At 44.8% G+C, this 103,187-nt stretch carries 113 protein-coding genes and 2 tRNA genes; 101 read left to right on the top strand and 14 right to left on the bottom strand.

The genetic code is table 11. The annotated features are described in order from the left end of the window. Nucleotides 1–210: 210 nt before the first annotated feature. Together ACP4IT_RS07640 and ACP4IT_RS07645 are read left to right on the top strand one after the other, a co-directional pair. Complete coding sequence (locus tag ACP4IT_RS07640) at nucleotides 211–1,971, top strand: ABC transporter ATP-binding protein (protein ID WP_024855600.1); 1,761 nt, start codon at nucleotides 211–213, stop codon at nucleotides 1,969–1,971. Further along, nucleotides 1,961–3,754 (top strand): ABC transporter ATP-binding protein, encoded by a 1,794-nt coding sequence (locus tag ACP4IT_RS07645; RefSeq protein ID WP_087609499.1) that lies wholly within the window; start codon nucleotides 1,961–1,963, stop codon nucleotides 3,752–3,754. Before ACP4IT_RS07640 ends, ACP4IT_RS07645 begins: the two co-directional genes overlap by 11 nt. 60 nt (nucleotides 3,755–3,814) lie before the next feature. Here ACP4IT_RS07645 and ACP4IT_RS07650 read toward each other — a convergent pair whose 3' ends face one another. Next, nucleotides 3,815–4,456 carry a lysophospholipid acyltransferase family protein gene (locus tag ACP4IT_RS07650; protein ID WP_011668029.1) on the bottom strand — a complete coding sequence of 214 codons (642 nt, stop codon included), beginning with the start codon at nucleotides 4,454–4,456 and terminating at the stop codon, nucleotides 3,815–3,817. 86 nt (nucleotides 4,457–4,542) lie between these two features. Between ACP4IT_RS07650 and ACP4IT_RS07655 the strand changes: the two genes are divergently transcribed. The 3 genes from ACP4IT_RS07655 to ACP4IT_RS07665 all read left to right on the top strand — a co-directional run bounded on the left by ACP4IT_RS07655 (nucleotide 4,543) and on the right by ACP4IT_RS07665 (nucleotide 6,636). Continuing rightward, entirely contained in the window at nucleotides 4,543–5,298 is a 756-nt protein-coding gene (locus ACP4IT_RS07655; RefSeq protein WP_015473829.1) for a tRNA1(Val) (adenine(37)-N6)-methyltransferase, read from the top strand. Further along, nucleotides 5,285–5,554 carry a GIY-YIG nuclease family protein gene (locus ACP4IT_RS07660; protein ID WP_041815367.1) on the top strand — a complete coding sequence of 90 codons (270 nt, stop codon included), beginning with the start codon at nucleotides 5,285–5,287 and terminating at the stop codon, nucleotides 5,552–5,554. The genes ACP4IT_RS07655 and ACP4IT_RS07660 overlap by 14 nt, the downstream gene beginning before the upstream one ends. Before the next feature lie 83 nt (nucleotides 5,555–5,637). Then, entirely contained in the window at nucleotides 5,638–6,636 is a 999-nt protein-coding gene (locus tag ACP4IT_RS07665; RefSeq protein ID WP_172757602.1) for a D-2-hydroxyacid dehydrogenase, read from the top strand. Nucleotides 6,637–6,758: 122 nt separating this feature from the next. Here the strand turns inward: ACP4IT_RS07665 and ACP4IT_RS07670 are convergent, their stop codons facing one another. Continuing rightward, nucleotides 6,759–7,478 (bottom strand): HAD family hydrolase, encoded by a 720-nt coding sequence (locus tag ACP4IT_RS07670; protein WP_011668025.1) that lies wholly within the window; start codon nucleotides 7,476–7,478, stop codon nucleotides 6,759–6,761. 237 nt (nucleotides 7,479–7,715) lie between these two features. Here ACP4IT_RS07670 and rpsB point away from each other — a divergent pair, with 237 nt between their 5' ends. The 29 genes from rpsB to lepA all read left to right on the top strand — a co-directional run bounded on the left by rpsB (nucleotide 7,716) and on the right by lepA (nucleotide 40,132). Then, the gene (gene rpsB, locus ACP4IT_RS07675; RefSeq protein WP_011668024.1) at nucleotides 7,716–8,519 is read left to right on the top strand and encodes a 30S ribosomal protein S2; all 804 of its coding nucleotides are present in this window, start codon (nucleotides 7,716–7,718) and stop codon (nucleotides 8,517–8,519) included. A 149-nt stretch (nucleotides 8,520–8,668) separates the two neighbouring features. Then, nucleotides 8,669–9,553 (top strand): translation elongation factor Ts, encoded by an 885-nt coding sequence (gene tsf, locus ACP4IT_RS07680; protein ID WP_011668023.1) that lies wholly within the window; start codon nucleotides 8,669–8,671, stop codon nucleotides 9,551–9,553. A gap of 146 nt (nucleotides 9,554–9,699) precedes the next feature. After that, nucleotides 9,700–10,422 carry a UMP kinase gene (pyrH, locus tag ACP4IT_RS07685; RefSeq protein WP_011668022.1) on the top strand — a complete coding sequence of 241 codons (723 nt, stop codon included), beginning with the start codon at nucleotides 9,700–9,702 and terminating at the stop codon, nucleotides 10,420–10,422. Nucleotides 10,423–10,424: 2 nt separating this feature from the next. Further along, nucleotides 10,425–10,982, top strand: coding sequence for a ribosome recycling factor (gene frr / locus ACP4IT_RS07690; protein WP_156646399.1), 558 nt, complete (start codon nucleotides 10,425–10,427; stop codon nucleotides 10,980–10,982). A gap of 26 nt (nucleotides 10,983–11,008) precedes the next feature. Next, a complete protein-coding gene (locus tag ACP4IT_RS07695) occupies nucleotides 11,009–11,431 on the top strand; it encodes a hypothetical protein (RefSeq protein WP_011668021.1) in 423 nt (140 codons plus the stop codon). Between the two features lie 102 nt (nucleotides 11,432–11,533). Then, a complete protein-coding gene (locus tag ACP4IT_RS07700) occupies nucleotides 11,534–12,322 on the top strand; it encodes an isoprenyl transferase (protein WP_041815361.1) in 789 nt (262 codons plus the stop codon). 21 nt (nucleotides 12,323–12,343) lie between these two features. Next, nucleotides 12,344–13,135: a phosphatidate cytidylyltransferase gene (locus ACP4IT_RS07705; protein ID WP_011668019.1), complete on the top strand. Its 792-nt coding sequence runs from the start codon at nucleotides 12,344–12,346 to the stop codon at nucleotides 13,133–13,135. 95 nt (nucleotides 13,136–13,230) lie between these two features. Then, entirely contained in the window at nucleotides 13,231–14,508 is a 1,278-nt protein-coding gene (gene rseP, locus ACP4IT_RS07710) for an RIP metalloprotease RseP (RefSeq protein ID WP_015473823.1), read from the top strand. 35 nt (nucleotides 14,509–14,543) lie between these two features. Beyond that, on the top strand, nucleotides 14,544–16,253 hold the full coding sequence (locus ACP4IT_RS07715) for a proline--tRNA ligase (protein ID WP_011668017.1): 1,710 nt from the start codon (nucleotides 14,544–14,546) through the stop codon (nucleotides 16,251–16,253). A gap of 91 nt (nucleotides 16,254–16,344) precedes the next feature. Beyond that, nucleotides 16,345–20,682, top strand: a complete 4,338-nt coding sequence (locus ACP4IT_RS07720) for a PolC-type DNA polymerase III (protein ID WP_011668016.1) — start codon at nucleotides 16,345–16,347, stop codon at nucleotides 20,680–20,682. Nucleotides 20,683–20,830: 148 nt separating this feature from the next. After that, complete coding sequence (locus ACP4IT_RS07725) at nucleotides 20,831–21,106, top strand: hypothetical protein (protein ID WP_011668015.1); 276 nt, start codon at nucleotides 20,831–20,833, stop codon at nucleotides 21,104–21,106. Nucleotides 21,107–21,232: 126 nt separating this feature from the next. Continuing rightward, entirely contained in the window at nucleotides 21,233–21,706 is a 474-nt protein-coding gene (gene rimP / locus ACP4IT_RS07730; protein ID WP_011668014.1) for a ribosome maturation factor RimP, read from the top strand. A 23-nt stretch (nucleotides 21,707–21,729) separates the two neighbouring features. Continuing rightward, nucleotides 21,730–22,935, top strand: a complete 1,206-nt coding sequence (nusA, locus tag ACP4IT_RS07735; RefSeq protein WP_011668013.1) for a transcription termination factor NusA — start codon at nucleotides 21,730–21,732, stop codon at nucleotides 22,933–22,935. Nucleotides 22,936–22,961: 26 nt separating this feature from the next. Beyond that, a complete protein-coding gene (rnpM, locus tag ACP4IT_RS07740) occupies nucleotides 22,962–23,258 on the top strand; it encodes an RNase P modulator RnpM (protein ID WP_011668012.1) in 297 nt (98 codons plus the stop codon). After that, nucleotides 23,251–23,553 (top strand): L7Ae/L30e/S12e/Gadd45 family ribosomal protein, encoded by a 303-nt coding sequence (locus ACP4IT_RS07745; protein ID WP_011668011.1) that lies wholly within the window; start codon nucleotides 23,251–23,253, stop codon nucleotides 23,551–23,553. Before rnpM ends, ACP4IT_RS07745 begins: the two co-directional genes overlap by 8 nt. A gap of 47 nt (nucleotides 23,554–23,600) precedes the next feature. Beyond that, nucleotides 23,601–25,943, top strand: a complete 2,343-nt coding sequence (gene infB / locus ACP4IT_RS07750; RefSeq protein WP_015473817.1) for a translation initiation factor IF-2 — start codon at nucleotides 23,601–23,603, stop codon at nucleotides 25,941–25,943. A 19-nt stretch (nucleotides 25,944–25,962) separates the two neighbouring features. Beyond that, complete coding sequence (rbfA, locus tag ACP4IT_RS07755; RefSeq protein ID WP_011668009.1) at nucleotides 25,963–26,313, top strand: 30S ribosome-binding factor RbfA; 351 nt, start codon at nucleotides 25,963–25,965, stop codon at nucleotides 26,311–26,313. Between the two features lie 80 nt (nucleotides 26,314–26,393). Beyond that, on the top strand, nucleotides 26,394–27,305 hold the full coding sequence (gene truB / locus ACP4IT_RS07760; protein WP_426855458.1) for a tRNA pseudouridine(55) synthase TruB: 912 nt from the start codon (nucleotides 26,394–26,396) through the stop codon (nucleotides 27,303–27,305). A gap of 20 nt (nucleotides 27,306–27,325) precedes the next feature. Then, a complete protein-coding gene (ribF, locus tag ACP4IT_RS07765) occupies nucleotides 27,326–28,273 on the top strand; it encodes a riboflavin biosynthesis protein RibF (protein ID WP_011668007.1) in 948 nt (315 codons plus the stop codon). A 251-nt stretch (nucleotides 28,274–28,524) separates the two neighbouring features. After that, complete coding sequence (hrcA, locus tag ACP4IT_RS07770; protein ID WP_011668006.1) at nucleotides 28,525–29,562, top strand: heat-inducible transcriptional repressor HrcA; 1,038 nt, start codon at nucleotides 28,525–28,527, stop codon at nucleotides 29,560–29,562. A gap of 20 nt (nucleotides 29,563–29,582) precedes the next feature. Further along, the gene (grpE, locus tag ACP4IT_RS07775) at nucleotides 29,583–30,167 is read left to right on the top strand and encodes a nucleotide exchange factor GrpE (protein WP_011668005.1); all 585 of its coding nucleotides are present in this window, start codon (nucleotides 29,583–29,585) and stop codon (nucleotides 30,165–30,167) included. 39 nt (nucleotides 30,168–30,206) lie between these two features. After that, nucleotides 30,207–32,066 (top strand): molecular chaperone DnaK, encoded by a 1,860-nt coding sequence (gene dnaK, locus ACP4IT_RS07780; RefSeq protein ID WP_426855460.1) that lies wholly within the window; start codon nucleotides 30,207–30,209, stop codon nucleotides 32,064–32,066. 116 nt (nucleotides 32,067–32,182) lie between these two features. Next, complete coding sequence (gene dnaJ / locus ACP4IT_RS07785) at nucleotides 32,183–33,331, top strand: molecular chaperone DnaJ (RefSeq protein WP_426855461.1); 1,149 nt, start codon at nucleotides 32,183–32,185, stop codon at nucleotides 33,329–33,331. Nucleotides 33,332–33,631: 300 nt separating this feature from the next. Next, nucleotides 33,632–33,781 (top strand): teichoic acid D-Ala incorporation-associated protein DltX, encoded by a 150-nt coding sequence (locus tag ACP4IT_RS07790; RefSeq protein WP_011668002.1) that lies wholly within the window; start codon nucleotides 33,632–33,634, stop codon nucleotides 33,779–33,781. A 39-nt stretch (nucleotides 33,782–33,820) separates the two neighbouring features. Continuing rightward, nucleotides 33,821–35,347 (top strand): D-alanine--poly(phosphoribitol) ligase subunit DltA, encoded by a 1,527-nt coding sequence (gene dltA, locus ACP4IT_RS07795; protein WP_011668001.1) that lies wholly within the window; start codon nucleotides 33,821–33,823, stop codon nucleotides 35,345–35,347. Then, entirely contained in the window at nucleotides 35,347–36,555 is a 1,209-nt protein-coding gene (dltB, locus tag ACP4IT_RS07800) for a D-alanyl-lipoteichoic acid biosynthesis protein DltB (protein WP_011668000.1), read from the top strand. Before dltA ends, dltB begins: the two co-directional genes overlap by 1 nt. 37 nt (nucleotides 36,556–36,592) lie before the next feature. Further along, nucleotides 36,593–36,826, top strand: a complete 234-nt coding sequence (dltC, locus tag ACP4IT_RS07805; protein WP_011667999.1) for a D-alanine--poly(phosphoribitol) ligase subunit DltC — start codon at nucleotides 36,593–36,595, stop codon at nucleotides 36,824–36,826. 3 nt (nucleotides 36,827–36,829) lie between these two features. Then, the gene (gene dltD / locus ACP4IT_RS07810) at nucleotides 36,830–38,119 is read left to right on the top strand and encodes a D-alanyl-lipoteichoic acid biosynthesis protein DltD (protein ID WP_024855607.1); all 1,290 of its coding nucleotides are present in this window, start codon (nucleotides 36,830–36,832) and stop codon (nucleotides 38,117–38,119) included. Between the two features lie 180 nt (nucleotides 38,120–38,299). After that, nucleotides 38,300–40,132: a translation elongation factor 4 gene (lepA, locus tag ACP4IT_RS07815; protein WP_011667997.1), complete on the top strand. Its 1,833-nt coding sequence runs from the start codon at nucleotides 38,300–38,302 to the stop codon at nucleotides 40,130–40,132. Nucleotides 40,133–40,249: 117 nt separating this feature from the next. On the opposite strand, the gene ACP4IT_RS07820 is transcribed toward lepA, so the two are convergent. The 4 genes from ACP4IT_RS07820 to ACP4IT_RS07835 form a co-directional block, all read right to left on the bottom strand. Continuing rightward, nucleotides 40,250–41,512 (bottom strand): tyrosine-type recombinase/integrase, encoded by a 1,263-nt coding sequence (locus ACP4IT_RS07820; RefSeq protein WP_259030869.1) that lies wholly within the window; start codon nucleotides 41,510–41,512, stop codon nucleotides 40,250–40,252. Nucleotides 41,513–41,602: 90 nt separating this feature from the next. Continuing rightward, complete coding sequence (locus ACP4IT_RS07825; protein WP_259030870.1) at nucleotides 41,603–42,463, bottom strand: hypothetical protein; 861 nt, start codon at nucleotides 42,461–42,463, stop codon at nucleotides 41,603–41,605. Between the two features lie 94 nt (nucleotides 42,464–42,557). Then, nucleotides 42,558–42,971: an ImmA/IrrE family metallo-endopeptidase gene (locus ACP4IT_RS07830; protein ID WP_069360179.1), complete on the bottom strand. Its 414-nt coding sequence runs from the start codon at nucleotides 42,969–42,971 to the stop codon at nucleotides 42,558–42,560. Between the two features lie 11 nt (nucleotides 42,972–42,982). After that, nucleotides 42,983–43,351, bottom strand: a complete 369-nt coding sequence (locus tag ACP4IT_RS07835; RefSeq protein WP_024855618.1) for a helix-turn-helix domain-containing protein — start codon at nucleotides 43,349–43,351, stop codon at nucleotides 42,983–42,985. Nucleotides 43,352–43,517: 166 nt separating this feature from the next. On the opposite strand from ACP4IT_RS07835, the gene ACP4IT_RS07840 reads away from it, so the two are divergent. From ACP4IT_RS07840 to ACP4IT_RS07930, 19 genes are all read left to right on the top strand, one after another. Continuing rightward, nucleotides 43,518–43,766 (top strand): helix-turn-helix domain-containing protein, encoded by a 249-nt coding sequence (locus ACP4IT_RS07840; protein ID WP_021742303.1) that lies wholly within the window; start codon nucleotides 43,518–43,520, stop codon nucleotides 43,764–43,766. A 327-nt stretch (nucleotides 43,767–44,093) separates the two neighbouring features. Further along, a complete protein-coding gene (locus ACP4IT_RS07845) occupies nucleotides 44,094–44,648 on the top strand; it encodes a hypothetical protein (protein ID WP_141268214.1) in 555 nt (184 codons plus the stop codon). After that, nucleotides 44,633–44,896: a helix-turn-helix domain-containing protein gene (locus ACP4IT_RS07850; RefSeq protein WP_141268215.1), complete on the top strand. Its 264-nt coding sequence runs from the start codon at nucleotides 44,633–44,635 to the stop codon at nucleotides 44,894–44,896. Before ACP4IT_RS07845 ends, ACP4IT_RS07850 begins: the two co-directional genes overlap by 16 nt. A gap of 12 nt (nucleotides 44,897–44,908) precedes the next feature. After that, a complete protein-coding gene (locus ACP4IT_RS07855; protein WP_156646391.1) occupies nucleotides 44,909–45,067 on the top strand; it encodes a hypothetical protein in 159 nt (52 codons plus the stop codon). 109 nt (nucleotides 45,068–45,176) lie between these two features. Continuing rightward, complete coding sequence (locus ACP4IT_RS07860) at nucleotides 45,177–45,470, top strand: hypothetical protein (protein WP_086231638.1); 294 nt, start codon at nucleotides 45,177–45,179, stop codon at nucleotides 45,468–45,470. Next, entirely contained in the window at nucleotides 45,461–45,676 is a 216-nt protein-coding gene (locus tag ACP4IT_RS07865; RefSeq protein WP_015474119.1) for a hypothetical protein, read from the top strand. Before ACP4IT_RS07860 ends, ACP4IT_RS07865 begins: the two co-directional genes overlap by 10 nt. After that, on the top strand, nucleotides 45,677–46,738 hold the full coding sequence (locus ACP4IT_RS07870; RefSeq protein WP_086231637.1) for a RecT family recombinase: 1,062 nt from the start codon (nucleotides 45,677–45,679) through the stop codon (nucleotides 46,736–46,738). Next, nucleotides 46,674–47,528: a PD-(D/E)XK nuclease-like domain-containing protein gene (locus tag ACP4IT_RS07875; protein WP_318529771.1), complete on the top strand. Its 855-nt coding sequence runs from the start codon at nucleotides 46,674–46,676 to the stop codon at nucleotides 47,526–47,528. The genes ACP4IT_RS07870 and ACP4IT_RS07875 overlap by 65 nt, the downstream gene beginning before the upstream one ends. Before the next feature lie 11 nt (nucleotides 47,529–47,539). Continuing rightward, complete coding sequence (locus ACP4IT_RS07880) at nucleotides 47,540–48,481, top strand: DUF4373 domain-containing protein (RefSeq protein WP_086231635.1); 942 nt, start codon at nucleotides 47,540–47,542, stop codon at nucleotides 48,479–48,481. Nucleotides 48,482–48,546: 65 nt separating this feature from the next. Then, the gene (locus tag ACP4IT_RS07885) at nucleotides 48,547–48,954 is read left to right on the top strand and encodes a hypothetical protein (RefSeq protein WP_157662351.1); all 408 of its coding nucleotides are present in this window, start codon (nucleotides 48,547–48,549) and stop codon (nucleotides 48,952–48,954) included. 11 nt (nucleotides 48,955–48,965) lie between these two features. Next, nucleotides 48,966–49,676, top strand: a complete 711-nt coding sequence (locus ACP4IT_RS07890; RefSeq protein WP_087609347.1) for an antA/AntB antirepressor family protein — start codon at nucleotides 48,966–48,968, stop codon at nucleotides 49,674–49,676. After that, nucleotides 49,669–50,073, top strand: coding sequence for a RusA family crossover junction endodeoxyribonuclease (locus ACP4IT_RS07895; protein ID WP_426855469.1), 405 nt, complete (start codon nucleotides 49,669–49,671; stop codon nucleotides 50,071–50,073). The genes ACP4IT_RS07890 and ACP4IT_RS07895 overlap by 8 nt, the downstream gene beginning before the upstream one ends. 154 nt (nucleotides 50,074–50,227) lie before the next feature. Next, on the top strand, nucleotides 50,228–50,656 hold the full coding sequence (locus tag ACP4IT_RS07900; RefSeq protein WP_259030873.1) for a hypothetical protein: 429 nt from the start codon (nucleotides 50,228–50,230) through the stop codon (nucleotides 50,654–50,656). 152 nt (nucleotides 50,657–50,808) lie between these two features. Then, on the top strand, nucleotides 50,809–51,216 hold the full coding sequence (locus ACP4IT_RS07905) for a YopX family protein (protein WP_225367608.1): 408 nt from the start codon (nucleotides 50,809–50,811) through the stop codon (nucleotides 51,214–51,216). Between the two features lie 190 nt (nucleotides 51,217–51,406). Continuing rightward, complete coding sequence (locus tag ACP4IT_RS07910) at nucleotides 51,407–51,874, top strand: ArpU family phage packaging/lysis transcriptional regulator (protein WP_015474112.1); 468 nt, start codon at nucleotides 51,407–51,409, stop codon at nucleotides 51,872–51,874. Between the two features lie 81 nt (nucleotides 51,875–51,955). Further along, nucleotides 51,956–52,021 (top strand) — tRNA-Leu (locus tag ACP4IT_RS07915). A 106-nt stretch (nucleotides 52,022–52,127) separates the two neighbouring features. Continuing rightward, nucleotides 52,128–52,201 (top strand) — tRNA-Ile (locus tag ACP4IT_RS07920). 457 nt (nucleotides 52,202–52,658) lie between these two features. After that, the gene (locus ACP4IT_RS07925) at nucleotides 52,659–53,708 is read left to right on the top strand and encodes a hypothetical protein (protein WP_141268209.1); all 1,050 of its coding nucleotides are present in this window, start codon (nucleotides 52,659–52,661) and stop codon (nucleotides 53,706–53,708) included. Between the two features lie 53 nt (nucleotides 53,709–53,761). Beyond that, complete coding sequence (locus tag ACP4IT_RS07930; RefSeq protein WP_259030878.1) at nucleotides 53,762–53,920, top strand: hypothetical protein; 159 nt, start codon at nucleotides 53,762–53,764, stop codon at nucleotides 53,918–53,920. Here the strand turns inward: ACP4IT_RS07930 and ACP4IT_RS07935 are convergent. Then, the gene (locus tag ACP4IT_RS07935; RefSeq protein WP_259030879.1) at nucleotides 53,917–54,537 is read right to left on the bottom strand and encodes a hypothetical protein; all 621 of its coding nucleotides are present in this window, start codon (nucleotides 54,535–54,537) and stop codon (nucleotides 53,917–53,919) included. The two genes, ACP4IT_RS07930 and ACP4IT_RS07935, sit on opposite strands and share 4 nt — an antisense overlap. A gap of 119 nt (nucleotides 54,538–54,656) precedes the next feature. Here ACP4IT_RS07935 and ACP4IT_RS07940 point away from each other — a divergent pair, with 119 nt between their 5' ends. From ACP4IT_RS07940 to ACP4IT_RS08120, 37 genes are all read left to right on the top strand, one after another. After that, nucleotides 54,657–55,376: a terminase small subunit gene (locus ACP4IT_RS07940; protein ID WP_259030880.1), complete on the top strand. Its 720-nt coding sequence runs from the start codon at nucleotides 54,657–54,659 to the stop codon at nucleotides 55,374–55,376. Then, nucleotides 55,345–56,643 carry a PBSX family phage terminase large subunit gene (locus ACP4IT_RS07945; RefSeq protein ID WP_259030997.1) on the top strand — a complete coding sequence of 433 codons (1,299 nt, stop codon included), beginning with the start codon at nucleotides 55,345–55,347 and terminating at the stop codon, nucleotides 56,641–56,643. Before ACP4IT_RS07940 ends, ACP4IT_RS07945 begins: the two co-directional genes overlap by 32 nt. Before the next feature lie 196 nt (nucleotides 56,644–56,839). Beyond that, nucleotides 56,840–58,396, top strand: a complete 1,557-nt coding sequence (locus ACP4IT_RS07950) for a phage portal protein (RefSeq protein ID WP_259030881.1) — start codon at nucleotides 56,840–56,842, stop codon at nucleotides 58,394–58,396. Further along, nucleotides 58,362–59,321, top strand: coding sequence for a hypothetical protein (locus tag ACP4IT_RS07955; RefSeq protein ID WP_259030882.1), 960 nt, complete (start codon nucleotides 58,362–58,364; stop codon nucleotides 59,319–59,321). Before ACP4IT_RS07950 ends, ACP4IT_RS07955 begins: the two co-directional genes overlap by 35 nt. Before the next feature lie 101 nt (nucleotides 59,322–59,422). After that, nucleotides 59,423–60,049 carry a DUF4355 domain-containing protein gene (locus ACP4IT_RS07960; protein WP_259030883.1) on the top strand — a complete coding sequence of 209 codons (627 nt, stop codon included), beginning with the start codon at nucleotides 59,423–59,425 and terminating at the stop codon, nucleotides 60,047–60,049. A 2-nt stretch (nucleotides 60,050–60,051) separates the two neighbouring features. Continuing rightward, nucleotides 60,052–61,119, top strand: coding sequence for a phage capsid protein (locus tag ACP4IT_RS07965; RefSeq protein ID WP_426855473.1), 1,068 nt, complete (start codon nucleotides 60,052–60,054; stop codon nucleotides 61,117–61,119). 16 nt (nucleotides 61,120–61,135) lie between these two features. Next, entirely contained in the window at nucleotides 61,136–61,483 is a 348-nt protein-coding gene (locus ACP4IT_RS07970) for a hypothetical protein (RefSeq protein WP_069360159.1), read from the top strand. Then, nucleotides 61,480–62,076 carry a hypothetical protein gene (locus ACP4IT_RS07975; RefSeq protein ID WP_259030886.1) on the top strand — a complete coding sequence of 199 codons (597 nt, stop codon included), beginning with the start codon at nucleotides 61,480–61,482 and terminating at the stop codon, nucleotides 62,074–62,076. The genes ACP4IT_RS07970 and ACP4IT_RS07975 overlap by 4 nt, the downstream gene beginning before the upstream one ends. A gap of 6 nt (nucleotides 62,077–62,082) precedes the next feature. After that, on the top strand, nucleotides 62,083–62,397 hold the full coding sequence (locus ACP4IT_RS07980) for a hypothetical protein (RefSeq protein ID WP_259030887.1): 315 nt from the start codon (nucleotides 62,083–62,085) through the stop codon (nucleotides 62,395–62,397). A gap of 2 nt (nucleotides 62,398–62,399) precedes the next feature. Beyond that, complete coding sequence (locus tag ACP4IT_RS07985) at nucleotides 62,400–62,774, top strand: hypothetical protein (protein WP_259030888.1); 375 nt, start codon at nucleotides 62,400–62,402, stop codon at nucleotides 62,772–62,774. Between the two features lie 13 nt (nucleotides 62,775–62,787). Next, nucleotides 62,788–63,252: a phage neck terminator protein gene (locus tag ACP4IT_RS07990; protein ID WP_259030889.1), complete on the top strand. Its 465-nt coding sequence runs from the start codon at nucleotides 62,788–62,790 to the stop codon at nucleotides 63,250–63,252. Between the two features lie 2 nt (nucleotides 63,253–63,254). Further along, the gene (locus tag ACP4IT_RS07995) at nucleotides 63,255–64,349 is read left to right on the top strand and encodes a hypothetical protein (protein WP_259030890.1); all 1,095 of its coding nucleotides are present in this window, start codon (nucleotides 63,255–63,257) and stop codon (nucleotides 64,347–64,349) included. Between the two features lie 19 nt (nucleotides 64,350–64,368). Beyond that, nucleotides 64,369–64,857, top strand: coding sequence for a hypothetical protein (locus tag ACP4IT_RS08000; RefSeq protein WP_259030891.1), 489 nt, complete (start codon nucleotides 64,369–64,371; stop codon nucleotides 64,855–64,857). Nucleotides 64,858–64,929: 72 nt separating this feature from the next. Continuing rightward, entirely contained in the window at nucleotides 64,930–65,577 is a 648-nt protein-coding gene (locus tag ACP4IT_RS08005) for a hypothetical protein (RefSeq protein WP_251945981.1), read from the top strand. Nucleotides 65,578–65,835: 258 nt separating this feature from the next. Continuing rightward, nucleotides 65,836–71,082 carry a phage tail tape measure protein gene (locus ACP4IT_RS08010; protein ID WP_426855478.1) on the top strand — a complete coding sequence of 1,749 codons (5,247 nt, stop codon included), beginning with the start codon at nucleotides 65,836–65,838 and terminating at the stop codon, nucleotides 71,080–71,082. 20 nt (nucleotides 71,083–71,102) lie between these two features. Then, on the top strand, nucleotides 71,103–72,299 hold the full coding sequence (locus ACP4IT_RS08015; protein WP_259030893.1) for a hypothetical protein: 1,197 nt from the start codon (nucleotides 71,103–71,105) through the stop codon (nucleotides 72,297–72,299). After that, nucleotides 72,299–72,637, top strand: a complete 339-nt coding sequence (locus ACP4IT_RS08020; RefSeq protein ID WP_259030894.1) for a phage baseplate plug family protein — start codon at nucleotides 72,299–72,301, stop codon at nucleotides 72,635–72,637. The genes ACP4IT_RS08015 and ACP4IT_RS08020 overlap by 1 nt, the downstream gene beginning before the upstream one ends. Next, the gene (locus ACP4IT_RS08025) at nucleotides 72,621–73,559 is read left to right on the top strand and encodes a hypothetical protein (RefSeq protein WP_259030895.1); all 939 of its coding nucleotides are present in this window, start codon (nucleotides 72,621–72,623) and stop codon (nucleotides 73,557–73,559) included. Before ACP4IT_RS08020 ends, ACP4IT_RS08025 begins: the two co-directional genes overlap by 17 nt. Beyond that, the gene (locus tag ACP4IT_RS08030) at nucleotides 73,552–73,941 is read left to right on the top strand and encodes a hypothetical protein (protein WP_259030896.1); all 390 of its coding nucleotides are present in this window, start codon (nucleotides 73,552–73,554) and stop codon (nucleotides 73,939–73,941) included. Before ACP4IT_RS08025 ends, ACP4IT_RS08030 begins: the two co-directional genes overlap by 8 nt. Continuing rightward, a complete protein-coding gene (locus ACP4IT_RS08035; RefSeq protein ID WP_259030897.1) occupies nucleotides 73,938–74,348 on the top strand; it encodes a hypothetical protein in 411 nt (136 codons plus the stop codon). Before ACP4IT_RS08030 ends, ACP4IT_RS08035 begins: the two co-directional genes overlap by 4 nt. Continuing rightward, nucleotides 74,338–75,555 (top strand): baseplate J/gp47 family protein, encoded by a 1,218-nt coding sequence (locus tag ACP4IT_RS08040; RefSeq protein ID WP_259030898.1) that lies wholly within the window; start codon nucleotides 74,338–74,340, stop codon nucleotides 75,553–75,555. Before ACP4IT_RS08035 ends, ACP4IT_RS08040 begins: the two co-directional genes overlap by 11 nt. Further along, entirely contained in the window at nucleotides 75,555–76,247 is a 693-nt protein-coding gene (locus tag ACP4IT_RS08045) for a hypothetical protein (protein ID WP_426855483.1), read from the top strand. Before ACP4IT_RS08040 ends, ACP4IT_RS08045 begins: the two co-directional genes overlap by 1 nt. Continuing rightward, the gene (locus ACP4IT_RS08050; protein WP_426855484.1) at nucleotides 76,247–77,815 is read left to right on the top strand and encodes a hypothetical protein; all 1,569 of its coding nucleotides are present in this window, start codon (nucleotides 76,247–76,249) and stop codon (nucleotides 77,813–77,815) included. Before ACP4IT_RS08045 ends, ACP4IT_RS08050 begins: the two co-directional genes overlap by 1 nt. 10 nt (nucleotides 77,816–77,825) lie before the next feature. Further along, nucleotides 77,826–78,302: a hypothetical protein gene (locus ACP4IT_RS08055; RefSeq protein WP_426855486.1), complete on the top strand. Its 477-nt coding sequence runs from the start codon at nucleotides 77,826–77,828 to the stop codon at nucleotides 78,300–78,302. A gap of 100 nt (nucleotides 78,303–78,402) precedes the next feature. Further along, nucleotides 78,403–78,858: a hypothetical protein gene (locus tag ACP4IT_RS08060; RefSeq protein ID WP_216577318.1), complete on the top strand. Its 456-nt coding sequence runs from the start codon at nucleotides 78,403–78,405 to the stop codon at nucleotides 78,856–78,858. Between the two features lie 5 nt (nucleotides 78,859–78,863). After that, on the top strand, nucleotides 78,864–79,334 hold the full coding sequence (locus ACP4IT_RS08065) for a hypothetical protein (RefSeq protein WP_253290263.1): 471 nt from the start codon (nucleotides 78,864–78,866) through the stop codon (nucleotides 79,332–79,334). A 12-nt stretch (nucleotides 79,335–79,346) separates the two neighbouring features. Then, nucleotides 79,347–79,478, top strand: coding sequence for a CD1375 family protein (locus tag ACP4IT_RS08070; protein WP_253290265.1), 132 nt, complete (start codon nucleotides 79,347–79,349; stop codon nucleotides 79,476–79,478). 14 nt (nucleotides 79,479–79,492) lie between these two features. Further along, nucleotides 79,493–79,663, top strand: coding sequence for a CD1375 family protein (locus ACP4IT_RS08075; RefSeq protein ID WP_011667838.1), 171 nt, complete (start codon nucleotides 79,493–79,495; stop codon nucleotides 79,661–79,663). A 56-nt stretch (nucleotides 79,664–79,719) separates the two neighbouring features. After that, nucleotides 79,720–80,124: a phage holin family protein gene (locus tag ACP4IT_RS08080; RefSeq protein ID WP_015474081.1), complete on the top strand. Its 405-nt coding sequence runs from the start codon at nucleotides 79,720–79,722 to the stop codon at nucleotides 80,122–80,124. Continuing rightward, nucleotides 80,121–80,633, top strand: coding sequence for a phage holin, LLH family (locus tag ACP4IT_RS08085; protein ID WP_267668517.1), 513 nt, complete (start codon nucleotides 80,121–80,123; stop codon nucleotides 80,631–80,633). The genes ACP4IT_RS08080 and ACP4IT_RS08085 overlap by 4 nt, the downstream gene beginning before the upstream one ends. Continuing rightward, a complete protein-coding gene (locus tag ACP4IT_RS08090; protein ID WP_216577320.1) occupies nucleotides 80,633–81,685 on the top strand; it encodes a GH25 family lysozyme in 1,053 nt (350 codons plus the stop codon). The genes ACP4IT_RS08085 and ACP4IT_RS08090 overlap by 1 nt, the downstream gene beginning before the upstream one ends. A 235-nt stretch (nucleotides 81,686–81,920) precedes the next feature. Further along, nucleotides 81,921–82,178 (top strand): GlsB/YeaQ/YmgE family stress response membrane protein, encoded by a 258-nt coding sequence (locus tag ACP4IT_RS08095; RefSeq protein WP_021742232.1) that lies wholly within the window; start codon nucleotides 81,921–81,923, stop codon nucleotides 82,176–82,178. A 12-nt stretch (nucleotides 82,179–82,190) separates the two neighbouring features. Then, nucleotides 82,191–82,736 (top strand): alkaline shock response membrane anchor protein AmaP, encoded by a 546-nt coding sequence (amaP, locus tag ACP4IT_RS08100; protein WP_139560059.1) that lies wholly within the window; start codon nucleotides 82,191–82,193, stop codon nucleotides 82,734–82,736. A gap of 18 nt (nucleotides 82,737–82,754) precedes the next feature. Then, the gene (locus ACP4IT_RS08105; protein WP_021742230.1) at nucleotides 82,755–82,937 is read left to right on the top strand and encodes a hypothetical protein; all 183 of its coding nucleotides are present in this window, start codon (nucleotides 82,755–82,757) and stop codon (nucleotides 82,935–82,937) included. A 15-nt stretch (nucleotides 82,938–82,952) separates the two neighbouring features. Next, nucleotides 82,953–83,372, top strand: coding sequence for an Asp23/Gls24 family envelope stress response protein (locus ACP4IT_RS08110; RefSeq protein ID WP_087609448.1), 420 nt, complete (start codon nucleotides 82,953–82,955; stop codon nucleotides 83,370–83,372). Nucleotides 83,373–83,389: 17 nt separating this feature from the next. Next, nucleotides 83,390–83,794, top strand: a complete 405-nt coding sequence (locus tag ACP4IT_RS08115) for an Asp23/Gls24 family envelope stress response protein (RefSeq protein WP_426855492.1) — start codon at nucleotides 83,390–83,392, stop codon at nucleotides 83,792–83,794. A 2,280-nt stretch (nucleotides 83,795–86,074) separates the two neighbouring features. Continuing rightward, complete coding sequence (locus tag ACP4IT_RS08120) at nucleotides 86,075–86,257, top strand: DUF3923 family protein (protein WP_350028553.1); 183 nt, start codon at nucleotides 86,075–86,077, stop codon at nucleotides 86,255–86,257. 42 nt (nucleotides 86,258–86,299) lie between these two features. Here the strand turns inward: ACP4IT_RS08120 and ACP4IT_RS08125 are convergent, their stop codons facing one another. After that, on the bottom strand, nucleotides 86,300–86,659 hold the full coding sequence (locus ACP4IT_RS08125; RefSeq protein ID WP_011667492.1) for a hypothetical protein: 360 nt from the start codon (nucleotides 86,657–86,659) through the stop codon (nucleotides 86,300–86,302). Between the two features lie 618 nt (nucleotides 86,660–87,277). Between ACP4IT_RS08125 and ACP4IT_RS08130 the strand changes: the two genes are divergently transcribed. Continuing rightward, entirely contained in the window at nucleotides 87,278–88,459 is a 1,182-nt protein-coding gene (locus ACP4IT_RS08130) for an SAM-dependent methyltransferase (protein ID WP_024854985.1), read from the top strand. Nucleotides 88,460–88,960: 501 nt separating this feature from the next. On the opposite strand, the gene ACP4IT_RS08135 is transcribed toward ACP4IT_RS08130, so the two are convergent. The 3 genes from ACP4IT_RS08135 to mscL all read right to left on the bottom strand — a co-directional run bounded on the left by ACP4IT_RS08135 (nucleotide 88,961) and on the right by mscL (nucleotide 90,677). Then, nucleotides 88,961–89,212 (bottom strand): hypothetical protein, encoded by a 252-nt coding sequence (locus tag ACP4IT_RS08135; protein ID WP_011667495.1) that lies wholly within the window; start codon nucleotides 89,210–89,212, stop codon nucleotides 88,961–88,963. Between the two features lie 496 nt (nucleotides 89,213–89,708). Further along, nucleotides 89,709–90,071 carry a hypothetical protein gene (locus tag ACP4IT_RS08140; RefSeq protein ID WP_011667496.1) on the bottom strand — a complete coding sequence of 121 codons (363 nt, stop codon included), beginning with the start codon at nucleotides 90,069–90,071 and terminating at the stop codon, nucleotides 89,709–89,711. A gap of 222 nt (nucleotides 90,072–90,293) precedes the next feature. Next, nucleotides 90,294–90,677, bottom strand: a complete 384-nt coding sequence (gene mscL / locus ACP4IT_RS08145) for a large-conductance mechanosensitive channel protein MscL (protein WP_011667497.1) — start codon at nucleotides 90,675–90,677, stop codon at nucleotides 90,294–90,296. 339 nt (nucleotides 90,678–91,016) lie between these two features. Between mscL and ACP4IT_RS08150 the strand changes: the two genes are divergently transcribed. The 7 genes from ACP4IT_RS08150 to ACP4IT_RS08180 all read left to right on the top strand — a co-directional run bounded on the left by ACP4IT_RS08150 (nucleotide 91,017) and on the right by ACP4IT_RS08180 (nucleotide 97,024). Beyond that, the gene (locus ACP4IT_RS08150) at nucleotides 91,017–91,334 is read left to right on the top strand and encodes a hypothetical protein (protein WP_011667498.1); all 318 of its coding nucleotides are present in this window, start codon (nucleotides 91,017–91,019) and stop codon (nucleotides 91,332–91,334) included. Between the two features lie 102 nt (nucleotides 91,335–91,436). Further along, nucleotides 91,437–92,387: a 50S ribosomal protein L11 methyltransferase gene (prmA, locus tag ACP4IT_RS08155; RefSeq protein ID WP_156646336.1), complete on the top strand. Its 951-nt coding sequence runs from the start codon at nucleotides 91,437–91,439 to the stop codon at nucleotides 92,385–92,387. A gap of 2 nt (nucleotides 92,388–92,389) precedes the next feature. Continuing rightward, complete coding sequence (locus ACP4IT_RS08160) at nucleotides 92,390–93,142, top strand: RsmE family RNA methyltransferase (RefSeq protein WP_011667500.1); 753 nt, start codon at nucleotides 92,390–92,392, stop codon at nucleotides 93,140–93,142. 67 nt (nucleotides 93,143–93,209) lie between these two features. Further along, entirely contained in the window at nucleotides 93,210–93,545 is a 336-nt protein-coding gene (locus ACP4IT_RS08165) for a hypothetical protein (protein WP_011667501.1), read from the top strand. A gap of 28 nt (nucleotides 93,546–93,573) precedes the next feature. Beyond that, nucleotides 93,574–95,808 carry a RelA/SpoT family protein gene (locus tag ACP4IT_RS08170; protein ID WP_024854987.1) on the top strand — a complete coding sequence of 745 codons (2,235 nt, stop codon included), beginning with the start codon at nucleotides 93,574–93,576 and terminating at the stop codon, nucleotides 95,806–95,808. A gap of 19 nt (nucleotides 95,809–95,827) precedes the next feature. Further along, nucleotides 95,828–96,271, top strand: a complete 444-nt coding sequence (dtd, locus tag ACP4IT_RS08175; protein WP_024854988.1) for a D-aminoacyl-tRNA deacylase — start codon at nucleotides 95,828–95,830, stop codon at nucleotides 96,269–96,271. Nucleotides 96,272–96,382: 111 nt separating this feature from the next. Continuing rightward, nucleotides 96,383–97,024, top strand: coding sequence for an HAD-IA family hydrolase (locus ACP4IT_RS08180; RefSeq protein WP_015473804.1), 642 nt, complete (start codon nucleotides 96,383–96,385; stop codon nucleotides 97,022–97,024). A gap of 54 nt (nucleotides 97,025–97,078) precedes the next feature. Here the strand turns inward: ACP4IT_RS08180 and ACP4IT_RS08185 are convergent, their stop codons facing one another. Together ACP4IT_RS08185 and ACP4IT_RS08190 are read right to left on the bottom strand one after the other, a co-directional pair. After that, a complete protein-coding gene (locus ACP4IT_RS08185) occupies nucleotides 97,079–97,921 on the bottom strand; it encodes a fructosamine kinase family protein (protein WP_024854989.1) in 843 nt (280 codons plus the stop codon). A gap of 23 nt (nucleotides 97,922–97,944) precedes the next feature. After that, nucleotides 97,945–98,796, bottom strand: coding sequence for an N-acetylmuramoyl-L-alanine amidase (locus tag ACP4IT_RS08190; RefSeq protein ID WP_011667506.1), 852 nt, complete (start codon nucleotides 98,794–98,796; stop codon nucleotides 97,945–97,947). Nucleotides 98,797–98,976: 180 nt separating this feature from the next. On the opposite strand from ACP4IT_RS08190, the gene ACP4IT_RS08195 reads away from it, so the two are divergent. The 3 genes from ACP4IT_RS08195 to aspS all read left to right on the top strand — a co-directional run bounded on the left by ACP4IT_RS08195 (nucleotide 98,977) and on the right by aspS (nucleotide 102,926). After that, entirely contained in the window at nucleotides 98,977–99,507 is a 531-nt protein-coding gene (locus ACP4IT_RS08195) for a hypothetical protein (protein WP_041815350.1), read from the top strand. 307 nt (nucleotides 99,508–99,814) lie between these two features. Continuing rightward, entirely contained in the window at nucleotides 99,815–101,110 is a 1,296-nt protein-coding gene (gene hisS / locus ACP4IT_RS08200) for a histidine--tRNA ligase (protein ID WP_011667509.1), read from the top strand. Nucleotides 101,111–101,123: 13 nt separating this feature from the next. Further along, nucleotides 101,124–102,926, top strand: a complete 1,803-nt coding sequence (gene aspS, locus ACP4IT_RS08205) for an aspartate--tRNA ligase (protein WP_172757693.1) — start codon at nucleotides 101,124–101,126, stop codon at nucleotides 102,924–102,926. A gap of 89 nt (nucleotides 102,927–103,015) precedes the next feature. On the opposite strand, the gene ACP4IT_RS08210 is transcribed toward aspS, so the two are convergent. After that, nucleotides 103,016–103,187, bottom strand: a 172-nt coding sequence (locus ACP4IT_RS08210; protein ID WP_426855498.1) for a transposase, incomplete at its 5' end; no start/stop codon positions are given.

Consider the following 103,187-nt stretch of genomic DNA (forward strand, 5'->3'; position numbering starts at 1 on the left):
CACTCGCTTTCAATTGGTTTTCGTCGACTTGATTGTAGCACAGGGCAGTATGCCCTTTTTAGTTTGTTTTACAAAAAAGGCGTCGATGGATTTTATCCATCAACACCAAATATCATAGAGCCTTTTATTTGTATTTTAAAAATAGTTCGGTAGAATGGTAAAGTCTGTGCTATATTTTAATCATATTTTAATTTTTAAGGAGGGTTGTTCGTGAGTATTTTTCGAAAACTAGCTTGGTACTTTCGCTTGGAATGGCGACGGTATCTGATCGGTATTATTGGATTGCTGTTAACGGCAATTGTGGCCATTATTCCGCCACGGATTATTGGGAATATGGTAGACGGCATTCACGGGCAGACCATGACAGGTCGACTGTTGGCACTGGATCTGATGTGGGTGACGGTTGCGGCGGTAGTCCAGTACGGAACGCGTTATATTTGGCGCAATGCCATTTGGGGTGGTGCGGCTCACTTGGAACAACTGTTGAGAAATCAGCTGTTTAGCCACTTTATGCAGATGGATCGGGTCTTTTATCAGAAGTATCGAACCGGTGATTTGATGGCACATGCGACCAATGATCTGGAAGCCATTCAACGGGTAGCTGGCGGTGGAATTTTACAATTTGCCGATGCCATCATTACGGGTGGGACCACCTTGATTGCGATGATGGCACTGGTCAACTGGCGTTTGACCCTCCTGGCTATTTTGCCATTTCCGCTTTTGGCGCTTGTTTCTTGGTACCTCGGGCAAAAGATTCATCGGGCCTTTGGCGAATCTCAAGCGGCCTTTTCACGGCTAAATAATAAGGCACAAGAAAGTATTAGTGGGATTAAAGTCATCAAAGCACTAGGCCAAGATGACGCGGATGTGGCTGATTTTGACCAGCAAGTTGCTCATACAATTGATATTAATCGGCGGGTCAATCGGTTGGACTCTTTGTTTGATCCGGCAATCACCTTGATTATCTCAATCTCTTACGTGGCAACAATCGTATTAGGTGGACTCTTTGTGACCCATCAGGTGATTACCATTGGTAATTTGGTGTCATTTATTAGTTATTTGGCGATGATGGTGTGGCCAATGTTTGCGGTCGGCATGCTCTTTAACACGATGGAACGTGGGAATGCAAGCTACGATCGGGTAATGGAGTTGTTGGCTCAGAAAACTCATATTATCGATCAAACAAATGGGCTTCAACAGCGGCCTAAGGGAACTTTAGCGTATCACGTTGCCCAATTTGACTATCCGGACGATGCGGGTGCTAGTCTACAGCAGGTTGATTTCACGTTACCAGCAGGTCACACGTTGGGAATTGTTGGCCGGGTTGGGGCTGGTAAGTCGACGATAATGAAATTGATTTTACGCGAGTTTGACAATTATCAAGGTCAGATCATGTTTGGCGGTCATGATATTAAGGACTATGCGTTAGATAGTTATTTACCTGCGATTGGGTATGTGCCGCAAGAAAGTTTTTTATTTTCGACCAACATTTTTGAAAATATTCGCTTTGCCCGACCAACCGCAACGAAAGCTGAAGTTGAAGCCGCTGCTGCCAAAAGCGATTTAGCTGGACAGATTGCTAAGCTTCCGGCGGGCTATGCGACGGAAGTTGGCGAAGAGGGTATTTCGCTATCTGGCGGACAGCGTCAGCGATTGGCGATTGCCCGAGCGTTACTGATTAATCCAGAATTGCTGATTTTGGATGATGCCTTATCTGCCGTGGATGCAGAAACGGAAGCTGAAATCTTGGCTAACTTGAAGCAAGAGCGGGCGAACAAAACGACAATTATCTCTGCTCATCGGTTAAGTTCGGTGATGAATGCCGATGAAATTCTAGTGCTGGGCCACGGTCAAGTGATTGAACGGGGCACCCATGATGAATTAATGGGGACACATGGTTGGTACCAGCAAATGTTCGAACGGCAGCAGTTAGAAACACAAGTGCAAGGAGGGGTGACAAATGGCCGATAAACCACATGAATCAGCGTGGGCACGTAGTATGTCTACTAAAGAACAGCTAGGCGTTATTAAACGGTTATTTAAGTTTGCTGTGCCTTACAAGTGGTTCTTTATTGGGTCAATCATTCTATCAGCTGTGATCAGTGCCGTTAACGTCTTTTTGCCATGGTTATTACAAATTTACATGGACCGTTATTTGCGGACGAGTCAGGCATCGTTGGCCATTATGTGGATGTTTGCGGGACTCTACCTTTTAGGGATGATCACGAAAGCTATCTTTCAGTTTTGGCAAAATTATACCAGCACCATGGGAGCTGAGTATATGTTGGAAAATGTCCGGCGTCGGTTATTTAATAATCTCCATGCTAAAGGTATGCGATACTTTGATCAAACGCCGGGGGGCTCAATTTTGTCACGGCTCATGAATGACACGATGACCTTTGCCAATTTTTGGGCGCTGTTCAATACCCTTGTTTTGGCGCTATTTGCGGTCATTTCATCATTTATTGCTATGTACGTGACGGACGTCACGGTGGCGTTGTGGACGCTAGTCTTGGTGCCATTTTTGGCCTTCACCATTTGGTATTATCAGCGCTTTAGTTCACGGGTTTACCGGCGAATGCGGGAACGCCTCAGTGAATTAAATACGAAACTGGCTGAAGCAATTACAGGAATCACGGTCATTCAAGAATTTCGACAGGAACGACGGACAGCAACAAACTTCGAGAAGACCAACGCTGCCTATTATGGTACGCGGCGGGCAATGATTCGGACAAATTCCTTATTATTGAGCCCAATTATTAATCTCTTTTATGCTTTGGGGACGGTTATTGTCCTGAGTCTCTTTGGGATTCGCGGCTTACATGAGGTTGTAGCGGCTGGTGTTATTTACGCCTTCATTACGTATTTAAATAACTTTTACAGTCCCATGAGTAACATGATGGACAATCTTAGTGATTTTCAAAATGGGATGGTGGCTGGCTCCCGGGTGTTACGAATCTTAGATGATCAGACGCTAGCACCACAGCAACACCCAGTAGCGGATGCTAAGATTACTCGGGGTAAGATAGAATTTCGGCACGTGACGTTTGCTTACGATGCCGAGCATCCCGTTTTACGAGACGTGTCGTTTGTGGCTGAGCCAGGTCAAACGGTGGCTCTGGTCGGGCAAACCGGTTCTGGTAAAACATCAACGATTAATGTTTTGATGCGCTTCTATGAATTTCAAGGTGGCCAGGTCTTAATTGATGACCGTGACATTCGGGACTACCCAGCCGCTGAGTTACGTGCCAAAATGGGATTAGTTTTACAAGAACCGCAGTTGTTCTATGGTGACATTCAAACTAATATTCGGATGTTTAATCCGGCGATCTCTGATGAGCAAGTGCAACGCGCCGCTCAGTTTGTTCAAGCAGATGAGTTCATTGAACAGCTACCACAAGGTTACGCAACGCCAGTGCTGGAACGGGGAACGGAATATTCGGCTGGCCAACGCCAGTTAATTACGTTTGCGCGAACAGTGGTGACGGACCCTAAAATTCTGATTTTGGATGAAGCCACGGCTAATGTGGATACCGAAACTGAAACAATGATTCAGACTGGCTTGGATCGGATTCAAGAAAATCGAACGACCATTGCGATTGCGCATCGGTTATCGACCATTCAAAATGCCGATCTTATTTTGGTTTTGAAGCAAGGAAAAATTGTTGAACGGGGCACTAATGACGACTTGATGCAGCAGCATGGTTATTACTATGATATGATTCAGCTACAAAATTCCGCTCACGTTGAGTAAGCGTACTATTAAAAAAAATCGCCCTATTCGGAAATAACTTCTGAACAGGGCAATTTTTAGTTAATTCGTGTGCGCGTCTTTTTTCTCAGTGACGTCAACGTAATGGAAAGTTGGGTCAATTTCACGATCTAATTGGTCAAAGGCAGCTTGCATTTGTTGTTCAATCTGTGCTTGGCCTTCTTCGTTAAGCTTCAGTTTGCGATCAATCTCAATTGGTTTGCCAAATGCGATAGTCACGGGCTTACGGGTAAATAATTGCTTGAACGTGAGGGGGCCCTGGTACACAGCGGGAACCAGGGGAACGCCGGCCATCTTAGCAATAACGGCCGCGCCACCCTTTAATTCATTTGAGTGACGAGATCCCGAAGGAAACATAATTAAGGATAGATCACCTTGGCGCAGAATGCGCACAGGTGTTTTGATGGCAGAAGGCCCCGGATGGTCACGATTTACTGGAAAACCATTGACATGTTTCAACAACCATCGGAAAATGGGGTTTTGAAATAATTCTTCTTTAGCCATAAAGCTAAATTTACGGGGATAGGCCGCCATGGCAAAGTAGACTGGATCAAACCAAGTCCGGTGAGGACCAACGAGAACGTAAGGCCCTTCAGGTAGGTTATCTTGATTAACGTAGCGTGCGCGCCCGTTAACGAGGTACAAGATGGTACAGACGACCCCGCGTAAAAAACGATAAAACATGTGGTGCACTCCTCTCACATGGTACTATTTTATCTAGTATGCAAAAAAAAACGGCTAGTTGCAAGTGATCTTATTGGGAAAAGGATGTGGTGGGGATGCAATTAAACCCCGATGAACGAATCGATCAACTCTATAGTCAAGATATTAAAATCATTCAAAGCCCGGAGGTATTTGCCTTCTCACTGGATGCGGTTTTGCTCGCGGACTTTGCGAGATTACCGGCCAGAGCCACTAGTCAAACGGTTGATTTATGCGCTGGTAATGGGGCAGTCGGCTTATTCATGAGTCACCAAACGCACGGCCAGATTGCTGAAGTTGAAATTCAACCACGGTTAGCAGATATGGCACGGCGGAGCATTGAATTGAATCAACTGGGCGATCGTTTGAGCGTCTATGAAGGGGATTTAGCGGACGTTACGCAATGGATTCCCAAGGATTCAGTTGATGTTGTGACGTGTAATCCACCATACTTTGCGGATTTGCCAGATAGTCAAAAGAACCCGAATCAGTATTTGGCCATCGCCCGCCACGAGATTGCGACTGATTTAGCAACCGTTGTTGCGACGACGAGTGGATTGTTAAAAATGACTGGCAAGGCCTACTTTGTGCATCGGCCGGATCGGTTGGGTCAGTTGTTTCAATTGTTTTCTGAAAATCGGTTGGCGCCGAAAAAAGTTCGGTTAGTTTATCCTAAACCGCATAAGGAAGCCAATATGGTATTGGTTGAAGCCATTAAGGACGGTAAGACAGGCGGCTTACGGTTTATGGAACCACTAACGGTTTATGATGCACAGGGACACTACACACCTGAAGTGGAGGTATTGCTGTATGGACGAGCCTAAGCAGTATTATTTTTATGTTCTACTATGTGCAGATCAGTCCTTATATGGTGGTTTTACCACGGATGTGGTGAAGCGTTTTGCCACGCATCTAGCGGGTAAAGGGGCTAAATACACCCGGGTTCATCGCCCGTTGAAAGTTCTGTATAGTGAAGCCTTCGATAATAAACATGATGCCCTACACGCTGAGTGGGCGTTTAAACATCAAAGTCGACAAAAGAAGGTCACCTTCCTAGCCAATCATGGCGTAAGCATTTAACACGTCATATGGTATTGACTTATGTTAAACTAACGGGTAGAACTTGGAACATGTTCAAAGATTAATTTGAGGAGGAACTTACTGTGAAAATTATTGCTTATGGCATTCGTGACGACGAACAACCTTACTTAGAACAATGGTCTAAGGACCAAGGCATCGAAGTCAAAGCGGTTGCGGAACTGTTAGATGAACAGACCGTCGACTTGGCTAAAGGCTATGACGGGGCAGTAGTCTACCAACAAAAGCCTTATACAGCGGCCGTGTTGGATCAATTGGCAGCTAACGGTGTGACGAACCTATCCCTACGCAACGTTGGGGTGGATAATGTGAATGCTGATGCGGTCAAACGAAATGGGTTCAAGGTGACCAACGTGCCAGCCTATTCGCCGGCGGCCATTGCTGAATTAACGGTGACTCAGTTGATGCGGCTGTTGCGACGGACACCTACATTTGACCGTAAACAGGCGCAAGGAGATTTGACTTGGGCACCAGATATCGCCGATGAATTAAATCAGATGACGGTTGGTATTGTAGCTACAGGTCGAATTGGACGTGCGGCCATGCGTATTTACCAAGGCTTTGGTGCAAAAGTCATTGCTTACGATGTTTTCCACAATCCAGAATTAGAAAAGCAAGGCATTTATGTCGATACCTTGGATGAATTGTATGCCCAAGCCGATGTCATCTCCTTACATGCCCCTGCAACTAAGGATAATGACCATATGCTAGATGATGCGGCCTTTGCTAAAATGAAGGATGGCGTGTGGATTTTGAACCCCGCCCGCGGTGCCTTAATTGATACCGATGCGTTAATTCTGGCCTTGGATAGTGGCAAGGTTGCGGGTGCGGCCCTTGATGTTTATGAGGACGAAGTGGGAATCTTTAACGCCGACTTTAAAAACTTTGATGCCATCCCAGATGAACGGCTCAAGAATTTGATGAAGCGTGAAAATGTTTTAGTGACGCCGCACATTGCTTTTTATACCAAGACGGCGGTTAAGAACATGGTGCAATTTGCTTTAAATAACAATAAACAATTGATTGAAACGGGTCGGGCTGAAAACGAAGTCTCGTTCAACTAAATTACAACAAAAAAATCGGTACCTTCAGCGTTTACTGCAACTGAAGGTACCGATTTTTTTATTTTTATGATTAGATGTTGTGGCATAGACGATTAAGCCATGTTCTGACACATCCATCAGTTCTATGAGCATTCAGCCACGGCGGTAAGCGCCAGTAGAAGATCTTGAAGCTCAAGCGAATCGCCAACCGTTTGATCGGGAATCCAATCGCCGTCTGGCGTTTCTAAATTACGGTGGTTAAACCAAAAGGCATGCCAACCAGCTTGCTTAGCACCCTTGACATCCATCCCGTAACAATCGCCAACGTAGGCCACTTCACTGGCTCGTAAGTTGAGCCGATGATTCATGAGGGTAAAAATCTGTGGATCAGGTTTCGCCAGACCCACTTCCTCAGATGTGATAATTGCCTCGCGGTCAATCCATCGATGCATCTGTAACTGCATCACCTTGTCTAACTGGTGTTGCGTTTTACCATTGGTAATGATTCCCAATTGGAATTGATCTTTAAGCTGATCTAAGGCAGTTGGTAAGCCAGGGAATAATTGGATGCGCTGCAGGCCAGTTGCGTAGGCTCGTTCAAAATCAACCGCTGTTTCTGTACTGACAGGGGCTAATCCTTGCTGGTGTAACGCGTGATTGAGCCGTTTAACGGCCATTTCTTCATGAGACCAGTGACCAGCAGCTACTTTGGCGTAGACGCTAGCACTCTGGCAACGATAAGCTTGGAAAAGTTGATTAATATCAGCGTCAACCGTTGGCATAAGTGACTTTAAGGCTGCCACAAACGGCGCCCGTTGATCATAGAGCGTGTCATCGACATCAAAGACGACCGCTTTTATCATTGCGTTTCCTCCTCGGTTAAATCCATAGCAGTTTACCACATTATCAGGAAAAAGCCAATTTAATGCAAAAAAGTGCGGATTTAGCTTGTGTTCGCTCCTGGCATTTTGTATAATAACTTTCGGTGCGTATGCGCCAATTCACACCTCGAGTGATGATTGAAGGGGTGCTCGCTTGCGAGTTCTTCGATCGTGCGATCTCGGGGGAGGAAATCAAAAACTATTTGGAGGCATTTTATCATGGCTGTTATTTCAATGAAACAACTGCTCGAAGCCGGTGTCCACTTTGGTCACCAAACCCGTCGTTGGAACCCTAAGATGAAGCAATACATCTTTACGGAACGTAACGGTATCTACATCATCGACTTACAAAAGACGGTGAAGTTAATCGATGCTGCTTACAACTACATGAAGGACGAAGCTGCTAAGGGCGCCGTTGTTCTGTTTGTTGGGACAAAGAAGCAAGCACAAGACTCTATCGAAGAAGAAGCCACTCGTGCAGGTCAATACTACGTTAACCACCGTTGGTTAGGTGGGACTTTGACTAACTGGGAAACCATCCAAACTCGGATCAAGCGTCTGAAGAGCTTGAAGAAGATGGCAACTGATGGCACGTTTGATGTTCTTCCTAAGAAGGAAGTTTCCTTGCTGAAGAAGTCTCAAGACAAGTTGGAACGCTTCTTGGGCGGTATCGAAGATATGCCTAAGTTACCTGACGTTATGTTTATCGTTGACCCTCGTAAGGAACAAATCGCTGTTCACGAAGCACAAAAATTGAACATTCCGATCGTTGCGATGGTTGATACGAACACTGACCCAGACGAAATTGACGTGGTTATCCCATCTAACGATGACGCTATCCGTGCCGTTCGTTTGATCACTTCAAAGATGGCTGATGCGATCGTTGAAGGCCGTCAGGGTGAAGACCAAGTTGACGAAAAGACCTTTGAAGGTCAAAAGTCTGAAGCCGCTGAAGGCGACAAGAAGACCGCTGACAACTCAATGGAAGATATCGTTAACGCGGTTGAAGGCGACAACAAGTAATTAAATGCAAGGTGTCAGTACTGACACTTTCCAAATATAAGATTTAAAGCACCTTAGGCTGGCTTAATGTTTAGGACCGATAATGGCCTGAGATTGAGTCAGTCTTTTTTGATGTTTTAGACGAATCAATAAAAGGAGGCCATTACACTATGGCAAGCAAAATCACGGCAGCACAAGTTAAGGAATTACGTGACAAAACTCAAGTTGGGATGATGGACGCAAAGAAGGCTTTGGTTGCTTCTGAAGGCGACATGGACAAAGCAATTGATTTCTTGCGTGAAAAAGGAATTGCTAAGGCCAAGAAGAAGAGTGGCAACGTTGCGGCTAACGGTTTGGCTCGAGTTAAAGAAGACGGTAACACAGCAGCTATTATCGAAGTGAACTCAGAAACAGACTTCGTGGCAACTAACGATACGTTCAACGCCTTAGTTGATACGATTGCTGACACGATTGCTGAAAAGCAACCTGCTGACTTAGATGCTGCATTGGCCTTGACGACGGCTGATGGGTCAACTATCAACGATGCTATTGTGAAGACGACGCAAGTTACTAGTGAAAACGTGCAATTACGTCGTTTTGCTGTTGTTAAGAAGACCGATGGCCAAGTATTTGGTTCATACTTGCACCAAGGTGGTCAAATCGCCGCTGTTGTTGTCTTAGATGGCGCTGATGAAGCGACGGCTAAGGACGTTGCCATGCACGTTGCAGCTATCAACCCAGAATTTGTTTCTCGCGATGACATTCCGGCTGAACGGTTGGATCACGAACGTGAAGTATTGAAGCAAGAAGCTTTGAATGAAGGCAAACCTGAAAAGATCGTCGAAAAGATGGTCGAAGGTCGCCTACACAAGTTCTTGTCAGAAATCAGCTTAGCTGACCAACCATTCGTTAAGGATGGCGATCAGACAGTGAGCCAATTTGTTGCTAGCAAGGGTGGTAAGTTAGTGACCTTTGTTCGTTACGAAGTTGGTGAAGGTATCGAAAAGCCAGTTGCTGACTTGGCAAAAGAAGTTCAAGACCAAATCAACGGCTAATTTGTCAGAAAAGCGTAGGTTTCCGTTGGGAAACTACGCTTTTTTGTTAGCAATTTGACAAAATAGGCGGTTTTCCTAACCCCTGACTATCACTAGCCCGGGGTTTATGATAGAATTATTGTCAGAATACAATAGGAGGAAACACAATGGCGGACGTAAAGTATAAACGGATTATGCTAAAACTCAGTGGTGAGGCTTTGGCCGGTGACAAAGGGTTTGGCATTAATCCGCCAGTCATCAAGACCGTCGCAGAAGAAGTCAAGGATGTTTATAACCTGGGCATTCAGATTGCGATTGTGGTTGGTGGTGGCAACATGTGGCGCGGTGAAGCTGGTGCCCAAATGGGTATGGAACGTGCCCAGGCTGATTACATCGGGATGTTGGCAACCATTATGAATGCGTTGGCCTTACAGGACAATTTGGAGTCAATTGGTGTACCAACGCGGGTGCAAACTTCTATTGAAATGCGGCAAATTGCAGAGCCTTACATTCGACGCAAAGCGATTCGGCACTTAGAAAAAGAACGCGTGGTTATTTTTGCCGGAGGAACGGGTTCCCCGTACTTCTCTACGGATACGACTGCTGCGTTACGGGCAGCTGAAATCAATGCTGATGCGATCTTAATGGCGAAAAATGGTGTTGATGGCATTTACTCTGCTGATCCTAAGAAAGATCCAGCAGCAGTGAAATTTGATCAACTAACGCAACTTGATATCATCAATAAGGGCTTGAACGTCATGGATACAACGGCAAGTTCACTTTCTATGGATAATGACATTCCGTTTGTCGTTTTCAATTTAAATGAGAGCGGGAATATCCGGAAAGTCGTTGAAGGCGAAAATATTGGAACGACAGTTAGGGGTAAATAATAATGGCTGATCAGATTATTGAAACAGCACAAGCAAAAATGACAAAGGCAGAAGAGGCCTTAAAGCGCGAATTGGGAACGATTCGGGCTGGTCGGGCTAACGCCAGCATCTTAAATCGGGTGATGGTTGAGTACTACGGTGTACAAACACCATTGAACCAAGTGGCCTCAATTACGATTCCGGAACCACGGATTTTAATGGTGACGCCTTATGACAAGTCAGCACTAGAAGACATTGAAAAGGGTATTTTGGAATCCGATGTGGGGATTACACCAGCTAACGATGGGACGGCCATCCGACTCGTTGTCCCACAACTGACTGAGGAACGGCGTAAGGAAATTGCTAAGCAAGTTAAAGCTAAGGCAGAAGAAGGCAAGGTTGCCGTTCGAAACGTTCGTCGAGAAGCCATGGATAACATCAAAAAGGGTCACAAGAATGGTGACTATACGGATGATGACCTGCATAACTTAGAAGACCAAGTTCAAAAAGTGACGGATAAGGCCATTAAAGGTGTAGATGCTATCGCGGCCGAGAAGGAACAAGAAGTGTTGACTGACTAAGCTCAACTAGACAAGGAGTGCTGAAAATGGCAGAAGACAAGCAAAACAACCAAGATAATATTGAAATTACCCCCGGTTCTAAAGAATTTGGCAAGATGGTTTTTCGATTGAATAATCCAGTTAACGCTGAAAATGTCTCAATCTTGAACTATAATGGCGCTGAATTGGAAGAAATTCAAGAAGGCGTTTATGCGCAGCCAGCGTTCGTTAGCGATGATTTCAACCTCTTCTTCGTGGTGACACAATTGATCGGTGATGACTGGATCGTGGCGTTCTCAAAGGCCACGATTGAAAATGGTAATGAGATTACCGATTTGTCGGACCCACTGCCAACGGGTGAAGGCTTGAACCTGTTGGGTCAAGTAAGTGCAGATGATGCCAACAACTTGTTGAGCTACTTCGGCACCTTGGCTGATGCGAAACGCGGCGAATGGCGGTTAATTGAGTAGCCGTTCAAAAACTAAAGTTTTCGCTCAATTTGGGGGCCGGGATAGTTTCCCGGTCCTTTTTTTGTTATGATGAATGGTTGTAAAGACCAATGGAGGTGCGCCGTGTTTTCATTTTTTAGTAAAGATCAAACGACTGGCGAAGTCGCGGAACATCAATTAGACGAAGCCAACATTCCCGCCCACATTGCCATCATCATGGATGGCAATGGTCGGTGGGCTCAGCAAGGGCATTTGCCCCGGATTGCCGGACACAAACAGGGGATGAATACTGTGAAGACGGTGGCGAAGGCTGCCAGCCACCTGGGCGTTAAGGTATTAACACTCTATGCGTTTTCAACCGAAAATTGGAAGCGACCCAATGCAGAAGTTAATTACCTCATGAAATTACCAGTAGATTTCTTTGGGACATTTGTGCCTGATTTGATTAAAAATAATATTCGCGTGAAGGTTATGGGCTATACGGATCAGTTGCCGGCTGCGACACAAAAGGCAGTGGCTGATGCTATTGCAGATACGCGGCATTGTACGGGGATGGTTCTGAACTTTGCGCTAAATTATGGTGGGCGAGCTGAATTGGTGACGGCGGTTCAACACGTTGCTCAGCAAGTCCAAAGTGGCCAACTAGATCCAGCAGAAATTGATGAGACAATGCTCGATCGACAATTGATGACGGCGGATTTAGGTGAACTTCGCGACCCGGATTTGTTGATCCGAACGAGTGGGGAGAAACGTTTGTCTAATTTCATGCTCTGGCAGGTCGCCTACAGCGAATTTGTCTTTATGCAGGAGCACTGGCCTGATTTTGATCAAACGGCCCTAGAAACGGCAATTTATGAGTATCAACAGCGACACCGGCGATACGGTGGACTGACTCCTGACACGGAGAAATAATTTTATTGAGGAGTTTTTGACATGAGACAACGGGTTATTACGGCAGTTGTGGCGTTAATTATCTTTATCCCGATTATCGTTGCGGGGCATATCTGGATAGATATTGCGGCATTTGCCTTAGGATTAGTGGCATTATCAGAAGTCTTGATTATGCGTAAGAAGTTATTGGTAAGCCCGGAAGCCATCATTTCCGGCATTGGTATTTTGGCAGTGATTGCGCCTCAGAGTTGGTGGGGTGAATTGCTACCAAGTTACTTGAAGCCTTGGTACATTGTTTATTTATTTATCTTATTGCTTCTGATGCGAACGGTGGTATCGCGAAATCGCTTCTCCTTTGATGATGCTGGTGTGATTACATTAAGTATGCTTTACATTGGGGTCGGTTTTCATTTCTTTATTGCCGCCCGGACGATTAGCTTGGCAGCTCTGTTATACGCGCTGTTCATCGTGTGGACGACGGATTCTGGTGCTTACATGATTGGTCGGAAGTTAGGTAAACATAGATTAGCGCCGCACATTAGTCCTAATAAGACGTGGGAAGGTTCCATTGGTGGATCATTAGTGGCCACGATTGTGGGGAGTGTGTTTTGGTATTTCTTCCCAATTGGGCACTTTAGCCTAGGGATTATGATTATTTTGACGCTGATCTTTTCCGTGGTTGGTCAATTTGGCGACTTGGTTGAATCAGCACTTAAACGGTACTATGGTGTGAAAGATTCTGGTAAGATTTTGCCCGGTCACGGTGGTATTTTAGATCGGTTTGATAGCCTCTTGCTGGTATTACCGGTTATCCATTTGTTTGGATTGATTTAGCGCGGCTGCTGACTTGCGTCGTCTGGGGTCCTAGGGTATGCTAGGGAGCAGATAAAAAGCGCAGGCTACTCACGACTGAAGAAGGGACGACATCTGTGATTACAACGATTATTACCTTTATCATTGTCTTTGGGATTTTGGTCATTGTCCATGAATTCGGGCATTTTTACTTTGCCAAGCGAGGCGGCATTCTCGTCCGTGAATTCTCGATTGGAATGGGGCCAAAATTGGTTTACCACCGTGGCAAAGATGGCACGACTTACACACTGCGGTTATTACCAGTGGGCGGTTACGTCCGGATGGCGGGTGCTGAAGATGACGAAGAAGAGCTGAAACCGGGAACGCCAGTTAGCCTGTACGTGGGCGCTGACGAAAAGGTTGAACGAATCAATACCAGCAAAAAATCCACGTTATTTAACGGTATTCCGTTAGAAGTTACCGCAACGGATCTAGAGGATGAGTTGTGGATTGAAGGCTATGAAAATGGTGACGAAAGTGCCATTAAGCGCTATGCGGTTGCTCACGATGCCACGGTGATTGAAAGCGACGGGACGGAGCTACAAATTGCCCCGAAGGACGTTCAATTTCAGTCGGCATCATTAGGCCGACGATTGATGACGAACTTCGCTGGACCGATGAACAATATCTTATTAGCGATTGTTACCTTTATGCTGATGTCCTTTGCTCAGGGTGGCGTTTCAATGGGCACGAATCAGGTTCAAGTAGCTGATTCACCGGTATCAGTGGCGAAACAGGCTGGCGTGAAGACCAACGATAAGATTACGGCAGTCAACGGTCGAAAGACCACCAGCTGGACCGATCTTAGTACCGCGATTCAGCCATTGGCCAACAAAAAAACAACGCTGACGATTCAAAGAGGATCGGCGACCAAACACATTACAGTGACACCTAAAGGTGAAACTTCCAACGGTAAAACGGTGGGGATGATTGGGATCACGCAAGCCCAAGATAAGAGCATTGGGGCCATCTTAGCTTCTGGATTTACACAGACGTGGACGATGACCAAAGCGTTGTTTGGGGCTTTGTGGCACATGGTTTCTGGTCACTTTAGTTTGAACGATTTAGGCGGACCAGTCGCCATTTTTGCCACAACCTCACAGGCCACCAAGTTTGGCTTGGTTGGCGTGTTAAATTTCTTAGCCTTTTTATCAATTAATTTGGCAATTGTGAACTTACTGCCGATTCCAGCCTTGGATGGTGGTAAAATATTATTAAACTTTATTGAAGCTATTCGGCGTAAGCCGCTTTCAGAAAATGTGGAAGCTGCCGTTACGTTGATTGGCGTGGGGTTCTTAGTTCTGCTTATGTTACTGGTGACGTGGAATGATATTGAACGCTACTTTATTCATTAAGGAATTCGGTTATTACGAGAAGGGACTATTTGACTATGAAACAATCACAACTACTCATTCCGACGTTAAAGGAAGTACCGAATGACGCCGAAGCTCTGAGCCATCAGATGATGCTACGAGCCGGGTACATTCGTCAGGTTACCGCCGGCATGTACGCCTACCTACCGCTGGCGTTTCGGGTGTTGACGAACATTGAAACGATCATTCGTGAGGAAATGGAAAAAATCAATGCCGTTGAAATGCTGATGCCGGCTGTATTGCCAGCATCACTATGGCAGGAGTCCGGTCGGTATGAAACGTACGGTCCCAACTTGTTTAAATTTAAGAATCGGCATGATAGTGATTTTATTTTGGCACCGACTCATGAAGAGACGTTTACCATGTTGGTGCGTGACGCGATTAAGTCGTACAAGCGACTACCACTGGTGATGTACCAAATCCAGCCTAAGTATCGGGATGAAGATCGCCCCCGTTATGGGTTGTTACGCGGCCGCGAATTCATTATGAAAGATGCTTATTCATTTTCTTTGAGTGATGAAGATCTTGATCGGATTTATAACCAGATGGAGCAGGCTTATGAAAACATCTTTGATCGGATTGGCTTAAACTATCGGGCCATTGTCGGTGATGGTGGCGCCATGGGTGGTAAGGATTCTAAGGAATTCTCTGCAATTGCCCCTGTTGGTGAAGATACCATCGTTTATTCTGATTCTTCAGACTACGCGGCTAACTTGGAGATGGCTAAGAGCCTCTTTGTCAGCAAAAAGTCACATGCCCAACTGGCGGATCTCGAAAAGATCGCCACACCGGGGGTTCACAGCATTGCCGAATTGGCTGAATTCTTAGACGTTAAGCCAGCAGCTTTGGTCAAGAGTATGCTTTACATCGCGGATGACCAACCAGTAATGGTCTTGGTTCGTGGCGATCATGAAGTTAATGAAACGAAACTAAAGAACTATTTGAATGCTGATTTCTTGAATCCAGCAACACCAGAAGACGCACAGAAGTATTTAGGCGCAAACTTCGGTTCATTGGGGCCGGTTGGTGTCAGTGAAGATGTTAAAATTTTGGCTGACCAATACGTGGGTGACATGGTTAACGTGGCTGTTGGTGCTGACGAAGATGAGCACCACTACCTTAATGCCAACCTCGACCGTGACTTCCGGGTAGACGCGTTTGCTGATCTCCGTGAAGTTCAGCCAGGTGATTTATCGCCAGACGGTTCCGGTGTCTTGAAGTTTACTAAGGGGATTGAAATTGGCCATATCTTTAAGCTGGGGACCCGGTATTCCGATGCCTTGGGTGCGACAGTGCTTGATGAAGGCGGTCGTCAAAAGCCCGTTGTGATGGGGTCGTATGGTATTGGAGTTAGTCGACTCTTATCAGCCATTGCTGAACAACAAGCTGATGACAAGGGCTTGGTTTGGCCCCGGAATATTGCGCCATTTGATATTCATTTAGTTCCGGTCAACTTGAAGAAGGATGATCAGGCACAACTGACCAGTGAGTTAGAAGAACAATTAACGGCTAAGGGTTACCGCATCTTAACGGATGATCGAAAGGAACGACCTGGCGTTAAGTTCGCTGATTCTGATTTGATGGGGATTCCAGTTCGAATCACTATCGGTAAAAAAGCTGGTGAAGGGATTGTCGAAATTAAAATTCGGAAAACCGGTGAAACCGTCGAAGTGATTAAAGACGAAGTTGCTAGCACCGTTGAAATTCTCTTCAAAGACATTGACTAGCTGTTAATGTCGTTAGCAATTATGAGTTTTGGATATGAGAGGTCGGGACAAACGTCCTGGCCTCTTTTAGCCAGACGAAAGGAGTTTACTTGTGGACGAAGATCGCCATGCTTTATTTGAAAAGCTACTACAACAATTAGATTTGACTAGTGAAGCCGATCAGCCTTACTTCCAAACGGCCACGGTGGATCGCTTAACCGTACATGAACAATCGCGTCGCTGGCAATTTTTACTGAAATTACCAAGCATGTTGCCTTTTACGGCGTTTGTAGATTTCCACAATCATTTACAGGTCGCTTTCCGGGAAATTGCGACGGTTGAGGCGACCATTGAAGTGGACCAGCCGGAGTTAACCAACCGGCTACTGGGCGACTATTGGGAGTGGATCGTTAAGAATAGTGGACTGACCAGTAATTTGATTCAGGAGCTTTGTCAGTCGCAAGTACCAGAGTTGGATGAGAACAATCGGGTCTTACTCTATGCCCAAAATGAAGTGGTTAAAGACTTCTTGAGCAATCAGGCACTAGGGCCGATTGAATCGGCTTACCGTCGTGCAGGATTTCCGAAGTTCAATATTCATGTGATGATTGATGAATCTAAATCTCAGGCCAAAATTGATGAATTCAAAGCGCGGCAAGAAAAGACGGATGCGCAACTGGCGCAACAGGCCGCTGCGGCGATTGAAAAGGCCAACCAAAAACGCCAATCACAAGGGGACACGCCAGCTGCTGAAGGGCCAACCCAGATTGGTAAGGCCATTAAGGGGGATCAGCCAGTCACTAAGATGATTGACATCACCCAAGAAGAACGGTCAGTTGTTGTGGAAGGCTATGTTTTTGAAAAAGAAGTTCGGAAGCTACGCTCGGGACGCCAGCTGTTGACACTAAAAATTACTGACTACACCTCGTCTTTTGCGGTGAAAAAGTTCTCGCGCGGGGCTGAGGATGAGGCGCAATTTGCCGGTGTTGAAGAAGGTAGCTGGGTCAAAGTCCGGGGTAACGTTCAGGAAGACACGTATATGCATGACTTAGCGTTAAATGCCTATGATATTAATCAGGTGAAACATGCTAGTCGGCAAGACACGGCACCCGAGGGAGAAAAACGGGTGGAGTTGCATTTGCATACCAGCATGAGCCAAATGGATGCGACGAACTCCATTGGCGATTACGTCAAGCAAGCTAAAAAGTGGGGAATGCCGGCACTGGCAATTACGGACCATGCCGATGTTCAAGGGTTCCCAGCGGCGTTTAATTCGGCGGCTAAGGCCGGTATTAAAATGCTTTATGGGGTCGAAGCCAACTTGGTGGATGACGGTGTACCTATCGGGTATAACAGTGCGCACGTTCCCTTAGATGGAGCGACCTATGTGGTCTTTGACGTGGAAACGACCGGGTTATCTGCTATTTATGACAAAGTGATTGAATTATCGGCGGTCAAAATGGAGCATCAAAACGTGGTTGATCAGTTCGAAGAATTCATTGACCCGGGCTTCCCACTGTCGGAACAGACGACCAACTTAACAAGTATCACCGATGATATGGTGGCCGGGTCCAAATCTGAAGAAGAGGTCTTCAAACTTTTCCGTGAGTTCTGTGGTGATGCAATTATCGTTGGGCATAATGTCACGTTTGACGTGGGGTTCATGAATACCGGGTACCAACGTCACGGAATGGCAGAGATTAGCAACCCAATCATTGATACCTTAACGTTGGCACGTTTCTTGTACCCAACGTTAAAGAGTTATCGACTAAATACATTGGCTAAACGTTTCCATGTCAGCTTGGAGCACCATCACCGGGCCGTATATGATGCGGAATCCACTGGACATTTGAATTATCTATTCTTAAAGGATGCCGAGGACCGTTATGACATTCAATATCATGACCAGTTAAACGATCATATGACTGATAATGATGCTTATAAGCATGCCCGACCGAATCACGCGATTCTGTTAGCTAAGACCCAAGCGGGACTTAAAAACATGTTTAAATTGGTGTCGGCTTCTAACGTTGACTACTATTATCGGGTGCCACGGGTCCCTCGCAGTGTTCTAGAGGAGTATCGAGAGGGAATCATCGTTGGTTCCGCCTGTTCGTCGGGAGAAGTCTTTACGGCGATGATGCAAAAAGGTCAAGTAGAAGCGGCCGCTAAAGCTAAATTCTACGATTACCTTGAAGTTCAGCCCTCAGCTGCCTACCAGCCGTTGATCGATTCGGGACTTATCGCCGATCGAGAAAATATGGAAGAAATTGTGCGTAACATGGTGAAACTTGGTCACGATTTAAACAAACCGGTGGTTGCGACGGGGGATGTTCACTTCTTAAATCCCGATGATTATATTTACCGTAAAATTCTGATTCATTCGCAAGGTGGCGCCAATCCATTGAATCGGCAAGAGTTGCCAGACGTTCATTTTATGACGACTGACGAGATGTTAACCGATTTTGCTTACTTGGGCGAAGAGACGGCTAAAGAAATTGTCGTAACCAATACGCAAAAGATTGCTGATGACATCGATGAAGTTCATCCGTTAAAAGATAAGCTGTACACACCGCGAATGGAAGGCGCCGAAGACGAAATCCGGCAACGGACGATGGATACGGCACATGCGATGTATGGCGATCCTTTACCCGAACTGGTTCAGCATCGAGTGGACCGTGAACTTAAGTCAATTATTGGTAACGGGTTCTCTGTTATTTACCTGATTGCGCAACGGCTGGTAGCCAAGTCCAATAAGGATGGTTACTTAGTTGGGTCACGGGGGTCTGTGGGGTCCAGTCTGGTTGCGACGCTAACCGGAATTACTGAGGTCAATCCTTTACCGCCACATTATCGGTGTCCAAAGTGCCAGTATTCGCATTTTTATACCAAAGGGGAATATAGCTCAGGGTATGATTTGCCCGAAAAAGATTGTCCTGAATGTGGCACACTGATGATTGGCGATGGCCATAACATTCCGTTTGAAACGTTCTTAGGTTTTAAGGGGAATAAGGTTCCGGATATTGATTTGAACTTCTCCGGGGACTATCAACCGATTGCCCATAACTATACGAAAGTATTGTTTGGCGAGAAGAATGTGTACCGGGCCGGAACGATTGGCACCGTGGCTGACAAGACGGCTTACGGCTATGTGAAGGCCTACGAGCGAGATACCGAGCAAACCTTCCGCGGCGCTGAGATTGATCGGTTAGCCAAAGGGGCCACTGGGGTCAAACGAACGACTGGGCAACATCCAGCGGGGATTATTGTTGTGCCAGATTATATGGACATTTTTGATTTCACGCCGATTCAGTACCCGGCTGACGATCAATCGGCAGCTTGGCAAACGACCCACTTTGATTTCCATTCGATCCATGATAACATTTTGAAAATCGATATTTTAGGGCATGATGATCCAACCATGATTCGGACCCTACAAGATCTTTCAGGTGTTGATCCAACGACAATTCCCATGGATGATCCCGGTGTGATGGGGTTATTTTCCGGGACAGATTCGCTGGGGGTGACGCCGGAACAAATTCAATCGAAGACCGGAACGTTAGGTGTTCCTGAATTTGGGACGCGGTTCGTGCGGGGGATGTTAGAGGAAACGCATCCCCAAAATTATTCGCAGCTACTGCAAATTTCCGGACTTTCTCACGGAACTGATGTGTGGTTAGGTAATGCTGAAGAACTCATCAAGAATGGAACGGCAACGATTGCTAACGTGATTGGTTGTCGGGATAACATTATGACCGACTTGATTAACTTCGGGTTGGATTCTGAAACGTCATTCCAAGTGATGGAACACGTGCGGAAGGGCCGGGGAATCCCCGACGAGTGGCAAGAAAAAATGAAAGCCACCGACTGTCCGGACTGGTACATTGATTCTTGTTTGAAGATCAAGTATATGTTCCCCCGGGCCCATGCGGCTGCTTATGTTTTGATGGCGTTGCGGGTGGCGTACTTTAAGGTCTATTTCCCAATTATCTATTACGCGGCTTACTTCTCTGTGCGGGCCGATGATTTTGATGTTGTGGCGATGTCACAAGGAAAGACAGCTGTCAAAGCAGCCATGAAAGCGATCAACGATCAAGGGATGGACGCGTCCGCCAAAGATAAAAACCTGTTGACAGTACTGGAATTGGCTAATGAAATGCTTGAGCGGGGCTTTAAGTTCAAGATGATTGATTTGGAAAAGTCCGACGCTGCTGATTGGATTATCGATGGGGATACGTTAATTGCACCATTCAAAGCAGCACCCGGTTTAGGGTTAAACGTGGCGAAGCAAATTGTGGCGGCGCGTAACGATCGGCCATTTATCTCTAAAGAAGACTTGGCCAAGCGGGGTAAGGTCTCCAAAACATTGATTGATTTTATGACAGAAAACGGTGTATTAGCCGGTTTGCCAGACGAAAATCAACTCAGCTTGTTTGATGACTTAATGTAAATTAATGTTAAAGAAGAGTCATGGTTAAGTAGCCATGATTCTTCTTTTGAATTTAATAGTAAGCGCTTACAAACCTGTTAAAATATGGTATACTTAAGCTGTGGAAATGAGAACCAGAAATAAACTCTAGCGAAAGCGGGTGTTCACCATGTTACGGCGGTTCGTACGGTTACCAGATGGGTGGATTTTTCTAGCAGGTTATTGTTTGATTGGTCTGGGCTACATTTTGTTTGGGACACTGGCCACGGTCGTATCAGCACCGTTTTTGGCATTAGTCATTGCGTACTTTCTGGCGGCCTTTGTGTTAACCGTAATTAAGGCGATTAGTTTGCGAAATATGGCAACGACCCGGCTGAATTTTCTGGTTTTTGAATTTATCACAATTGTTGGTTTTATTTTACTCTTAGTGACTGCCGAGTCATAAGTGGTCAAACAGTTGCAATCGCGGTGAAACTGTAGTAGAGTGGTGTTTGTAGTTAAACTCGTTTTTAAATGAGTGAGCAGTCATTGCTCACTCTTTTTAATGGAAAAATGTAGGAGGCGGAATTCTTTGAGTACTGTCGTCGAGACCGTGACGGCCTTAGCCCAGCCGATTGTGGCGCAGCATCAGTTTGAATTAGTTGACGTTGAATTTGTCAAGGAAGGCAAGAGTTGGTACCTGCGGCTCTACATTGATAAACCCGGAGGCATTAATATCGAGGAATGTGCGTTGGTTAGTGATGAAGTGTCTGAGAAGATGGACGCTTTAGATCCTGATCCCATTCCTCAAGCTTATTTCTTAGAGGTTTCTTCACCCGGCGCAGAACGTCCTTTGAAGAAGCCAGCCGACTTTGAAAAGGCCGTGGGTGATTATATTCACGTGTCGTTGTACCAAAAGATTGGTAACAGTAAAGTTTATGAAGGTACGTTGTTGTCATTAACAGCGGATAGCCTGGATTTAGAAGTGAATCTCAAAGGGCGCATCAAGACCTTAACGATTCCTCGCGATGCCGTTGCCCAAGCTCGGTTAGCCATCAAGTTCTAACTAAATAAGGAGCGAAACAGAACATGAGTAAAGAATTATTGGGTGCCTTAGATGTACTCGAAACGGAAAAAGGTATCGACAAGCAAGTTGTGATCGATGCTTTGGAAGCCGCATTAGTTTCTGCTTACAAGCGTAACTATGACCAGGCCCAAAATGTTGAGGTCGAATTCGATCAACGTAAGGGTGATATTCACGTTTATGCGGTCAAAAAAGTGGTCGATCAAGTATATGACTCACGTTTGGAAGTTGGTTTAGACGAAGCTTTGACGATCAACAAGGGCTATGAATTGGGCGATGACATTAAGTTTGAAGTCACTCCCAAGAATTTTGGCCGAATTGCCGCTCAGACGGCTAAGCAAGTGATTTTACAACGGGTACGAGAAGCCGAACGTAATATCATTTACAATCAATACAGCCAATACGAAAATGAAATCGTCACTGGTGAGGTTGAACGTCAAGATTCTCGGTTTGTCTATGTGAGTTTAGGCAAGGTTGAGGCCGTTATGGGTCGTCAGGATCAAATGCCTAACGAAACCTATCGGATTCATGACCGGGTTAAAGTATACGTAACGCGGGTGGAAAATGCGACGAAGGGTCCCCAAGTCTTTGTTAGTCGAACTCACGCAGACTTGTTAAAGCGGTTGTTTGAACAAGAAGTTCCGGAAATTTATGACGGGACCGTTGAAATTATGGCGATTGCGCGTGAAGCTGGCGACAGAGCCAAGGTGGCAGTTCGTTCTAATAATCCAGATATTGACCCAGTGGGAACAAGTGTTGGTCCACGGGGGCAACGGGTTCAAACGATTGTTAATGAACTAGGCGGCGAAAACATGGACATTGTCGAATGGACTGATGATGAAGCCAAGTTCATTGCCAATGCGTTGAATCCAGCGGAAGTTTTGGATGTGATCTTTGACCCGAACAACGAGCGTGCTTGTGAAGTCATCGTGCCAGATTACCAGTTGTCATTGGCGATTGGTAAACGGGGACAAAATGCCCGCTTGGCTGCTAAGTTAACCGGTTATAAGATCGATATTAAATCAGAATCCGAAGCATCTGCTATAATGGAAGCTGACCAGGCTGCTGATGAAGCAACAACTGGTGCTACTGTTAGCGAGGATGATGCCACTGAACCAGCCGCAGAAACGGTTGCTGACGATACCACTAGCGAAGAAACGCCAGTCAATGATGCAACGACGGATGTGGCGAGTGACGAATCAGCTGAGTAGCGAACAGTCCAAGGAGGGTTAAGCCCATGAAACAGCGAAAAATCCCGATGCGTAAAGACATCGTAACGGGTGAAATGGCACCCAAAAAGCAATTGGTTCGGGTTGTTCGGAACCAAGATCAAGAAGTCAGCATTGATCCGACTGGGAAGCAATCTGGCCGGGGAGCTTACATTAGCCTCGATGTTGAAATCGCTAAACGGGCTAAAAAGGAGCGGACTTTTGACCACGCTTTTAGTCTTAAAATCGATGATCAATTCTACGATGATTTAATAGCGTACGTTGATCATCAGCAAGCACGGCGGGAATTATTTGACCATGACTAATTCTGAACGTGCTTTACAATTATTAGGACTTGTCCGTCGAGCTGGTAAGTTAGTGACGGGTGAATCCTTTGTGTTAGCCGCTGTGCGGGATGGCTCGGCGAAGCTGGTCTTACTGGCTAGTGACGCGGGTCAAAGTAATCAAAAACAGTTCCGCGATAAAACAACGAGCTATCACGTTGAATTGAATGAATCGTTTTCTAAGGACCAGTTGAGCACGGCAATTGGTGCTGCGCGCACGGTCATTGCCATTACCGACGCGGGATTTGCCCGGAAGTTACAACAGTTACTCGCGTAGCCGCCTGACGTTCTCGCGCTCGGTGAAAGATAAAGGAGTGTGAAGATATGGGGAAAAAGCGAATTTATGAACTCGCCAAAGAAATTAATGTCTCCAGTAAACAAATCATCGCAAAGGCTGAAGAAAAAGGCTTTCCGGTGAAAAATCACATGTCAACGCTCGGCGAGAACGAAGAACGTCAGTTACGGGAGGCTTTTAAGCCACAGGCTAAGACCAGTCATGAACAATCGGCTGCGTCAGCACAACCGCAACGCAAGGTGCAACAGCCCCGGCGAGAAAAATCGCAAGGGACTGCGCGGACACAAACAACAGCACAAAAACCAGCAGGAAAACCTGCTAATCAAACACAACGTAACAACAATAATAAAAATAACGGCCAAACCGGGAATCGTCAGCATGAGCAACAACATTCCGGTACTGGCAGATTTGGTGGAAGCTTGAATAATAATACGAATAATAGCAACGGCCGGCGTAATAGCAACAATTCAAACAGTCGTGGTGGCCGTAATAGCCGCAATAACCGCAACAATCGCCGCCGTAATAATAACAATAATAACCGATACAAGAAGAACCAACGGATTAAAGACACGAACCAGCATAAGGGTGCGCCAGAACGGAAGAATAAGGCATTACCAGAAGTCTTAGTTTATACTGACGGGATGAATGCCCAAGACTTAGCCAAGATTTTACACCGTTCTTCGGCTGAAATTGTTAAGAAGCTCTTTATGCTTGGCGTGATGGTTAATCAAAACCAATCCCTGGATAAGGACACGATTGAAATCTTAGCCGATGACTATGGCATTCAGGCGCAAGAAAAGGTTGAAGTTGACGTGACCGACATCGATAAGTTCTTCGATGCGGAAATGGCTAATAAAGACTTTGAAGCACCACGAGCACCGGTTGTGACCATCATGGGACACGTTGACCATGGGAAGACAACGTTGTTGGATCACCTCCGGCACTCACACATCACGGATGGTGAAGCTGGTGGGATTACCCAGGCTATTGGGGCCTATCAAGTGCACTATAATGATAAGGTCATTACCTTCTTGGATACGCCAGGACATGCGGCCTTTACTGAAATGCGGGCACGTGGGGCTGAAATTACCGATATTACGGTCTTGGTTGTCGCTGCCGATGATGGTGTGATGCCACAGACTATCGAAGCCATTCACCATGCGAAAGCCGCAGGCACGCCAATTATTGTGGCGGTCAACAAGATTGATAAGCCAGGGGCTAACCCGAACCATGTGATGGAACAATTAACGGAATACGAATTGATTCCAGAAGACTGGGGTGGCGATACCATCTTTGTTGAAATCTCAGCGAAGTTTGGTAAGAACATCGACGAATTATTAGATATGATTCTGTTGCAGTCTGACGTGTTGGAATTAAAGGCTAACCCTAAGCAAAATGGGGTTGGGTCTGTGATCGAAGCCCGGTTGGATCAAGGTAAGGGGTCTGTTGCCACTCTGTTGGTTCAACAAGGAACCCTTCATGTTGGTGACCCCATTGTTGTCGGGAATACCTTTGGCCGTGTACGGACTATGGTTAACGAACGGGGTCGTCGGATTAAGGATGCTACGCCGTCAACACCCGTTGAAATTACCGGTTTGAATGACGTCCCAGAAGCTGGGGATCGCTTTGTCGTCTTTGATGATGAAAAGACGGCTCGGGCGGCTGGTGAAGAACGGGCCAAGGAAGCCTTAGTCAAAGAACGTCGGAACACGAGCCACGTCACGTTGGATAACCTCTTTGATTCCCTTAAGGAAGGTGAAATGAAAGAAGTTGACGTGATTATTAAGGCGGATGTTCAAGGTTCCGTTGAAGCCTTGGCTGGGAGCTTGAAAAAGATTGATGTATCCGGTGTTCGGGTTAACATCATTCATTCGGCCGTTGGGGCAATCAATGAAAGTGATGTCACTTTGGCAGAAGCTTCTGATGCCATCATTATTGGTTTTAACGTGCGGCCAACACCACAAGCCCGGGCACAAGCTGATAGTGACAAAGTGGATATTCGCTTACACAACGTGATCTACAACGCCATTGATGAAATTGAAACGGCGATGAAAGGGTTACTTGAACCAACTTACGAAGAAGAAATTATCGGAGAAGTTGAAGTTAAGGATATCTTCCATGCGTCTAAGGTTGGTACCATTGTCGGTGGGATGGTAACGGAAGGTTACGTGACCTCTGAAAGTGATGTACGCTTGATTCGTGATGGCGTTGTCATTTATGAAGGTAAGTTGGGTAGCCTGAAGCGTTTCAAAGATGATGTTAAGCAAGTGAAGATGGGTTATGAATTAGGTTTGACGATCGAGAACTATAACGATGTCAAGGTGGGCGACGTTATCGAAGCCTACGTGATGAAGGAAGTTCCGGTTAAATAAAGTTCGGAGGCAACCAGCAATGGCACAATATCGAGTTGGCCGGTTGGAACAAGAAATCCAACGGGAAGTTACGGATATTTTACTAAAGCGCGTCCGCGATCCACGGGTCGAAGGCGTGACCGTTACCGGTGTGGAAGTCACAGGTGACTTGCAACAGGCAACGATTTACTACAGCATTTTATCGGACAAAGCCTCTTCTGCTGAAAAAACAGCGGCAGGGTTAAAGAAGGCCACCGGATTGATTCGTTCTGAGTTGGGCTCACGGTTAAGTATCTACAAGACGCCTGAGTTGACGTTTGAACAGGATGGATCTGTTCGGTATGGTAGCCGGATCGATGAATTGTTGAATGATCTTCATCACCAAGACTAATTGGTAATGGGAACATGAAGACGCTGATCTAGCTGGATCAGCGTCTTTTTATAACGGTAAAGGTTTAGGAGGCGTCAAAAATGAACGGGATTATTCCGTTGTACAAAGAGCGAGGACTTACCAGCTTCGATTGTGTCGCAAAATTGCGTCACATCTTGCAGACTAAAAAGGTTGGTCATAGTGGGACCCTCGATCCAAGTGTGGATGGGGTGTTGCCCATTTGCATTGGTTCGGCAACGAAAGTGGTGCCGTATTTGATGGCGTCCGGTAAGGTGTATCGCGGGTCAGTCACACTAGGATTGGCCACGACAACTGAGGACTTGGATGGTGACGTGGTCGAGCGACAGCCACTTGAACGGCCGTTCACTGCTGATCAGGTGGCTGCGGCTGCCCAAGCACTGACGGGAACAATTCAACAAACACCGCCCATGTATTCTGCAGTGAAAGTGAATGGACGTAAATTGTACGAGTATGCGCGTGCTGGTGAAACGGTCGAGCGACCAACCCGTACGATTACGGTGGATCGATTCGACCTGCAAGGCGCCGGAACCTTCGATGCAACAGCGGGGACCCAAACGATTGATTTTGAAATCTCCTGTTCTAAGGGGACCTATGTCCGGACACTAGCGGTGGACCTTGGCCAGCAATTAGGCGTGCCAGCCGTCATGGCTACTTTGACGCGTCTAAAAAGTGGTGGCTTTACGTTGTCACAGACGGTCACGTTGGCCGACGTTGAAGCCGCAATGGCTGATGACCAGATTGAACGTACTTTGCGGCCGATTGACTACGCCTTGCAAGACTATCCCCATGTTGCCCTTGATGAGCACTTGTGGGCACTCGTGAAAAATGGGGTCTTTTTATCGGCGGCGGAGTTAAATCAGGCCACGGAACCAGAATTGGCCTTAACTTATCAAGGTGAAACCAAGTGTTTGTACCGTTGGTCAGATGAGAAAAAGCAGTATCGACCATTAAAAATGTTTGCGGTGAATTAAACTGAGGAGAGAAATTCTTTATGGACGTTATTCGTATACACCATCCCTTAGATGCCCGGCAGATTCCAGATGAACCTGTCGTATTGGCGATGGGCTTCTTTGATGGGGTTCACCGGGGGCATCAAGCGGTGATTGCGCGAGCCAAGGCGTTGGCGCAAGAAAAACAGGCTAAACTGGCAGTGTTAACTTACGATCATCATCCAGCCTTGGTCTATCGGCCATTGGAAGCAGATGATCGAAAATATTTAAGTATCCCAACCAGAAAGCTCCAACAGTTGGAGCGATTAGGGGTCGAACGGGTCTTTTTAGTGAACTATACGGGTGAATTTGCGTCGCAGTCGCCACAAGAGTTCGTTGATCATTATTTAGTGGCCTTCCATACGGTGGTTGCTGTCGCTGGTTTTGATCACACCTATGGCAAGAAAGATGTGGCGACGATGGACCGCTTAGCTGATTATGCTAAGGGCCGTTTCACGGTTGAAACGGTGGCTCAAGAAGCCCAAGATCAGCAAAAAATAAGTTCAACGCGGATCAGGCAGGCAATGAAGCAAGGCGACATTGATCTGGCCAATCAGTTACTGGGTTATCCTTATCGTTCAACGGGCGTGGTCGTTCATGGCGAGGCGCGTGGCAGGACGATTGGCTATCCCACGGCTAATATTTTAACGCCAGAGAATCAATGGCTACCGGGAATTGGAATTTATACCGCACGGCTAAAGGTGGGCGCTATTTGGTACCCAGGGATGGTCTCAATTGGTCGCAACGTGACCTTTGGGGATGGTCGGCCGATTACGGTAGAGATGAATCTGCTAGACTTTCAAGGAAACCTATATGGCGAACCAGTGGAAGTTGAGTGGCAGCATCGCTTACGCGGCGAAATAAAGTTCGCTGATGCCGACGGGCTAGTTGATCAATTACAGCAAGACGAACGAGAAACGCGTGCGTATTTTCAGCGGTTAACGCAATAAGCTTAGGTGGGTCTGGGACAAAAGTCTCAGGCCCTTTTGCGTTTTTAAATAGCTGGTGGTGAACCAGCTAAGCGCCTTTTGTCCTACGCGCATTTGTTGTTGAATAACGGTTTTAACGAAAAAATTAGCACTTAATTACGTTGATTGCTAAAAATTCTGTTAGATTTCTTGACTTCAAAACGCGGTTTTGCTACATTATATATGTGTCTTAGCACTTGTGTTGTTTGAGTGCTAAAAAAGGGGTGATTGTGATGCTTTCAGATAGACAGATGATGATTCTGCGAGCGGTTGTCCGCGACTTTACGAACACGGGAGTGCCAGTTGGGTCAAAGGCATTAGCTAAGCAGTTACCCATCCACGTAAGCTCAGCAACGATTCGCAACGAGATGGCGGCCCTAGAAGAGCAAGGCCTCATAAAAAAGACCCACTCGTCTTCCGGACGGATTCCGTCGGTTGAGGGGTATCGCTATTACGTTGATCATTTAGTTAAGCCAGATCCTTTGCGACCCAACGATATTGATGTGATTCAGTCATCGTTAGGCGGCGATTTTCATAAAATTGATGAGATCATTTCGCAGTCCGCGACAATCCTGTCGAACTTGACGAGCTATACGGCGTTCACGTTGAAGCCGGAGCTAAAGGATAGCCGTTTGAGTGGTTTTCGGTTAGTGCCATTGGGCAAGCGGCAAGTGATGGCTATCTTGGTTACCGATAGTGGTGATGTTGAGAACCAGACATTTGACGTGAGCGAAGCGGTATCGGGTGATCAGCTTGAAGCCGTTGTACGTTTAATCAATGACCAGTTGGTCGGATTGACGTTACCGGAAGTCTTACAAAAGCTGCGAACGGATATCCCGATGAAAATTACTAACTATATGCAAAGCCCCGCTGGTTTTCTCGATATTTTCGGGGATGTCTTGACCCGGGCCGCGCAAGAGCGATTTTATGTTGGTGGTCGACTGAATTTATTGAATTTCTCGCAGGATAGTGACGTTGATTCACTAAAATCGTTGTATTCACTGATCGACAAGACCGATGATATTGCAAACGTGTTGGGTCAACCAAGTGATAATATTTCCGTACAGATTGGTAACGAGATGACGAATGATGCGCTACGCAATTTCAGTTTGATTACCGCCACCTATGACGTTGATCAACATGGTAAGGGCATGATTGCCATTCTCGGGCCAACGCGAATGCCATATTCGCGGATGTTGGGAATTGTTGGTGCGTTTCGTGAAGAACTCGCGAAAAAATTACTGGATTATTACCGGTACTATGACGAGTAAAGAAAGGGAGGGTTTTTATCGTGGCTGAAGAACAACAACCATCCACAGATGATGAAACTGCGGCAAAGTCCGCCACAACAAAGCAAGCGTCACCTAAAGCTGAGACAGATCAATCGGCAACTCAGCCGGTTGAAGACCAGCCAACCGCAACGCCTGAAGAAGTCGCTGCTTTAGAGAAAAAGGCAGCTGACTTTGAGGATAAGTACCTGCGGGCGGAAGCAGAGGTTCAAAATATGCAAGCACGCTTCCAAAAGGAACAGGCGACGTTGATCAAGTATGATGGTCAGCAACTGGCTAAGGACGTGCTTCCCGTCATTGATAATTTGGAACGGGCGTTAGCTGTTGAGGCGAGCGATGACGTTGCCGCACAGATCAAGAAGGGGGTTCAGATGACTTATGATCATCTGGAAGATGCCCTGAAGCGTAACCATGTGACGGAAATTGCGGCGTTAGGTCAGACCTTTGATCCAACGTTACATCAAGCCGTTCAATCCGTTCCAGCAGAGGATGGTCAGACTGCTGAAACAGTGGTGAATGTCTTACAAAAAGGCTATCAGCTAAAGGATCGGGTTTTACGGCCAGCCATGGTGGTTGTCGCACAATAACTTATTCAAACCAAAAACTAAAAAAAGAGGGAATTTTTGATGGCAAGTAACAAGATTATCGGAATTGACTTAGGAACGACTAACTCAGCCGTTGCCGTTCTTGAAGGTAGTACCCCAAAGATTATTGCAAATAAGGAAGGCGCTCGGACGACGCCATCCGTTGTCGCTTTTAAAGACGGCGAAACACAAGTTGGTGAAGTTGCTAAGCGGCAAGCTATTACCAACCCGAACACGATTTCATCCATCAAGAGTCACATGGGTGAAGCTGGCTACAAGGTGAGTGTTGATGGCAAGGATTACACGCCACAACAAGTATCAGCCATGATCTTACAACACTTGAAGGCATTTGCTGAAGATTATATTGGGGATACGGTTGAAAAGGCCGTTATCACGGTACCCGCTTACTTTAACGATGCGCAACGTCAAGCAACTAAAGATGCTGGTAAAATTGCCGGTTTAAGCGTTGAACGGATCATCAACGAACCAACGGCTGCTGCTTTGGCTTATGGCCTGGACAAGCAAGACAAGGACGAAAAAGTCTTAGTTTATGACCTTGGTGGTGGGACCTTTGACGTTTCTGTTTTGGAATTAGGTGATGGGGTCTTTGATGTTCTCTCAACCAACGGTGATACGCACTTAGGTGGGGATGACTTTGACCAAAAGATCATGGACTGGTTAGTCGCTGGTTTCAAAGAAGAAAATGGCGTTGACTTATCTAAAGATAAGATGGCATTACAACGATTGAAGGATGCTGCTGAAAAGGCTAAGAAGGATCTCTCTGGGGTTACTGAAGCACAAATCAGTTTGCCATTTATCTCTGCCGGTGAAAATGGACCACTACATTTGGAAAAGAGCTTGAGTCGGGCAAAGTTCAACGAATTGACGGCTGACCTGGTTGAAAAGACCCGGATTCCTGTTCAAAATGCGTTGAAGGATGCTGACTTACAAGCTAGTGATATTGATGTTGTAATCTTAAACGGTGGTTCTACTCGGATTCCAGCCGTTCAAGAAGCTGTTAAGAGCTGGACAGGTAAGGAACCTAACCATTCTATCAACCCTGATGAAGCCGTTGCCTTAGGTGCTGCCGTTCAAGGTGGGGTGATCACTGGTGATGTGAAGGACGTTGTCCTATTGGATGTGACGCCATTGTCCTTGGGGATTGAAACCATGGGTGGTGTCTTTACTAAGTTAATCGATCGCAACACGACGATTCCAACTAGCAAGTCACAAGTCTTCAGTACGGCTGCTGATAACCAACCAGCTGTTGATATTCACGTCTTACAAGGTGAACGGCCAATGGCTGCTGACAACAAGACGTTAGGTAACTTCCAGTTGACTGACATTCCAGCTGCTCCTCGTGGTGTTCCTCAAATCCAAGTGACGTTTGACATCGATAAAAACGGGATCGTAAATGTTTCTGCTAAGGACATGGGGACGAACAAGGAACAAAAGATTACCATCAAGAGTTCCGACGGCCTATCCGATGAAGAAATTGAAAAGATGATGAACGAAGCTAAGGAAAACGAAGAAGCCGATAAGAAGCGTAAGGAAGAAGTCGATACCAAGAACGAAGTCGACCAATTGCTCTTCCAGACCGACAAGACGTTGAAGGACGTTAAGGGTAAGGTTTCTGATGACGAAATCAAGAAGGTTGAAGATGCACGTGATGCCTTGAAGAAGGCCCAAGAAGCTAACAACTTGGACGACATGAAGGCTAAGAAGGATGATTTGACGAAGATTATCCAAGACCTTTCCGTCAAGCTTTACCAACAAGCCCAAAGCGAAGCCGGTGACGGTAACGCTGCTGGTGCCGATGGGGCGACAGCGGACGCTGATAAGAAAGATGATAATACCGTTGATGGTGACTTCCACGAAGTTAACGACGACGATAAGAAGTAAAAGCCGATAAGATGCGGCTTGGCAAAAAGTCAGAGTCCGTGGGGCTTTGGCTTTTTGTTTCGAGTATGCTATTCTTATGAGTAGCAAAAACAGCGGTATGGATTGGGAGGAAAAAGATGGCGCAAAGTGACTTATATGGCGTATTAGGTGTCGCAAAAGATGCCAGCCAAGATGAAATCAAAAAAGCCTATCGGAAATTGTCAAAGAAGTATCATCCGGACTTAAACAAAGCCCCCGATGCGGCAGAAAAGTTCAAAGAAGTTCAGGACGCCTATGACGTCTTGGGCGATGAACAAAAACGAGCCAACTATGACCAATACGGATCAGCTGATGGTGCGCAAGGCGGTTTTGGCGGTTTCGGTGGTGGTCAACAAGGTGGCTTCGGTGGCTTTGGTGGTGGCGGTGGCTTCGACGACATCTTCAACCAATTCTTTGGAGGTGGCGGTGGTCAACGTAATCCGAATGCGCCACGACCTGGTCGTGACTTACAATATCAGATGGATTTGACCTTTGAAGAAGCCATTTTCGGTAAAAAGACTAAAATTAAGTATAACCGGGAAGCCCAGTGTCACACGTGTGGTGGCAATGGCGCTAAACCAGGGACATCACCAGTGACATGTCACCAATGTGGTGGGTCAGGTTATGTGACGACCGAAACCAACACCCCGTTAGGACGGATGCGTAGCCAACAGCCATGTCCTGTTTGTCATGGAACGGGTCAAGAGATTAAAGAAAAGTGCCCAACCTGCGGCGGCTCCGGACATGAAGAAGAACGGCATGAAGTTGAAGTCACGATTCCAGCTGGAGTGGATGATGGTCAACAAATGCGGCTGCAAGGTCAAGGTGAGGCTGGCCAAAATGGCGGTGGTTACGGTGATCTATTCATTATCTTCAAAGTTCAGTCAAGCAAGGATTTCCGGCGTGATGGCACAGAAATTTACTTTGACCAAGACATTTCGTTTGTCCAAGCAACCTTGGGTGACGATGTGACAGTCAAGACGGTTCATGGTGACGTTAAGCTAAAGGTCCCCGCTGGGACTCAAGGCGGGACAACCTTCCGTCTTCGCGGTAAAGGGGCACCACGGTTGCGCGGTAACGGCAATGGTGATGAACACGTGACAATTAAGGTTGTGACCCCTAAGAACCTTAACAAAGGTCAACGCGATGCCTTACGTGACTTTGCGAAGGCTAGTGGCGAAAGTGTCACAGGTAGTGGCAAAGGAAATTTATTTAACAAAATGCGCGACAAATTTAATGAAAACTAGGATTCAAGTTTTAGTGGTTCGTAGTTGATATATCAAGGCTGCTGAGTAGTTTCGGCAGCCTTTTTTGTGGCTAATAATTAAGGGGATAACTTAAGAATGAAAAGAAAGCGTTAAGGTTGAGTGACGTTGTTTGCAATCATGTTTTGTCAATGATAACCTCAACTTATAGGGAATGTGGCGGGGGCCACAATTCTCCACTTGACTAAAACGATTCGTCGGGGAATAATTAGTTCTAGTCGGGTTTGGACGGACGTCGGTTTCGGGGACGAATGAACCGGCAAACTTTGGGGGTGAATTTTCATGAAAACAAAGTGGCTGGCGATTTGGCATCAACCGGTCGTCGCATTTGTTGGCTGGACCATCTTCTATTTTGTTATCTTGATGGCGCTGGTTTATTTATACGGTTATAGTGGCTTAAATAATTCGACGTTTATTTACACCGAATTTTAGGATAGCAATGACCGTGATACTTTTTGGGGGGGATAGACAATGATTGATAATATGATTCAAGCAATGGATCACTGGGCCGTAACGGAACCAAATCGATTAGCTTATGATGATTTGGGACACACGAATACGTACGGAGAGTTAAAACAACGTTCTGACGCGTTAGCAGCGCATCTGGATCACATGCAGTTACCAGCTGGGTCACCGATTATGGTTTTTGGTGGTCAGACCTTTGATATGATGGTGACCTTCCTAGGCGTTGTTAAGAGCGGTCACGCTTATGTACCAATCGATACACACTCGCCACTAGAGCGGGTAACCACGATTAACGAGATTGCCCAACCGGCAGCCGCAATTGGGGTTGCCGACTTGCCCACGACTTTAGGGGATACACCGATTATTACGGCGGCAGATCTGCAACGGATTTGGGCAACACCAGTAGCTTATGACGTGACCCATGCCGTTCAGGGAGATGAGACGTATTACATCATTTTCACGTCGGGAACTACCGGAAAACCTAAGGGCGTTCAAATTTCGCATAATAACTTATTGAGTTACGTTAATTGGATGCTGAGTGATGATTTCGCGTTGCCCACAGCTGCTCGAATTTTATCACAAGCACCATATTCTTTTGACCTGTCTGTGATGGCCTGGGGACCAACGTTGGCTTCTGGTGGTACGTTAGTGGCCCTACCTAAGACGGTGACGGATAATTTCAAACAGTTGTTTGAAACACTACCTACTATGGATTTAAATGTTTGGGTCTCGACACCATCCTTTATGGATATTTGCCTACTTGAACCAACATTTGATGGGGAACATTATCCAGAACTGACGCGCTTCTTATTCTGTGGTGAAGAACTGACTCATGCAACGGCTTCGGCATTGCATCAGCGGTTCCCAGCAGCACGAATTTTCAATACCTATGGCCCAACTGAAACTACGGTTGCGGTTACTCAGGTTGAAATTACGGCTCAGCTGTTACAGGATTATCCACGATTACCAATTGGCTATGTCAAAGCAGACACAACCATTCAGGTTGTGGATGAGCAATTACAACCTGTTCCAGCGGGGAGTGAAGGCGAATTGTTGATTAGTGGGCCGTCAATGTCCAAGGGTTACCTGAACAATCCAGAAAAGACGGCTAAGGCTTTTGTCACGCTGAATGGTCATCAGGTGTATCGGTCAGGTGACTTAGGGGTGCAATTGCCTAATGGCTTGATCATGTACCGTGGCCGGACAGATTTTCAAATTAAACTTCACGGTTACCGCATCGAGTTAGAGGAAGTTAACCACTACCTGTCACAAGAGGACCACATTCAAGTAGGGGTTGCCGTTCCACGGTATGATCGCAACCACAAGGTCAGCCAACTGATTGCTTGGGTGGTGCCAAATGCGCAAACGTTTAGCAGTGAATTGGCTTTAACCAAGGCGATTAAGGACAATTTACAGGGCGGCGATATGATGGAATATATGATTCCACAACGCTTTGTTTACAAGGATAGCTTACCGATGACCCCCAACGGCAAGGTTGATATTAAATCTATTATTGCAGAGGTTAATCAGTAATGCTGTCATTTGAACCATACGGCAACCCAACTTATTTCGCCTTGTTGGGTGTGGCACTATTGCCGTTGATGATTGGTCTCTTGTACGGTAAGCGGTCGCGGCTATATGAGACACTCATTTCGATCTTCTTCTTAGTCCTGACCTTTGGTGGTCCGAAGTGGACCCAAGGAGTTGCCCTGATTGTTTACGTCTTATATGAAGTGGCTTTGACCTGGGGGTACGCCGTTTATCGTAAACAGAAGAACTCTGGACCGGTTTTCTACCTGTTGGTCATTTTGGCTATTATCCCGTTGACGCTGGTAAAAGTTACGCCGGCGGTTGAGAATGGTCAGGGATCATTGATTGGATTTATGGGGATTAGCTACCTGACATTTCGGGCAGTTCAAACGATTATGGAGACTCGCGATGGTAGCTTAAAGAACTACCAGGTTATGACCTTCCTACAGTTTATGCTGTTCTTTCCAACAATTTCTTCTGGGCCGATTGATCGTTATCGACGGTTTGAACACGATTATCGAACTGTACCAGATCGAGAAAAGTATTTGGGCATGGTCCAAAAGGGAATTCGTTACATTTTCGTGGGCTTCTTGTATAAGTTTATTATCGCGTATTACTTGGGAACCCTGTTGATGCCCAAACTGTTACTCATGGCAATGCATTCACGAGGCGGCTTCTTGGATTTATCGTGGCCAGTCTTGGGATACATGTACGCGTGGAGTGCGGATCTATACTTTGATTTTGCCGGATACTCACTGTTTGCTGTCGGTACCTCGTATATCATGGGGATTGAAACACCGATGAACTTCAAACAGCCATGGCGTTCGCCAAACATCAAGGATTTCTGGAATCGGTGGCACATTACGCTATCATTTTGGTTCCGAGACTTTATCTACATGCGCTTAGTCTTTTGGTTCATGAAGCATAAGGTGTTCAAGAGTCCAACGACGACGGCAAATGTTACGTATATTATTAACATGTTGGTCATGGGTTTTTGGCACGGTGTAACGTGGTACTACATTGCCTACGGGCTGTTCCATGGGTGTGCCTTAGTTATTAACGATGCCTGGTTACGGTACAAGAAGAAACATCGGGAGAGTATCCCGCATAATTGGTTGACGCAAGGATTTGCCATCTTTTTGACGGCTAACCTGGTCTGCTTTAGTTTCTTACTCTTTTCCGGGTTATTTAACACATTGTGGTTTAAGTAAAAATTAGAGAAACATATTTCAGAGGGGGATATATATTATGGATATCAAAGCAAGTGTTTTAGCAATTTTAAACGATTTAACGGGGAACGATGTTAGTGGTGCTATGGATGACAATTTATTTGACAGTGGGCTATTAGACTCAATGGGGTCCGTGCAACTGTTGTTGCAATTACAAAGCGAATTAGGGATTGATGTGCCAGTTTCTGAATTTGAGCGGTCAGAGTGGGACACGCCCAACAAGATTATCGCGAAAGTCGAAAGTCTGGCCTAGCCGATGACCAAGCGACTACTACGGATCTTTGGTCCGTTAATTCTCGCGGCGATTTTAGTTTTTGCGGTGTTGGCAATGCCGATGAAGTTAGGTTTTAGCCATGTGAGTGCTGAGCGTGAACGTCAAGCAGCAGTTTCATTGTCGCCAAACGTCTTGCGTGGTAAGCATATTAAGCAGGAAGCCTTAAAAGACGGTTATGTGCCGTTCTTTGGCTCATCAGAATGGTCTCGAATTGACCCGATGCATCCGTCTGTGTTGGCCAAGAAGTATCATCGATCTTACCGACCGTTCTTGTTAGGGGCTCGTGGTTCGCAGTCATTAACCCAATACTTTGTGATGCAAAACATTCAAAACGAACTACGAAATAAAAAGGCGGTCTTTGTGATCTCGCCACAATGGTTCGTCAAGGATGGGACGCGAAAGGATGCCTTTGGGTTCTACTATTCACAGTTGCAGACGACTGAATGGTTGACGCATTTCCGACGGGATGCCATTGACCGGTACGCGGCTAAGCGCTTGTTACAAATGCCAGTGGCTAAGTCAGATCACTTTATCTATGCAGCCTTGCAACGGGTTGCGGCTGGTAAAAAGCTGACGGACTTCCAACGCTTCTATTTGCAAACCCGTAAAAATATGTTGACGCAAGAGGATCAATTCTTCTCTGGCATCGATTTACCGTCGCAGAATCTAAATCGGGTGAACCAACAAGCCAAGCAGTTACCCACTCATTATTCATACTCGGCGTTGGATTCACTTGGTGGACGATTAGGAAAAGCGGCTACTAATGATAATCACTTCCAGATTAGTAATAAGTTCTATCATCAGGGACTGGAAAAGGAACTGAAGACGGGGCACTTGAAGAACTTCCAGAAACATTTGTCCTATACAGAATCACCTGAATTTGCGGATTTTCAATTATGTTTGGATCAGTTTGCCCGACTCAATACAAACGTGTTATTTATCATTCCACCAGTCAATGCGCGGTGGCAAAAGTACACGGGCTTGTCGGCGACGATGCTCAAACAATTTGACCAAAAGATTCATTACCAGTTACAGTCACAAGGGTTCAACAATATTGTTGACTTGAGTGATAAGGGGAACGTCCCGTACTTTATGACGGATACAATTCACCTAGGCTGGCGTGGGTGGTTAGCAGTCGATCAGCGGGTTAACCCGTTCTTATCGAAACAGCAACCACAACCGCATTACACGATGAATGACAAGTTTTATTCAACAACCTGGCAACAGTTACCACCAAGTCAGTTAGCACAATATCAACAAACGAATAAGTAACTAACTAGCCGCTACGCCACCACTATCTGATGACGTAGCGGTTTTGCGTATGGTCAAATGGACGCCAGATTTTAGGTAAATGGCGCTAGTCAAAGGATTAGGGACACACATGGGTATCAAAAAAATAGAAATCTTGGTATAATTGTCGAGACATGGCGTTTAAGAAAGTAGGAAATCAACATGGATCTTGAAAAATTAAAAAACCACCAAAAATACATCCGGAATTTTTCCATCGTGGCGCATATTGACCATGGGAAATCGACATTAGCGGATCGGATTTTGGAATTAACAGATACAATCTCCAAACGCGATATGCAAGATCAAGTGTTGGACGATATGGACCTCGAACGTGAACGCGGAATCACGATTAAGCTCAATGCGGTTGAGTTGACGTATCACGCTAAGGATGGACATGATTACGAATTTCATTTAATCGACACACCGGGGCACGTGGACTTTTCTTATGAAGTGTCACGGAGCCTAGCAGCTTGTGAGGGTGCGGTATTAGTCGTTGATGCAGCGCAAGGGGTTGAAGCCCAAACGTTGGCTAACGTCTATTTAGCGCTTGACGATGACTTGGAAATTGTGCCGGTTATCAACAAAATTGATTTACCCGCGGCCGATCCGGATAAGGTGAAGAATGAAATTGAAGAGGTGATCGGCTTAGATGCCTCCGATGCAGTTTTAGCGAGTGCCAAACAGGGAATTGGGATTCCAGAACTTTTGGAACAGATTGTGACGAAGATTCCAGCACCTGCGGGCGATTTAGCGGCACCATTGAAGGCGTTAGTATTTGATTCTGTTTATGATGATTATCGAGGAGTAGTGTTAAGCATCCGGCTGTTTGAAGGAACGGTCAAACCCGGAGATAAGATTCGGCTAATGAATAGTGGTAGTGAGTATGAAGTCACAGAGGTGGGCGTTAACTCACCTAAGCCAATTGCGCGAGACTACCTAATTGCCGGGGATGTTGGTTATATCACGGCTAGTATCAAGGACATTACGGATACACGAGTTGGGGATACGGTGACGAGTGCGGATCAGCCCGCGGATAAGGCACTCCCTGGGTACCGGGAAATGAGTCCCATGGTATATGCTGGTCTGTATCCTACTGACAATGCGAAGCTCAATGATTTGCGTGAAGCATTGGAAAAGTTACAGTTAAATGATGCAGCATTAGAGTTTGAGCCTGAGTCATCACAGGCGTTAGGTTTTGGCTTCCGGTGTGGGTTCTTGGGGATGCTCCATATGGACGTTATCCAAGAACGACTGGAACGGGAATTTAATTTAGACCTGATTACCACGGCACCGTCGGTAACATACCATGCCTACCTAACCGATGGGACGATGAAAGAGGTTGAAAACCCCGCTGAAATGCCAGAGGCGTCCGCGATTAAACGAATTGAAGAGCCAATCGTCAAGGCGACAATCATGGCACCGAATGACTATGTTGGTGCGGTGATGGATCTGTGCCAACACCGACGGGGACAATTCTTGACGATGGAGTACCTGGATGATTATCGGGTGAATATTATCTATAACATGCCACTGTCGGAAATCATTTTTGATTTCTTTGATAAACTGAAATCCAATACGCGGGGGTATGCGTCATTGGATTATGAAATGAACGGGTATCAAGGCGCTGATTTGGTCAAGATCGATATCCTGTTGAATGGTGACAAGGTGGACGCATTGAGCTTCATTGCGCACCGGACGTTCGCACCAGCACGGGGCCGAGAGATTGCTTCACGGTTAAAGAAGATCATTCCTCGACAAAACTTTGAAATTCCAGTTCAAGCAGCCATTGGGGCTAAGATTATTGCCCGGACGACGATTAAGGCTTATCGTAAGGACGTAACGGCTCATCTGTATGGTGGGGATCGTACGCGGCGAATGAAGCTGCTGGAAAAACAAAAAGCTGGTAAGAAACGAATGAAGGCAGTCGGGAAAGTGGATATTCCGCAAGAAGCGTTCATGGCCGTTTTACAAACTGACGAAGACGAAACTAAGTAATACCGGAGTTTCTGGGGCGTTAGGATTTACAAAAATGTGCAATTGTCTACGATTTGTCGGCGCAATTTTTATGATGTCGACAAATGCTCTAATATCGGGGTTCGTGATGTCGACAAATTAGGATTGTTTTTCATCACTAGATTTCTGCTTGACGTCGGCCATCACGTCCTCAAAAATGTCAACTGACTTTTTGTTCATCTCATCGGTAACGTGGGCATAGGTATCTAGTGTCGTCGATATTCTAGCGTGACCTAAACGTTTTTGAATCGATTTGATATTGTCTCCATTTTGCAAAAGCATAGTTGCGTGAGTGTGACGCAACGAATGAAAGTCAAACGGGAAACCTAACTCTTTTTGAATTTTATCAGCGTGGTATTTGATAGAATTCGGGGTGACAGGTTTCCCGTTTTCTTTCGTACATACAAAATCAGAATCATAGTAGTATTTCCCATAGCGCTCCCGCTGAACTTCTTGGTCGGCGCGTTTTTTCTTTAGCAGCTCGATAACAGAAGGCCCAATCGAAATTTTTCGATAGCTTGCGGATGTTTTAAGTGGACCTAAATCCCAGGGAGCGTTGGAAGACCGTTCATGACCTGGCTTTATTGTCGGATCGGAGTATTTTACTTTCGTCTTGTATTCAGCATCGGCCTTTCGTTTTTTCTTGGTCTTTTGAAGCATAGCTTGGTGGATGTCGATGGTTCCATTCTCTAGATCAACCGCACTCCATTCTAGCCCGCTAACCTCACCGCGGCGCATGCCCGTGCCAAATGCTAGTTGAAGGGGAACGTTAAAGGGGTTGGAAAATGGGGTGATTGCGAGTATCTGGCGATACTGTTCGAGTGTGATAATTCGCAAATCTGACCGTGTTTTACCATGGGAGTCGGGGAAACGGGGCATGCCAATGTAGTTGCCCGGGTTTTCTTTAATCAGCTGGTAAGGGAAGACTGCCATCTTTAGTCCCTTGCGAAGAACGGTCAAAATAATTTCAACTGAATGTTTTGACAATCCTGTTTTCCCTAAGTCATCCATCATCTTTTGCAATTTGGCGGGACTAATTGATTTTAACTTGTATCTGCCAATTGCCGGATCGATGTACTTATCAATCACATTCCGATAATTGCTCTGTGTATTTGGTCGAAGCTCTTTCATTACATAGCTATCAAACCAGTAGTCGAAGTAGTCATGAATGGTATAATTATTCCTTCTTATTTTGACTCCTCCATTTTCGTACTCCTGCATTGCCGCACGAAGGGCAGCCGATGCTTCTGCTTTGGTGCGACCGCCGGGATGTTCGATACGTTTTCGCGATCCATCGATACTACCGGCCTCAAAAGAATAGTACCATTTATCTCCACGTTTCCTTAGTGATCCTTCTGACATAATAATTCCTCCTTGTATATCAATAGTTGAAATACACAAACGTATGTTCGTTCGGTGAGTTAAAGAAAAGCCCTATTTAAGGGCAATTCGCTAATGTACTGTCAAGCTATCAACAACGATATCTGATTTTAGAGTTTTTCCATTAAGCTGTACGGTGCCAGATAACCCGCCACCCTTAACGGTAATGTAGTCTCCCTCATGAACAGGCGTATCATGCATAGTATCTATATTTACTTCGGTTACGGAACCGTGACCATCTGAATAGCCTGAAGACGTATATTTATCACGAGGGGCAATTACGACATAGTAAATATTCTTGTCATCCGGATTCTTCTGGATATAGGTAACAATACCAGAGGTTTTGATATTTACGCCATCGTACTTGATAGGGTTGTCGGTGAATTTATTGAGACTGATCGATTTGTAACGTGATGCGTTGGATGGCTTCGTTGTATTCTTTTTAACCTTAGCCTTTTTTTGTTTCTTTTGTTTGTTAGATTCCGTCACTTTTTTAGCCCGACTAATGCTTTCGGCTTTGCTGCTAGCCTCGGCTTTGCTTTCCCTAACACGCTTAGCCTTGTTGGATGAAGATTTTGCTTTAGCAGCATTTTTTTTGCTTTCTACTATTTTGGATGACTCAACGGCTTTGATTGAGTTGCGCCGAGACTCGCTAGATTTACGCTTAGATTCCGACTCCGATTGTTGTTTGGCTTTATCCCTAGACTCTGAGATGGCTTCTTTTCGATCTGCCGCTTTCTGTGCCTGTGTTTCGGTAGATGGAGCAATCATTGTAAACACAAACATAATTACAAATGCAGCAATAAAATGCCACCATTTTATCCACCCCCATTTGGGGGTGTGGGTTATTTTCTTAATGGCCCACATTATTAGTAACGCTAAACTAGCAACTGCGCTTATGAATACTATAAAAAGCATAATGTTGTATATCATGACAGGCCTCCTGAAATATGTACAGCTTTTATCGTCGTCAGTTTTGGACACATTATATTTTTTCCAGATTTGTAAGCATATCAGGTAGGCTTACCTAATCAAAACTGTAGGGCAGTCCATATTGGCGAGCCAAGTCATCGTATGAATAAGGCATACGATCGTTATCTTCGATAAACAGTAACCCCATCAGAGCGACTGAAAACTCGTCTGCCTCAGTTTCAAGTTGACCGTGGGCCTTGTTGCTACTTGTATAGTAGCCGACCAGACCTTCTTGAAGAATCGCATGGCCCAGTTCGTGGCCCATAACGAAATATTGGGTAGGAGTATGCCTAATTGCTGCATTGAGCATGACAACAGGCTGGTCACCATCATAGACAGTTTTACCTAGTGGATAATGGCCAAACAAGCACCATTCGACTTGAATATTGAGTCTTTCTGCAATTGTAAAGGGATTGGCGGTGTGGTATCGATTCATTACTGTTTTCGCAACGTTACTTATCTTTTCCAAACAATCAGCCCCTAGTCGTGTTTATGGCGCTTCCAGAAAATGGTTGTCATCGCCACACGCACTTGTTCTTTTTCTTCTTCTGTGAGATCCTCACCGCCATAAGTCATGGACCCCTCGTTATCAGTTAGGAATTTTTCTAAGTCATTTGTATCCTTTTTATTAGCCCACACAGGAGTACTATTTTTACCGAGGAGATAATCCGTGGTGACTTCAAAAATGTCTGCGAACTTAGCAAGTTCAGAATTGGTTATGTTTCGATTCCCATGTTCTATCTTGTTCATTGTTACCTTGTTGAACCCCATCTTATCTGCGAGGTCTTTTTGGGTCCAATTGTGCGATTCTCGTAAGTCAATAATTCTAGAAATTAATTCTTTATCCATGATTGGCCTCACTTTCGTTACTGTATTGACAACTATATGATAGCACGGTTACTTTTTTGGAAACAAAAAGTTTCTAAAAAAGTAACGATTCTTCTTGACATTACTAAATTAGTAACTTAATATATAGTCATAGTTAATACATCAGTAACCGAAAGGGGGATGAAGAATGATTGAGCTTGATTTGCGTCTAATAAAAAGTCGTCGAATTGAATTGAAATTGACCCAGCAAGATATGGCTGATTACCTAGACATGGGAAGTAAGGCTAACTACTCTCGATACGAAAGCGGAAAGTATGCGTTCGATGCTAATACAATTCCGATGCTTCATAAAGTGTTGGGAATTCCGATCACAAAGCTATTTACTCAAAAAGTTACTGATTCAGAAACTATTGCTTCTACTGAGGAGGTGAGCTGATGGCAAGTCTTCTAGGAATTGCCGTTGTTGTACTACTGGTAAGAGGATTTTCAGATTAAAGGAGGTGTCAAAATGACACGGTAAGAAAAGATCGAAACTATTAAGGATACGTTAGGCCTAACTGATGGTCAGCTAAAAGCCATGCTTGCAGCCGACGAATTACCAGGTGAACAAGATAAGCGTTTGAATCAGCTATTCAAAGATGCAGGCGGTGAGCTAAATATCCGCCAAAAACGAGCCGAAGAGGATTTAGAATTTTCATTCTAATTAAATTATGTACTACAAGTGCTTGTAGTACATCAGTCGAAACACAAGGAGGCAGTTGTAATGGATGTGATAAAAACATCTCGTGACATCCGTACATTTTTCGATAATGCAATGAAGCGTAATAACGTTTCAGCCAAGCTTATGGCAGAAGATACCGGACAAACGGCTCAAGGCATCGCTAATAATCGTCACACGGTAGATACAACGGCAGCTAATGCGGTTAAAGATGCGACTTACTTACAAGACTACCGGTTTAGTAATCAGCTAGCCGCAGCATACTTTGAAGCCATTCAGATGTTTGATACGGAAGATTGGTCGCCTAAGTTCAGAGATGCACCGTTTGCGACGCTAGACGCCATCGACGATCAACGCGCGATGGTTATAGAGCTTCGACGGCAAGTCAAAACATTTATGCGAGACCGGCCACGTGAAAAATGGACTCATGATCAATGCAAGAAAGCTGAGCAGTACAGCTACGAGCGAATCAAGCTGATCAGTATGGAATTACTTTTTAATGGTCAATTTGAAGACGTGTCCCGTCAGGACATGCTAAAGATTGTCCATGAAACCAACAAGCATAACAAGTTAGGGGGATTCAAATGGTTAAAACAGTAGTGCTCAAGCGCACGGTTGATGCAGATGTTTACACAATTCCACAGGCGGCCAAAAAACTAAAGATTTCTCCGAACAAGGTCCGGGCGCTGATTGGATTGGGGAAGCTAAATTGCTTACAGCTGGGACAATTATCAATTCCAAAATTCGAGGTTGATCGATTCATGCATGATAACTTGTCAATTGATCTTCGACCAGCAATTGATGAGTGGATTGAAGAAAACCGTAATCGAAAGAGTGTAACGGTATAGGAGGCAATCAAAATGGATTTGTTTTATTACTATGTCGGCGAGTGTGTGTCATGGTTCGGATTGATTTCTGGGGCAATGTTTCTAGGATTCAAGCTTGCAGAGAGCGTCCACGACATGGGCGGTTGGAAAGCATGGGCAATGGATTTCTTCGGATTGGAGGACAAAAAATGACATTTTGGCATAAAAAAAGAGCTCTGAGTAGCAGCTCAGAACTCAAAGATAAATTACATTTATCCTATTTCTATAACCTTAATTCTACTCCAGATGGGCGGTGGTTGCAATGGCGATGAACGTGCCAGATCATGCAACATTCGATTTTGTCCGGTACATGAATCGGCTGGAATCACAGCCTGAAACGGGATTCATGACCAAAGATACCAATGGCAACCCCATGATTTCTGGTGAAACTTATTGGGAAGCAGAAGGCCGATATGTGCCGACCGATGAAGCTTCAATGCACGACTTTTTAGATGCTGAGGGCGAGGATTACGGAGCCCAGATTGATTGGGACTATGACCATCTGGCAGCTATCTTGGAAGATTTTAAAGGCGCGGAGGCGATCTCATGGACGTAGTCAAGGTACACACAAGTAGTCGTTTCCAGCCTAAAGCAGTGGTTGCTACTAATTTAGCTGAACTAGATGACATTAAATCTGATCTGTTCAAGGAAGTTCAATTGTTGGCCGAGAATGATCGACTTAGCAATGATGAGATTGATCGGCTATACAGCATCAGCGACGAGCTTGTTGCTTGGTCACCCAATTTGGAGGAGGAAGAATAAATGGCTACAAACGAAGTTGCAGAAACCCAACGTTCACTAGACGCGGGTGTTCAGAACCAAATTAATCAAATGATGAATCAGGAGAATGGCTTGAAGCTGCCAGCCAACTATGCTGTTGGAAATGCCCTCAAGTCCGCATTCTTCGCGCTAAAGGGAAATAACGATGGGGACTTGATTCAAGTGGCTACTCACATGCCTGAAATGAAGACTTCAATCGCCAATGCCCTCATGGATATGGTGGTTCAGGGATTAACACCGGCCAAGACCCAAGTGTACTTCATCAGATATGGCAATCAGGTTAAAATGCAACGTTCCTACTTTGGAACGCAGGCGGCGCTAAAGCGACTATCTGAGGTACACGACTGCTGGGCAAATGTGGTTCATGAAGGTGACGGGCTGGAAATCGGTGCCCAAAATGATCGTTTGGTCGTAAGGGATTGGAAGCCGACGTTGGAGGGACTCGATAAGGAAATTAAGTACGTTTATGCCGTCATTGAGATGGCTGACGGAACTCACCAGCATACTATCATGACCTTCAAGCAAATCAAAAATAGCTGGTCACAGACACGGTCTAAAGGGGCTGTGCAGAACAAGTTCAGTGACGAGATGGCTAAACGAACGGTTCTTAACCGGGCCGCTAAGAACATTTTAAATACTTCTGATGATTCAGATTTGGTCGTTGGAGCCATCAATAACACTACTTCCAACGAGTATGACGATGATCAAACAGCCAAAGATGTGACACCTAAAAAGGTTACAGATTTGATCGGTAATGCGGATACAGAGGAACCAACGCCTCCTGAACCCGTTGAACAAGCAGAAACGGATGAACCGGCAGAACAAGAAGAACCGGTTGATACAAATACGGACGAAAGTAGCTCTGACGATATTCGCTCTATTGAAAATATGAAACCGGGTGATAAGCAAGACAAGGACACTGTCAACAATATTTTGGATGGCCTTGAAGAATCTGAAAATCATAAGGGGGATGGTGACTATGCAAGCAGCACCGAAGAAGGACAGGGTGAACTCTTCCCACCAGACGTTCATTCTAAGTTCTGACAATTACTATGGTCAAGAAGCCAATAAAAACTTCATGAGCCCAACTTGGTTTAAGAAGTTCGTTGCCTGTGAGGCAGAGGCATTAGCTGAATTGAGAGGCGAGTGGGCACCTGATGAGGATAAGACCGCTTTATTGGTTGGTAATGACCTGCACAGCTATTTCGAGTCGTCGGAGGCCCACAAACGGTTCTTAGATGCCAACAAGGAAGTGATGTTATCCAGTCGTGGTAAGACTAAAGGCCAGCTAAAAAGTGAGTACAAGCAGGCCGACATCATGATTGACTCGCTCAAAAACGACAAGACGTTCACGCAGTTATATCAAGGTGAAAAGGAATCAATCGTTACTGGCGTAATTTCTGGCGTTAAATGGATGGGCAAATTGGACTGTTTGAACTTAGATCGTGGGTATTTCATCGATCTAAAGACAACGCAGGAATTGTCTAAGCGGTTTTGGGATAGCCGTAGTCACCGGTGGGTACCATTCGTTCTGAAATATGACTACCAGCTTCAAATGGCTGTCTATCGCGAGCTAGTCAAGCAGCAGTACGGAATCGAGTGTAAACCCTACATTGTTGCAGTAACAAAGCAAAGTCCGCCGAATAAGGCGGTTATCACGATTCCTCATGAGTATATGGAGGATGCCTTGCAACGAATAGACGAGCAACTGCCCCATTTTGAGGATGTAATTGCTGGTGTACAGGCCCCTGTTCCATGTGGTAGCTGTGCTTATTGCCGTGAACATAAGCAGCTTGAAAACATCATCAGCGTTGATGACTTACTAGACAGTTAGGGGGTGCGTAAATGGCACGTCCAATAAAAAAAGGAATTGATTACTATTCAATAGATGTTGATTTTCTCAGAGATATCAAGATTCGAAAGATCATGCGTTCTTGTGGAATCGCTACAGGGTCCATCTTGCTGAGCCTGCTGGGTAATATTTATCGTGATGAAGGGTATTACGCCGTGTGGGATTCAGATATGTGCTTCTTGGTGGCTGACGAAGTCGGTACCAAGGAAAGTGCGGTAGATGAACTGGTAAAACGGGCCACAGAAGTTGGATTCTTCGATAATGGCATGTTTGAAAAATATCACATTTTAACTTCCCATGGTATTCAGGCTAGATATGAGCAGGCAGCGCGCCAGAAGAAAAATCACCATATCGAACCAAAATTTAGTTTATTGCGGGTTTCCAACGTTGGAAACCGAGTAACCAACACTGATAACTCCGTTTCCAACGTTGAGAGTACACAAAGTATATTAAAGGATACTAAAGGAAATAATAGTAAATCAGATAATACTAAACCAAAGGTGACTGATGACCAGCTTCGAGAAAGATTCAATCTTGGATTTTGGCTAACCTATCCAAAAAAACAAGGATTCGATAAGGCATTTGATGAGTTTAAGATTGCCATTGACAACGGATTTAGTCCCGATGACATTGAAACTGGTGCCAAGAAGTATGCAGAATACTGCAAAATTAAAAAACGGACTGAACAGTATACCAAGAATCCTGATAACTGGATTGCTGAGCACAGGTGGACTGACACATTGGATATGACGCCTGATCCACTTCGTCAGGGGCAGAAGACAACCACCAAAGAAACCTTGCCAGACTGGGCACAAACGGGGGCCACTCCAACGGCTACCCGAACTGAATTAACGGCTGAGCAGCAAGCAGAGATTAACGCGCGAATTGCGCGACTACAGCAGAATGGAAAAACAGAACAGGAGGCTACACCATGAGTAAAAGGCCGGAGATAACAGACAAACTAAGCGAGTTAGTCAAAAATCGCTTGCGTACCGCACACATGTACTGGAGCCCGGAGGTTAATTTTGACAAAAATATGGCCGGTAACCGGCGTGTGGACTTTGTGGGATTCAAGCCGTTTACGCCGTATCTCGTTGATGAGCCGGCCACCGTAGAGCTAGGCACCTTTGCTTTTTACGAGGTCAAGTCATCTATGGCAGACTTCCAGTCAGGCCACGGACTGACCTTCTACGGGGATGAAAACTACTTGGTGACCACGGAGGAGCTGGCTGTTCAACTTTACGAAGAGCGGCGGTTGCCTAGGGATGTTGACGCGGTGCTTTGCCCCAATGGAAATTGGACGGGCTTGCGTAGCAAATTCAAGCGGCCTGGGACACATCGGCGGCGTGCAGCGGCGGAGATTCTTTGGGAGATTGTACGGTCACACGGGGACAGAAATTTTGACTAGGAGGCTACACCATGAAAAATTTACAAGAGTTAATTATGGGCAACGGTAGCGATAGCGTTGCAGTTGATGCTCGAGGATTGCATGACTTTTTGGAGGTTGGGAAAGACTTCTCAACTTGGTTTAAAGACATGACTGATTACGGGTTTGTCGAAGGTAAGGACTTTTCCCCACTTTCGGGGAAAAGCCGTGGTGGTCGGCCTCGCATTGAATATGCAATGGCTTTGGACATGGCGAAAGAGGTGTCAATGATTCAGAGAACACCAAAGGGCAAGCAGGCCCGCGAGTACTTTATTTCGATGGAGAAGCGAGCCAAGCAAGCCGAACTGGTCATGACGCCAGAACAGAAAATTGACTTGTTGATTGAGACTGGGAGCCGTGCCAATCATCGGCTAGACCACGTTGAGGAACGCATGGACGACTTCGAGGAGAATCGCCGACTAGAGACTGGCGACTATACGACAGTCAGCCGTGGCGTATCTAGGGCAGTCAATTTCTACGTTCGTGACCGTCATCTGCAGTTGACCAAGGAGCAACGGTCGGCACTGTATAAAGATATCAATGGCGGACTAAATCAAGTTTGTGGCGTCCGTGCACGAATCCAGATTAAGGCCAAGGACTTCGACAAAGCTATGAAGTACATCGATGACTGGCGGCCCAGCACTGCTACCAAAATGTTGATTCAGCAGACAGAATTACCATTGGCAGGTGTCGCCGGTGATTGAGTTAGTCGTATATGGTGAACCAGTACCAGCAGCGCGGCCACGTTTTAATCGTAGCGGACATGCGTATGATCCGTTGAAAAGTCGGGCGTATAAGCAGTATGTGTCATTGGAAGCTAGCAAACAGTATCACGGTGATTTAATTGGCAAAAAACCATTGTCGGTACACATCGCCATTTATCGGCCAATACAGGACAGTGTCAGTAACATTGAACATGCTAGACGGGCCCAGAACGTTCATCGGCCAATAGTTAAACCAGACACGTCCAATTACGTCAAGCTCATTGAAGACGCGCTCACAGGCGTTATCTGGAAAGATGACAACTGCATTGTTGATTTAACAGCCAGCAAGTACTACTCAGACGATCCACGTATCGAAGTCACAGTTACGGAGGCGTGAACAAAGAGGCCAAATAATTGAAAATAGCCTCATTATTAATACTTTATTGGCCCCAGATTCTCGTGCGATGAGCCAATTACGAGCTAAAGCTGATAGAAAGGTTTAGGGTCGAAGGTACACTCTTAGGTGAATAATGGAAAGAGGATTGACTAAAATGGCGAGAAATTCAAAACTAATGGACTTAATTAACGACGCTGAAGATAATTATGGAAAGCCAAGTAATTGGCCTGAAAAGGTTACTGAGAAGATTAATACGAAGGCTAATCGAATTAATGATTACGAACATACACCAGCAAATGAGGTATTACGTCATTTGATTTGTCATGGGTATACAAATACTCAAATTACGTTAGATAAACAAAAATCTTCTGGATACATTCAAAGTTTACGCAAACAGATGAAAAATAATGGTGAACTGCACTTTCAAGCCACACCAGATGAATTGACACAGCTGAAATACACCGTCAAACACATGAACAAGCCTAACAACCAAGGAATTGCTAGGGTTATGCACCGTGATAAGGATTGGGTGCGCTGCATGCGAGAGAAGCTACGGGAGGCAGACAATGAAGCACGGCGATAAGGTGTATTGCTACCGACGCCACGATAAACAGCCTGCAACATGGATATGCTGGATCACTCGTGGTGATAGGCGGTTAGCGATGATGAAAGTTGAAGGCAGCCACAGGCATATTGAGGTGGCACCGAGTGATGTTGAGATTGGGAGGACAAATAATGATACCAAAATTTAGAGTGTGGGACGAAACGCAGCATAAAATGCTACAAGTCGACTGTATAGAGTTTATAGATGGCAAGGCTTACTGGGTTGAAGCTAGTCCTGCTGATGGTAATGTGCAAGGTGGAAATGATGGCCCTGTTGGAGACAATAGCCAGCTTAAATTGGAGCAATATACCGGCCTGAAAGATGCCAATGGCAAGGAAATCTACGAAGGCGACATTGTTAAGTCTAGCTATAAGTATGCTCAACCTAAAATTTCACAAGTTATTATGGAGGATGGCAATAGCTATATCCTTGGAGAAGACTTGGCTACTGGGAATGAGATGCTAGTTAGTGACCATATTAATGAGATTGAAGTCATTGGTAACGTACACACGAACAGATTGAGTATCGCAATTACATGATGCAAGGTATGGCAAGCTATGGCGGCGATGTGGCACTCAACCATGCAGTTTATGAGCGTGGGTTATAGCTGGAAAAGCAATCACAAAATATTTAGACAGCAAAAAAGGGCTGACACAACAGCCCTTACCCAAATTTGTTCTTACTCAATGGTCAACAAATTAATTATACCATTGATAGGGGCTGAAAGGGTTGGCTGAATTGGATTTTGACAATGTGAATATGGGAAGTCTCTTCCCAGAAGTAGATGCTGGAGCAACTTTGCAAAACGTGACACACTTTTTATCTGTAGTATTGCCTAAGATGGTCCGTATCAGTGGACAGTCAATGAGTGATTTAAAATCACCTAGCTATGATGGAATGCCAAAATCTCAGCCATCAGGTAACGCGACAGAGTCAAGAATTGTGCGGCGGCTATATGCCGAAGAAGTCGTCAAACGGACAATCCAAGCAATTAAACACTGTGATAAAGATTGCCAGAATATCTTAGATGAACTATATCTACAAGAACTATCAGATACTATGTGCTTTATGGACTTAGGATTTTCTGAGTCCAGCTATTTCCACGTTTGGAAGCCAAAAGCACTATTACAGTTTGCCGATTGCTACATGCTTGATGATCTCCATATTTTTAAAAAAAGCAGTTTTGATGCAGTTTGAGTGCAGTTTTTGTGCAGTCGGACAGCAGGCACTAGCCATATTTAAGGGTTATTCTAGTAACATCGAAAGAATTAAGAAAAACACGCATAGCTCAATGGCAGAGCAGACAGTAATTGTTTGACGCGGGTTCGACTCCCGCTGCGTGCATTGGCGAGTATTACAAAATGGGAGGCGACTCCCCTTCATTTAAGCGTATGTTCTAACTCGCCAAACTCCTGCATAAAATTGACCGGCCTGCATAGCCGGCCATTAAGGACCTTTAACTCAGTTGGTTAGAGTAGACGGCTCATAACCGTTCGGTCGTAGGCTCGAATCCTACAAGGTCCATTGGGCGCAAATAAACCTAAGGAGATGAGCTCTCCCGTTCATCCAAGGATATAGCGCCCATCACGTACTGTGGCGGAATAGGTAGACGCATTGACTCATGAGGGTAAGAACTGAAATTCCTAACTTCATGGGACAAGGCCGGACATGTAAGCTCAATCGAAGAGCGCACGCCTGATAAGCGTGAGGTTACTGGTTAGAATCCAGCCATAGCACACTAAGGCTATGCAGGGTGCGAATCCCTGCCAGTACATTGGCCCTAAACAAATCTTGCTTAACATTGGGTCAAAAATCTAATTGAAAAGAGGTGAAGACTCCTCTCGGTTGAGAAGTCTCGCCTGCATCGGTTAGGTGATTTCGTATTTAGTGCCCGGAGTGATGACCGGGCTTTATTTGACTGTTGAATAGTTTTTTCGACGAAACTTGTATAGAATAAGGTTATCGTTTGGAGGAACTAGTTATGAAATTTTTTTCTGAGGTAACATTCAGTTTCAAAGATCTATCAACACCAAATAAGGTCGCTGGTTTGAGATTTGAGACTTTTCAAATTTTGATAGATGCTATTATATTTAGGGCTTGGACATTGAGAGAAAGCTATGGCGTTAGTAAATATGATTTTATGCTGCAGGCCCCTATCAATCTGGTAGTTGGAGACTATGATGATAGGTTAATAGTTGCCTTCTCATTTGAGAAAGCAACTAATAAGATAAGCACACTGAGTGAAGTTTTAGAGTATAGGGAACCGGCTAATCCAAATTTTGTTCATTTTAGAAATGCTTTCTATGATATGGTCAAAATTAAAATGGGGTTTAATGATGCGGTATTTATGGAGCTAAATGGATTGTCACAATTTCAAATACAAGAGGAAACTTTGAGTAAATCGGTGATGGCTGATAATTATTTCCAGAGGTTTGGTCAACTATTAAGCTTATTTGTATCAGATAGAGGGATGAATAAATGCTATGTTGAATTTGACAAGGCGGCCAATGATTTAATTAAAAGTGTACGTGATAGAAAGCAGGTAGGAAATATGCGGGTTAATCCGATTTTTAAGGCCAGAGATATTTCAGTTGATGAGAATATGGTATTTTGTGCCCTGCCCTTTACTAAGGGCAGATTAGAAATATTTGACGAGGTTATCAAGCCAAAACTTGAATCTGACTTTGGTATGACAGTTGTACGTTCCGGAAACATGTTTAAGCCTAATATGGATATCATGGAGAATATTTGGACGTATATTAACCAGGCTAAGATTGTGATTGTTGATATTAGTGATAAAAACCCTAACGTATACTATGAATTAGGGATGTGCCATACTTTGGGTAAAGAAACGATTATTATTTGTGATGAGGAAAGCTATGAAAATGATTATGATAAAAAGTTGCCGTTCGACATTGGTAGAATGAACACAATTTTCTACCATAACACAGGGGCAGGACCTACAAAGATGGTCGAGGATATCGAACGAATGGTAAAAGCGGTAAAAGATGGAACACCAACGATTGCTTAAATCAACGTCCTTCGGGGCGTTTTTATTTTGTCTAAAATTAGGAGGTGGCCGGCATGGGCCAGATGGTAAATACAAAGTTTGGCCTGGTCAGCTCAACCGAAGCACGGTGCTTAGGTGACTTAGATCGCTGGCTTAAGGCCAAGAAGCGCCGAGAACGGGAAGATAAGAAAAAACCGTTGCACGATTGCGAACGGCTTAAACGTATCAATTAGAACAAGGTTCTTTTTGCAAGTTCAACCAGTAGTGGTGCGGCTACGGGGCTAATGGTGTTCCAAGTTTTATCTAGGAAATTACCGAACTTGCTGAGTGCGCCTTGCTTGGGCTTGTCTTGGGAAGCAAGAGTATTTTGTACTTCCTTTGCAAATTGATCTAGTGTGGCCTGATCGGCTGGGTCAAGCTTGCTTTTGTAAGACAAAAGCTTATCAATCTGGGCGGTTACGTTGATAGAGTGATTATCGGAAAATGAGTTTTGATTATTGTTACCGATTGAAATATTATTTCCATTTATAGTAAAGCTTTGGCTTAATGTTTCTTCCTCTTTCGGATGATTTAAATTGTCCAAGTAATCTTCTCCTTTCATTGATAGCCAGGAATCGGCAAGGGACGTATTCAAAGTTCCGTTTCCCTGTGCATCTAGCATGAGTTCAGGCTGTAGTAACCCTGCGTTTTCGCGATCCATTGCGACAAATGCTTTTTCGATTTGAGAATTAGAATAACCTTCTGAAGCACCTGCGTGAAATAGTTTTTTAAAAACAACGAGATTTACTTCATCGTTATACGATTTAAGAAATTCAAGTATAACCTTGTTTATCTTATCGCTAGGTTTCATCGTTTATCACCTCTTTTGGACAATTATACCAAGAGATTGGGCGGAGGGAGTACACTCATTGTGCACAAAATATGCATCAAATGTGCCAGACTTCAAAAACGGAGGTGTGGTGGTATGTAATGAAACATAAATTAACATCAAAACAGCAGAAGTTCGCTGATGCTTACATCGAGTGTGGGAACGCGTCTGATGCGGCCCGTAAAGCCGGATATAGCAAGAAGACCGCCCGGGTCATTGGACAGGAAAACCTGCTAAAACCTGCCATTAAGGATTATATCGATGCCCGGCTTAAAGAACTTGCTAGTGAGCGAGTTGCCAGCCAGCAGGAGGTCTTGGAGTTCCTGACCCGAATCATGCGTCGTCAAGAGCTGGAGCAGGTTGTTGTCACACTGCGAAAGGCTCGAACTATTCCCATGACCAATTCGGATGGGGACACGTACGACAAGCTGGTCTACGAAGATGTTGACGATGTGGTCGACACCAAGACCAAGAACTCAGATTCGATGAAAGCTGCCGACATTCTGACCCGCGTCTTGGGAATCAGTAAAGGCCTCAATCCCGAGCTGGAATCGGCTAAAACTCGAAAGATTAAGGCTGAAGCATCAATTGCTGAGTCCAAGGCAGCCGGGGCAACTAACTCACATAGCAGCCAAATGGATACGCTGGACCAGCTGCTAACCACAATTACGGAGGAGACGTTAGAAGATGATGAAGAAGGGCATGATGAGATTGGTCAAGAAGAAACGGGGCGGACTGGAGCTGCCGACAAGCCACAAGCGACTAAGCCGTCTGTTCACTCCCAAGCAAATGACGGTTCTGCGCCAAGAGCTGACCAATAAAGAGTGGAAATTGATGATCAATTACGGAGCTGTCCGGTCTGGTAAGACCTACGTCGACAACTTCGTTTTTTTGTTGGAAACGCGATACGCGGCGCGGTTGGCCAAGCAGTTGGGCGTTGCACACCCGCTTTACATTCTGGCCGGTGTTTCTAGCAAATCCATCTACAACAACATCCTGGTTGAGCTGGCCAACACTTTCGGTTTGCAGTTTCAGTTTGACAAGCACAATTCCTTCCAAATCAAATTCAACGGTTTACCGCCCGTCACAGTCGTTCAAGCCTTTACTGGGTCAATTGCTGGGCTAGGAGCCGTGCGGGGCATGACGGCCACAGGAGCGTACATTAACGAAGCTTCTATGGCTAACGAGGAAGTTTTCGCTGAAATTCGACAGCGGTGTTCACGTCCCGGTGCCCGTGTTGTTTGCGACACGAACCCTGATGTTCCAACACACTGGCTTAAGACTAAGTACATCGACAACAAATCGCCGGAGATTGTGACCAATCACTTTACCATCGACGACAACACCCGGCTAGATCCTGACTACGTTCGCGGATTGAAGGCAACGACGCCGAGCGGCATGTACTATGATCGCGCAATTAAAGGGCTGTGGACTGCTGGCGAAGGCTTAGTTTACAGTGATTTCGACAAGGACCAGAATATCATTCCTGATGAGCAGTTTGAGCAAGTCAAGACCCACCAGCATTTGCACTACTACGCCGCGGTTGACTGGGGGTTTGAACATAAAGGGGTCATCGGCGTGTTTGCCGAAGATGCCCAGGGTACGACCTACCTGCTTCAAGAAACCACGCGCCAGCATAAACAGATTGATTATTGGATTGATGTGGCCCGAGAGGTTTGTAAGAAGTACGGGCGAAATATCGCGTTCCACTGTGATTCTGCCCGTCCAGAGTACGTGGCTCGCTTCCAAGATGAGAAATTTAATGCTGATAACGCCTATAAGGCACGTTTAACTGGGACAGAAATGGTTGCTGGTAAGATCAAACGGCGACAGTTTCTGGTGCTTCAGAGCGTTATCGATAATCCTAAGAGCTGCTTCTTAGATGAAATTTACCAGTACGTATGGGACGAGAAGACCGGAGAACCGGTTAAGCTCAACGATGACGATATGGACATGACTCGCTACGGTGTGGCCACTGAGGCCGTTATGAAGCGTAACGACGCTCTTAACCCCGATGTCGATATTGATGAGCAAGAAGATTTACTAGCCAATGAGGGTCTAATTGACCCTGGAGAAGAATGGATTTGAGGTGAGATAAATGGCGGAAACCAATGACAGAAATGCGCACGGACGGTCTATCCGTCCAATGTGGAATTCAATCACGATGCTTAATGGGCGGCGCTACGGTGGCCGCTACTCCTTCGAAGCAAACCAAACGTATGCAATCCCACGAAGCCGCTGGGAAGCCGCTTGCGAGAACAGCGGGGAGATAGCATCGGAAAAAATGGTTGAGCTAATCCAATGGTACGTGAACGATCATTATAACTATCAGCTTCCTCGTATTTTGGAGCTGGAGCGCTACTATGCCGGTGATGAAAATATTCATTACTGGAATAGTGGTAAGGGTCCGAACCAGTCAGATGAGAAAATCAACTCCGGCTATCCCCAGTACATCACGGACATTCACACTGGATACGAGCTGGCGAATCCTTTGACCTACGGGTACGACAATCCGGAGAATGATAAGGACGACGGGCAGAACTTTCTTGACCAACTGAAGGTCTTTAATCGTGTCAATAATGAGCCATACCATGAGATGACGTTGTTCAAGAACGCCTGTAACACGGGCCGAGCTTACGAACTGATTTATTGCCCCAAGGGCAGCAATGTGCCCGAGATGGCAGCAGTCGATCCGAACCAGGCGTTTGTGGTGTGGTCTACGGACGTGAAGCCCGTCGAGCTGTTTGCTGTCCGCTACTTTGCAGTCAACGTTCAGAATGTGACGACTTACCAAATCGAAGTCTACACCGAGGACCACGTCTACTACTTCGATGCCAAGGGTGACCCATCTTACAATTGGACACAAACGTACAGTAGCTCACATCTGTTTGGACACGTCCAGCTGCTAGAATATCGGCTCAATGAGGAGCGAGTGGGTATCTGGGAAGGCCAAATCGACAATATTGACGCCTACGACATCGCGAAGAGTGAGATGGCTAACTCCCAGGAGGACTTCAGCAATGCCAAGCTAGTTGTTTCCGGTGTTTTCCAGCGTGGGAACCACAAGGACCCCATGACTGACAGCAATGGTGACTATCTCTTCGTTGACAACGTCACGGGGAAAATCACTTACGATTTCAAAGATCACAATGGGAAGCAAAATAAGCAGGCTATGAAGCCTGCAGTTAACACAATGGCTAATACGATGTTTCTCAAGCCTTACGTTTTCAAGGACGCCAATGGCAATAAGCAATTCAATCAGACCACGGCCGAGTATCTGACCAAAGAGACCAATGCCACTGACTGGAAGACTTATATTGATGAAATCAAGCAACGCATCATTCAAGGGACCAACACCCCGGACATGAGCGATGAGAGCTTCTCTGGAAACTCAAGTGGTGAAGAGTTGTCTTACAAGCTGTGGGGGACTGATCAACACCAAGCTCAATTGCAGAACGCGTTTAAGTCCAGTATCATGTGGCGCCTACGCCTGCTAGCGATTCAGTGGGAAAACGCGAAGGCTGGAAGTGTAAATGCTGAGGACTACCGCAACGTCACCGTTTCCTTCACACCAAACATGCCTAAGGATGATGCCAAGCAAGTCGACCTCATTACTAAGGCGCTGGCCGCGGGTGCTATGTCCGTCAAGACGGCACATGATCGGATGGCTGATATCACGGGTGTTCCAAGTGGTACCGAAGATGAACGCCAGAATACTGAGGATGAGAAAAATGTTGGGAATACACACGGCACTTTTCAGCAAGCCTTGAGTGATGCAAAGAAAAATCTAGGAGATGGTGATCCTGATGGCCACAATCCAGCAACTGGCGCAGCAGAATGAGAAACGACGTATCAATGAACTCCTAGCTCAAGATGAAATTAGTAACTCACAGTCCGATAGGCTATATCGTCAGGCACTAACGATGATTAGAGACAACCTTCAGGACTTTTATATGCAGTACGCCGGTGAAACTGGGCTGTCACTTGCTCAAACTCGTCATGCAATAACGGGTTGGGATATGCAGCAATGGAAAAAAGCAGTCAACTCTGTTGATATGGTCAGTTGGGATGATGAGGCTAAATATCAGGCAGGAAAATATAGCTATCAGGCCGGGCATGATCTGACAAACATGATTGATGCCATCATTGGTCTTGCTGTTGTAGACATGACCGCAAACATGCGACAGCTAATCAATGACCGTCTGACTACTGATCAGGCTAGCCAGATAAAACATCTTGAGGTTAATTTAGAACAATATCTTGACAGAAAAGTTAAGACGCCGCTTATATATGAGCTACCAACTGAATCTACTGCTAAAAGTGTGATCACCCAGCAGGAGACTCGCAATTTATGGAGTGATCAACTGTGGTTGAACAGTCAAGAAATGGCTAATGACGTACAGACGTTGGTAAACAAGCACTTACGTCATGGAATGGATTTAAAGGATATGCAAGGCATGTTAGCTGAACATGTAAATCCTAAGCAATTTCGACCAAGGCAATCTCTGGCTGATCGAATGAAGCAGGTGGACTATAGCACACAGCGAATTATTCGTACTGAGTCTGCTAGGCTTATTGATGAAGTCAATATGTCAACCTATCGCTTGAACGGCGTCTCCATGGTGCAATGGGTGACTGAGCCTGGGGCTTGTGAAAAATGTCAAGCAATCGCAGATCAAGGTCCCTATACATTAGCGGGTGCACCATCAATTCCTGGTGATACACACCCAAACTGTCGTTGTAGCAAGATTCCGTTTGTCTATTAGCACTCGCAGATGAGTGTTTTTTTATGCCCTTTTTTACCGGCGGGCGTTAAAGAACCGGCAATCTAGTGCTTCTCACTTAAACCGATAGGAGGAACCAAACCATGAAACCCATGAAATTGAACCTACAATACTTCGCTGAAAATGGCGGCCAAGATGAAACACCTAAGACGTACACTCAAGAAGATGTTAACAAGATGATGGCTGCTAAGGCTCGTGAGGTCGATGAAAAGAACAAGTCCGAGTGGAAGAAGCAACAGGACGAGCTTAAATCTAAGTATCTCAAAGAGGGTGAGACCCGTGCCCAAATGACTGCTGAGGAGAAAGCTAAGGCCGCACTCGATGATGAGCGCCAAGCTCTCAAAAAGGAACAGGACGAATGGCATAAGAAACAACAAGAGCAAGAACGCCAGAATGCCTTGACGGCGACCCAAGAATTGTTGACCAGTAAGGGTTTGCCTAAGTCGTTTGCCAAATCACTCACCGACCTCAATCCTCAGACTCGCCAGGCAAACGTAGAAGCCTTCGAGAAGACTTTCAATGGCGCCATTGATCAAACCATCGCTGAACGTTCTAAGGGTGGACGGACGCCACAAGGGGGCAACTCTGGGCCAGCCGTCAACAAAGGCGATATCACACGTAAGGAATTCGAAGCCATGGATCCCGCGGAACGAATGGACCTCTACAAGAGTGACAAAGAACTTTATCAAAAATTGAAAGGAAGTAATTAAAGATGGCAATTATTGACGGTACCATCGCCGATCTATCCCAGAATTTTATTCCTGAAGTCTGGGCAGATTGGGTTTATGATCGCATGACGGAGACGAACGCCATGATTCGGTCTGGAATTTTAAAGAATGATGATAAACTCGGTCCCCAACTGCTAAGTCGGGGGCTTTTTATTACCATTCCTCACGTACAGCATATCGACGAAACGTTGGAACCACAAGACTGGAACAATCATACCGATTTAGTCGCTCATGACGGAACTAGTTTCACTGAAAACGATGTCAAAATGACTGATGCACAAGTATTTGGGAGCTCTGATTATGATGAGATGGTGACTGGCGCCCAGACACTTAATGCCTTGTCCGCTCAGTTCCCTGACTATTGGAACCATGTTGACACTCAACGTATGTTCCAGGTCTTAAATGCAACGTATCTCAACGCAGATATTCTGGAAGCTAAGTCCTTTGGTGTCGGTGCTGAAAAAGACTTCTCAGCGACTAACTTTATCAAAGCAATGGCTCGTATGGGTGATGTTGCTGGTGATAAGCCAACACGAATGGCAGTTAATTCAGGGACATACAACTATCTGCTTAACCAAAATCTGATTACCTTCGTACAACCAAGTGACGGTGGCAAGCCTATCGGGAACTATAACGGCATGTTGATCACCCAAGATGACCAAGTTCCGTTGACCACTGATGGTAAGACCTGTGCCTACATTTACGGTTCTGGGGCGATTAACTACTCTATTGCAACACCAGCACATGGTGTTGCTCTGGTCCGTGACGAATTACACCAAGGTGGTATTTCTGCCATCAGTCAAAAGCGAGTAAGCACGATGCACGTCGCTGGGACGATGGCTGACATGGCTGTTGAATCTAATCCGACTAAGTGGAAGGCTGATCTGAAAGATGGCACCAAGGCCTTATATGCGCCCGTTAACGATGTCCGAGATATTCATATCATCAAGTACGGTTTCACCATCGACAAAGACTTTGTCATTCCAGGCGTCAACACAACGGCGAAGCCTTCAACAGCCGCTTCCACGTCAAACACAACCGGCGGAAAGTAGTCGGGAGGTGAGCTAGATGGCCGATAGTACAGTCACTGTAGACGACGTCAAAGGCATCGAAGTAATGTTTCAGAGCATACCGGAAGACGTGGTCACCAAGGCAATTGAACGTGCTGACCGAAAGGCTACACGAGATGGGTTGGAGGATGACGACCTGTTCGATGGAACCATCGACTACGCTCGCCATTTGCTCTTCGTTGCGACTGCTATGAGCTACGGACCAGTTGCTTCGGCAGATACGCTCGGCAATTCTCAAAACAACTTCGACAAGCTTAGTGGCAATGACTCATTTTTGATTGACTACAATGAGCTTGTCGATTCTGCTGGTACTGGTGGCAACTGGGCGGAAGTGTGGACTGAATGAGTAACACGTTGGCTCATGCTATCTCACAGCTAGAACAGCTTCAACGAGATAATATCATTATTGGCGTGCCGCGTTCAGATCGTCATTTAACGATGATCGCTTTGGTTCAGGAATATGGTAAAACCATCCGTCCAGTACATGGTGACTGGCTGGTAATTCCCACTGAAAATGCTCGAAAGATGCATGTTGAACATGCCAGTCAAGTTCCCGGTATGTTCCGCCCTAAAGGAAAGAATGTGCTTGCTTTAAAAGACGGGAGTTCATCTAGTGGACTAAAAATCATGTTCATTTTGCGAAAAGAGACCCGTATACCTGCTAGACCCTTTCTAAGATACACATACGCTCAGCATATACAGCTGTGGTCCCGCTATGGGGCCTTACTGGTTAGGAACATGATGGTGGGTAAGCTATCAGTTGAAGAGGTTCAAACACTTATGGGACGACGTGTGGTGGCAAATATGAAAAGTACAATTCGTTACTTTAGTAAGCCATCCAACGCGTCACTAACAAGATCAGTCAAGGGATTTAACGATCCACTGATTGACAACAAGAAACTTTTAAATTCAATCACATATTTTATTGAAAAGGGGTAGTTTTTTATGACAATGAAACTTGCAATTGCAGACGGTTCAATCATCAAACCTACGGCGGATGACGCCAAGTTTACTGGTGTTATTGGGGATGATGGTAAGTATTCAGCTAAAATTACCGGTTTGACTAATGGTCAAGCTGCAGCAGCTGGGGCTTACCAAGCGTTTTACTTTGATCAAGAGACCAAAGAAGTTCTAGGCGACTACTTCAAGCTGCCAGCTTTTACTTTTGAAGGCGGAGCAACACCAACGAATGTCACCACTGAAAGTGAAGCAGATGGTGAAAAGGTCACTGCTGATGCGCCAACCGGTACCGGTAAGTAGTTATGCCAGCATTCAATAGTTTTGGCGGGTTCGGATATGGATTCGATATGCTTGCCACCCCAATTAAGGTCAGTGAGCCAGTTAATGGGACAGGTAAGCGGGATGAACATGGGCAGCCTATTGTGAATCGCCCCGATCCAGTCGAACTAACTGAGCCTATTGTGAACAACAATAATCCTAACCTAACATTTGAAAATGTTGGCGGTGGAAGTATTGAAGTCGGCACACTTGTTTGGATATCGCGGCGTAGTGATTGGCCGAAAGATACGCTTGTCAGTACAAATGGCAAAGAGTATCACACAGTTGGTGCTGGCCAGTCATTAAATGCCAACCAGACACTTTATCAGTTGAAGGAGGTGGGCGGCAATCAACGATAACCTGTTTCAAACTTTGGAAGATGCTTTAATTGCACAGGTCAAGAAATATCGACCAGAATTAGAAGTTAGTGATGTGGATGTTGTTGGTGACGCTCCTTCATTTCCGTATGTTGAGTATGACCAATATATGGACCCACAAAGTCAAACGTTTGAAGCGATGGATAACGAACCAGTTATCATTCATGTTCAGATGAAAGTTCTCTCTAACGTTAAGAATGAGGCCAAAGCAATTGCTTATTGGCTCTCAAAACTTTACCGAGAACAGCAACCAGCTTACGAGCTACTTCAAAAAAATATTGTTATTCAAAAAGCCACGATGATACCGCCTCAACGAGACGACCTAACATCGGGTTTTATTTTTACCGAAGGAACCGATCTGAGAATTGAATTGCTCGATGGGTTTAGTGATGATACACAATCAGGCCGAATTGAGTCTGTTGATGTGTCTTTTAATTTTGAAAAAACAAAGGAGGAATAAACGTGGTAGTGAAGGTTAAACACGAATCTGATGTGCACACCATTATCAACGTGCAGTTACCAACGACTAATCTTGGTACCCCATTAATCTTGATTTTGACTAAGGGGACTAAGACCAATGTCTATGGAGATGCTGATACATTGGCCGAAGACTATGACGAAACGACTAATGTCTACAAGCAAGCTTCACATATCTGGGAAGTTAGCCAATATACAGCTCCAATTGAAGTTGTTGGGTGTTCAGATGCCGTTTTGCACAATTTAGGTGATGTTAGCGTTGCTACTGATGGCACGGTGACAGCATCTGATGTCATTGTTCCGGGAATCATTACGGGGGTTAAGAATCATCTATACGATGGTGTGCTTTATGTGCTACTAGATGATGTTTTCACATCAGAAGAAGTACAGCAATTATCTGATTTCTTATATGATCAGCAGCGCCTAATGCTGATTGCACAAGTTCGGACAGCTGAAGAACTTCAAACCTTGCAAAAACATGTTGCAGCATATCAAACGACTAAGTCGGTTCTAACAAATACGGCAGGCTTTGTCGTTCCAGAGGGAAACTTCGCAATTGATAATGCCGCAGCCTATGCAGCTGCTAATTGGCCAGTCGATTGGCAACATATCGGTGGCCTACCAGAGTTCGACCCAGATGCCGACCTCGTGGTTGATGATTTTGAAACCATCCGAGACTTGCGCGGTCTAGTCGTGGTCAATAAAGCGGGAGACAATATGGTGTTGCAAGGTAAGGCCTTGGCTAATAACTATATTGATCAATTCGTTCATGTCAATTTAGTGGGGGATGGTATCGAAAACGGGCTACAAAAGAAGCTCAACCACACGAACTTCCCTAATTACAACGACGATACAATTGCTGACCTTGAACAAACTATTTTAGCCGTCACCGATGACTTCGTATCTAAAGGTGTGCTAGACAAGTTGGACGATGGTAAGTCAGCACATGTCACAATCCCTAAGCGTGCTAACGTATCGCAATCCGATGTAAATAACCGTAAGTTGAAGGGCGTTTCTGTCCAAGTAAAGATTGCCGATGACATTGATGAGATTGAATTGACCTTGAATGTCACTCTTTAGAAGAAAGGAGCAATAGAATATGCCAGAAACAATGGGAGGCACGAAGTACGATTTATCTGCTGCGCGCTATATGAAAACTTACCTTATCTTTAATGGAACCTCTTTGCCTGTTATCGGGGGCCAGTCTGGTGAAAAGCTAGAAGCTGCACCTAGTGGAGATGTAGTTACGCCTCAAAAGACTTTTGAAGGTGCTCAAATGCACTTCATCTCTAACGACCGTTCCGGTACTTTCACCCTTAACACCGTGCCAGGTTCACACGTTAATAATCTGCTTCAGTGGTTCTTCGACTTGATGCAGAATGCTGACATTATGTCACAAGACCCAACCTTTGGAATTAAGTCTGTTAACCAATTGACTGGTCGGACCATCATTGGGAATGCTTGCTTGATCTCTGGACAACCAACGGAACAAGAAAATGATGGAGCATGGACTCTTCCATGGAAAATTTTAGCTAGTGAATATATTGTTCAACGTCCCGATCCGGATGAATTGGCACTGTTGCAGTAGCCAAATTAACGGTCGTACCTGTCGAAGGGTGCGGCCGCATTGATTCAAATAAAATTAAAGGAGCTTTTTGCCATGACTGAACAAAATAAAAACACTGAAAACAAGGCCGTTAAGCCAAATCTAATTACGGATATGGCTGCTGCACAACAAACACGATTTGTTGATTGGAAAGATAAGGACGATAAGAAGCACACTCGCAAGATTGGACTTATGGAACCAGATATCGGTCCAACTACTGAAATTCTTGACTTACTCAATGTTGGTGATGATACATCTGATTATGGGGAAGTATTCGACCGTATCATGAACGATGTGATTACAGAACCTCGTATGTCGTATAGCCAAATGGAAAATGATTTGCCTGAAGAGTTCAAGCATAAAACTATTACGAAGAAAAATAAGCGGGGCGAAGAAATTAAGCTGAATCTTGTCCTTCCTGGGATGCGAACTGCCGCTAAGCTATTTATGATGGCAAACCGTCCATCAGGGGCCAATAACATCAATGCTCTATTACAAGAGGTTGACAAAGAAATCTATCGGACAGCTGACAAGCAAGTAGTCAAAGAAGATTACTGGAATGCTGGTGGGTATGCATACGGATTAGGGATGTTTGCAATCGGTGCGGCACAAGAATTTCTTGCCGAGGCGTTGACATATAACGGCAATTTGGCGGTGCTTATTAAGGGGCTAACGTTTCTTCAAAGTTCTCAACTCAAATAATGCGCCATCTTACTTTGATGTCGTTGATGGCGACGAGGATAAGAAAAAAGAAATAGAAAAGCTAGTCAAATCTCAATATGGCGTAATGTTTCCAGTCTTGTGGGGAGTTTTGTCCCTCGAAGATATTAAGCATTTGAGTTCCGATCAACTTCAACTAGCAATTAGAGTGGCACAAAAGCATGAAAAGCGCGTGTTTGATTTAATCAAAGCCGCGGTTAACGGTGGAATTTATGAGTCCTTCAAAGGAGGCGGCAAGTAATGGCTGATTCGATTCATGGTGCAGATATCGACTTAGGGTTTAAGTTCCCTGATATGGCTAATCTTAAGGAATTGAATAAGTCATTGAACGCTTTAGAGAAACGCGGTGATAAGATTAGCGACTTAGCTCCGCGTTTCAAAGACCTCTTTAGTGCATTTGACGCGGGTACAATATCTCGTGTTAAGTCAGCCTCAGATTCGCTTAAAGAAGTCAGTGCGGTTGTTTCTAGTTTGACGCGGGACATGAAAAAACTCGGCCAAACAAGCAGTGCAAATGGAAATAAACTGCGGCAGCAATCTGAAGAGACAACTACGACTACGACACGCGCTCAACAAAGATATCGTAAAGAACTTGATCAAAGTCGCCGTTACGTTAACAGCTTGATGGAGGCCAACAAAGCTTATGTCAACCGGTTACGAATGGAAGGCGACCAAGAAAAGGCTACGGCAGCTAAGGCTGATGGTTTAAGCCATGAGCATCAAGAGCTGACCAACCTCCTGAAGAAGGAACGATCGTACCTTGACCAAGTAAAGCACGCCAGTGGGGAGAGCTCCACTGCCTACAATCGGCAGAGAACTCAAGTTGAAAAGCTTCAGACTCAAATCTCAAGCACCAACAAAGAATTGACTACTGCTAAGAGTAAGATGGCTAAGGCTTCGGCGGAAACGCAAAGCTTTAATCGACATGGTGAAAAATTACGCGGTACGTTCTCGGGTATTCGTAATGTCTTTTCCGCGGCGATTCCGTCAGTTTTAGGTCTGGGAGCAGCTTTTAGCAAAGCGGCTGGGGAAGCTACCAAGTTACAAGATCAATACACCACCGTCAAAGGCCTATTGTCGACCTCTGGGGAGACTAATCGCCAGGCGGCCGCAAGCACACGTGAAATTCAGAGCGGAAATAGACGTTTATCTAAGCAATATGGACTTGATCAGAGTGCGCTGGCGTCTGGGTCTGAACAACTAATTCGCCGTGGCTATTCGTCACAGCAAGAGGCAGGATCGCATAAAGCATTCGTTCAGGCATCAATTGCTACTAAGGATCCGTATAGTTCTGTCGTTAATTATGGATCATCCGCGCTGGAACAATTTGGGTATCGACAAAAGGCCGGTGAATCGGTCTCAAAGATGAAAAAGTACACGAATCAAGTGCTTAACCAGATGTCTTATGTGGCCGATTTAACTGCGACGGATTTCCCAGGTATGGGTGAAGCTCTCAAATATGCGGGAGCAACTGCTCACTCGGCCCACCAGAGTTTAGCTTCAGCGACAGCTAGTTTGGGTGCTCTCAGTAATCATGGATTAGACGGCTCAATTGCTGGAACAGGATACCGGAAGGTTATTAATGCATTTGCTGCACCGTCTTCAAGTCCAAAGAGTGCTCAATATAATGCGATGAAACAGTATCATATTAATTCTAGTGACTTTTTGGATAAAAATAATAACCTAAAGAGTTTACCGGATTTAATGGATATTTTGAATAAGCATTTGAAGGGGCAAAGTGGGACACAGCGCCTGAAGTTCATGCATAACTTTTTTGGTACCACAGGACAAGAGGCCGGAAATTACTTAGCAGAAGATCCAAATACCGTTCGCAAACTGACGAAACAAGCACAAAGTGCTACTCGACAGAAGAATGGCAAATCATATAATGATAATCTAGCGGCTAAGAATATGAAATCCTGGAAGAACCAGCTTAACCGAACAAAGTCCATTCTTGATGACATGGGCATGAGCTTCGCTCGATCGGTTCTGCCAAGCCTAGCTAATGGACTAAAGTATATCAACAAAATTCTAACAGCGATAAATGGATGGCCTAAAGGTGTGAAGACTACTCTTGCTACACTATTAACGATAACCGGTGTTTTGGCAGGAATGTTAACCACTTTTAAGCTGCTGAAAGTAGCTAGCGGTTTTTTGCTGGGGTTTGGTGGTAAGGGTAGAGCTGTTAAAACGGCGGTCAATGCCACAGAAGCTGTTGCTGATTCCAAAGCAAGTGCCACAATTTTTGGTGATGCTTTTAAAGGTATCAAGTCTGTTGGTAGTAAAGGGCTCAAAAAGGTTCTCAGTTTCAATGATGCTAAAGGCATATTCTCCGGGATCAAGAACAATAAGAGCCTACTAGGTGGCGGTTCCAAAAATATCTTTAGTGGTGCCAAAAGCCTATTTAAGGCCGGTGGATTGCGTGCGGTTGCGGGTAGCAGCACTAAAGGTCTGCTAAAAACAGCCGGTCGCGGACTTTTAACGGCCTCACCGGCTAATGCCATTCTATCGGCGACTGAATTAATCGGTATGAACAAGAAAAATGCCGGAACAAAGATTGGCCGCGCTGGTGGCTCATTTGCTGGCGGGGCTGCGGGTGCCGCTATTGGAACTGCTATTCTCCCTGGCATCGGAACTGTTCTTGGTGGTATTGGTGGCACACTACTTGGTACCAAGCTGGGTGGTTCTATCGGCAAAGGTGTCCAGAAGGCTATGCCAAAGATTCATAAAACGCTTGGTAGCCTCTTTACAGGGAAGCTCGGCTGGGAGAAGTCAATTAGTAGCGCCGTGGGCAAGGCCTTCAGCGGGATTGGCAAGTTTTTCACCGGAAAACTCAAGTGGGAGCGATCGTTCGGTAAAGCTATTGGAAATATGGTTAAAAGTGTTAAGAAGTTCCTAAAGCCGCTCGCCAGTGCATTTAGCTCTGTTTTTAAGACAATCGGCAAAATTATCAAGGGCTTCGTGACCGCTCTTAAATGGACGTTCCTTGCTCCAATTGCTCTCGTTGTCGGATTAGCAATCATTGCTTGGAAGAAGCTTTCAGGGCCTATCCGGAGGATTCTGACGCCAATTGCTAAGTTTATTTCATCGACGTTTAAGGGCATTAAGAACGTTATCAGTGGTGTTTGGAGGTTGCTTGGAAATACAACTTCTGGCGTCTGGAACGGGTTTAAAAAGCACGTCATCGGACCAGTCAAGAAGACAGCTGGGAGTGTTGGAACGTGGATTGGTAAGAAGGTCAAGGGGACTATCAAGTCATCTTGGAATTTCATCAGTTCAATCACTAAGTCTACCTGGAATTCAGTGAAAAAATATGTCGTCAGACCAGTAAAATCTATTTTCAACGCCGTGAAACGCTACATTGTAGAGAATGTCGTTAAGGGAATCAAAACTTCATGGAGCACTATCAAATCGGTCACTAAGTCGGCTTGGAAGCTGTTTAAGAAGTACATTATTGATCCAGTTTCAGATGTCTATGACAAAGTTTCAAACTTCATGGATAAGCTTAAAAAAGTAATTGGCGACAGAGTTGATGATATTAAAGATAAGTGGAACAAGGCTTGGACCGGTATTTCCGATACCTTTAAGTCAATTTGGGATTCAATTAAAAAACATGCGCAGGATGGTATTAACGGAGTCATTGGAGTCATAAATACGGGAATTGGCGGCATTGATTCAGTTATTAAAGCTTTCGGAGGTTCAGACAAAGCGATTGGGAAAATTGCTAAAGTACATTTGGCAACTGGTACTGGTTACTTTGGTTCAGGGCAACGCAAAGCAATTACACGGCCGACGTTGGCGACACTAAATGATGGTAATGACTCGCCCCAAACAGGGAATCGTGAGATGCTATTACATCCTAACGGAATGAGTGAAATTATTCATGGACGCAATGTTCAACGCATACTTGAGCCAGGAGCAGAAGTACTTAATGCTACTGAGGTTAGATCACTGGGAATGGATACAGGCTATTTTGCAAAAGGGACTGGTATTTTTTCTGACATTGGAAAGACGGTGTCTAAAGCTGTCAAGGGCGCGGTTAATTTTGCCGGAAGTGCTTTTAGCGGTATCAAGAATAAGCTGAAAACCGTTCAGAAGTTAATTACAAATCCGGGTGGTTTCTTGAGTGGGATTTTGAAACGCCCTACTGGTAACAGCGACGTTATGAAACAATTTGCCGGTGGATTTTTCAGTAAAATGAAAGGTCAGGCTAGCGAGTGGTGGAGTACGTTGTGGTCCATGGCTTCTAATGCGCTTGGTTCAGGCGGAGGTGGCCCTGTAAGTCATTCACCAGGTTCCGGCTGGTCTGTATCATCTGGTTTCGGAAATCGTGGCGCAGTAAGCGGCGGATTTTCACAACACGATGGAGTCGATTTTTCCGGGTCTAAAGTTGTTCATGCTTTGCAAGATGCTGTCGTTAAGCGTGTTGGCGGAGCTCCTTCTGGTTGGGGAGGCAACTCTGGTATTGGTCAATCTGTCGTTACTAAGGGTGGAAAATTGTCTCTTATCTACCAAGAACTCAACGGTAAGAATAATTCTGGCGCTGACATCATGGTTCATACTGGCGAACATGTTAAGCAAGGCCAAGCCATTGCAAAACTGGGCCCGAGTGGGACCCACGTTCACATTGGCGCCACGACCCACCCAATGTTCTCGATTGGAGGGTCTTCCACTGCCGGCTGGCTAGATGTAACAAAACTCAAGGGTAACTACGGTAATAAGTCCAAATCTTCTAAGAAAAAAGGGTCACTTCAATCACTCATTAAGAGTGAAACCGGGGGCATGATGTCATGGATTGAGAAGCACCTTGCACCCTTAATGGATGCAGCCGGTGGTTCTCAGGGTAACCCCGGAGGGTCTGGTGTCCAGCGATGGAGATCATTAGTCAAGAAAGCTCTTGGAGCTTTAAACTTGTCTACATCTGCTTCCATGGTTAACCGCGTTTTACGACAAATCAATACTGAATCTGGTGGTAATCCCAAAGCAATGGGAGGGACTGACGGATTAAGTGATGGTCATGCAGAGGGCTTAATGCAAGTAAAGCCAGGAACTTTTGCAGCCAATAAAGTTTCCGGTCATGGCAGCATTTGGAACGGCTATGATAACGTTTTAGCTGGATTGAACTATGCCAAACATCGCTATGGAAAAGACCTGTCCTACTTAGGTAATGGTCATGGATATGCTAAAGGCGGAGACATTCCTGCTGGCCAGTTATCTATGGTTGGTGAACAGGGTTGGGAACTCATTGCACCTAAACAAGATGCACATGTATTTGATCACAAAACATCCAAGAAGATTGTTAATGGTGGCGTCGGGGGCACCAAGATTGAAGTTACTGGCTCTCCAGTCTATGTAACTATCGAAGGTAATGCGGACGATAAAGCTGTTGGTGAAATTCAGGATGCAATCAACGAATCGAATGATAATTTAGTTGATAAATTTATGGAAAAGATTGGAGCCAACGATCTTGGCGGTATTCCAATTTAGAAGGGAAAGGATGATATGCTATGGCAAAAAGCACCACCAAAAAGAAGGTGGTCTCGCTCAAAGGTAGGAGTGAGGCCTGGTTAAAAACACAGAGTGCTGCGAAAAATTCAGTGGTTGAAAAGGATGCGAGTCAAATTGCAAAACTCAAGGCTGATATTTTAAAACAGCAAAAAATAATTGATAAGGCAGATGACTATTTAGCTAAGGCCAGTGGGTATAACGCCCAAAAAGAGGCGTATGATGCGAAGACTAAGGAGTTGACCGAACAACGAGCTAAATTGTCTAAAGCTAAAAAGAAAGATCAAAAGGCTATTCAAGATAAGATTAAATCTCTGCAATCGGATCTAACCACCATATCCAATACCATTAAGAAGATCACTACATCAGCGGGTTATCAGAAATATTGGACTCAAAGAAAAAATGCTAAAAATAAAATTACGCAGGATAAAAATGCGATCACTAAAAAGGAAGCAAAAAAGAAGACCGATAAGAAGGTTGCTACGAATTATAGTGATGCATATAATAACGTAAAATCGGCAGCACATAAGGCTCTAGTCAGGAAAAATAGTGCTGCAATTCAAACAAAAATTAAAAAAGCCAAGGCTGCTACAGGCTGGAATGCAGGCTATACAACTGCCGTTTATCGCGCTGACTATAAAACGTCACGCGTTTTTTTATTGGGTGAAGTATCTCCGTCTGAAAGCATTGAACAAAATCATGTTACACATTCGGTTGATGCCAAGGATACACGAATCACTCACGGCAGCCGGAGCAGTAAACAACTATCCGCAACTTATTACTTACATGGAAATTCATTCAAAGAGATGGACGAACTCTACGAGATTTTTGAAGGATGGCAACGCAAAAACATCGAACTTGAAGTTCGTGGCTTTTCACGATGGAAACATGCCTATATTGCTTCAATTGGTAAAACAATTGATACACCTTATAAAAATGTGTTGGCACTGCCAATCACGTTCGATTATGAGCTTCGGGCACACATAAAATCAGCCAAGAAGTCTAAAAAGAAGACAGTGGCCAGTTCTGGTGCCAAAAAAGGTACGTCTAAATCGCATAAGAAGTACGTCACAATAAAGTCAGGGATGACTTATTGGTGGATATCCCAGAAGTTTGGTGTGTCGATTTCATGGCTGGAGAAGAATAACAAGTGGCCGGCCACTAAAATTCCGATTGGCGTGAAAGTGAGGTATAAATAATGGCACTGCACGATACGATTGACGTTAACCCGGAGTTAATGCCATATACAAAACAGGTGGATTTGGACAGCGGCTCTTATAACTTCACGTTTCAGTACAACAATATTGATCAACAGTTTACGATTGATGTGGCCGATCTTGAGGGTAACATTGTTAAGTCCGATATCGTTGTGATGGCTAATCAACCACTGTGGACTATTAACTTACCCGGATTACCCGCTGAAACGATTATACCAATGGATGAGTCCGGAAATGAAATGGAAGTTACTTTTGGAAATTTTGGAGACACGATGGAGTTAGCAATCGACGGATCAGAGGGGGATGCCAGTTACGCTTAAAGTAAAAACAATCGGTGACTACTTCGACTATAAGTCGGCGGTCATGATTACACATGGCAATGAAACATTAGCCTTTGCTAGTACCAATAATGTTGACTTCGATTATGAAGTGACTACGTCAGATACGGGCGAACCGGGAACATTACTCGTCACGCTATGGAACATCAGTAAGGAAATCCGTAATAAAATTCATAAAAATGATTTTTTGGTTCTAAAGACTGGTCCAACAGCACTCTACGGCAAGCTAGCGTCAGGCAACATTACTAAAATATCCCCTGAGACCAATAGTGATGGTGATTACAGCTTTCAAATAGCGGCCTCGCAGGGTGGAGATTATTCAAAAGATAAGAAAGTTTACAGTCATTTCAATGGTTCAAAGCTGGTTAAAAAGACGGTTAAAGAAAGCAATGGCAAAACAATCAGTTACACAGTTAAGCAAACCAAAAAAGTTAATATCACTTTCAAAAAAGGGATTACGGCTAAGCGAATCATCAAACGAATTCAGCGTGAGACGGGTATAAAAATCAACCCATTCAACCTGAAAAAGGACAAGGTCTATAAAAAAGGCTACACACTGTCGGCCAAGCCGCTTAATGCAATAAAAGCGATTGTTAAGGACTGTGACAGTAAGTGCTACGTTCGTGGTGATGGTCTGGCCATTGAAGATGGCTCCAAGCCCAATCCATATAACGAGCATATTTATTTTGACCGCGCCAATGGATTGTTGACTGAACCTACGTTGAATGACGATGACAGTGGATCAAAAACGTACACTGGAGACGTTGCAGAAGACCCCAGAGTAAATGGGGGGTCTTCAACTTATATTAAGTCAGAGAGCGTCACAGGACTTAAACGAGTGCAGACCGTGACCCACAGTAAATCAGATGGTGATTACAAAATGGAGGTAACTTGGCATGGCTAAGAAAAAGAAGACAAAAATTGTTGACCCTAAAAATAAGCTATATTTATTCATAATGGATGTGTTAGCACCTCTGATTGGGGCACAAATTCATTGTCATCTTGATTGCCGGGTGCTTAGCTATGATGCTTCTTCTCATACGTGCGAGGTGGAGCCCCTGCCTTTACAGTCTGATGGAGACAAGCGAGCTGCTCTAACTGAAGTAATTGTGCCAGCATCAATATACAAGGTTCCGGGTATAAAGATTAAACGCGATTCTGTCGTAGAAGTGGGGTTTGGTGATCGTGATATGGACAATTTTACAGGTCCACGAAATTACAAGATCGAAACTCGTCGGACCCACTCACTACAAGACGCATTAGTAATGGCGGTGATTAAAGAATGATTGCGTTCAAATTAGACAACTCCGGTGATTTGGATTTCGACCAGGCCACCGGAACCTTCAATATGATTGAAGGAGACGATGAGATTCGACAAGCGCTATGGTTGTTGATGGGTGTTAACCTCGGTGAATTATCGTGGAATGAAGATTTAGGGCTGAATCATATGGACGTACTTATTAATGCGGATGATGCGGCTGTAGTACAAAGCATCGTTTCGGATTATTTAAAGGACCAGCTTGGAGAAGCATTCGATAGCTTCCAAATTAGTGATTTCAAAGTTGATAAGCAGAACCGCCTAACAAAATTAAACGGTGAAGTTGTACTCGATGGTGAGAGCTATAACGAACGAATCACACTTGCCCAAACCATTGATAACAACGATGAAGGAGATGATGAGGATGCCAGTTGATGATAAGATCGGTTACATTCGTCCAGAGCTTGATGAACTACGAGAACAGATAAATCAATTCTTCTATCAGGAGTACGGAACTGGTATTGACATGCAAGACAATCAATCTCCTGGGATGTTTGCTGGCGTGATGGCTAGAGCATGGGACAAATTAGAACAAACAGCTCAGGGTGTGTGCCACGCTATGCTGGTATTGAGTTCAAAAGGGGCCAACTTAGACGACCTGGCAGCCGATGAAAAGATTGATCGAAAGCCAGAGACTTATGCTAGCGTTGAATTAGAAATTACAGGTTATCTACAGGCGACTGTGCCAGCTGGAACGGAGTTCTCTACTGATTCGGGGACAATATTTGTGACGGCGGGTGATGTGACTATTTCTAATCAGGATGTAGATGCGAAGGGTACGCTTTTAGTCGATGATGATGGTGACGCCCTCGGAAGAGTTACGGTAGCTGCTAATGCATTAGAGACGGGAGTTGATAGCAATGTCATGCCGAATACAGTTATTAACCCAGAAGAATCATTAGACGGATTTTATTCTGTAACGAATCCGGGTGCAGCCACAGGCGGTGGTGAAGCTGAGACAGATCAGGAACTCCAGCTTAGAATCATTTCCAATCGCATCAGCAAGCCAAATTCAACTGATTCAGGCGTAGAGACTGCGGTTAAAAATGTTCCAGGGGTTAAGGATGCCCACATCGTCACTAACCGTACAATGGAGACCGATGAGTATGGTAATCCACCAAAGACGGCTCATCTTTATGTGATTGGTGGTGCAGATGCTGACATTGCCACCGCATTTTTGACTTATCGTCCGCTGCTGGCAAACACAATTGGTAAGATTTCTGCTATTGGAACAGATATTGGAGGTAAACAAAAGACCATCAACTTTGACAGAGCGGAAACAGTTCCAATTTATGTTACCGTTGGACTTAAAGTTGACGGTACAGTGTTTGATAGTGATACCGGTCCCAATACGATTAAAAAAAACATCATCAGTTATTTTGACACACTAACGATGGGTGATGGTGTTCCTTACTCGAAAATGTTTGGACCGGCGTATTCACCCGCAGGGGTTAAAGACGTATCAGTAGCCTTAGGGATGTCGACTGATATTGTTAAGGAACAAGATATCACGGTAAGCACCTTTCAGTTAGCGGTAATTGCGGCTAATAATATCACAGTCAATGTTGAGGAGGTGAGTTAATGTTTCATTCTGAGACACCGATGGATGATGACTCGTGGGTGCAAGAGATTGTGAGTTCGCTGCCTGCGGTTTTTAATCAAGGTGAAGATTCCAATAATCAAAAAGTATTGCGGATTTTTGCCAAGATGGTTAACTCCACCAAAAATGAAATTTTACACTTTTCTGAGCAGAGAATTTTAGACAATACATCAGGCCAATTTTTAACTGATCTTGCAAAAGATTGGGGAGTTACCAGGATTGATGACGATGACGAATTCTTACGGTTCCAAATTCGTTTGCAGAAATTTAAAGGTCGTATGGGAGTAACAGACAACGACTTTAAACGGCTCATATCGATGGTACTCAATATTGATGCGAGTTCATTTGACGTGATTCCGGGAGAAAATCCAGAAGAGGTTCAAGTACTTAATCTGCCGTTCAATTTTACGGACAACAAACAGAGAATTAAACGGCAAATTTTAAAGGACTCTCTTCAACAGATGTTACCTTTGGAGTATCTATTAACCGAGATACAATATGCCGTTAATACGACGGCTCAGTTGCAGGTCGGAATGATCACTCAGCATTTACGCACGACACACGCAGGCCTGATGACCAGCCGAGCAAACCAAATTACGCACCATATCTACGTGGGAGCGGCCACTCAGCAGTGGCGGCGCACCTACGCCGAATTGAAAGGAGTTGAGGAATAATGGCTGATAGCACGCCATCACAGTACACAATCATGACAAACGCTGCTTTAGCACTTATCAAGCAGCTAGTTGATGCCAAGAATCGTATCAAATCATTTCGGGCAGTGGCGTCAGATGCCAACCACTTTACCGACGATCAAGAAGCCATTGCAGAAATGACCGCTGTTGATTCCGTCAAGCAAGATGGAGTCATTCAGGACATCCAGGACGATGGGGACACTAAGTCATATATCCAGATTGATTTTGACCAGTCGAAGATTGATACGGCCTACCAGCTGCAAACGGTAGGCCTTTTTGCTACAGACGAAAAAGGAAAAGAAATTCTATATGCTGTTGAATGCTTGGAACATCCGCAGTATATGGACGTTTCAACCACGATGGATATGAACTCGCACTTTATACACATCATTGTTGGGAACACGCAGCAGCTTGATGTTTCGCTGACCCCAGCCGGGACAGTCTCGGTTGCTCAGCTGGAAAGCAAGTTGACCGATTACGTCAAAACGGACGATGTGGAAAAACTTATTCCTGCCACCGTCATCGATGGTAGCAAGCCAGCAGACTTCAAGGAAGCCGTCACGCTGGAGAAGGGTGCGGTGGACGGTGCTGGCAATGCCATTGCGACCACCAAGAATTTAGCCGATGGCGACGCCACGACACTCAAGGCGGCCAAGGCATACGCGGACACACAGGCCAGCGACAAGGTCAAGGATGCAGACACTGTTAACTGGCAGAAGACAAAGGTTACTGGGGATGATGGTGGCAACAAATATTCGTTTACAACAGCCAACACAACCGACTTAGTGGCTGCTATTCAGGCGTTATCTCTTGGCTATCATACATTTTATTGCCAAGCCGGAGTCCAAGGTAATCCGTCATCGCAAGCCGTGCGTGGTATTGCCGAGATTACCACGGCGGGCGCTAATCCTTTGGGTGTGGGCTATTTGACAGACAGTACAGGAGCCTTTTGGTCATTTTATGTGGATAGCTCTGGTTTGAAGTTGAAGCGGTCTGCCGATGCTGATGCGATTGACCCAAGTGTGATGACTAAAACGACGCCAATAACAAATACAACGGATTTGTTTACTTTGGACCCCGGAACATATTTTGGGAACAATGTGACTCCTGTTAATGGGCCTGCTATTAACTCTTTACCAACAACTAATTACTTTTGGGTAAAGTTGGAAACGCCAAAAGCTAATGCATCAATTAAAAAGTTAATTTGGACAGACAACGGGAATCATCAGTATGTCAATGAATATTATGGAGTATCCGCTAAGTGGCATGACTGGCAGATTCTGAACGAAAATTCGATGGTCAAGGATAATGGTGATGGCACAGTAACGGTCGATGGCCGCAAGTTTGTGCCAGCAGATACCGACCATACAATTCCCGTCAGCGAAGCGGGTGTGGCGGGTTCGGCTAACTTCGCTGCTGGTACGCTCAAGGTGGACGACTTAGAGGTTTTGGGTGCGAAGGTGTTCAGCGATACTGAGGATTATAAAACCTTTGCGGCGGCGCACCCGAGTGCTATTACTATTGTCACGCACAGCACCAGTACGAGCTAGGAGGAATTAGATGATTAATTTAGGGAATAAAAAGGTATCCAAGCTGTTAGTTGGCAGTAGTGTCATCTATCAGGACTCAGACGGGTGGATTCCGCTGGAATTGCCGGACGGGGTCACTGGACAAGTCTTTTTTAAGGATAATGGCGATGGTACGGCAAAGCTAGCAGGAAACCTGTGCTTTGATTTTATAGCTAATCAGGTTGTTAAGCTGCTATCACCACCGCAAGGTTATACTTTCACTAGCGCAAAATGGAATGTTGCCCAGTCCAACGGCTACGTGGAAGGAATTGTTTCCATGAATGAGCTGAGAGGGAGCATACCACCTTCAACTGGAGTGGTAAGTACAGAAATTTATGAGGGATGTATTTTCTGTTCTAAAATCAATTTGGGTAATAACTTTAAAAGAACCATCGCGCTGACTCAAAGCAGTACGATTACCGGTGAGTCAAGTGCTGAACCAGCAATTATTGGAATAGCCAAAGTATAGGAGGAAACATCATGGCGAAATTGATTAACCCTATTTATGATGGGGGGGGGGGTAGAACCCCACTAAACCACCGGTTCTCGCCTCTTGGAGGTGACCACGCATGACACTTTTAGTTGGTGGTAACGAAGTAACCAAGGTACTGATTGGTGGTGACACTTTCCTAAATCAAGAGAATTTGTGGCTACCGTACCCTGGTAGCAGTGGTAAACTTTTTTATCGCTTAAAAGGAGATTCAATCCTGCAGCTTTGGGGATTTGAACCGGTTTCAGGTACGTCAAGCAATAATTTTCATATAGCAGTAATTCCAGGGTACCGTTTTAAAAGTTGGCGTGCAAAATCAACTAGCACAATTGATGGGAGTGTTCTTTTTGGAGTGGGAACAGTCGAAACGGGAACTTACGGGATTACTAATAACGGCAGTACTATAGTACTGACGGGAACTGATGGGTTTCCAATTAGTGTCAGCGGATGCTGTTTTTTTTGCGCTTATGAAGGTGCCAAAGCATTATCAGTATCGGGCCTCTATCCAGTAGAAATAGATATTGAAAAGGAGTGATTCAAATGGCAAAAACAGTACCAGTATATGTCAGCATCAATGCTGATAACAATACGATTACCGAGCAACCGGCCGTTGAAGCGGCGGATGGCTTAATCGAAATGTGGGTAACACCAGTGATGCAGGAGTACATCATTCGCAATTGGACCAAGTATCTAGTGGTAGATGGCATGTTTAAGCGGACGGTAGATACACTGCCTGACTTGAGTACCGACTACTTGATCCATCAAAATGAGGTGTTACAAAGCCAACTTGAAGCGTCGGCCTCTGACCTAAAACAGGCCAAGAAGGACGCTGCTGATGCATTGGCTGAAAACAAGGAATTGAAGTCGGCTAACGAACTCACTCAGCAAGGGTTGATGGAAGCTGTCGATTACTTGTCTTCACAACTAACACCGGCTAGCACCACGACCGACACCGGCTCAGCTGCAACGAGTTCAGCAGCCCCAGCTAGTTCGGCAGCAAGTGAATCTTAGGAGGTGATGATAATGCAATTTTCAGCGTTAGCGCAGATTTACGCGCAAGCAATTATGGACGGTACGCGGTCCATTGAAGCCGTGCCAGCCCCGTTTCGGTCTGATACCCAAGCCGTTTTGATGCAGTTACAATCAAATAAATAAGGAGATAATAAACTATGTTAAACTTTAAATTTTCAGCTTTAGCCGCTATCTATGCCGCCAACGTTTTGGACGGTGGTCGTACCATTGAAGAAGTCCCAGCCTACTTGCAGGACGATGTGAAGAATGTCCTTGGCTCCGCAAAAAACTCTACCAGCACCGATTCATCTTCTACGCCTGTGGCCTAGGATTGATGATTGGTGCTTTTTTGATGGGATTTTTTGTGGGAAAGAGATGATGTAGTATGCCACCAACCCCTTTTGGGTGGTCGCTCGTGATAGGCGCTGCTTCGCGTATGGTTGATAACCCGTTTATCGAAGCGTTCCTATGGGCGGTTATGGCCGACCTGTTGACGGGGATTGTTAAATCCTTTTCACCGCGCGCTAAACACAAGGCAGACAGCTCAATCGGGCTGTATGGCCTCGCTAAACATTTGTTAATCATGCTTTTAGTAATTACTATTTATCCAGTTTTGGACGTTCTCGGATTTGATACCATTTCAAATTCAGTCGTCCTTTTTTATATCGCAGAGTATGCCATTTCAATTCTAGAAAACCTTGAAGTCATGGGTTTCCCGATTCCTGACTTTTTGCGAATTCGATTTAAAAAGATGGCTGAAAATGTTGGAAAGGAAAATGATAAAAAATGAATATCACCAAAATTATCCAATTGTTGAGCGATACCGGTATTTTAGGCATCGTTATCTTTTTGTTTGTAGCATGGTTCAATCGAATTAATCCAGCCGTAAAAACTAAGATTGCATCCAATAAATCCGCCAACCAGCGTGAAGCTCTTGGTCTACTGGACAATCTGGCAAGCAATGCGGTTCATCTGCTGTCGGCATCTTATGAAATGCCTGGCGATGAAAAGCGGGAAAAAGCTGTTGCAGATGTCACCAGTCAGCTTAACGGTTTAGGCCATAATGTTGACCCAGCTATTATTTCAGCAGCCATCGAAAAAGCGTACCAGTCGATGACCACGACGGAGACGAAAGCCCAAGCAAAACAGGTCGAATACAATGCCGCTCTGGCGGATACAGAGCAAGCATTCGCTGATAAGCAAGCACAATTGGACAAGCAAGCTGCGACAGTGCCCGCTGACCCAGCACCCTTAAATGTGCCAGAAGGCACGGCAACTACGGAGGGAGATGCTAAGTAATGCCGCACTATGATGTTGTGGATACGTCCAATAACAATGGGATCATGACCGTTGCCAATTGGCGTTCGATGAAGAAGTATAGCGTCAAAGCCATGATAGCCAAGCTATCCGAAGGCACATACTTCACTGACCAAACGGCCAAGCCGAGCATTCGTAACGCGGTATCTGCTGGCTTACACGTCAACGGCTATCACTTTGCCCGATTTACGACAGTGGCTGGGGCTAAGGCCGAAGCCCAGATGGCAGCCCGGAGTGCACTTAAGGCAGGATTGGGCAAGAACAGTGTGATCGTACTTGATTTTGAAGCCACCAACTCTGGCTGGAATCAGAACTCTAAAATTGTTAAGGCCTGGATCAACGAAGTTCATCGCATGGGCTATCCTAAGACGGACGTCTATACGATGGGCAGCTGGATTGATTCGGTACCATTGAACAACTCGGGCCGTGGCGGTTGGGTGGCTAACTATCCTTATAACCCGTCCGGGTTTAAGCTTTATACCGGATATAATGGATGGCAATGGACGTCAAGCATGCACTTTCCGGGTTGTTATGGGACGTTTGATGTATCCCAGATGTACTCAAACTTCTACTATGGCACCACAACTAAGACGATCAAGCCTAAGAAGGCCATCTATTATCGGTATAACCCCAAGATGATCTATGCCCGGACACCGATTAATCGTTACAAGGACGTTGCCTTCAAGCACAAAGTGGACAACTTCCCAGCCGGAACTGTGTTTGCGATTGCTAAAGTGGTGACCTACGGCAAAATTACCCGGTTCCAATTGGCAAATGGCTATTACATCACGTCTAACCAAACCAACGTTAATCACTTATACTATTCTGTTGATGGCGGTGTCAAGCGAGTAAAGTCTGTACGCGGTACTCACCGGTACAAAGATAAGGCCCTCAAACATGTTGTGGACTGGCAGCCAGCCGGCACTGAATTTGATGTCGCTAAGATTGTCAAGTATGGAGATACAACTCGGATTCAGTTGGCTAATGGATTATTTATTAGTGGCAACAAAAAGATTAACAAATTTGTCAAATAAGCGTATAGTACAAGATATACCTGTACGTTACTGATTTAGAAAAAGCGCTCACTCCTAACGGGGGTGGGCGCTTTTTTTGTACAATATCAATATAAATCTTGATATTACGCTGTAACTAATGGCTATGTTGTATTTGAATTTGTGGGATAATAAGCAAAATACTTGCATCATTTTTTCTAATGTTTAAGCTTACCTTAAGAAAGGGAATTATTGAATATCAGAAAGGAGTTTTTATATGTTTGGATGGCTATGGTCAATTATTGTTGGAGCTATTATTGGGGTTATCGCAGGAGCTATCACAAATAAAGGTGGATCAATGGGGTGGATTGCTAATATTTTAGCCGGTCTTATTGGTTCTTGGTTAGGTCAATCATTACTGGGAACTTGGGGACCATCTTTAGCAGGAATGGCTTTAGTTCCATCAATTTTAGGTGCTATTATCTTGGTTTTGATTGTTTCAACAATCTTTGGTATGCGTGGCAAGACCAAATAAGGTGGTGATTCAATGCGACGAGGGAATAAGGTGCTTTTAACTATTTTGGGCCTAATTCTACTAGCTTTGGCTGTCCTTCAAGTCGGTTGGTGGTTACCGATCCCGGGTCTTTCGGCATGGAGTACAGATGTAAGTTATACTCAAATGTTCTGGTTAAAATATGCTTTGGCTGGAGCAGTAATCATTGTTGGAATCGTTGGTCTAGTATTTATGATGATGGGCATCTTCAAACCAATTCGTGAGAAGCAATGGCAATTTACTAATCAAATTGGAATGTTGGAAGTACCTCAAGCTGCGATAGAAAAGGCATTACGCCAACAATTGGCTGAACAAGTTGGCGTAATTGACCCACAAGTAACAATAAAATTATTACGTCACAAACGGGTTCGAATGAAAGCTGTGGCTCAGGTTAGTTCAGCAGATCAAATTGACTCGTTGGCAGAACAGGCTGAACAAGTGATTGAAAACTATTTACAGCGGCAGTTAGATTTGACGGTCACCAAACCAGTCGTTCAGCTATCACCAGTTGATAGAAAACAGCATGTATCAGTTGTGTAAGGTAAAGGAGGTAGTGCCATGAGCAACGGCGCATATGGAGCACTATGGGGCCTAGTTTTAGGGCTCGTATGGGTCTTTCAAAGCTTTCCCGCGATGTTGTTAGTTGCAGCAGCTGGCCTAGTGGGTTGGGGGGTTGGAAGGTTTGTTCGCATCGATCTGTCAGCTCTAGGTAAACGGATTGAGCAACTCTTGTCAAGATAATTAAGGAGGGGTCTTATGACCACGGAAAACACAAAATTGACCACAAAATTGACATTTGAAGATGATGTAATTAAGAAGATTGCCGGATTAGCATCACGTAATGTTGATGGTGTTTTGGCGTTAGAAGGCGGTATGATTAGTAATCTGACAAATCGCTTTCGTAGTGATTCTGATCCAACTCAAGGGGTCGAAGCACAAGTTGGTGAGAAACAAGTTGCACTGGATATGACAATTACCGTTGAATACGGTAAAGATATGCGCCAAATCTTTAATCAGCTTTGCCAGCGTGTACAACAAGATGTCGAGCGATTCACTGGATTAGAAGTAGTTGATATCAAAGTTCATATCAATGATGTGATGAGTAAACAGGAATGGCAGGAACAAGCATCTGGTAAACCAAATTCAACAGTTGACACTGATACTAAAATTAAATAGGTGAGGAGTCGATAGATATGGATAAACAGTCAGAAACAAAGAAAATAGTTACATTTGATGACACGGTATTGGAAAAGATTGCGGGTAAGACGGCGAGCGAAGTCGATGGTGTGCTGAGTTTACAAGGCAACCTGATTGATAATTTATCGGATCGATTAACAGAGAGTGATCGACCGCAATCTGGCGTCGATATTGAACTGGATGACCAACAAAAGACCGTGGCCATTGAACTGGATGCCATCCTAGAATATGGGAAACGTGCCGAAGAAATTTTAACCAAAGTGACGAGTAAGATTACCAGTGCGGTGACCACCATGACTGGCTATCGAGTGACCGAGGTTAAGCTTCGGGTCAAAGATATGCTAACTAAGGATGAATGGCAGCAACGGCAGCAGTCATCGAGTGATAAGAAGAAAAAATAGCGATATGATATAAATAGGGTATATGGAGCTATTGTTGCGGTATTAGCATAGAAGAGATGTAAGAACTGTTTAAGAGTTAGTGCGATAGACACTAACTCTTTTCGATTCTTCTGATAGAAGACTATTTTCAATAAAAATTTTGACCGCTGACTTTGTTCGCGTATTTTGTTGTCAACATTTGGATGCACCACCGTTTTTTATAATAAAAGGCGATCAGTTGAGGTTATCCTTTGTTTATAATTAATTGAGCTGTAACTTATTAACCGCCATATTTTCTCCTATGCGCTTACTTTTGTAGATATGATCGCATACTTGCTAATTACGAATTGTTTTCTATCATTATAATGTCCGTAGAGAGCGACATGTGAATTGAGTGTAGCCTGATAAAGAAAATTGAGCCCATGTTGATGAACTAAGCAATTGACTCGATGATCAGAATCATCTTCAATTTTAACGAAAAGAAGTAGAGGGGACAGTTTTAGAACTTTGGGTTCAGATACAATATGGCCATTAATCGCAAATCGATTCATACATACTCACCTCAGCTCTTATTATACGAACAAACGTTCGACACTTCAAGTGGTAAAATATGACTGTCAATGTCGACAACTTGTCGACATGGTAGGCAACGAAAAACATAAAATGGTGAAATGCCTACGATTTGTCGGCACATGAGAGAAACGGCTTAGTCGAGATTAGGTTTCCTTAGTGTAGGTAGAGCTTGTAGATTCCAGATAAATCGTATTGTAAAAAAACAGATTAGGCCTTCTTGGAATGGCTTAAATCATCTTAGAACTAATCGTCCGACAGGAAGCGTTCATGGCCGTTTTACAAACTGACGAAGACGAAACTAAGTAAGAAACGTTGTTATATCAATGCTAAGGTCTGGTTATGGTTGGTAAATTATCACCTGAAACCGGACCTTTTTCTGTTTTCCCACATTCTTCCCACGACGGTTTCCAATTGTGGGAAGAATCACGCTTATTCTGGCATATTGATTAGGCATTATGGGAAGTCTTCGAAAGTGTATTGTCAAAGATGTTAGCAGTCTCACGCTGCTTCTCCTTTGTTGCATGGACATAGGCATCCATAATTGAAATACACAAGCATATGTTCTTTGAGCGAGTTAAAGAAAAGCCCAGTTAAGAACTGAACTTAGTTACTACTTGTTAGGTTCTTGAGGGTCTGCTGGGAATGAATAAAGGTATTTTTTTAGCATACTGTCTACGCTGTTTACTTTTAAAGTTAGTTTGTTTATGAGCATCCTGATCATTAATAAAAGGTGCTGATGGATTTAGAATGACGGTTCCAGTTATACTATCGGAAATAAAAAGTTATCTTACGATGTATCTTACAGTTCGGAACAAAATACTCTTGAATTCAAGCTTAATCAAGCAAAGTCGTCTCGGCAACTAAAACATGATGATATTGCGGGTAAGAGCATTAGAGTGGGAAATACCTATCGCAATGTGACTGTGAGGGTAAATGATCCAAATGATATGAGTTATACAGAAAAATTTTATAGTGAATATCTTGAGAATCATCCTTATGAATTAAATTTACCGTGGATAATTAGTATACGTAACTTGCCGACATTTCAAATTCAAGCTTTCGTCTCAAACGGCCAGCTCTTTGAACAGCAGTCTCTATCAATCTTTCCGTCTACAGTGATCTTTAACCAGATAATATTCGATTCAGGCCCAACATCAGACCCAACACCTAAACCAGATAATAAACCCTCTGTGAAGCCAACCTCCAGAAAAAAGGAACCCCTCAGAAGAGAATTACACGTAGGCAAGGAATTAAAAAATATCAGATGTTTAAAGAGGCTGTGTCTGTAAAGAGAAGCAGTCAGTTATCAATAACTACAGATAAAAAACAAAGCAGCGAGAGCCATGATGCAATTGCCACAAACTAGTAACAGTACAGGATTAGCTGTAACTGTTTTGGAATTACTACTACTCATAACAGCTCTGGTGATCAAAAAGAAAGGGTAAATCGGAGTTTTGTGTATGAGACTATTAAATTTTTGATTGGCAAAATTACATCAAAGATGTAAGACAAAAAGCACTTACCTTGTAATGAGGCGAGTGCCTTTTTGTATAGCTAGCTATTAAATGAAATATAAAATTATTAGTCTTATATATTAGGCGCTATCGATGTTTTTCACACCGTTTGCTGTGACAATTACACTTTTATTGTCTTTGTAGAGATTAATAAAGCTCGGTGTAATAGTACCTAGAGAAAAATAGCCAAAAATTGTAATTTTGAATTGTTTCAATTGTAGAAATTTTTGTTTTTGTATTGCTATTAATTTTTATTTTTACGAGAAAAGTAGATGGATCTGGGCTAGTTCAAACACCAGAAGTTAAAATGATAACATGGTATGTTTTGGATGTTCCGTTTGTCCTTTTGGTAATTGTGCAAGTTGTTTGGGGGATCATCATTAAGAAACAAAGATAGTTTGCCATAAAAAGTGCATTTCGAATGCATCATCTAGGAACACTAATTTACTGATGTTTTTGAAAAGCCATCCTTAAGCCAGCGAAGTATTAAAAGCACTAAAACAAACCAAGCACCAGAGAGATTAAAATGTGTAATACAAATTATACCAAAGATGGTTAAAGGCATTAGTACATATGTGACCACCGTCGGAGTTGTTCTATTCGATTCAGAAAGTGAGGGGTGCTTATTTCTCAAAGGAACTTCTAATTTGATATAGTAAATGTAATATAAAATAGCTAAGATAATAGCATAACACACCAATATGTTAATAGAAGAAATATAAGAAGCTGTGCCAAAAAATAATGCAAGTGGTATCAATTCTGAAGAGTTTGTTAGCGCATACTTGTAATCAAATTTCATTATAATCCCCCCCTAAACTAAGTATAGCATTCGAAGATAATTCTGAAGACTAAAAAGGAACAACACCACATTGAAATTGTCCTTATTTTAGGTATTGTTTGTCTTCACGAGTACTCACTATTTTTTTGATTAGTCGCAAATCGGGTGGCCACTTCTCACCGACAAAACCAGTATAAATGATGGTCAGTTGAGTGTGCACCTGAATCCGCTTGATTAGTGATTCCAGATAGACAAGAGTGCCTGTTTCCATAGTATGTAGGGTGGGAGCTACTACATATATTAAGCGAATTGAACGTGTTAGAGTAACAGTTGAAAAATTTGTTAATTTGATAGTATATGTACATATTGGACAACTGTTTAAAGTTAGCATCAACTAATACATTTATCGGCACTGCCTCTTTATCTAGACCTGTTTTGCCGTAAAGATTTAATCTCTGAATGTATTATCTGTGAACACTGTTTTAACAATGTCTAGAAACCAACAAGCTTTTAATAGAATCTTCTTGCCTTGAAATATCTTCTGCTGATGAAACTAAATGAATTTGTCTTAAGAAATTATTTTGTACTAAATATAGTAAGCGTTAAAATTAAACCTAATATGATTTAGGGGGCTATATGATGTTAGAAAAAATGGCATACAAAGAACTATTGAGTCATGCGTTTGACATTCCTATTTCAGTTACTTATTGGGATGGTTCAATTGCCACATATGGTGAGGGAACTCCAAATATTGCAATAACGTTTAAGAAAGAAATTTCGCTTAAATCAATGACATCTGAGCCAACTCTTGTGTTAGCAGAGGCTTATATGAATGGCGAAATTGAAATTGATGGCAGTATACAAGAATTAATTACATCTGCTTTTCGAACCGACCATAGTTTTTTAACCAACAATCCCTTCTTGAAACATTTGCCAAGTATTTCTCACTCAGAAAAAAATAGCGAACGAGATATTCAGAAGCATTATGATATTGGGAATGAGTTTTATCGGTTATGGTTGGATAAAACCATGACTTACTCATGCGCTTATTTTGAACATGATAACGATACTCTCGAAGAAGCACAATTAAATAAGGACCGACACATTATTCATAAGTTGAACCCCGAATCTGGGAAACGGCTGTTGGATATTGGCAGTGGATGGGGCACTTTACTATTTATGGCTGCTGAGGAATTTGGACTCAATGCGACGGGAGTAACCTTAAGTCAAGAGCAGTATGATTATACGCAGGAGCAAATTAAGGTTCGTCACCTTGAAAGCAAGGTTTCTGTGTTACTTGAAGATTATCGTGAAGTGGATGATAAGTATGATTACGTTACTTCCGTTGGAATGTTTGAGCATGTGGGGAAAGAAAATTTAGGACTATACTTTAATAAAGTTAAAGACTTGTTGAAGCCTAATGGGCAAGCTTTAATTCATGGAATTACAGGCCAGCATGAAGGAGCCGGCGTTGACCCATTTTTGAATAAATACATCTTCCATGGTGGGTATATTCCCAATGTTGCTGAAAATTTACGGCACGTTATGGATTCAGGGTTACAATTGACAGACCTAGAAACTTTACGTCGGCACTATCAAAGAACATTGGAAATTTGGTATAACAATTACAATGGTGTTATTGATCAAGTAAGAGAAGAGTATGGAGTCCCATTCTCTAGAATGTGGTCGCTATACCTCCAAGCTTGTGCAGGGGCATTTGAATCGGGAAATATTGATGTTATGCAATACTTACTTACAAATGCTCCAAGTGGAACTGGCCTACCAATGACACGTCAATATGTTTATCAGAACGAAGTATAGTGAGATTGTTATTGATAAACCAATGGTGGCGATCTGAAACCGTAGGAATATAAACGCAGTATCGCTAACACCTCCTTAGACCAGTTCAGACCAGTATGGAGTAGCAGGGAATTTATTAAGAAACAGGAAGCACTCATGGCCGTTTTATGAACCGACGAAGACGAAGCCAAGTAATGGTACAGAATGGAATAGTGCTTTTAACAGAATTAGGGACCAATATAAAAGAGGTTCAGGTGCGTCTAGGACACGCACCTGAACCTCTTTTATATTAGCTCTATTATCTAGAATCAAAGCCAAGATAATAATTATAACTGCCCAGCCGAAGCACCCGAGTTTGTCATTCATTTCATTCACCTTACTTGTAGATAGATTCCCGTCACTTGCTCTTTTCATAAGTTCCTCATGACTAGGTAGTCAGCTTTTAATGTCATCAGGTCTGAACGTATGCTTCTCCCCGGAGTCGAACCGAGAAAAAGTACCAGAAAGTACCAGATAGAAGCTTTATTCAAAGTGGCACTTAGTGTACCCATGCTTTTTTGCCCAGCGCAATGTAACATGTTTCTTGTAGGAGGCACGTTTCAACCCGCGACAATGCTTGGAATAGTGATACTTCATACCATGTTTAGGCGCAATCCACACATAGGTGGTTTTTGCATGAGCAACGGTGGCATTCGGAACAACGGGGACTGTACCACCCATGAATAGGGTGAAGCTCAAAGCAATGATTGTGATGTTCTTTTTAATATTTTTCATAAAATCCTCCTGTATTTAGTTGTTGTGTGTATCTGAAATAGTCACGATCGATTAACTAATTTTTGACACGATTCACTTTGGGTAGACTAAAAAGATAAAATATGTATATAAAAAGTAAACGGAAAAAATATTTTGTGATCTTCAAATTAGGCAATAAAACTATTCTATATTAAACTCATCGTTGAATGCAACTGGTGTTTTTAACCAATTCTTAAAAAATGCCGTATGATGTAAAGATGATTTCGTGAAATCAGTTAGAGAAGCATAAAAAGAGCCATTCAAGCGATGGCTTAAATGGCTTAAACAGAAATGTTTAATTAACGCTGTTCTCGTCGAGAATTGTGGATACGTTGTAGAATCAAAACAATTGATAACACATTCATCAATAGGCTGGAGAAGTTTAAAAGACGGGTGAGTTTATTCATTGTTAAGACCTCCTGTATTTATACTAAAAGTGTACCGAAATCGATGAGCAATTGCGAATGTTGTGCTTGGGTTACTCACGTTCAGCGTCTTCGGCCAATTCTAGCCAAATCGTCAGGGGTGAGGGGATATAGTCCGGCCAAATTTCCATTTTCTTGGCACAACGTTCCAAAAGGTGGCTCTTACCTTTAAGTGCCAAATCCTCAAAGATCGTCAGGGCCTGGGTATTATCTTCTAAGTCAACTTTGAGTGTCGCAGCATTGTGACGCCATTCTTCAATTAAATCTTGATAAATGACGATGCGACGCGCCTGAAGAATGGTGTAATCAACGCCTTCAACGTGGAGCTGTTTAACAAAACGGTCATATTCGTTGAATACAGCTGTCTGAGCACGTTGCCAGTCAGTTTCTGTAAAATCACGTTCCTCTTCTTTCATTCTGATGACCTCTAATTCCCATCTCCAATAACATGATTTGTTATTTAAGATATTCCTAATTTGTTAAAGTATCTTGTCACAGTATAGCATTTTCAAAGGGAATGGTAAGGAGAAACTTTGTGGTGAGTGACGGCGATCACTCACCGATGCTATCTTATATGGTGATAATTTATTGCCTCATCGTACAAAAAAGACGCTCCACCACCGGGAACGCCTCTAACATTAATGCTCAATTTTATCTTGTTTCAATAATTCCACAATTTCCTGCAAGTATTTTTCTTCTTGGGATGGGACGGCTTCTTCAGGTTCTTCCGCCGGTTTGGCAATCAGCTTATTAATCAGTTTGATGAGTAGGAAAACAACAAACGCAATAATTAAGAAATTAATCACTGAGTTGATGAAAGCGCCATAGCGGAAATGCGCACTGCCTACGGTAAAGACCAAATTAGAAAAATCAATGCTGCCGACAAAGATCCCCAGTAATGGGTTAATGATGTTTGTGACTAAAGAATTAACAATGGCAGTAAACGCAGCCCCAACAATTACCCCGACAGCCAGATCCATGACATTGCCCCGGGCAATGAACTCTTTAAATTCTTTTAACACAAGTATTATCCTCCTTAAGTAAAATATTAACTATCCTCTATTCTCAACGATTTTCTTATAAAATGCAATCGAAACGCTAAAAACGGTTTTTGATTGTTATGTGGGTTTTATCAGCAGTGGGCCAGGGTTTATGTTATAATGTAAGTGGTTTCAAATGCGGTAAAGGTGGTCTGAAATTTTTTCATGGATGGCCCAAGGATTCTGGGCGTTTTGGTTGCAATCCAGTGAAAAATCCACTATTATTAGTCATCGATACATTTTAAAGTGTTTGGGCAACCGAAACGGCCTTAAAATGTTTTGAGAACCGAGTGGATTGTCATTAAATAGGAGGTGATTACCATGCTGAGTCGAACCAAGGAATTTTTACGACAACATAATTATCGCTATGAGAAGTCGTATATTCGGCCATTGATGGCGCCAGAGAGCGTCTACGTCTTTAAGTTCGGTCGCGATTCGCTCAATAACCGGGTAATCATTCGTTATGGTCATACGTGGACTGGGCGTCAGCGAATTAACGAGATTGATTTGCGATTGCACAAGCAAAAGCATCCACGTGTGTTTCAAAATGAGGCAGATATGCTAGATTATTTGGAAACACATCTTGCCCAACGGGAGCAGCGCAACGCTGGCCACACGACCGATGCTGAGAAGGTTTAAGCGGGTCGATTAATTCTTTAATGTTCAGTGGAAGCCGGTGACAATGTTGGTTGTCGCCGGCTTTTTCTCATTTAAATTTATTTTTCAAAGGAGCGCGTTTACATGCAATGGACGGAAGTCAGTGTAATGACAACTAATGAAGCGGTAGAAGCCGTTAGTAACATTTTACAAGAAGCCGGTGCTAGTGGCGTTAAGATTGATGATGCCGCAGACTATGCTAATTTAAAGCCAGGAAAATATGGTGAAATCGTTGATCTTGACAGTATCCCTCATCGAACGAGTGGTGCCGAGATTAGTGCCTATTATCCCGAAACAATCTTCGTGCCAGAGATCTTACCAACGATTCGCCAACGCGTGCAGGAGTTAACCCAATTTGGTTTAGACCCAACGCCAGGAACGGTGACCACGAAGGCAGTTGATGATGAGAGTTGGGCCACTGCTTGGCAAAAGTATTACCATCCGGTTCGGGTGACCCGTTACTTAACCGTGACACCAAGCTGGGAGAAATATACCCCCGTCCAGCCTAACGAACACGTCATTCGTTTAGATCCTGGAATGGCCTTTGGAACGGGAACCCATCCCACAACGCGCCTTTCCATGACTGCCTTGGAAATGGTGGTTCGCGGTGGTGAGACGATGTATGACGTTGGAACTGGGTCCGGTGTTTTGAGCATTGCCGCGAAGTATCTCGGTGTTAATCAGATTACAGCATTTGATTTAGACGAAGTAGCGGTACGTTCAGCCAAAACCAACCTTGATTTAAATCCCATTGCGACTGATGTTGTGGCTAAGCCCAATGATTTGTTAAAGGGCATCCATCACCCGGTTAATTTAGTAGTGGCCAATATTCTAGCGGAAATCATCTTACCACTAGTTCCGCAGGCGTGGGAGAACTTGACGCCAGGTGGTTATTTCTTAACGTCAGGAATTATCGCCGACAAGTTAGCTGAAGTGGTTGCGGCCCAAGAAAAACAAGGTTTCGTCATTGACAACATCTTACAGATGAAGGATTGGCGTGGCGTAATTGCTCATAGGCCAACGGAGGATGAATAGGCATGCAACGGTATTTTTTAGATGAAACGGGTGTTGATGGCACGAACTTGACGTTGCCAGCGGCCATCTATCATCATTGGGTAACGGTTCTCAGAGCTGAAGTCGGATCAGTGGCAGAATTTGTGGACGATCAAGCCCAGCTTTTTCATGGACAATTGGTCACTGTGACGCCCGATCAGGCGACGGTGACGTTAACGGCAGTACCGACACCAGCCGTTGAACTCCCAGTTGAGGTAATCATTGCTTGCGGGTTACCAAAACAGGAAAAGGCAGAGTGGATTACCCAAAAGGCCACGGAATTAGGTGTGACCCACATCATCTTCTTTGGGGCGGAATGGTCCGTTGCCAAGTGGTCAGCCAATAAGGTGCCCAAGAAATTAGCGCGGCTCACCAAGATTGCCCATGGTGCGGCCGAACAGGCGCATCGCTTACGGCGACCAACGGTGAGTTATGCCCCTAACTTGGCCGCCGTACTGGCAACGTCGGCTGACGTTACCATTCTGGCCTATGAAGAGTCAGCTAAGCAAGGTGAGCAGGCCGCCTTAAATCAACAATTACAGCGACTGCATCCTCAGCAACACTTAATGGCTGTATTTGGTCCTGAGGGTGGGATCAGCCCAGCGGAAGTGACACGAGCTCAGGCGGCAGGAGCTATTTTAGCGGGGCTTGGTCCTCGGATCTTACGAACTGAAACGGCACCATTATATCTGTTATCTGCGGTTTCAGTGGTTTGTGAGCTACAGCAACCGAGATAAGCAGATGAAATCTCTTTGAAAACATGCTAAAATAGTTGCAATTATTAAGAGAGCTAGGTGAAGTTGGATGGCCTTTTGGGAAAAGATTGGTTGGCGTTATTGGGTGCTAGCGGTAATCGTGGGGATTGGGTTACCGATAGGGAGTACCTTAATTGGGCTAAGTCCGGTTTGGCGATTTGGTGGCTTATTGTTACTAATCAATGGGGGATTAGCGATTGGTCTTGGTCGGCGAATTTACCAACATGCCCAGCCAGGCTGGTGGCTATTGATCTGGCCACTGACGTATTTCGTTGGTGCAATTGGGTGGTTACCACAGTATACGTGGTACCTCGCAATTGTCTACCTGTGTCTATCATACGTGAGTTATGGGCTAGCCCAGACGCACAAACAAATAAGATCATAATTTAAAAACTAAGGGTGGTGGCGTCCATATGACCAAAGAACGTGTCTGGACGGCTGATGAAGTCATTGCAAGAGTCGGTAAATACATGAATGCGCAGCATGTGGAAATGGTGGTTAAAGCCTGTCATTTTGCAACTGTGGCCCATCAAGACCAACATCGTCAATCGGGCGAACCCTATATCATGCATCCCATTCAAGTAGCCGGGATTTTAGCAGATCTGAATATGGACCCCGAAACGGTATCTGCCGGTTTTTTGCATGACATTGTAGAAGACACGGGGGCCACTTTGGGGGATGTCCGCGAACTTTTTGGCGATGACGTCGCCTTGATTGTGGATGGCGTGACCAAACTTGGGAAGATTAAGTACAAATCCAATCGAGAACAACTAGCGGAAAATCACCGTAAGCTTCTATTGGCCATGTCCAAGGACATCCGGGTGATGATCGTTAAATTGGCGGATCGGCTGCATAATATGCGAACGCTAGAACACTTGCGGCCGGATAAGCAACGGCGGATTGCTAATGAAACGTTAGAAATCTATGCTCCACTAGCTGATCGTTTAGGGATTAGTACAATTAAGTGGGAACTGGAGGACGTCTCGTTACGTTACTTGAACCCACAACAGTATTACCGAATTGTGCACCTGATGAATTCACGCCGTGATCAGCGGGAACAATATATCGCGGGTGCAATTAAAGACATTCAAGCATCTATCAGTGATCTAAAGATTGATCCAGAAATTTATGGGCGACCGAAGCATATTTATTCCGTTTACCGTAAAATGAAAGACCAGCACAAACAGTTTAGCCAGATCTATGACTTACTCGCGATCCGCGTCATTGTCGACACGATTAAGGACTGTTATGCCGTTTTGGGAGCGATCCACTCACAATGGAAGCCAATGCCCGGTCGATTCAAGGACTACATTGCGATGCCTAAGGCCAACATGTATCAATCATTGCATACGACTGTTATCGGGCCAGAGGGCAAACCCTTAGAGGTTCAGATCCGGACGAAAGAAATGCATGCCGTGGCTGAATATGGGGTAGCTGCTCACTGGGCTTACAAGGAAGGCGTTAAGGATAAGGTTCAGACAACCAACACGGGTGACAAGCTGAACTTATTCAAGCACATTATCGAGCTTCAAGAAGATACGGATGACGCTTCTGACTTTATGGATAGCGTTAAGGGCGAATTGTTTGGCGATCATGTCTATGCGTTCACTCCTAAAGGCGACGTTTTAGAGTTACCTAAGGGCGCGGGGCCACTAGATATGGCGTATGCCATTCATACTGAAGTGGGGCACCATACGACTGGTGCAACCATTAATGGTAAAATTGTGCCGTTGAATTACGAAATTAAGAACGGTGATATTGTCGACATTCGGACGTCTGCTAGTTCTTCCGGGCCGAGTCGAGATTGGATGAAATTGGTCTCGACTCGCCGGGCCCGGAACAAGATCAAACAGTTCTTCCGGCAAAGTGATCGGGAAGAAAACATTGTTCAAGGGCAAGAGATGGTGGCTCGGCTCATTCATGAATTGGGGTATGATCCCAAGGCTTTGATGAGTAAAGAGAATCTGGATAAAGTCACGGCTAAAATGCACTATCAACATGCGGATGATTTATTAGCCGCAATTGGGTTTGGTGATGTGCAGCCGCGAGGGGTCGTCAATCGATTGACCGATGACGTTCGTCAGGCTGCCGAAAATGAGCGGCGGCGTCAAGAAGAACGAGAACTACTAGAAGAACATCAAACGATTAAGAATGAACCGGATAATGATAAGAAAGACCGCAAAAATAAAAAAGATGTTGATGCGGTGGTCATCGAAGGGGTCGATAACCTCTTAATTCGGCTGAGTCATTGTTGTTCGCCGGTTCCCGGAGATGATATTGTTGGGTACATCACCAAGGGCCGTGGCGTATCGGTCCACCGTAAGGACTGTCCCAATGTGTTGAATGCCGAACAAAATGGCGAGCGGATTGTTGCAGTTCGTTGGGGTAATATTGCTGGTGACAAGACAAATTACAATGCGGACATCGAAGTTCAAGGCTACAATCGCAACGGCCTGTTAAATGACGTTTTACGGACGATTAATAATAATACGAAGTACTTAACGTCAATTAATGGCAAGGTTGATCACAATAAGATGGCGACCATTTCTATTAGCTTAGGAACGCGGAACCGCGTTGAGCTGCAACGAATTTTAGATAATATTAAAAATGTCGCGGACGTTTATGTCGTTAAGCGGGCATTCCATTAACGAAAGGTGGTGGCATGAATTGCGGGTATTATTACAGCGGGTAAGCCAGGCAAGTGTCAGCATTGATAATGCTGTGCATGGTCAAATCGGACCCGGATTTTTATTATTGGTCGGTGCACAGGATCAAGATACCAGCGAACAGATTGATTATCTCGTCCATAAGATTAGTCACTTGCGGGTTTTTGAAGATGATGCCGGTAAAATGAATCTGAGCATCAATGACGTTGGTGGTCAGATCTTGTCAGTATCGCAGTTTACCCTCTATGCCAATACCAAAAAGGGCAATCGTCCCAGTTTTGTGGGGGCCGGTGATCCGCAGCATGCTAGCCAGATCTATGATGAATTTAATCAGAAATTGGCGGCAACTGGATTAACGGTGGCGACTGGTGTGTTCGGTGCTGATATGCAGGTGGCATTGGTAAACGATGGACCTGTAACCATCTGGTTTGATACGGATGCTTAAAAACCAGTAGAGAAAAATCGGACAGACAGGTTACTTAATGCCTGTTCCGTACTAGATGAAAAGACAGCGAGTCCAGGACGTCTGTCCTGAACTCGCTTTTTAGGAGGATTTATGCGCTATTCACAGCTTTTTTGGGATTTTGATGGGACCCTAGTTGACACGTATCCGGGCATGGTGGCGGCCTTTGGAGAGGCGCTTGTTGCCAGCGGGGTGAATGACTTTGAAATTGATCAGGATGCAATCTATCAAGCGATGCGACAACACAGCCTAGGTACAGCGTTACAACGGTTTTCGGCAGAGTACCAGTTGGATGTTTCCCGCTTAAAACGGTTGTATCAGTTGCGCGCGGAACCCCGCTTAGCTGACGCGCCCGTCGTTGACGGTGCTGCTGAAATTTTGGCGGCAACTGTTGCGGCAGGTGGGCGTAACTTTTTGTTAACGCATCGGAATCATCGTGCGATGGATCGTTTGGCAACGGCTGATTTGGCACAGTATTTTTCGGGGCAGGTCACGGCCGACGATGATTATCCGCGCAAACCAGATCCCACAAGCCTGTTGGCGTTATGCCAACAATATGCGGTCAAGCGCCAGTCGGCCTTGATGATTGGCGATCGGAATTTAGACGTTCAAGCAGGGCATCGAGCTGGCATGGCCGGTGCGCTGTTTGATCCCGAACACTTGATTGTGGATGAAAGCCACCCGGAAATTCGAGTGATTCGTCTGGCCGAGTTATTGGCGTGGTTACAAGCCTAAAAAAAGCCCCACTGAGTTGGCATTGCGCTAACTCAGTGGGTTTTTCAATTTTGATTATCCACGGGCGAGGACGTTATCAACAGCGTCACCGTACGTTTCACCAAATAGATTCAAGTGCGCGAGTAGATAGTACAGCTGGTAGTGGGGTAAGCGATCGGCATAGCCAGGAGTTAAGGGATAACTGTCTTGATATCCCCGGTAGAAGTCGCTCGTAAAACCGCCAAAGATGGTCGTCATTGCTAGGTCAAATTCCCGATCTCCGTACAAGACATCGGGATCAATGAGGGTCGGCGTACCATCTTGAGTGAAGAGATAGTTGCCGGACCATAAATCGCCATGTAGTAAGGCGGGCTGAATAAAACGACCATGATTTTCTGTGATGATCCGTTGGCGAACTTGATCATAGGCTGCCTGTCGCTGCGGTGTCCATAGGTGCTGTTCTTGGGCCCGACGAACTAGGGGGTCCAGTCGCTGTTGGAGGTAGAAGGTTGTCCAGTCCGATTGCCATTGATTATGTTTCGGGAGCTTACCTACGAGGTTATCCGTATCGAACCCAAAGCGTGGGGCGGTTACCCGGTGAACGCGGGCGACAGCTTGGCCCAAATCATATTGACTGCCGTGACCAGTTTCTAAAAATTCGAGAACGAGGTAAGCATCCCCTTCAATTTCACCGGTTGCGAGAACATCCGGGACGTTGACGGCTTGACCTAGTGCCTGTAGGCCGGCAACTTCGTGGTGATAGAATTGCGCTGAAGTGTGTGGTTGAACCAATAAGAATACTGGTCCTTCAACCGTTATCAGCTGATATGCCTGATTAATATCACCGCCAGCTACCGGGGTTATCGCCGTGATTTTAGGAAGTGGTAGCTGTTGGAGCCAGTCAGATGTGAGCATCATCATCAGATCTTCTTTCTTAATTATTAGGATGCAGATTGGAAATAAGTGCTTAGGCCAGCAACAACACGTTTTGCGACCTGGTCTTGGTAGGCGGCGCGGCGAATGTAGCTAAAGTCTTTTTTGGTATTGATGTAGCCCATTTCAATTAGAAGTGACGGTCGGCTGTTATCCCGGATGACTTCAAAGTTACCAAATTTGACGCCCCGATTGGTTAATGGTAGATCACTCATGCCCTGATTGATTGCTTTGGCCAAAGCGTAAGAAGTTTGACGATGATAGTAGTAAGTCGTTGTTCCTGATCCCAGATTATCTGCTGGGGCGGAGTCAAAGTGAAAACTGATAAAGGCACTGGCTTGATTGGTGTTTGCTAGTGCCGGGCGGTCGGCCAAACTAACCGTCTTATCGGTATCACGCGTCATGATGACATGTGCGCCGCGGGCACGTAAGCGCTGGGCCACTTTTTTAGCTAAAGCCAGTGTGTAGACCTTTTCGTCGTGTTTTTGATCGATTGATAAAGCACCGGAATCACTACCACCATGACCAGGATCGAGAACAATCGTCGCTTCGGATAAATTGGTGACGCGTTTTAAACTGCCGGGATGGTCGACCAACCAACTCGCAACCCATCCGAAATGATTTTGGCTATCACGAACATGATACCAATTGTTTTTTTCGCCTAAGATCGTTAATCGGCTATTTTTTTTGACTTTGTGGGTCGCCTGATACGTTAATCCAGGACCGTTACGTAGGTTCAAGTTGCTGACGGTTGCTGTGACGGCATTATGTTGGGTGAATGCCCACAATAAGCCACCAGCGACTAAGAGAATAACTAGGCTGGTGACGAGGCCTGGCCAGTTTTTAAGTTTGAAATGCATGTTCAATCTCCTTAACACTTTTTCATGATGAGCACATTTTTTAGAAATTAAGCTTAATTATAGCACGATTCAATTGGGAGTCTGATTGCCGCTCATAAAATTTTGATTAAGCCATCAGTGAGTTGACAGATAAACCATAAACTGGCAGAATCAAGCTTAAAATTTAAGGTGGCTGTTGAGATGAAAAAGTGGGGAGCTTTGGGGGTATTAATAATAGGATTAGTGATAGGAGTTGCCTGGTGGTCTCGGCAAACGCCCCGATCGGTTCCCGTAAACACGACGTCCAAAACTAAGCCAGCCGTACCCAAATTAACGTTACGAGAAGAACGCCGCCAGCCTGAGTTACGGTATGTTAGCGTGATCTTGTACGCGATTGATCATGATCGGCAACGCCATTTGCAGCGTTGGCAAGAGGTTAGTGATGTCGATGCCGGGTGGCAGATTGATATTTATCCGCATGCTGGTCAAGACCGGTATTTAGTCTGGCCAGATCAGCGAATAACTGCGGCCGAAAAGAACTTAGCTCCCAATTGGTTTACTTGGCATTCCGGTCACGTTAGCTATCACAGTTTTATCGTGCATTCCTTTCGGCGGGAGATGGTTAAAACCGTGTCAATTCAAACGTTACTAAATTGGGCGAATGCGACGTCAAATCGTCGCCACCAGGTCCGGCATTTAGTCACCCATTTGACGGTCAAGGATCACCGTTAGCTAGGAGTTACTTGGCAGAACAGCTTGACTTTTTTCAGTGTATTCAGTATTCTTAAGAAGAATAAAATAGATTGCCAAAGAGAAAGACTAGTAAGGCCTACCCCGCTGACAGAGACGTCAACTTGCTGAAAATGACGAACGGGCGCAACTTGAAGACACTTTTGAGGCTAATGGTGGCAGTAGCGACCATTCGTTTGCAACGTTATCCTGCAGAAAATATAAAAGGTGGTACCGTGCATACCTGCGCCCTTGTCAATTGACAGGGGCGTTTTTTATTTTCCGCGGCAATGAGAAGGGAGAATTGAACATGCGTTATCAACGACCAAAAGGAACGGCCGACATCTTACCGGGTGATTCACAGACCTGGCAATTTGTTGAAGCCACTGCGCGGCAATTATTTGCCAACTATCGGTTCGAAGAAATTCGGACGCCCATGTTTGAAAACTTCGAAGTTTTCTCACGGACTTCTGGGGACACGTCGGACATTGTAACTAAAGAAATGTATGATTTTAAGGATAAGGGGGATCGACACCTGTCCTTACGACCAGAAGGAACCGCGGGGGTTGTTCGGGCCTTCGTTGAGAATAAATTGTATGGACCGGAAACGCAAAAGCCTTACAAGGTCTATTATATGGGACCGATGTTTCGTTATGAACGACCACAGTCTGGTCGGCAACGGCAGTTCCACCAAATTGGGGTGGAAGCCTTTGGTAGCGATGCACCAGAATTAGACGTTGAAGTCATTGCTTTAGGGATGAACTTGTTAGGCAAGCTAGGGCTGACGCATTTACGGTTAGCAGTTAACACGTTGGGCGATCAGGAGACGCGGACGGCTTATCGTCAAGCGTTGATTGACTTCTTAGAACCTCACTTCGATGAATTGAGTGAAGATTCCAAGGTACGGTTGCACAAAAATCCATTGCGGGTTTTGGATAGTAAAGACAAGCACGACCAGGAATTAGTGGCGGATGCGCCATCGATTTTGGACTTCTTAACGCCAACGGCAACGGCGCACTTCGATCGCGTGAAGGCCAGCTTGGATGCGCTAGGGATTGATTACGATGTCGATGCCACGATGGTCCGCGGGTTAGATTACTACAACCACACAATTTTTGAAATTATGGCTGATTCACCGGCACTGGGCGAAGGTTATACGACAGTGCTGGCGGGTGGTCGGTACAATGGTCTCGTAGAAGAACTTGGCGGTCCAGAAATGCCTGGCGTGGGCTTTGGTCTTGGTGTTGAGCGCTTAGTGCTCTTAATGCAGGCCGAGCAAGTGGCAATCCCAGATAATCACCCACTGGACGTTTATGTCGTGGGTATTGGTGATCAGACGTCGTTAGCAACGCTCAAGATCGTTCAGGCCATTCGTCAGTCAGGCTTAACGGCTGATCGGGATTATCTGGATCGGAAGCCTAAGGCCCAATTTAAGACGGCTAATCGGCTTAATGCCGCTTATACGTTGACGATTGGTGAACAAGAGTTGGCGGACCATACGGCTAACTTGAAGTCGATGGCTACCGGTGAAGAAATCAGCGTGCCATTGGCTGATATTTATCAAGATTTCCAAAATGTCGTCGCAACTAAATTTACGGCAAAATAAGAGGGGCAGAGTAATGGAAAAGAATCTAAAACGAACCACCTATGCGGGCTTGGTCGATGAAGCTTATCTCGACCAGATCGTTGTTCTAAAAGGTTGGGTGCAAAAGCGCCGGGACCTGGGAAGTTTGATCTTCATTGATCTTCGAGACCGTGAAGGAATCGTGCAATTGGTCTTTAGTGAAGAATACAGTCAAGCGGCCCTTGCTGTGGCTGATCAGTTACGGAACGAATATGTGATTGAAGTGCAGGGACAAGTGGTTGCGCGGGCTGACAAAGAAGTTAACGCAGACATGCGTACGGGTAAAGTAGAAGTCCGGGTCACGGGGATTAATCTACTAAATAAATCCAAAGCTTTGCCATTTGATATTAAAGATGATTTGAATGCCTCTGATGAGTTACGTCTACAGTACCGGTATTTGGATCTTCGGCGGCCCGAGATGCAGCGTGCTATTCGGTTGCGGAATCGAATTATCCAATCCGTCCACAGTTACTTTGATAACAATGGATTTATCGATATTGAGACGCCTAACTTAACCAAGTCGACACCAGAAGGGGCCCGAGATTATTTAGTTCCTTCACGGATTTACCCGGGACACTTCTACGCCTTACCGCAGTCACCACAACTTTTCAAGCAACTATTAATGGGGTCTGGGTTTGATCGTTACTACCAAATTGCCCGCTGTTTCCGGGATGAAGATTTACGAGGCGACCGGCAACCTGAATTTACCCAGATTGACTTAGAAACCTCCTTCTTGACGGCTGAAGAAATCCAAGATTTGACAGAAGGCTTAATTGCGAAAGTCATGAAGGATACCTTAAATGTGGATGTTAAGTTGCCATTCCAACGGATGGACTGGGATGATTCAATGGCCCGTTACGGAACTGACCAACCAGATGTTCGTTTTGGAATGGAATTAAAGGATCTGTCTGAAATGATGGCCGATACTGACTTTAAGGTCTTCTCCGGTGCTGTGGCTAATGGTGGTCAAGTGAAGGCCATTGCCGTACCTGGTGGTGCTGACCTATACAGTCGTAAAGACCTTGATAAGTATGGCAAGTACATCGAACGATTTGGCGCCAAGGGTCTAGCTTGGTTGAAAGTTACCGATGATGGCTTTAGCGGTCCAATTGCGAAGTTCTTTAAGGAAGGTGACTGGTTCGATCAGATTACGGCAGCCACCGATGCCAAATCTGGCGACCTCTTATTATTTGCGGCGGACTCCAAGCGAGTCGTTGCGCAAACATTAGGTTACTTGCGGGTTGCGATTGCCAAGGAACAAGATATGATTGACGAAAACAAGTGGGCCTTCCTCTGGATCGTTAACTGGCCATTATTTGACTACGACGTTGATCTGGAGCGGTGGGTACCAGCGCACCATCCATTTACGATGCCGGCTGAAGGCGATGCGCACTACTTGAACGACGGTGAAGATCCACATAAAGCCTACGCTCAGAGTTATGACATCATTTTAAATGGGCTAGAATTAGGCGGTGGGTCTATCCGGATTCATACGCGTGAGCTACAGATGAAGATGCTAAAGGCCTTAGGCTTCACACCAGAACGGGCCGAAAGTCAATTTGGCTTCCTGCTGAAAGCTTTAGACTATGGTTTCCCGCCTCATGGTGGTCTGGCCATTGGCTTAGATCGATTTGCCCGCTTGCTAGCTAAGCGTGACAATATTCGTGATGTGATTGCCTTCCCTAAGAATTCGAAGGCCACTGAACCAATGACGGAAGCACCAACCACGGTTGCTGATAAGCAATTGTTGGATTTGGATTTGCTAATCGCCAAAAAAGACGCCCCAACTGAAGATTAAAACGGCACTAGCTTTTCTAAGCACAACGAGTCCAGAATTTTTGGCTCTTTGTCAACGGGTGTTGATGGAGGGTTTATGTGGAACTTCGTTCACTTGCGAACGGGGTTCCTTTTCTTTACTCTGATTTTAAATTCAATTTGAATACGAAAAACAAAGTTTTTCCAATTCCGGTATCCGTATGCTGTCCGCTTAATCTGTTTAATCTTTCGATTGACGCCTTCAATGGGACCGTTGGAAAGTGTACTATTGGTCATATTTTGG

The sequence above is a fragment of the Levilactobacillus sp. LN180102 genome (genome assembly GCF_050106635.1).
GTDB lineage: Bacteria > Bacillota > Bacilli > Lactobacillales > Lactobacillaceae > Levilactobacillus > Levilactobacillus brevis.

Coding starts and splice junctions, on each gene's coding strand:
- ACP4IT_RS07645 (WP_087609499.1), top strand. CDS start 1,961: ATGGCCGATAAACCACATGAATCAGCGTGGGCACGTAGTATGTCTACT.
- ACP4IT_RS07650 (WP_011668029.1), bottom strand. CDS start 4,456: ATGTTTTATCGTTTTTTACGCGGGGTCGTCTGTACCATCTTGTACCTC.
- ACP4IT_RS07660 (WP_041815367.1), top strand. CDS start 5,285: ATGGACGAGCCTAAGCAGTATTATTTTTATGTTCTACTATGTGCAGAT.
- ACP4IT_RS07670 (WP_011668025.1), bottom strand. CDS start 7,478: ATGATAAAAGCGGTCGTCTTTGATGTCGATGACACGCTCTATGATCAA.
- rpsB (WP_011668024.1), top strand. CDS start 7,716: ATGGCTGTTATTTCAATGAAACAACTGCTCGAAGCCGGTGTCCACTTT.
- tsf (WP_011668023.1), top strand. CDS start 8,669: ATGGCAAGCAAAATCACGGCAGCACAAGTTAAGGAATTACGTGACAAA.
- pyrH (WP_011668022.1), top strand. CDS start 9,700: ATGGCGGACGTAAAGTATAAACGGATTATGCTAAAACTCAGTGGTGAG.
- frr (WP_156646399.1), top strand. CDS start 10,425: ATGGCTGATCAGATTATTGAAACAGCACAAGCAAAAATGACAAAGGCA.
- ACP4IT_RS07695 (WP_011668021.1), top strand. CDS start 11,009: ATGGCAGAAGACAAGCAAAACAACCAAGATAATATTGAAATTACCCCC.
- ACP4IT_RS07705 (WP_011668019.1), top strand. CDS start 12,344: ATGAGACAACGGGTTATTACGGCAGTTGTGGCGTTAATTATCTTTATC.
- ACP4IT_RS07715 (WP_011668017.1), top strand. CDS start 14,544: ATGAAACAATCACAACTACTCATTCCGACGTTAAAGGAAGTACCGAAT.
- ACP4IT_RS07725 (WP_011668015.1), top strand. CDS start 20,831: ATGTTACGGCGGTTCGTACGGTTACCAGATGGGTGGATTTTTCTAGCA.
- nusA (WP_011668013.1), top strand. CDS start 21,730: ATGAGTAAAGAATTATTGGGTGCCTTAGATGTACTCGAAACGGAAAAA.
- rnpM (WP_011668012.1), top strand. CDS start 22,962: ATGAAACAGCGAAAAATCCCGATGCGTAAAGACATCGTAACGGGTGAA.
- ACP4IT_RS07745 (WP_011668011.1), top strand. CDS start 23,251: ATGACTAATTCTGAACGTGCTTTACAATTATTAGGACTTGTCCGTCGA.
- infB (WP_015473817.1), top strand. CDS start 23,601: ATGGGGAAAAAGCGAATTTATGAACTCGCCAAAGAAATTAATGTCTCC.
- rbfA (WP_011668009.1), top strand. CDS start 25,963: ATGGCACAATATCGAGTTGGCCGGTTGGAACAAGAAATCCAACGGGAA.
- truB (WP_426855458.1), top strand. CDS start 26,394: ATGAACGGGATTATTCCGTTGTACAAAGAGCGAGGACTTACCAGCTTC.
- ribF (WP_011668007.1), top strand. CDS start 27,326: ATGGACGTTATTCGTATACACCATCCCTTAGATGCCCGGCAGATTCCA.
- hrcA (WP_011668006.1), top strand. CDS start 28,525: ATGCTTTCAGATAGACAGATGATGATTCTGCGAGCGGTTGTCCGCGAC.
- dnaK (WP_426855460.1), top strand. CDS start 30,207: ATGGCAAGTAACAAGATTATCGGAATTGACTTAGGAACGACTAACTCA.
- dnaJ (WP_426855461.1), top strand. CDS start 32,183: ATGGCGCAAAGTGACTTATATGGCGTATTAGGTGTCGCAAAAGATGCC.
- ACP4IT_RS07790 (WP_011668002.1), top strand. CDS start 33,632: ATGAAAACAAAGTGGCTGGCGATTTGGCATCAACCGGTCGTCGCATTT.
- dltA (WP_011668001.1), top strand. CDS start 33,821: ATGATTGATAATATGATTCAAGCAATGGATCACTGGGCCGTAACGGAA.
- dltB (WP_011668000.1), top strand. CDS start 35,347: ATGCTGTCATTTGAACCATACGGCAACCCAACTTATTTCGCCTTGTTG.
- dltC (WP_011667999.1), top strand. CDS start 36,593: ATGGATATCAAAGCAAGTGTTTTAGCAATTTTAAACGATTTAACGGGG.
- dltD (WP_024855607.1), top strand. CDS start 36,830: ATGACCAAGCGACTACTACGGATCTTTGGTCCGTTAATTCTCGCGGCG.
- lepA (WP_011667997.1), top strand. CDS start 38,300: ATGGATCTTGAAAAATTAAAAAACCACCAAAAATACATCCGGAATTTT.
- ACP4IT_RS07820 (WP_259030869.1), bottom strand. CDS start 41,512: ATGTCAGAAGGATCACTAAGGAAACGTGGAGATAAATGGTACTATTCT.
- ACP4IT_RS07825 (WP_259030870.1), bottom strand. CDS start 42,463: ATGATATACAACATTATGCTTTTTATAGTATTCATAAGCGCAGTTGCT.
- ACP4IT_RS07835 (WP_024855618.1), bottom strand. CDS start 43,351: ATGGATAAAGAATTAATTTCTAGAATTATTGACTTACGAGAATCGCAC.
- ACP4IT_RS07840 (WP_021742303.1), top strand. CDS start 43,518: ATGATTGAGCTTGATTTGCGTCTAATAAAAAGTCGTCGAATTGAATTG.
- ACP4IT_RS07845 (WP_141268214.1), top strand. CDS start 44,094: ATGGATGTGATAAAAACATCTCGTGACATCCGTACATTTTTCGATAAT.
- ACP4IT_RS07850 (WP_141268215.1), top strand. CDS start 44,633: ATGGTTAAAACAGTAGTGCTCAAGCGCACGGTTGATGCAGATGTTTAC.
- ACP4IT_RS07855 (WP_156646391.1), top strand. CDS start 44,909: ATGGATTTGTTTTATTACTATGTCGGCGAGTGTGTGTCATGGTTCGGA.
- ACP4IT_RS07860 (WP_086231638.1), top strand. CDS start 45,177: ATGGCGATGAACGTGCCAGATCATGCAACATTCGATTTTGTCCGGTAC.
- ACP4IT_RS07865 (WP_015474119.1), top strand. CDS start 45,461: ATGGACGTAGTCAAGGTACACACAAGTAGTCGTTTCCAGCCTAAAGCA.
- ACP4IT_RS07870 (WP_086231637.1), top strand. CDS start 45,677: ATGGCTACAAACGAAGTTGCAGAAACCCAACGTTCACTAGACGCGGGT.
- ACP4IT_RS07875 (WP_318529771.1), top strand. CDS start 46,674: ATGCAAGCAGCACCGAAGAAGGACAGGGTGAACTCTTCCCACCAGACG.
- ACP4IT_RS07880 (WP_086231635.1), top strand. CDS start 47,540: ATGGCACGTCCAATAAAAAAAGGAATTGATTACTATTCAATAGATGTT.
- ACP4IT_RS07885 (WP_157662351.1), top strand. CDS start 48,547: ATGTACTGGAGCCCGGAGGTTAATTTTGACAAAAATATGGCCGGTAAC.
- ACP4IT_RS07890 (WP_087609347.1), top strand. CDS start 48,966: ATGAAAAATTTACAAGAGTTAATTATGGGCAACGGTAGCGATAGCGTT.
- ACP4IT_RS07900 (WP_259030873.1), top strand. CDS start 50,228: ATGGCGAGAAATTCAAAACTAATGGACTTAATTAACGACGCTGAAGAT.
- ACP4IT_RS07905 (WP_225367608.1), top strand. CDS start 50,809: ATGATACCAAAATTTAGAGTGTGGGACGAAACGCAGCATAAAATGCTA.
- ACP4IT_RS07925 (WP_141268209.1), top strand. CDS start 52,659: ATGAAATTTTTTTCTGAGGTAACATTCAGTTTCAAAGATCTATCAACA.
- ACP4IT_RS07930 (WP_259030878.1), top strand. CDS start 53,762: ATGGGCCAGATGGTAAATACAAAGTTTGGCCTGGTCAGCTCAACCGAA.
- ACP4IT_RS07935 (WP_259030879.1), bottom strand. CDS start 54,537: ATGAAACCTAGCGATAAGATAAACAAGGTTATACTTGAATTTCTTAAA.
- ACP4IT_RS07940 (WP_259030880.1), top strand. CDS start 54,657: ATGAAACATAAATTAACATCAAAACAGCAGAAGTTCGCTGATGCTTAC.
- ACP4IT_RS07945 (WP_259030997.1), top strand. CDS start 55,345: ATGACGGTTCTGCGCCAAGAGCTGACCAATAAAGAGTGGAAATTGATG.
- ACP4IT_RS07950 (WP_259030881.1), top strand. CDS start 56,840: ATGGTTGAGCTAATCCAATGGTACGTGAACGATCATTATAACTATCAG.
- ACP4IT_RS07955 (WP_259030882.1), top strand. CDS start 58,362: ATGGCCACAATCCAGCAACTGGCGCAGCAGAATGAGAAACGACGTATC.
- ACP4IT_RS07960 (WP_259030883.1), top strand. CDS start 59,423: ATGAAACCCATGAAATTGAACCTACAATACTTCGCTGAAAATGGCGGC.
- ACP4IT_RS07965 (WP_426855473.1), top strand. CDS start 60,052: ATGGCAATTATTGACGGTACCATCGCCGATCTATCCCAGAATTTTATT.
- ACP4IT_RS07970 (WP_069360159.1), top strand. CDS start 61,136: ATGGCCGATAGTACAGTCACTGTAGACGACGTCAAAGGCATCGAAGTA.
- ACP4IT_RS07975 (WP_259030886.1), top strand. CDS start 61,480: ATGAGTAACACGTTGGCTCATGCTATCTCACAGCTAGAACAGCTTCAA.
- ACP4IT_RS07980 (WP_259030887.1), top strand. CDS start 62,083: ATGACAATGAAACTTGCAATTGCAGACGGTTCAATCATCAAACCTACG.
- ACP4IT_RS07985 (WP_259030888.1), top strand. CDS start 62,400: ATGCCAGCATTCAATAGTTTTGGCGGGTTCGGATATGGATTCGATATG.
- ACP4IT_RS08000 (WP_259030891.1), top strand. CDS start 64,369: ATGCCAGAAACAATGGGAGGCACGAAGTACGATTTATCTGCTGCGCGC.
- ACP4IT_RS08005 (WP_251945981.1), top strand. CDS start 64,930: ATGACTGAACAAAATAAAAACACTGAAAACAAGGCCGTTAAGCCAAAT.
- ACP4IT_RS08010 (WP_426855478.1), top strand. CDS start 65,836: ATGGCTGATTCGATTCATGGTGCAGATATCGACTTAGGGTTTAAGTTC.
- ACP4IT_RS08015 (WP_259030893.1), top strand. CDS start 71,103: ATGGCAAAAAGCACCACCAAAAAGAAGGTGGTCTCGCTCAAAGGTAGG.
- ACP4IT_RS08020 (WP_259030894.1), top strand. CDS start 72,299: ATGGCACTGCACGATACGATTGACGTTAACCCGGAGTTAATGCCATAT.
- ACP4IT_RS08025 (WP_259030895.1), top strand. CDS start 72,621: ATGCCAGTTACGCTTAAAGTAAAAACAATCGGTGACTACTTCGACTAT.
- ACP4IT_RS08030 (WP_259030896.1), top strand. CDS start 73,552: ATGGCTAAGAAAAAGAAGACAAAAATTGTTGACCCTAAAAATAAGCTA.
- ACP4IT_RS08035 (WP_259030897.1), top strand. CDS start 73,938: ATGATTGCGTTCAAATTAGACAACTCCGGTGATTTGGATTTCGACCAG.
- ACP4IT_RS08040 (WP_259030898.1), top strand. CDS start 74,338: ATGCCAGTTGATGATAAGATCGGTTACATTCGTCCAGAGCTTGATGAA.
- ACP4IT_RS08045 (WP_426855483.1), top strand. CDS start 75,555: ATGTTTCATTCTGAGACACCGATGGATGATGACTCGTGGGTGCAAGAG.
- ACP4IT_RS08050 (WP_426855484.1), top strand. CDS start 76,247: ATGGCTGATAGCACGCCATCACAGTACACAATCATGACAAACGCTGCT.
- ACP4IT_RS08055 (WP_426855486.1), top strand. CDS start 77,826: ATGATTAATTTAGGGAATAAAAAGGTATCCAAGCTGTTAGTTGGCAGT.
- ACP4IT_RS08060 (WP_216577318.1), top strand. CDS start 78,403: ATGACACTTTTAGTTGGTGGTAACGAAGTAACCAAGGTACTGATTGGT.
- ACP4IT_RS08065 (WP_253290263.1), top strand. CDS start 78,864: ATGGCAAAAACAGTACCAGTATATGTCAGCATCAATGCTGATAACAAT.
- ACP4IT_RS08070 (WP_253290265.1), top strand. CDS start 79,347: ATGCAATTTTCAGCGTTAGCGCAGATTTACGCGCAAGCAATTATGGAC.
- ACP4IT_RS08075 (WP_011667838.1), top strand. CDS start 79,493: ATGTTAAACTTTAAATTTTCAGCTTTAGCCGCTATCTATGCCGCCAAC.
- ACP4IT_RS08080 (WP_015474081.1), top strand. CDS start 79,720: ATGCCACCAACCCCTTTTGGGTGGTCGCTCGTGATAGGCGCTGCTTCG.
- ACP4IT_RS08085 (WP_267668517.1), top strand. CDS start 80,121: ATGAATATCACCAAAATTATCCAATTGTTGAGCGATACCGGTATTTTA.
- ACP4IT_RS08090 (WP_216577320.1), top strand. CDS start 80,633: ATGCCGCACTATGATGTTGTGGATACGTCCAATAACAATGGGATCATG.
- ACP4IT_RS08095 (WP_021742232.1), top strand. CDS start 81,921: ATGTTTGGATGGCTATGGTCAATTATTGTTGGAGCTATTATTGGGGTT.
- amaP (WP_139560059.1), top strand. CDS start 82,191: ATGCGACGAGGGAATAAGGTGCTTTTAACTATTTTGGGCCTAATTCTA.
- ACP4IT_RS08105 (WP_021742230.1), top strand. CDS start 82,755: ATGAGCAACGGCGCATATGGAGCACTATGGGGCCTAGTTTTAGGGCTC.
- ACP4IT_RS08110 (WP_087609448.1), top strand. CDS start 82,953: ATGACCACGGAAAACACAAAATTGACCACAAAATTGACATTTGAAGAT.
- ACP4IT_RS08115 (WP_426855492.1), top strand. CDS start 83,390: ATGGATAAACAGTCAGAAACAAAGAAAATAGTTACATTTGATGACACG.
- ACP4IT_RS08125 (WP_011667492.1), bottom strand. CDS start 86,659: ATGAAATTTGATTACAAGTATGCGCTAACAAACTCTTCAGAATTGATA.
- ACP4IT_RS08130 (WP_024854985.1), top strand. CDS start 87,278: ATGTTAGAAAAAATGGCATACAAAGAACTATTGAGTCATGCGTTTGAC.
- ACP4IT_RS08135 (WP_011667495.1), bottom strand. CDS start 89,212: ATGAAAAATATTAAAAAGAACATCACAATCATTGCTTTGAGCTTCACC.
- ACP4IT_RS08140 (WP_011667496.1), bottom strand. CDS start 90,071: ATGAAAGAAGAGGAACGTGATTTTACAGAAACTGACTGGCAACGTGCT.
- ACP4IT_RS08150 (WP_011667498.1), top strand. CDS start 91,017: ATGCTGAGTCGAACCAAGGAATTTTTACGACAACATAATTATCGCTAT.
- prmA (WP_156646336.1), top strand. CDS start 91,437: ATGCAATGGACGGAAGTCAGTGTAATGACAACTAATGAAGCGGTAGAA.
- ACP4IT_RS08160 (WP_011667500.1), top strand. CDS start 92,390: ATGCAACGGTATTTTTTAGATGAAACGGGTGTTGATGGCACGAACTTG.
- ACP4IT_RS08165 (WP_011667501.1), top strand. CDS start 93,210: ATGGCCTTTTGGGAAAAGATTGGTTGGCGTTATTGGGTGCTAGCGGTA.
- ACP4IT_RS08170 (WP_024854987.1), top strand. CDS start 93,574: ATGACCAAAGAACGTGTCTGGACGGCTGATGAAGTCATTGCAAGAGTC.
- ACP4IT_RS08180 (WP_015473804.1), top strand. CDS start 96,383: ATGCGCTATTCACAGCTTTTTTGGGATTTTGATGGGACCCTAGTTGAC.
- ACP4IT_RS08185 (WP_024854989.1), bottom strand. CDS start 97,921: ATGATGCTCACATCTGACTGGCTCCAACAGCTACCACTTCCTAAAATC.
- ACP4IT_RS08190 (WP_011667506.1), bottom strand. CDS start 98,796: ATGCATTTCAAACTTAAAAACTGGCCAGGCCTCGTCACCAGCCTAGTT.
- ACP4IT_RS08195 (WP_041815350.1), top strand. CDS start 98,977: ATGAAAAAGTGGGGAGCTTTGGGGGTATTAATAATAGGATTAGTGATA.
- hisS (WP_011667509.1), top strand. CDS start 99,815: ATGCGTTATCAACGACCAAAAGGAACGGCCGACATCTTACCGGGTGAT.
- aspS (WP_172757693.1), top strand. CDS start 101,124: ATGGAAAAGAATCTAAAACGAACCACCTATGCGGGCTTGGTCGATGAA.